The sequence below is a fragment of the Streptomyces sp. LMG1-1-1.1 genome, from assembly GCF_040815545.1.
Lineage (GTDB): Bacteria > Actinomycetota > Actinomycetes > Streptomycetales > Streptomycetaceae > Streptomyces.
This window is the reverse complement of record NZ_JBFPNH010000034.1, coordinates 1-101,757: the sequence shown is the minus strand read 5'-3', so window position 1 is coordinate 101,757 and position 101,757 is coordinate 1. Positions and strand designations below refer to the sequence as shown.

General features: G+C 68.9%; 101 protein-coding genes, 1 tRNA gene and 9 pseudogenes. 55 read left to right on the top strand and 56 right to left on the bottom strand.

All coding sequences use genetic code 11. The annotated features are described in order from the left end of the window. Positions 1-154, bottom strand: a 154-nt coding sequence (locus tag MRBLMG1_RS20895) for a transposase (protein ID WP_367825613.1), incomplete at its 3' end; no start/stop codon positions are given. A gap of 116 nt (positions 155-270) precedes the next feature. Here MRBLMG1_RS20895 and MRBLMG1_RS20890 point away from each other — a divergent pair. The 6 genes and pseudogenes from MRBLMG1_RS20890 (at position 271) to MRBLMG1_RS20865 (ending at position 5,872) form a co-directional block, all read left to right on the top strand. Beyond that, a pseudogene (locus tag MRBLMG1_RS20890) lies at positions 271-667 on the top strand (cupin domain-containing protein). Between the two features lie 52 nt (positions 668-719). Beyond that, a complete protein-coding gene (locus MRBLMG1_RS20885) occupies positions 720-1,202 on the top strand; it encodes an ATP-binding protein (RefSeq protein WP_414721619.1) in 483 nt (160 codons plus the stop codon). Positions 1,203-2,030: 828 nt separating this feature from the next. Further along, positions 2,031-2,723, top strand: a complete 693-nt coding sequence (locus MRBLMG1_RS20880) for a D-Ala-D-Ala carboxypeptidase family metallohydrolase (protein ID WP_367825608.1) — start codon at positions 2,031-2,033, stop codon at positions 2,721-2,723. Positions 2,724-3,003: 280 nt separating this feature from the next. Continuing rightward, complete coding sequence (locus tag MRBLMG1_RS20875; protein WP_367825607.1) at positions 3,004-3,501, top strand: hypothetical protein; 498 nt, start codon at positions 3,004-3,006, stop codon at positions 3,499-3,501. 492 nt (positions 3,502-3,993) lie between these two features. Further along, positions 3,994-4,551: a hypothetical protein gene (locus MRBLMG1_RS20870; protein WP_367825606.1), complete on the top strand. Its 558-nt coding sequence runs from the start codon at positions 3,994-3,996 to the stop codon at positions 4,549-4,551. 133 nt (positions 4,552-4,684) lie between these two features. Continuing rightward, entirely contained in the window at positions 4,685-5,872 is a 1,188-nt protein-coding gene (locus MRBLMG1_RS20865) for a PP2C family protein-serine/threonine phosphatase (RefSeq protein ID WP_367825605.1), read from the top strand. 287 nt (positions 5,873-6,159) lie between these two features. Here the strand turns inward: MRBLMG1_RS20865 and MRBLMG1_RS20860 are convergent, their stop codons facing one another. Together MRBLMG1_RS20860 and MRBLMG1_RS20855 are read right to left on the bottom strand one after the other, a co-directional pair. Next, positions 6,160-6,369, bottom strand: coding sequence for a hypothetical protein (locus MRBLMG1_RS20860; protein WP_367825604.1), 210 nt, complete (start codon positions 6,367-6,369; stop codon positions 6,160-6,162). Positions 6,370-6,419: 50 nt separating this feature from the next. Continuing rightward, the gene (locus MRBLMG1_RS20855) at positions 6,420-7,109 is read right to left on the bottom strand and encodes a restriction endonuclease (protein ID WP_367825603.1); all 690 of its coding nucleotides are present in this window, start codon (positions 7,107-7,109) and stop codon (positions 6,420-6,422) included. A gap of 719 nt (positions 7,110-7,828) precedes the next feature. On the opposite strand from MRBLMG1_RS20855, the gene MRBLMG1_RS20850 reads away from it, so the two are divergent. From MRBLMG1_RS20850 to MRBLMG1_RS20835, 4 genes are all read left to right on the top strand, one after another. Next, on the top strand, positions 7,829-8,959 hold the full coding sequence (locus tag MRBLMG1_RS20850; RefSeq protein ID WP_367825602.1) for a glutamate--cysteine ligase: 1,131 nt from the start codon (positions 7,829-7,831) through the stop codon (positions 8,957-8,959). A gap of 392 nt (positions 8,960-9,351) precedes the next feature. Next, on the top strand, positions 9,352-9,972 hold the full coding sequence (locus MRBLMG1_RS20845; RefSeq protein ID WP_367825601.1) for a HEAT repeat domain-containing protein: 621 nt from the start codon (positions 9,352-9,354) through the stop codon (positions 9,970-9,972). A 57-nt stretch (positions 9,973-10,029) separates the two neighbouring features. Further along, a protein-coding gene (locus MRBLMG1_RS20840) for an IS5 family transposase (RefSeq protein ID WP_414721618.1) occupies positions 10,030-10,889 on the top strand; the annotation gives its coding sequence in 2 pieces (ribosomal slippage) (positions 10,030-10,396 and positions 10,396-10,889; 861 coding nt in all). Between the two features lie 675 nt (positions 10,890-11,564). Continuing rightward, a tRNA-Gly gene (locus MRBLMG1_RS20835) sits at positions 11,565-11,684 on the top strand. Positions 11,685-12,028: 344 nt separating this feature from the next. Here the strand turns inward: MRBLMG1_RS20835 and MRBLMG1_RS20830 are convergent. Both MRBLMG1_RS20830 and MRBLMG1_RS20825 read right to left on the bottom strand, forming a co-directional pair. Next, complete coding sequence (locus MRBLMG1_RS20830) at positions 12,029-13,006, bottom strand: sigma-70 family RNA polymerase sigma factor (protein ID WP_367825599.1); 978 nt, start codon at positions 13,004-13,006, stop codon at positions 12,029-12,031. After that, positions 13,003-13,386, bottom strand: a complete 384-nt coding sequence (locus tag MRBLMG1_RS20825; protein WP_367825598.1) for a VOC family protein — start codon at positions 13,384-13,386, stop codon at positions 13,003-13,005. The genes MRBLMG1_RS20830 and MRBLMG1_RS20825 overlap by 4 nt, the downstream gene beginning before the upstream one ends. Positions 13,387-13,931: 545 nt before the next feature. Between MRBLMG1_RS20825 and MRBLMG1_RS20820 the strand changes: the two genes are divergently transcribed. The 3 genes from MRBLMG1_RS20820 to MRBLMG1_RS20810 all read left to right on the top strand — a co-directional run bounded on the left by MRBLMG1_RS20820 (position 13,932) and on the right by MRBLMG1_RS20810 (position 17,070). Beyond that, entirely contained in the window at positions 13,932-14,471 is a 540-nt protein-coding gene (locus tag MRBLMG1_RS20820; protein WP_367825597.1) for an ArsR/SmtB family transcription factor, read from the top strand. Then, positions 14,468-15,763 (top strand): MFS transporter, encoded by a 1,296-nt coding sequence (locus MRBLMG1_RS20815; RefSeq protein ID WP_367825596.1) that lies wholly within the window; start codon positions 14,468-14,470, stop codon positions 15,761-15,763. The genes MRBLMG1_RS20820 and MRBLMG1_RS20815 overlap by 4 nt, the downstream gene beginning before the upstream one ends. Before the next feature lie 491 nt (positions 15,764-16,254). Beyond that, the gene (locus tag MRBLMG1_RS20810) at positions 16,255-17,070 is read left to right on the top strand and encodes a S1 family peptidase (RefSeq protein WP_367825595.1); all 816 of its coding nucleotides are present in this window, start codon (positions 16,255-16,257) and stop codon (positions 17,068-17,070) included. Positions 17,071-17,714: 644 nt separating this feature from the next. Here the strand turns inward: MRBLMG1_RS20810 and MRBLMG1_RS20805 are convergent. Further along, positions 17,715-17,849, bottom strand: coding sequence for a hypothetical protein (locus MRBLMG1_RS20805; protein WP_367825594.1), 135 nt, complete (start codon positions 17,847-17,849; stop codon positions 17,715-17,717). A gap of 58 nt (positions 17,850-17,907) precedes the next feature. On the opposite strand from MRBLMG1_RS20805, the gene MRBLMG1_RS20800 reads away from it, so the two are divergent. Then, positions 17,908-18,189: a hypothetical protein gene (locus MRBLMG1_RS20800; RefSeq protein WP_367825593.1), complete on the top strand. Its 282-nt coding sequence runs from the start codon at positions 17,908-17,910 to the stop codon at positions 18,187-18,189. Positions 18,190-18,195: 6 nt separating this feature from the next. On the opposite strand, the gene MRBLMG1_RS20795 is transcribed toward MRBLMG1_RS20800, so the two are convergent. Both MRBLMG1_RS20795 and MRBLMG1_RS20790 read right to left on the bottom strand, forming a co-directional pair. Continuing rightward, on the bottom strand, positions 18,196-18,624 hold the full coding sequence (locus MRBLMG1_RS20795) for a Mu transposase domain-containing protein (protein WP_367825592.1): 429 nt from the start codon (positions 18,622-18,624) through the stop codon (positions 18,196-18,198). Between the two features lie 14 nt (positions 18,625-18,638). Next, entirely contained in the window at positions 18,639-18,947 is a 309-nt protein-coding gene (locus MRBLMG1_RS20790; RefSeq protein ID WP_367825591.1) for a hypothetical protein, read from the bottom strand. A gap of 253 nt (positions 18,948-19,200) precedes the next feature. Between MRBLMG1_RS20790 and MRBLMG1_RS20785 the strand changes: the two genes are divergently transcribed. The 3 genes from MRBLMG1_RS20785 (at position 19,201) to MRBLMG1_RS20775 (ending at position 21,337) form a co-directional block, all read left to right on the top strand. Then, positions 19,201-19,962, top strand: a complete 762-nt coding sequence (locus MRBLMG1_RS20785) for a class I SAM-dependent methyltransferase (RefSeq protein WP_367825590.1) — start codon at positions 19,201-19,203, stop codon at positions 19,960-19,962. 197 nt (positions 19,963-20,159) lie between these two features. Further along, positions 20,160-20,600 carry a VOC family protein gene (locus MRBLMG1_RS20780; protein ID WP_367825589.1) on the top strand — a complete coding sequence of 147 codons (441 nt, stop codon included), beginning with the start codon at positions 20,160-20,162 and terminating at the stop codon, positions 20,598-20,600. A gap of 212 nt (positions 20,601-20,812) precedes the next feature. Next, a complete protein-coding gene (locus MRBLMG1_RS20775) occupies positions 20,813-21,337 on the top strand; it encodes a VOC family protein (protein WP_367825588.1) in 525 nt (174 codons plus the stop codon). 125 nt (positions 21,338-21,462) lie between these two features. Here MRBLMG1_RS20775 and MRBLMG1_RS20770 read toward each other — a convergent pair whose 3' ends face one another. The 7 genes from MRBLMG1_RS20770 to MRBLMG1_RS20740 all read right to left on the bottom strand — a co-directional run bounded on the left by MRBLMG1_RS20770 (position 21,463) and on the right by MRBLMG1_RS20740 (position 30,178). Further along, positions 21,463-21,981: a hypothetical protein gene (locus tag MRBLMG1_RS20770; protein WP_367825587.1), complete on the bottom strand. Its 519-nt coding sequence runs from the start codon at positions 21,979-21,981 to the stop codon at positions 21,463-21,465. A 274-nt stretch (positions 21,982-22,255) separates the two neighbouring features. Next, positions 22,256-22,540 (bottom strand): hypothetical protein, encoded by a 285-nt coding sequence (locus MRBLMG1_RS20765; protein ID WP_367825586.1) that lies wholly within the window; start codon positions 22,538-22,540, stop codon positions 22,256-22,258. 194 nt (positions 22,541-22,734) lie between these two features. Then, on the bottom strand, positions 22,735-23,094 hold the full coding sequence (locus MRBLMG1_RS20760) for a hypothetical protein (protein WP_367825585.1): 360 nt from the start codon (positions 23,092-23,094) through the stop codon (positions 22,735-22,737). Between the two features lie 128 nt (positions 23,095-23,222). After that, the gene (locus tag MRBLMG1_RS20755) at positions 23,223-23,582 is read right to left on the bottom strand and encodes a hypothetical protein (protein WP_367825584.1); all 360 of its coding nucleotides are present in this window, start codon (positions 23,580-23,582) and stop codon (positions 23,223-23,225) included. Positions 23,583-23,790: 208 nt separating this feature from the next. Continuing rightward, entirely contained in the window at positions 23,791-28,746 is a 4,956-nt protein-coding gene (locus tag MRBLMG1_RS20750) for a trypsin-like peptidase domain-containing protein (RefSeq protein ID WP_367825583.1), read from the bottom strand. After that, positions 28,736-29,740, bottom strand: a complete 1,005-nt coding sequence (locus MRBLMG1_RS20745) for a trypsin-like serine peptidase (RefSeq protein WP_367825582.1) — start codon at positions 29,738-29,740, stop codon at positions 28,736-28,738. The genes MRBLMG1_RS20750 and MRBLMG1_RS20745 overlap by 11 nt, the downstream gene beginning before the upstream one ends. A gap of 276 nt (positions 29,741-30,016) precedes the next feature. After that, positions 30,017-30,178 carry a hypothetical protein gene (locus MRBLMG1_RS20740; RefSeq protein WP_367825581.1) on the bottom strand — a complete coding sequence of 54 codons (162 nt, stop codon included), beginning with the start codon at positions 30,176-30,178 and terminating at the stop codon, positions 30,017-30,019. Positions 30,179-30,437: 259 nt separating this feature from the next. Between MRBLMG1_RS20740 and MRBLMG1_RS20735 the strand changes: the two genes are divergently transcribed. Then, positions 30,438-31,520, top strand: coding sequence for a hypothetical protein (locus MRBLMG1_RS20735; protein WP_367825580.1), 1,083 nt, complete (start codon positions 30,438-30,440; stop codon positions 31,518-31,520). Positions 31,521-31,760: 240 nt separating this feature from the next. Beyond that, positions 31,761-33,875, top strand: coding sequence for a serine/threonine-protein kinase (locus tag MRBLMG1_RS20730; RefSeq protein ID WP_367825579.1), 2,115 nt, complete (start codon positions 31,761-31,763; stop codon positions 33,873-33,875). 374 nt (positions 33,876-34,249) lie between these two features. Here MRBLMG1_RS20730 and MRBLMG1_RS20725 read toward each other — a convergent pair whose 3' ends face one another. Then, positions 34,250-34,918, bottom strand: a complete 669-nt coding sequence (locus tag MRBLMG1_RS20725; RefSeq protein ID WP_367825578.1) for a TetR/AcrR family transcriptional regulator — start codon at positions 34,916-34,918, stop codon at positions 34,250-34,252. Positions 34,919-34,976: 58 nt separating this feature from the next. Between MRBLMG1_RS20725 and MRBLMG1_RS20720 the strand changes: the two genes are divergently transcribed. Both MRBLMG1_RS20720 and MRBLMG1_RS20715 read left to right on the top strand, forming a co-directional pair. After that, positions 34,977-36,425 (top strand): MFS transporter, encoded by a 1,449-nt coding sequence (locus MRBLMG1_RS20720; protein WP_367825577.1) that lies wholly within the window; start codon positions 34,977-34,979, stop codon positions 36,423-36,425. After that, entirely contained in the window at positions 36,422-36,847 is a 426-nt protein-coding gene (locus MRBLMG1_RS20715) for a cupin (protein WP_367825576.1), read from the top strand. The genes MRBLMG1_RS20720 and MRBLMG1_RS20715 overlap by 4 nt, the downstream gene beginning before the upstream one ends. A gap of 251 nt (positions 36,848-37,098) precedes the next feature. Here MRBLMG1_RS20715 and MRBLMG1_RS20710 read toward each other — a convergent pair whose 3' ends face one another. Together MRBLMG1_RS20710 and MRBLMG1_RS20705 are read right to left on the bottom strand one after the other, a co-directional pair. Next, positions 37,099-37,416 carry a hypothetical protein gene (locus MRBLMG1_RS20710; protein ID WP_367825575.1) on the bottom strand — a complete coding sequence of 106 codons (318 nt, stop codon included), beginning with the start codon at positions 37,414-37,416 and terminating at the stop codon, positions 37,099-37,101. Between the two features lie 816 nt (positions 37,417-38,232). After that, positions 38,233-38,775 (bottom strand): hypothetical protein, encoded by a 543-nt coding sequence (locus MRBLMG1_RS20705; RefSeq protein ID WP_367825574.1) that lies wholly within the window; start codon positions 38,773-38,775, stop codon positions 38,233-38,235. 267 nt (positions 38,776-39,042) lie between these two features. Here MRBLMG1_RS20705 and MRBLMG1_RS20700 point away from each other — a divergent pair, with 267 nt between their 5' ends. Together MRBLMG1_RS20700 and MRBLMG1_RS20695 are read left to right on the top strand one after the other, a co-directional pair. Continuing rightward, entirely contained in the window at positions 39,043-39,354 is a 312-nt protein-coding gene (locus MRBLMG1_RS20700) for an SDR family NAD(P)-dependent oxidoreductase (protein WP_367825573.1), read from the top strand. Then, positions 39,314-39,769 (top strand): SDR family NAD(P)-dependent oxidoreductase, encoded by a 456-nt coding sequence (locus tag MRBLMG1_RS20695; protein ID WP_367825572.1) that lies wholly within the window; start codon positions 39,314-39,316, stop codon positions 39,767-39,769. Before MRBLMG1_RS20700 ends, MRBLMG1_RS20695 begins: the two co-directional genes overlap by 41 nt. Positions 39,770-39,817: 48 nt before the next feature. Here the strand turns inward: MRBLMG1_RS20695 and MRBLMG1_RS20690 are convergent, their stop codons facing one another. Beyond that, a complete protein-coding gene (locus MRBLMG1_RS20690) occupies positions 39,818-40,573 on the bottom strand; it encodes an MBL fold metallo-hydrolase (RefSeq protein ID WP_367825571.1) in 756 nt (251 codons plus the stop codon). Positions 40,574-40,660: 87 nt separating this feature from the next. Between MRBLMG1_RS20690 and MRBLMG1_RS20685 the strand changes: the two genes are divergently transcribed. Then, a complete protein-coding gene (locus MRBLMG1_RS20685; protein ID WP_367825570.1) occupies positions 40,661-41,266 on the top strand; it encodes a CGNR zinc finger domain-containing protein in 606 nt (201 codons plus the stop codon). A gap of 156 nt (positions 41,267-41,422) precedes the next feature. Here MRBLMG1_RS20685 and MRBLMG1_RS20680 read toward each other — a convergent pair whose 3' ends face one another. Beyond that, positions 41,423-42,001 (bottom strand): GNAT family N-acetyltransferase, encoded by a 579-nt coding sequence (locus tag MRBLMG1_RS20680; protein ID WP_367825569.1) that lies wholly within the window; start codon positions 41,999-42,001, stop codon positions 41,423-41,425. Between the two features lie 276 nt (positions 42,002-42,277). Next, the gene (locus MRBLMG1_RS20675; protein ID WP_367825612.1) at positions 42,278-43,087 is read right to left on the bottom strand and encodes a tetratricopeptide repeat protein; all 810 of its coding nucleotides are present in this window, start codon (positions 43,085-43,087) and stop codon (positions 42,278-42,280) included. 224 nt (positions 43,088-43,311) lie between these two features. Here MRBLMG1_RS20675 and MRBLMG1_RS20670 point away from each other — a divergent pair, with 224 nt between their 5' ends. Beyond that, on the top strand, positions 43,312-43,965 hold the full coding sequence (locus MRBLMG1_RS20670) for a hypothetical protein (RefSeq protein ID WP_367825568.1): 654 nt from the start codon (positions 43,312-43,314) through the stop codon (positions 43,963-43,965). A gap of 194 nt (positions 43,966-44,159) precedes the next feature. Further along, entirely contained in the window at positions 44,160-44,912 is a 753-nt protein-coding gene (locus MRBLMG1_RS20665; protein WP_367825567.1) for a hypothetical protein, read from the top strand. A 545-nt stretch (positions 44,913-45,457) separates the two neighbouring features. Here MRBLMG1_RS20665 and MRBLMG1_RS20660 read toward each other — a convergent pair. Next, positions 45,458-46,693, bottom strand: a complete 1,236-nt coding sequence (locus MRBLMG1_RS20660; protein WP_367825566.1) for a helix-turn-helix domain-containing protein — start codon at positions 46,691-46,693, stop codon at positions 45,458-45,460. 414 nt (positions 46,694-47,107) lie between these two features. Beyond that, entirely contained in the window at positions 47,108-47,947 is an 840-nt protein-coding gene (locus MRBLMG1_RS20655) for a M55 family metallopeptidase (RefSeq protein WP_367825565.1), read from the bottom strand. A gap of 177 nt (positions 47,948-48,124) precedes the next feature. On the opposite strand from MRBLMG1_RS20655, the gene MRBLMG1_RS20650 reads away from it, so the two are divergent. After that, positions 48,125-48,754 carry a C39 family peptidase gene (locus tag MRBLMG1_RS20650; protein ID WP_367825564.1) on the top strand — a complete coding sequence of 210 codons (630 nt, stop codon included), beginning with the start codon at positions 48,125-48,127 and terminating at the stop codon, positions 48,752-48,754. 14 nt (positions 48,755-48,768) lie between these two features. Here the strand turns inward: MRBLMG1_RS20650 and MRBLMG1_RS20645 are convergent, their stop codons facing one another. Continuing rightward, complete coding sequence (locus MRBLMG1_RS20645) at positions 48,769-49,671, bottom strand: threonine ammonia-lyase (protein WP_367825563.1); 903 nt, start codon at positions 49,669-49,671, stop codon at positions 48,769-48,771. A 52-nt stretch (positions 49,672-49,723) separates the two neighbouring features. Then, positions 49,724-50,776 (bottom strand): D-alanine--D-alanine ligase family protein, encoded by a 1,053-nt coding sequence (locus MRBLMG1_RS20640; RefSeq protein WP_367825562.1) that lies wholly within the window; start codon positions 50,774-50,776, stop codon positions 49,724-49,726. A gap of 601 nt (positions 50,777-51,377) precedes the next feature. Between MRBLMG1_RS20640 and MRBLMG1_RS20635 the strand changes: the two genes are divergently transcribed. The 3 genes and pseudogenes from MRBLMG1_RS20635 to MRBLMG1_RS20625 form a co-directional block, all read left to right on the top strand. Continuing rightward, a complete protein-coding gene (locus MRBLMG1_RS20635; protein WP_367825561.1) occupies positions 51,378-52,388 on the top strand; it encodes an ATP-grasp domain-containing protein in 1,011 nt (336 codons plus the stop codon). Between the two features lie 144 nt (positions 52,389-52,532). After that, positions 52,533-53,813 (top strand): MDR family MFS transporter, encoded by a 1,281-nt coding sequence (locus MRBLMG1_RS20630; protein WP_367825560.1) that lies wholly within the window; start codon positions 52,533-52,535, stop codon positions 53,811-53,813. A gap of 133 nt (positions 53,814-53,946) precedes the next feature. After that, a pseudogene (locus MRBLMG1_RS20625) lies at positions 53,947-54,692 on the top strand (aldo/keto reductase); the annotation flags it as partial. Positions 54,693-54,922: 230 nt separating this feature from the next. Here MRBLMG1_RS20625 and MRBLMG1_RS20620 read toward each other — a convergent pair. Then, entirely contained in the window at positions 54,923-56,140 is a 1,218-nt protein-coding gene (locus MRBLMG1_RS20620; RefSeq protein ID WP_367825559.1) for an alpha/beta hydrolase family protein, read from the bottom strand. A gap of 181 nt (positions 56,141-56,321) precedes the next feature. On the opposite strand from MRBLMG1_RS20620, the pseudogene MRBLMG1_RS20615 reads away from it, so the two are divergent. Beyond that, positions 56,322-57,148: pseudogene (locus tag MRBLMG1_RS20615) on the top strand (IS630 family transposase); the annotation flags it as partial. A gap of 9 nt (positions 57,149-57,157) precedes the next feature. On the opposite strand, the gene MRBLMG1_RS20610 reads toward MRBLMG1_RS20615, so the two are convergent. The 3 genes from MRBLMG1_RS20610 to MRBLMG1_RS20600 form a co-directional block, all read right to left on the bottom strand. After that, positions 57,158-57,535 (bottom strand): nuclear transport factor 2 family protein, encoded by a 378-nt coding sequence (locus tag MRBLMG1_RS20610; protein ID WP_367825558.1) that lies wholly within the window; start codon positions 57,533-57,535, stop codon positions 57,158-57,160. Between the two features lie 169 nt (positions 57,536-57,704). Continuing rightward, positions 57,705-57,995, bottom strand: coding sequence for a hypothetical protein (locus MRBLMG1_RS20605; RefSeq protein WP_367825614.1), 291 nt, complete (start codon positions 57,993-57,995; stop codon positions 57,705-57,707). Then, positions 57,911-58,147, bottom strand: coding sequence for a hypothetical protein (locus tag MRBLMG1_RS20600; RefSeq protein ID WP_367825557.1), 237 nt, complete (start codon positions 58,145-58,147; stop codon positions 57,911-57,913). The genes MRBLMG1_RS20605 and MRBLMG1_RS20600 overlap by 85 nt, the downstream gene beginning before the upstream one ends. On the opposite strand from MRBLMG1_RS20600, the gene MRBLMG1_RS20595 reads away from it, so the two are divergent. Then, positions 58,130-58,705, top strand: coding sequence for a TetR/AcrR family transcriptional regulator (locus tag MRBLMG1_RS20595; protein WP_367825556.1), 576 nt, complete (start codon positions 58,130-58,132; stop codon positions 58,703-58,705). The genes MRBLMG1_RS20600 and MRBLMG1_RS20595 overlap by 18 nt on opposite strands. A gap of 349 nt (positions 58,706-59,054) precedes the next feature. Further along, a complete protein-coding gene (locus MRBLMG1_RS20590) occupies positions 59,055-59,222 on the top strand; it encodes a hypothetical protein (RefSeq protein WP_367825555.1) in 168 nt (55 codons plus the stop codon). Positions 59,223-59,855: 633 nt separating this feature from the next. Here MRBLMG1_RS20590 and MRBLMG1_RS20585 read toward each other — a convergent pair. Continuing rightward, positions 59,856-60,677 carry a class I SAM-dependent methyltransferase gene (locus tag MRBLMG1_RS20585; RefSeq protein WP_367825554.1) on the bottom strand — a complete coding sequence of 274 codons (822 nt, stop codon included), beginning with the start codon at positions 60,675-60,677 and terminating at the stop codon, positions 59,856-59,858. Between the two features lie 124 nt (positions 60,678-60,801). On the opposite strand from MRBLMG1_RS20585, the pseudogene MRBLMG1_RS20580 reads away from it, so the two are divergent. After that, positions 60,802-61,367, top strand: a pseudogene (locus MRBLMG1_RS20580) (transposase); the annotation flags it as partial. Here MRBLMG1_RS20580 and MRBLMG1_RS20575 read toward each other — a convergent pair. From MRBLMG1_RS20575 to MRBLMG1_RS20550, 6 genes and pseudogenes are all read right to left on the bottom strand, one after another. Continuing rightward, positions 61,327-61,677, bottom strand: coding sequence for a hypothetical protein (locus MRBLMG1_RS20575; protein WP_367825553.1), 351 nt, complete (start codon positions 61,675-61,677; stop codon positions 61,327-61,329). The pseudogene MRBLMG1_RS20580 and the gene MRBLMG1_RS20575 overlap by 41 nt on opposite strands. A 200-nt stretch (positions 61,678-61,877) precedes the next feature. Further along, positions 61,878-62,081: pseudogene (locus MRBLMG1_RS37345) on the bottom strand (IS5/IS1182 family transposase); the annotation flags it as partial. Between the two features lie 39 nt (positions 62,082-62,120). Continuing rightward, the gene (locus MRBLMG1_RS20565) at positions 62,121-62,675 is read right to left on the bottom strand and encodes a hypothetical protein (protein WP_367825611.1); all 555 of its coding nucleotides are present in this window, start codon (positions 62,673-62,675) and stop codon (positions 62,121-62,123) included. Positions 62,676-62,937: 262 nt separating this feature from the next. Continuing rightward, on the bottom strand, positions 62,938-63,330 hold the full coding sequence (locus MRBLMG1_RS20560) for a hypothetical protein (protein ID WP_367825552.1): 393 nt from the start codon (positions 63,328-63,330) through the stop codon (positions 62,938-62,940). A 39-nt stretch (positions 63,331-63,369) separates the two neighbouring features. Further along, positions 63,370-64,146: a transposase family protein gene (locus tag MRBLMG1_RS20555; RefSeq protein WP_367825551.1), complete on the bottom strand. Its 777-nt coding sequence runs from the start codon at positions 64,144-64,146 to the stop codon at positions 63,370-63,372. A 476-nt stretch (positions 64,147-64,622) separates the two neighbouring features. After that, positions 64,623-64,919, bottom strand: coding sequence for a hypothetical protein (locus MRBLMG1_RS20550; RefSeq protein ID WP_367825550.1), 297 nt, complete (start codon positions 64,917-64,919; stop codon positions 64,623-64,625). 413 nt (positions 64,920-65,332) lie between these two features. Here MRBLMG1_RS20550 and MRBLMG1_RS20545 point away from each other — a divergent pair, with 413 nt between their 5' ends. The 3 genes from MRBLMG1_RS20545 (at position 65,333) to MRBLMG1_RS20535 (ending at position 67,200) form a co-directional block, all read left to right on the top strand. Beyond that, entirely contained in the window at positions 65,333-65,713 is a 381-nt protein-coding gene (locus MRBLMG1_RS20545; protein WP_367825549.1) for an FKBP-type peptidyl-prolyl cis-trans isomerase, read from the top strand. Positions 65,714-65,811: 98 nt separating this feature from the next. Beyond that, positions 65,812-66,165 (top strand): hypothetical protein, encoded by a 354-nt coding sequence (locus MRBLMG1_RS20540; RefSeq protein WP_367825548.1) that lies wholly within the window; start codon positions 65,812-65,814, stop codon positions 66,163-66,165. Positions 66,166-66,402: 237 nt separating this feature from the next. Continuing rightward, a complete protein-coding gene (locus MRBLMG1_RS20535) occupies positions 66,403-67,200 on the top strand; it encodes a hypothetical protein (protein ID WP_367825547.1) in 798 nt (265 codons plus the stop codon). 104 nt (positions 67,201-67,304) lie between these two features. Here MRBLMG1_RS20535 and MRBLMG1_RS20530 read toward each other — a convergent pair whose 3' ends face one another. Further along, entirely contained in the window at positions 67,305-67,742 is a 438-nt protein-coding gene (locus tag MRBLMG1_RS20530) for a MarR family winged helix-turn-helix transcriptional regulator (RefSeq protein WP_367825546.1), read from the bottom strand. A 118-nt stretch (positions 67,743-67,860) separates the two neighbouring features. Between MRBLMG1_RS20530 and MRBLMG1_RS20525 the strand changes: the two genes are divergently transcribed. Then, a complete protein-coding gene (locus MRBLMG1_RS20525) occupies positions 67,861-68,988 on the top strand; it encodes an NADH:flavin oxidoreductase (RefSeq protein WP_367825545.1) in 1,128 nt (375 codons plus the stop codon). A 355-nt stretch (positions 68,989-69,343) separates the two neighbouring features. Here MRBLMG1_RS20525 and MRBLMG1_RS20520 read toward each other — a convergent pair whose 3' ends face one another. Next, entirely contained in the window at positions 69,344-70,753 is a 1,410-nt protein-coding gene (locus MRBLMG1_RS20520) for an SMI1/KNR4 family protein (RefSeq protein WP_367825544.1), read from the bottom strand. Between the two features lie 88 nt (positions 70,754-70,841). On the opposite strand from MRBLMG1_RS20520, the gene MRBLMG1_RS20515 reads away from it, so the two are divergent. After that, positions 70,842-71,024: a hypothetical protein gene (locus MRBLMG1_RS20515; protein WP_367825543.1), complete on the top strand. Its 183-nt coding sequence runs from the start codon at positions 70,842-70,844 to the stop codon at positions 71,022-71,024. A 27-nt stretch (positions 71,025-71,051) separates the two neighbouring features. Here the strand turns inward: MRBLMG1_RS20515 and MRBLMG1_RS20510 are convergent, their stop codons facing one another. Next, positions 71,052-71,756 (bottom strand): DUF2238 domain-containing protein, encoded by a 705-nt coding sequence (locus MRBLMG1_RS20510; protein ID WP_367825542.1) that lies wholly within the window; start codon positions 71,754-71,756, stop codon positions 71,052-71,054. 199 nt (positions 71,757-71,955) lie between these two features. On the opposite strand from MRBLMG1_RS20510, the gene MRBLMG1_RS20505 reads away from it, so the two are divergent. Continuing rightward, positions 71,956-72,594, top strand: a complete 639-nt coding sequence (locus MRBLMG1_RS20505; protein WP_367825541.1) for a GNAT family N-acetyltransferase — start codon at positions 71,956-71,958, stop codon at positions 72,592-72,594. A 39-nt stretch (positions 72,595-72,633) separates the two neighbouring features. Here the strand turns inward: MRBLMG1_RS20505 and MRBLMG1_RS20500 are convergent. Continuing rightward, positions 72,634-73,190 (bottom strand): annotated as a pseudogene (locus tag MRBLMG1_RS20500) (hypothetical protein); the annotation flags it as partial. Between MRBLMG1_RS20500 and MRBLMG1_RS20495 the strand changes: the two are divergent. The 3 genes from MRBLMG1_RS20495 to MRBLMG1_RS20485 all read left to right on the top strand — a co-directional run bounded on the left by MRBLMG1_RS20495 (position 73,181) and on the right by MRBLMG1_RS20485 (position 74,404). Then, entirely contained in the window at positions 73,181-73,348 is a 168-nt protein-coding gene (locus MRBLMG1_RS20495) for a transposase (protein WP_367825540.1), read from the top strand. The pseudogene MRBLMG1_RS20500 and the gene MRBLMG1_RS20495 overlap by 10 nt on opposite strands. A 36-nt stretch (positions 73,349-73,384) precedes the next feature. Then, complete coding sequence (locus tag MRBLMG1_RS20490; protein WP_367825539.1) at positions 73,385-74,056, top strand: IS5 family transposase; 672 nt, start codon at positions 73,385-73,387, stop codon at positions 74,054-74,056. Positions 74,057-74,212: 156 nt separating this feature from the next. Then, the gene (locus MRBLMG1_RS20485; RefSeq protein WP_367825538.1) at positions 74,213-74,404 is read left to right on the top strand and encodes a hypothetical protein; all 192 of its coding nucleotides are present in this window, start codon (positions 74,213-74,215) and stop codon (positions 74,402-74,404) included. Positions 74,405-74,421: 17 nt separating this feature from the next. Here the strand turns inward: MRBLMG1_RS20485 and MRBLMG1_RS37340 are convergent. After that, a pseudogene (locus MRBLMG1_RS37340) lies at positions 74,422-74,617 on the bottom strand (amino acid permease); the annotation flags it as partial. 15 nt (positions 74,618-74,632) lie between these two features. Between MRBLMG1_RS37340 and MRBLMG1_RS20480 the strand changes: the two are divergent. Then, positions 74,633-74,986, top strand: coding sequence for a hypothetical protein (locus MRBLMG1_RS20480; RefSeq protein WP_367825537.1), 354 nt, complete (start codon positions 74,633-74,635; stop codon positions 74,984-74,986). A gap of 176 nt (positions 74,987-75,162) precedes the next feature. After that, complete coding sequence (locus MRBLMG1_RS20475; protein ID WP_367825536.1) at positions 75,163-76,056, top strand: AraC family transcriptional regulator; 894 nt, start codon at positions 75,163-75,165, stop codon at positions 76,054-76,056. Positions 76,057-76,217: 161 nt separating this feature from the next. Here the strand turns inward: MRBLMG1_RS20475 and MRBLMG1_RS20470 are convergent, their stop codons facing one another. Together MRBLMG1_RS20470 and MRBLMG1_RS20465 are read right to left on the bottom strand one after the other, a co-directional pair. Continuing rightward, on the bottom strand, positions 76,218-76,592 hold the full coding sequence (locus MRBLMG1_RS20470; RefSeq protein ID WP_367825535.1) for a toxin Doc: 375 nt from the start codon (positions 76,590-76,592) through the stop codon (positions 76,218-76,220). Further along, a complete protein-coding gene (locus MRBLMG1_RS20465; protein WP_367825534.1) occupies positions 76,592-76,831 on the bottom strand; it encodes a hypothetical protein in 240 nt (79 codons plus the stop codon). Before MRBLMG1_RS20465 ends, MRBLMG1_RS20470 begins: the two co-directional genes overlap by 1 nt. Positions 76,832-77,184: 353 nt before the next feature. On the opposite strand from MRBLMG1_RS20465, the gene MRBLMG1_RS20460 reads away from it, so the two are divergent. Further along, entirely contained in the window at positions 77,185-78,018 is an 834-nt protein-coding gene (locus MRBLMG1_RS20460) for a hypothetical protein (RefSeq protein WP_367825533.1), read from the top strand. 2 nt (positions 78,019-78,020) lie between these two features. On the opposite strand, the pseudogene MRBLMG1_RS20455 reads toward MRBLMG1_RS20460, so the two are convergent. The 5 genes and pseudogenes from MRBLMG1_RS20455 to MRBLMG1_RS20435 form a co-directional block, all read right to left on the bottom strand. Then, a pseudogene (locus MRBLMG1_RS20455) lies at positions 78,021-78,406 on the bottom strand (hypothetical protein); the annotation flags it as partial. Positions 78,407-79,150: 744 nt separating this feature from the next. After that, on the bottom strand, positions 79,151-79,918 hold the full coding sequence (locus MRBLMG1_RS20450) for a hypothetical protein (RefSeq protein ID WP_367825532.1): 768 nt from the start codon (positions 79,916-79,918) through the stop codon (positions 79,151-79,153). A gap of 412 nt (positions 79,919-80,330) precedes the next feature. Then, on the bottom strand, positions 80,331-81,491 hold the full coding sequence (locus MRBLMG1_RS20445) for an agmatine deiminase family protein (protein WP_367825531.1): 1,161 nt from the start codon (positions 81,489-81,491) through the stop codon (positions 80,331-80,333). A gap of 213 nt (positions 81,492-81,704) precedes the next feature. Next, on the bottom strand, positions 81,705-82,664 hold the full coding sequence (locus MRBLMG1_RS20440; RefSeq protein ID WP_367825530.1) for an NAD-dependent epimerase/dehydratase family protein: 960 nt from the start codon (positions 82,662-82,664) through the stop codon (positions 81,705-81,707). Continuing rightward, positions 82,661-83,266, bottom strand: coding sequence for a hypothetical protein (locus MRBLMG1_RS20435; RefSeq protein WP_367825529.1), 606 nt, complete (start codon positions 83,264-83,266; stop codon positions 82,661-82,663). The genes MRBLMG1_RS20440 and MRBLMG1_RS20435 overlap by 4 nt, the downstream gene beginning before the upstream one ends. Positions 83,267-83,366: 100 nt before the next feature. On the opposite strand from MRBLMG1_RS20435, the gene MRBLMG1_RS20430 reads away from it, so the two are divergent. The 6 genes from MRBLMG1_RS20430 (at position 83,367) to MRBLMG1_RS20405 (ending at position 90,082) form a co-directional block, all read left to right on the top strand. After that, complete coding sequence (locus tag MRBLMG1_RS20430; protein WP_367825528.1) at positions 83,367-84,056, top strand: TetR/AcrR family transcriptional regulator; 690 nt, start codon at positions 83,367-83,369, stop codon at positions 84,054-84,056. Between the two features lie 261 nt (positions 84,057-84,317). Then, positions 84,318-85,649, top strand: a complete 1,332-nt coding sequence (locus MRBLMG1_RS20425) for a hypothetical protein (RefSeq protein WP_367825527.1) — start codon at positions 84,318-84,320, stop codon at positions 85,647-85,649. 1,099 nt (positions 85,650-86,748) lie between these two features. After that, a complete protein-coding gene (locus tag MRBLMG1_RS20420) occupies positions 86,749-87,516 on the top strand; it encodes an SDR family NAD(P)-dependent oxidoreductase (protein ID WP_367825526.1) in 768 nt (255 codons plus the stop codon). 279 nt (positions 87,517-87,795) lie between these two features. Continuing rightward, positions 87,796-88,428, top strand: a complete 633-nt coding sequence (locus MRBLMG1_RS20415) for a TetR/AcrR family transcriptional regulator (RefSeq protein WP_367825525.1) — start codon at positions 87,796-87,798, stop codon at positions 88,426-88,428. Continuing rightward, positions 88,425-88,988 (top strand): DUF1707 SHOCT-like domain-containing protein, encoded by a 564-nt coding sequence (locus tag MRBLMG1_RS20410; protein WP_367825524.1) that lies wholly within the window; start codon positions 88,425-88,427, stop codon positions 88,986-88,988. The genes MRBLMG1_RS20415 and MRBLMG1_RS20410 overlap by 4 nt, the downstream gene beginning before the upstream one ends. 305 nt (positions 88,989-89,293) lie before the next feature. Continuing rightward, positions 89,294-90,082, top strand: coding sequence for an alpha/beta fold hydrolase (locus tag MRBLMG1_RS20405; RefSeq protein WP_367825523.1), 789 nt, complete (start codon positions 89,294-89,296; stop codon positions 90,080-90,082). 1,442 nt (positions 90,083-91,524) lie between these two features. Here MRBLMG1_RS20405 and MRBLMG1_RS20400 read toward each other — a convergent pair. Both MRBLMG1_RS20400 and MRBLMG1_RS20395 read right to left on the bottom strand, forming a co-directional pair. After that, positions 91,525-92,646 carry an MFS transporter gene (locus MRBLMG1_RS20400; protein ID WP_367825522.1) on the bottom strand — a complete coding sequence of 374 codons (1,122 nt, stop codon included), beginning with the start codon at positions 92,644-92,646 and terminating at the stop codon, positions 91,525-91,527. 197 nt (positions 92,647-92,843) lie between these two features. Then, positions 92,844-93,260, bottom strand: a complete 417-nt coding sequence (locus tag MRBLMG1_RS20395) for a MerR family transcriptional regulator (RefSeq protein ID WP_367825521.1) — start codon at positions 93,258-93,260, stop codon at positions 92,844-92,846. 108 nt (positions 93,261-93,368) lie between these two features. On the opposite strand from MRBLMG1_RS20395, the gene MRBLMG1_RS20390 reads away from it, so the two are divergent. After that, positions 93,369-94,355, top strand: coding sequence for an alpha/beta hydrolase (locus tag MRBLMG1_RS20390; RefSeq protein ID WP_367825520.1), 987 nt, complete (start codon positions 93,369-93,371; stop codon positions 94,353-94,355). 218 nt (positions 94,356-94,573) lie between these two features. Here the strand turns inward: MRBLMG1_RS20390 and MRBLMG1_RS20385 are convergent, their stop codons facing one another. From MRBLMG1_RS20385 to MRBLMG1_RS20365, 5 genes are all read right to left on the bottom strand, one after another. Next, on the bottom strand, positions 94,574-95,269 hold the full coding sequence (locus MRBLMG1_RS20385; protein WP_367825519.1) for a hypothetical protein: 696 nt from the start codon (positions 95,267-95,269) through the stop codon (positions 94,574-94,576). Positions 95,270-95,332: 63 nt separating this feature from the next. Further along, positions 95,333-95,554 (bottom strand): LuxR C-terminal-related transcriptional regulator, encoded by a 222-nt coding sequence (locus tag MRBLMG1_RS20380; protein ID WP_367825610.1) that lies wholly within the window; start codon positions 95,552-95,554, stop codon positions 95,333-95,335. Then, positions 95,533-96,075, bottom strand: a complete 543-nt coding sequence (locus tag MRBLMG1_RS20375) for a response regulator (RefSeq protein ID WP_367825518.1) — start codon at positions 96,073-96,075, stop codon at positions 95,533-95,535. The genes MRBLMG1_RS20380 and MRBLMG1_RS20375 overlap by 22 nt, the downstream gene beginning before the upstream one ends. Positions 96,076-96,191: 116 nt before the next feature. Beyond that, positions 96,192-97,394: a sensor histidine kinase gene (locus tag MRBLMG1_RS20370; RefSeq protein ID WP_367825609.1), complete on the bottom strand. Its 1,203-nt coding sequence runs from the start codon at positions 97,392-97,394 to the stop codon at positions 96,192-96,194. A 313-nt stretch (positions 97,395-97,707) separates the two neighbouring features. Further along, complete coding sequence (locus MRBLMG1_RS20365) at positions 97,708-98,637, bottom strand: NADP-dependent oxidoreductase (protein WP_367825517.1); 930 nt, start codon at positions 98,635-98,637, stop codon at positions 97,708-97,710. A 184-nt stretch (positions 98,638-98,821) separates the two neighbouring features. Between MRBLMG1_RS20365 and MRBLMG1_RS20360 the strand changes: the two genes are divergently transcribed. Continuing rightward, positions 98,822-99,250, top strand: a complete 429-nt coding sequence (locus MRBLMG1_RS20360; RefSeq protein WP_367825516.1) for a protein-tyrosine phosphatase family protein — start codon at positions 98,822-98,824, stop codon at positions 99,248-99,250. 132 nt (positions 99,251-99,382) lie between these two features. Next, positions 99,383-100,313: pseudogene (locus MRBLMG1_RS20355) on the top strand (IS5 family transposase). Positions 100,314-100,656: 343 nt separating this feature from the next. Here the strand turns inward: MRBLMG1_RS20355 and MRBLMG1_RS20350 are convergent. Further along, a complete protein-coding gene (locus tag MRBLMG1_RS20350; RefSeq protein WP_367825515.1) occupies positions 100,657-101,331 on the bottom strand; it encodes a pentapeptide repeat-containing protein in 675 nt (224 codons plus the stop codon). Positions 101,332-101,757: the final 426 nt, after the last annotated feature.

Here is a 101,757-nt window from a genome sequence, read left to right as displayed (position 1 = left end):
CAGGCATCTCCCGCCACTGACCACTGGACCTAAACCGCCAGATCACACCCTCGAACTGCTCCCGCAACCGCTCCGGATACGGACCGTACCTACCGATCGGCAGATACGGCTCGATGAACTTCCACTGAGCATTGGTGAGTTGCCTACGCGTCACGACCACAGTCCTACCGGGATCCACCCCGCGGAGAGGCCAGAACCCAGGAACTGATCACGACATCACACAGGCCCTAGCACTCACACCGCCCGTGCAGGGCGGCCGAGGATGAGGCCATGAGCAACCAGCCCGTCTCCCTTACCCAGGCTCTGGCCTCCTTCGACGCGCTGTGGAGTCCGCGCATCGTCACCCGTGTCAACGATTACGACGTCCGGGTCGCCAAGGTCGAGGGCGAACACATCTGGCACGCCCACGACGACACCGACGAGTTCTTCCTGGTGCTCGACGGGGAGCTGCACATCTCCTTGCGCGAGCCCGAGGGTGAGCGCACGGTCCTACTGCCGCAGGGGGCGGTCTTCACCGTTCCCGCAGGTACGGAGCACAAGCCGTCCGCGCCGTCCGGTGCCTCGATCCTGCATGTTCGAGCCGACCGGGACGCCGACCGTGGGCGACCGCCACGATGAGATCCCCGCCCACGTGGACGCGACGACTGGACACACTCTCAACGCCTGAACGACAGGACGATGCCGGAATCGCCAGCGGGTGATCTTACCGCTACCGAGACATGAAGGCCGGGCCTCCTGGCCAGCTCGGGATTGTCGATTTCTCTCCGGGCTGGTCAGGAGGCCCTTGTGCCTCAGTGCCTCAGTCTTGTGCTTTCGTAGTGGTGGAGTCCGGCGCGGTTGCACGGTCGTGTGATTGCCTCGCTCACAGGTCCAGCAGTGCGGGCCATCGTCCGAACCGCGCGCCCCCGAATCCGTCAGACGAGAGCGAGGAGGAGTGGGCGGTCGGGCGCAAGGCTATGCCGGATCCGTACGGCACCTGGTCGCGGGCGGCATCACGTGGCGGGCAATGCCGGGCGACTTTCCGGTCTCGACTTCTCGGCCTGATCCTGGCGGAAGAACCCGCCGTACGCGACGACCGGCGGTTCCGTCAGGGCCTGCGGCTCTCCAAACTCCCTCACCACAAGATCCTGGAAGCGCACGACTTCACCTGCCAGCCAGAACTCGAGCCCGATCGCGGTGGCTCTCTCGGTCGCCGCCTGTAACTCGTCCAGCGGCGCGGCAGAGCCGCCCGGTTCCGCCAGTAGTTTGCGACATGCGGGTCCACCAGCCAGCCGACCTGTCGCTCAGAGACTGCCTCAAACGCCTGGGCCAGGGACGTCCCTTCGTCGACAACGAGCGTGAGGTCGTCGATGTCATGGGTGGCGTGGTCGGCCTCACAGCAGCAGGCCACGTTCACCGCCGCGTTCACGGCGATCTGCCCCTGATCCGTCCAGAACACCTGCAGCCAGAACTCAAGCTGGTCACCCCGTCCGCATGCACGACGGCATCGACCATGACGACCACCACCCCACCGGACTGCGGGCCAGGGAACGCAGCATGCCCTGGTGCCCATTCCCACTGCGTCGCGTCCTGTTCGACGCGAGCCGCATCGACAGCCCCCGCCACGACACGCATGGCCTCCAAGTCGGCGAATGCCAACTGCGGGAAAAGTGCCTGTTGCCGAGAAGGCGCTGCCGGGGGTTCGCGGACGGCGCCTGTCGGTCGCGTGGCCTGGAGTGGTGCAGGGCGTGCTGTGGCGCGAGAGGGGACAGGCGACGCCCCGAAGGTTCATGCCCTGACGCCCGCTGGCGCCCGTCCTGCTCGTGTCCACCGCCAGGGTGGGGCAGGGGCGCCGTCCCGTTCATCCGGGCGCCATTGGCTCAACAAATGGCGCTCGGTCCGGCGTGGTTGACGCGCGTCGACCGGGCCGTCAGTCTCGGGGGGACTCTCACCCCTGGGTCACCTCGGATTCGTGAGGCCATGGAGGATCGATGTCCCGACGTCCCCTGCGCTCCCTGCCACTTCGCTTGCTCCTTTCACTTGTCATGATCATGGCTGCCTCTGTGGGTGGGGTGGTCGCCACCGCCGGTGCCGCCCAGGCCGACGCCTGCTACACCTGGTCGCGCACCCTCTCCCAGGGCGCCTCCGGCGCCGACGTCACGGCGCTGCAGATTCGAGTGGCCGGGTATCCCGGCTACGGCGGGGTGCTCGCGATCGACGGCGCCTACGGCCCCGGGACGGCGGCCGCCGTCAAGCGCTTCCAGGCCGCTTACGGGTTGGCCGCCGACGGTGTCGCAGGTCCCGCGACCTTCAGCAAGATCTACGCGCTCCAGGACGACGACTGCACCCCCGTCCACTTCTCCTACGCCGAACTCAACACCTGCAACACAACCTGGGCCGGCGGCGCCGTGAGCGCGGCCACCGCCAAGTCCAACGCCCTGCGCACCATGTGGAAGCTGGAGGCCCTGCGGCACGCCCTCGGCGACCAGAGCATCCGCGTCACCAGCGGCTTCCGCAGCCAGGCCTGCAACGACGCCGTCGGCGGCGCCGCCTCGAGCCGCCATCTTTACGGCGACGCGGCCGACCTGGGCTCCGGCCCCCACTCACTGTGCCTGCTGGCCCAGCAGGCCCGTAACCACGGCTTCAACGGGATCCTCGGCCCGGGCTACCCCGGACACAGCGACCACGCCCACGTCGACCACCGGGACGCGCGCTTCTGGTCGGCGTCCAGCTGCGGCATCTGACGACGCGACGGCGTCCTCGTACTCGGGCAACGGACGGCACGACGTCGGGTCGCAGGACGCCGTCGACCGCTGACACCCTGCCTGCCCGCATGGCCCACGCGGAAGTACTCCTCATCGGCGGGCGGGCAGGGGTTGGCAAGACGACCGTGGGATGGGAGGGCTCGGCGCTACTCCGTGCCTCGGCCGTCTCTCGCGCCAACGTCGACGGCGGCTTCGGGGGGCAGGTGCAACCCGGCTCCGGCGTACGCCCCCGACCGCTCAGGGGGACCACAGGGTCAATGTGGCGGCCGTGTGGGCGAACTTCTCCCGTCGGCGCTACCAGCGTCTGATCTACACGAACACGGCGCGTGGGTTAGCCAAGGCCACCGCCATGTTCGAACGGGCCATGGGAGCCGGTGTGCGGATCGTACGCGTGCTGCTCACCGCATCCGACTCCACCACCCGTGAGCGGCTGATGGGCCGGGCGCTCGGCTCGGGACTGGAGGAGGAGTGGGCCCACAATGTCCGCACCACGCGACTCCTGGACCGGCGCGCGGTGGCGGGGACCGTGCAGCGGGAGCTGCTCGATGAGACCGATGCCCTGGAGCAGATACAGCAAGCCAGCGACGAGGAGCTGGCGCGGGCGCGAAGAGCGCTGATCGGCCTGCGGTCGTTCTACGCGATCTACATGCTGCACGGCTTGTTCGTGCCGGACACCCCCGGGCTGGCCGCGATGCGGGCACGGGTCGACGCACGCGGACTGGGCCCGGTCCTGGACGAGGTCATGTCGCAGCCCTGAGCCCCGCCGTTTCACCGAAGGGCTGGCGGCGTGCCTCGGCGGCACGCTGAACGAGCTGTACAAAGCCCTCGACGAGTTGCACGACGCCCTCATGGAGCAGCTCGCGGCCGACCCGTACCTCAACAGCGGCCGCGGCATCTCGCTGCCGGCTAGCGAGCCATGGGCAGGTTGGAGGCGGGGATCGGGCCGGTGAGCGCCCCCGGCGATGACGCGTCCGACGCTGTAGATGTCGCCGGTGGGATGGGGGCGTTCTTACGCGGCTGAGCAACTTTCGGGTGCGGCAAATGGCCTTCAGGGCTGATGTCGAGTCGGTGCGGGACTTCCGAGGTGCCTCGTGTCTTGCAGGTTTGCCCACGAGGGGGGGTGCGACAGTGGGAGCCGACGGCCGGTCGGCTGGGTCGCGCCGGATCTTGTCTATGCCCGGACTCGAACAGGAGCTCTTGATTGCGCTTCTACGCCCAGACACCCGCACGCCGAAACCTTCAGGTGCTTGTGGACCTGATCGCCGTCGCCCTGATCGCCGCCGCAGTGTGGGCGGCCTTCGCCGTCCGCGAGGCGATCCTGCTGCTGGCCGAACCGGGGCGCAAGGTGGAGAGTGCCGGCGACAGCCTTGCTGAAGAACTCGGCAACGCGGGAGACGCTGCATCGGACGTGCCGCTCATCGGTGACATCCTGAAGAAGCCGCTCCAGGCCGCGGCCAGCGCCGGCTCCGGCTTCGCCGACGCGGGGGTGTCGCTCCAGGAGACCGTCAGCCAGGTCGCGAACGTGGTCACGACGGCCCTCATCCTCATCCCGGTGCTGTTCGTCCTGCTGGTGTGGCTCCCGCCGCGTCTGCTCTGGATCCGGCGCAGCAGCACCCTGCGCCGCCTCGCGGAAGCCCCCGGAGGCGCGGACCTGCTCGCCCTGCGCGCCCTCACCGGTCCTCCGGGCGCACTCGCCGGGCTCCCGGCGCCGCCAGGCGGATGGGCCGAAGCCTGGCGTCAGGGGGACCGGCAAGCCATCGCCGACCTCAGCATGGTCGCCCTCAACCGCATCGGCCTTCGGCCCTGACGCGAGGCTTCCGCCTTCTAGCGGCATCCGGCCACTGCGCGTCCGGGCACGTCAGCCAGTCGGTGCTCGCTCGGGCGGCTACGCTCGGTATCTGGTGGGACCGTGCGCTGCGCACCGGCGGAAGGGCTTTGCCATGGAGTCGAGCGAGAACGTGTTGTCGGACATGGTTACCGATTCACACACGGTAGCGGGCGGGGAACTCGCCGGGCTCGTGTTCCAGGCAGGCCGGCGCATGGGCTTGGACGGTACCTGCATGTACGTGACCGACCTGCAGCAGACCCGCCTGGTGGCGTTGCCACAGCCCGTGGCGACCGAGGCAGAGATGCTGGACATCGACGGCTCGCTGGCGGGCCTGGCCTACCGCACGGAGCGGACACAGCGTTCACGGGACGGCGGCACCGTCTGGGTGCCGATGATCGACGGGATCGAACGCCTCGGTGTACTGAAGGCCACCGCACCGGATCTCGACGAGGACCTGATCAGGTGGTGCGAGGCGCTGACGGGTGTGGCCGCACTGCTCCTGGTGTCGAAGTCGTCACACAACGACCTTCTGATCGAAGCGGAGCGGCGCCGGAAGATGACCGTGCAAGGCGAGTTGGTGTGGGCGTTCCTGCCCCCACGCACGATCGGCACCACACGTGTGACGTCGTCCGCAGTGCTCGAGCCCGCGTACGACATCGGCGGCGACGCCTTCGACCACAGCATCACCCAGGACGCGTTGCACCTGACACTGCTGGACTCCATGGGGCACGACCTCGCATCCGGCGGAGCAAGCGCCGCCGGCCTCGCCGCCTGCCGAGCCACCCGCCGCTCAGGCGGCACCCTCGGTGACATCATCCCGGCGATCGACACCATCCTGAACGAATGGTTCACCGACCGCCTCATGACCGCGGTCATCGCCAATCTCAACGTCTTCGACGGCACGTTCACCTGGGTCAACTGCGCCCACCCGCCGCCGCTACTGATCCGCGACGGCCAGGTCCTGCCGCGCATGCTCGAACGGGAACCCGACCTCCCCCTCGGATGGGCCTTCCACACCACCTCCCCGCCGACAGTGCACCGGACACGCCTACAGCCCGGCGACCGGGTCCTGCTTTACAGCGACGGCGTCACCGAGGCCCGCTCCACCCAGGGGGACCTCTTCGGCGAGGAACGACTCGCCGACACCGTGATCCGCGCCATGGCCGCGGGCGATCCGGCCCCGGAAGCCCTGCGCCGCCTGCTGCACGAAATCCTGAACCATCAGGACCACCGCCTCAGGGACGACGCCACCATTGTGTTGGCTGAGTGGCATCCGGCCCCGACAGACCACGCTGTGTGAGACAAGGACCTCTCCCCAGTCCGGTCCTCCTGCCTCGAGAGCGACTGCCCGGACACGTGCACCGGCAGACTGCTGCGACCAGCGTCAGCGGACGAGACTTCGCCCCATCCGCACGCGGCGGTCCGCCACCGGACATCGGGGCGCCCCTGCGCCCGCGACGCACAGGAGCCGTCCTTGCGCTGGCGCACCGGATCGGGGTCTGGTCGGGGCAATGGACAGGCCGGCCGGGAGGCCGGTGGCGGACTGGTCGTGGCGGACACGGCGGTGAGGGTGACGTCGCCCTGACCTCAGCCGAAGAGCGTGGCGGCCAGCTGCCAGCCGGAATGGCTTCCTCGACCTCCGCTGCTGTGGAACTGCCCGGCGATACCGTCGGCAACCGGCCCGGCGCAGAACAGCTCCACGTGACTGAATCCGCATGCGGCGGAATCGGCGACGGGCCGGTGGCCGGCGATGTCTGCCATGAGCGACGTCAGCGCGCCGACGTCTCGATCGAACACGAAGCAGCCCCGGAAGCAGGCTCCCCGGAGCTGCTTCGTACGGGAGGCAGTCAGCCAGACGGGGGCCGGCGTGGCGGTGGCACCGCCCGTAGGAGCTCCCATAGGGGTCGTGATCCGCTCGCCCAGTCGCCCAGCATGGTGCGGTCGACCAGGTGCAGGCGCTGGGAGCGGGCGAATTCGAGGGCGGGCTTGGAGAATCTGCCGTTGGTGACGAGCACGACGACGTCGCCCTTGTGGACGGGACGGCCGGTGCCGTTGAGGACCTGGAGATCCGGGCTGCCCACTGCGGCGCCAGACAGGCCGGCCCGTCGGTGTTTGCACTGGATCACCCAGCGCCGTCCGTACGGGTCGGTGGCTTTGACGTCCGCACCGTTGTCCCCAGCGCCACCGACCTGCACCGCGTCCGTGCACCCGTCGCGCCGCATCAGGTCCCGTACCGCGTGCTCGAACTGCCGGTGATGCAGGGCGTCCAGGTGCGTCAGGGCATACCGCAGCCCCTGGGAGCGCACCCGCTCCCACTGTGCGGCTCGCCGCCGGCCGGCTACCCAGGCCGCTGCCGCCGTGCCCACGAGCAGCACCAGGACGACCGGAACCCACGGATACGCGCGTACGAAGTCCACCACCGCCGCGATGACAGCCCCCGCGATGACCAAGCCGCCGACGATGAGGAAGAGCTGTTCGGTGCCGTCAGGCCTCCGCGACCGCCGCCGGGCCGGGCGCCTGGCCGGGCGCCGGCTCACCGTCCGTCTCCGTTGCGGTCCCACTTGATCAGGTATGACACTGTCGGTACCGGACGCGAAGCGGTGTCCTTCCACTCCGGCCGGCGAATCGGATAGGACACGGCCGGGGCCGGGCGGGGTGTCGGCTTCTCCCAGCCCGGCCACTTGATCGGATACGTCACGGCTGATGAGGACCGCTGCGCCGGTAACCGTCCCGCGCCCGTGCCGCTGCCCGTCGACGTACCGGAGCCGCCGAAGATGAACACGGCCGCCACGATCCCGATGGCCAGCGCAGTCTGCCGACTCGTCCCTGCCGGCGCCCTCCAGTGTCCCCGGACCCCTGTTCCGTCCCGCTTGGTGTACCCCTTGACGAACGGCAAAGCCGAAGCCCCTCCCCTGGTCGATTCCCCCGGGTCGATCGCGCGCTTCTCGCGCAACCGATCAATGTAGAGCTCACCACTGACAGTGGGTTGCCAATCAGCCACCCGTTGCGATCTTGGGCAGTGGGTAGGTCCCGAGCGGCGGACGCTGCCGACTGGCCCGGTCGTACTAAGCGGCCCAGGGCTGGCCTGGCCTCGGCAAACAGACCTATCGGTCCGAAACGAGGGGTCTGCCTTCGGTCCCGCGGAAACCCGCGCTGAAGGAGCGCCCGTGCCCGCCCGGCTGATCCGCCCGATCCTGGGTATGCGCCTGAGCGCACCGAAGATCAGCGAGATGTTCCGCCCGGAAGGAAGAACCGCGTGGCCGAGATCCCGACGCAGCACAAGACCCGCACGGTAGGCGTGGAGGAGGAGCTGTTGCTCGTCAGCGCCCGGACCGGCGAACCGCTTGCTCTGTCGTCCGCCGTACTTGCCGCGGCGGCCGGTGAGGAGGCGGGGGACGTCTTCGAGAAGGAGCTGCATCAGGAGCAGCTGGAGTTCGCCACGCGCCCTGTCAGCGACATGGGCGCGCTGCGTGAGGAGATCGTCCGGTGGCGAGGGGAGGCCGGGCGCCATGCGGAAGGTGTCGGTGCCCAGGTGGCCGCGCTGGCGACCTCGCCGCTCGCCGTACAGCCCTCCCGGAACCTGGGGCGGCGGTACCGCTGGATGGCCGACCAGTTCGCCCTGACGGCGCAGGAGCAGCTGACCGGCGGCTGTCACGTGCATGTGTCCATCGAGTCGGACGAGGAGGGCGTCGGCGTCCTCGACCGGATCCGTGCGTGGCTGCCGCTCCTCACCGCGATCAGCGCGAATTCGCCGTTCTGGCAGGGGCAGGACACGGGATACGCCAGCTACCGCAGCCGGGTCTGGTACCGACTCCCGTCTGCAGGCCCCTACGAGCCGTTCGGCAGTGCGGCCGGCTACCACGCCCGCGTGCGCGACATGCTGGGCTCCGGGGTCCTGCGCGACCAGGGCATGATCTACTTCGACGCCCGCCTCTCCCACAACTTCCCCACTGTCGAGATCCGCGTCGCCGACGTCTGTCTCGAGCCCGACACGACGGTACTCATGGCCACGCTCGCCCGGGCCCTGGTCGAGACCGAGGCGCGCGCCTGGCGGTCGGGCCGGCCCGTGCCTCGTATTCCGATCGAACTGCTCCGGCTCGCGGCCTGGCAGGCCGCCCGCTCAGGTTCGGAGGGCCCGTTGCTCGACCCTCATACGCTGCGACCGATCCCGCCTGAGGCGGCTTTCGACGCCTTCATCGCGCACACCGAAGACGCCCTGCGGGAAACCGGCGACCTCGACCGGGCGCGCACCGCCCTCAAGGACCTCCTGGTGCGCGGTGGAGGGGCCCGGCGCCAGCGCGAGCTGCACGAAAGCGGGATGGAACTCGGCGACGTCGTCCGCGCCTGCGCCCGGATCACGACGGAAGACAGCACCCGGCTGGAGTAGCTCCGGAAGTTGACTGCCGCCCACCCCGCTGCGAGCGCCCCGACGCCCTCGCCCCTCGCCCCGTTGAAGAGATCACGGCACGCGACACCTCTCCGACGCGCGCGAAGGGCGGGTCGGGAGTGGGCGCATGTGTCCTGTTCGTCAGCTGTCTCTGTGGTCAAGGGGGGTCGGCCCCTGACCGAGACGTATGTCGATGACGTCCAGGTCGGCATGGCTATCAGTCATTGCATGAGCTGTACGGAGAGGTTTGCTGTGACGGCGATGGCGAACCGCGATGCGCTACGCCGACTCGGCCCGTCCGCTGCTTCTGGCCTCGCCCGGTGAGATCCTCGGCGGCACTGTCAGACAAGCCGAATAGGGTTCAGTGTCGTCCATATCCAGTAGGAGAGACCGTGGCTCTCGACGCCGTTGAGGCGATCCGCCAGCTTCAAGACCGCAGTTCCGCCAAGCGCCGCTCAGCCGCGAAGCGACTTCGAAAACTGGGCGACTCATATGCCGGCCCTGCCCTGCTCGAAGCCCTGAAGAAGGAGGTAGGAGATCCGCGGACCTGGGAGACCCAATACCAAATGACCGTGGCGCTCGGCACATGCGGCTCCCTGTCTGACCTTCCCTACCTGCGACATCTTGTCCTTCAGCGTGAAACTCTCCATGCGGTTCACACTGCCGGCGGCGACGCCATCATCCGGCTGAGCTACATGGAGTACTCACACGCTGAGGCGGTTCGCTGGTGTCTGAGTACCGGTACCGAGACTCTTGTGGGCGGAGCGTTGCAGGCCATTGCCATGCTCCGGCTTGCCCTGGATGAGGAAACCGTGACCGACGTCCTCGACTTCATCGAAGCCAGGCCTCCACAGGAAAGGATCTACTTCTGGCCCACTATCGCCGCGGCCGGCTGGACAGGGCAGAGAGCGCACGACTTCCCCACCTCATGCCTCTCCAGCCGCCGATCCGATGTCGCTGAAGCCGCCACGAACTCCCTTGCGGGGAACTACGGCACTTACCGGCCCTTGTAGGCCGACCCGCACCCTAGGCAGTGTCTTCAAAAGGTTCCGATGGGGGATCATGTCGGCATGGTGCGTCGTCATGAGCTGACGGATGGGGAGTGGGAAGCGCTGTCCGGGCTGTTGCCGCGGGCGTCTTCGGGGCGGCCGAGGTTGGACGACCGGCGGGTGCTGAATGGGATCGTGTGGAAGCTGCGGACGGGGTCGGCGTGGCGTGATGTGCCGGATCGGTACGGGTCCTGGAGGACTCTGTACACGCGTTTTCGCAGGTGGGCTCTGGACGGGACGTTCACACGGATGCTGGCCGCGGTCCAGGCGGAGAAGGACGCCGCCGGCGACATCGACTGGCTGGTGTCGGTCGACTCGACGGTCGCGCGGGCCCACCAGCATGCCGCCGGCGCCCGAAAAAGGGGGCGGAGTCGGGGGACGAAGTATGTGATCACGCCCTCGGACGATCCCGAGGCGGACTGACCACGAAAATCCACCTTGCCTGCGACGGTCGCGGCCGGCCGCTCGGCTTCGTCCTCACCGGCGGCAACGCCGCCGACTGCACCCGCTTCGAGGACGTCATGGACACCATCCGGGTCCGCCGTGCCGGGCCCGGACGGCCCCGAACCCGCCCGGACCACGTCTTGGGCGACAAGGGGTACAGCTCCCGCAAGATACGCGCCTACCTGCGCAAACGCGGGATCGGCCACACCATCCCCGAACGCCGCGACCAGCGGGCCAACCGAACCCGCAGAGGCCGCGACGGAGGCAGACCATGCGCCTTCGACAAACAGCTCTACAAGAAGCGCAACGTCGTCGAACGCTGCTTCAACCGCCTCAAGCAGTACCGCGCGATCGCCACTCGCTACGACAAAACCCGAGAGTCCTACCAGGCGGCCGTCACCATCGCATCCCTGTTCCTCTGGCTCAACCCTCTTTGAAGACACCGCCTAAGCCCGTTCACATGTGAGGTTGTCGAACGCCCCAGGTCTTGCGTGAACCCTAGCAAGATCATTCTTGCCCGGACTTCCTGTACTCCACCACTACTCACATGCGCTTCAGAGGGCACCCCTTCGCGTAGGCGCTGAGTCGTCGCCGCTGCCGTTCTCCGCCCGTGGTCCGGTCCGCAAGCGTCGAAGTCGCCGACGTAAAGCAGCACCGCCGGGAACGGGTCGCGGGCTGTGCGCTCGCGGACGACCTGCACGTAGCTCTGGCTGCCGAAACCCCGGACGGCGAGCACGGAAGCGCCCTTGCCGTCCAGCCAGCTGGTCAACTGCGCCCGCAAGGTGCCCTTCTCGCAGACCACGTACGGAAGGACAGACGCCGAGAAGTCCGCGCAGTGTGCGGGATCAGGCCCTCCGCAACGAGCCGGCAGTAGCACTGCCGGAGGGAACACCCGCCGGTCTCGTCGTGGCTGGTGACGATGGCGGCAGCGCGTTCCACCATGCGCGGCCACTGGAGTCTGAGCACACCCCGGTACATGTGCCCATCGCTCAGCAGCGGGTGCCTCCCAAACTCGCGCTCTGGCACAACTTCTCCCGGATAAGGATTCGTCCGCAGAGAACAGTGCCTTTACGCTTGGTCAGACCGGGAGTGCGCGCATTCCCGCAGGTTGCGGTGCCGTGGCAGAGCGGTCCATTGCGATCGCCGTGGGAGAGGTCCCTCCCACGGCGACTGACGGGGACGGGGCGGACCTGCTCCTATCTGTCTCGCGGGTTCAAATCCCGTCGGCACCGCAGCCGACCCAGACGTAGTACGACGCACAGACCTGCCGCCTAGCGCCAGGCCCACAGAAGTTGTGCCAGAGCCCGAAATCGTGAACGTCGGCCTGGCCGCCATCGGGGCGCCTCCCGAGCCGGATGAGAGCCACGCATGCTACCTGGCGCTCCGACGCTCGTGTGCCCTCGCCTCTACGGCATCCGCCTGCGCACTCTCGCGCCGTTGTTCTGCTTCCTGGCGCGATGCGTTCTGAGCTCGCAGCGGACCCCAGTACGCGGCCGCTCCGGCGAACGCGGCGACGCCCAACGCGCCAAGCGGACCATAGCCGCGTCCTGCATGCCCTCCGGCTCCCTGGCAGCGGTCAGCCGCCAACTGCGGCCGCCGTGTCCAGCCCCTCAGCCATACGCTCCGTCGGCTCTACCTCACGGCCTACCGCACAACGCCTGCCTTTGCATGGCACCGGATCAGCCGGGGCCTGCAGAGCGATCCCGGCGAGTTTGGCCGGATCGACGACGATGTGGATGCCGGTGATCCTGCCTGCGTTGACGGTGAAGACGATGATGGAGAGTGGGATTCCGTCGGGGCCCCAGGTCATGTGGCCGGGGACGCCGTTGACCAGCACGGGGCGTTGGCGGGCGACCGTGCCCGAGAACATGCCGGCGCCGGCGGCGACCTTGGTGGCGCCGAGAGTCACAACCACGCCGCCGGGGGTGTCGACGGTCAGCTTCACGTTGGGGTCCAGGACGCGCAGGAGCGCTTCGAAGTCACCTCTGAGGGCGGCGGCGCCGAAGGCCTCGACGGCCTCCCGGTGCTCGCGACCAGTGCCCGTCGGCCGGTCCGTGGCCTGGACCTTGCGGCGGGCACGGCTGGCGGCCATCTTGGTGGCAGCGGTGGACTTGCCCAGGATTCGTCCGACTTCCTGCAGGGGGACGGCGAACATGTCATGCAGGACGAACGCCAGGCGTTCGCTCGGGGTGAGGGAGTCGAGCACGATGAGGAGGGCGAGGCCGACCGAGTCGGCCAGCGCCACCTGCTCGTCCGGCGCGAGGGCGTCGTCGGGTGTCACCACGAGGTTCGCGAACTCTTGTTCGTAGGCGGTTTCGGGGCGGGCCCGGCGAGATCTCAAGACGTCCAGGCTGATTCGGCCGACGACGGTGGTCAGCCAGCCCGCCAGGTTGCCGATCGCCGTCTCGTCCTGACGGCTGAGGCGCATCCAGGCCTCCTGGACCACGTCCTCCGCGTCGGCGTGCGAGCCCAGCACGCGGTACGCGACGGCGTGCAGCCGGTGGCGCTGGGCCTCGAACGCCTCGGCCACGAGGCCGGACGGGTGAGCGGTCACGGCTTGCGCTGCTCGCGGAGAGAGATCCGATTGCCGTCCGGATCCACCGCCTCGACGCGGACCCCGAACGGATAGTCCACGGGCTCTGACTCCTCGAAAGTGACATTACGCCGGCGCATGCTCTCGAAATCCCTTCGCAAGTCCTCGGATTCGAGGATCAGTGGACCGGGGACGCCCTCGCCGCCCGGCTGCCCCGCGGCCGGCGCATGCGACCAGAGGATGATCTGCACCGGACTTCCGGGCACGCCGACGGTGAGGAAGCGCCCGTCTGGGCCTGGGACGTCGATCCGCTTCTCCAGGCCCAGTCCCCCGGTGTAGAACTCCAGCGCGCGGTCCTGATCGGACACGTAGACGGTCACGTACATGATGTTGGTCAGCATCCCGGCCCTCGATTCACTCGTTGGTGCGACGACCGTTCGAACTCGGCCGCCACACCTATGACGAGGGCCGACGCGCGAAGGTAACAGGACCGGTCCGTCCGAGCGGATCCCGGGCGGGTGCGGTGCGCTTGGCGACGCGTACGCCACACATGCCGTGGGCGGTCACCGGGCGCTCCCTGCAAGTGCTCTGAGCTGGGGTCCACTCCGCCGCCGAGCCGCAGGGGCCGCGAGCAGGGGCCCCCGTACATCCGCTCCAGGAAGGGGAAAGCCTCTCTGTCTGGACGATGCGGCTGCCACGGACCTTCGTCTCATCAGGCTCAACACCCTGCACAGCCGTCAACTCCTGTGCGGTGGTGCGCTCGCTGCGCAGAGCGAAGTAGACGTACTGATAGACAGGCAGCGCTGAAATCGCACCCGTGTGCCTCCCTTGCACCGCGGCTCCCCTGTACCGCGCTCCCCTGTACCGCGCTCCCCCGAACCGCACTGCGCAGACCGCCACGTGAAACCCCTTGCGCAATGGTCAAGAATCGTTGACCATTGCTCACATGCCTACGGATGATCTTCCCGAGACGTTTCACGTCACCACCGACGAGCAACTGCGCGCCGTCTCCAATCTCACGCGTCACCGGATCATGGCCGTGCTCCGCTTCGAGCCGGCGACGATCACTCAGATCGCCGAGCGGGTGGGCCTTGCGAAGGGGAGTTCCAGCTATCACGTGCGGCTGTTGGAGCGGGCGGGCCTGGTGAAGGTGGTGCGGACGAGGAAGGTGAGGGGGGTCACCGAGCGGTATTACGCGATGGCGGCGCGGTCGATCGTGTTGCCCGATCCGGGCGAGGGAGGGCCGGATCTGCTGATGCGGCATGCGGTGGCGGATCTGGAGGCGTCGCCGGCGAATGGCGAGCGGCACGTGCGGATGGCGCATCTGAGGCTTACCGAGGAGCAGTTCGCGCAGCTGGGAGCACGGCTGGAGGCTCTGGCGGACGAGTACCGGGCGCTGTCCGATCCGTCGCTGCCTGACGCGTCACTCGTCTTCGCGCTGTTCCGGCCGGCGTCGCGCGAGCAGGCCGAGGGAGAGACCAAGTGACTGAAGACGTTCGGAAGTTGCCGGCGGGGTTCGGACGGCTGTGGACCGCGCAGACGGTCTCGTCGCTCGGTGACGGCGTCATGCACGCCGCGCTGCCGTTGCTCGCGTTGACGTTGACGCGGGATCCGATGGCGCTCGCCGTCGTCACAGCGGCCGGTACGTTGCCGTGGCTGCTGTTCGGGGTGCTCGGCGGCGCGCTGGTGGACCGCTGGGATCGCCGGCGCACGATGGCGGTAGCGGACACGGCGCGTGCCGTGCTGCTCGCGATACCCGCGGTGGCGGCCGTGCTCGACGTCCTGAGCATTCCGCTGCTCGCGGCCGTCGCGTTCCTTCTCGCCCTTGGCGGCCTCTTCTTCGATACGGCCGCCACGGCCTATCTGCCGGACCTGCTCCGCCGGGACCCCGCGCTGTTGGAGCGCGCCAACTCCCGCTTGCGCGGAGCCCAGACCGCCATGTCCGGCTTCGCGGGGCCGCCCGCGGGCAGTGCCCTGCTCGCGCTCGGGCGGGCGGTTCCGCTGCTCGCCGACGCGGTGTCGTTCGCAGTCTCCGCAGCGCTCGTACGTACGCTGCCCGCCATGCCGCGGCCCGTCCCGGAGGTCCGCGAGTCGCTGCTCCGGCAGGCCCGGGCAGGTGCCAGGTACGTCTTCCGGAACCGGTTGCTGCTCGGGCTCGCGCTCCGACCGGCGGTCGGGAACATCGCCTTCCTCGCCGTGGAGACCGTCCTCGCCCTCTTCGCGCACGACCGCCTGGGCATCGACACGTACGGCTTCGGTTTGCTCCTCACGGCAGAGGCCACCGGCGGCCTGCTCGGCGCGGGCATCGCCTCCTCCCTTGGCCGCCGCCTCGGCACCGGCACCGCACTGACCTGCACAGCCGCCGCCGAAGGACTCGCCATCCTGGGCCTGGCCGCCGCCCCCAACCCGTACTTCGCCGGCCTAGCGCTCGCCGTCTGCGGAGCCGGCATGGGCGCCACGATGGTGCTCGCTCCTTCCCTCCGGCAAGCGATCGTCCCCGCCCACCTCATGGGGCGGGTCGCCTCCACCTCCCGCATGCTCGCCATGTGCGCCGCTCCCGTCGGAGCCTTCCTCGGCGGCTGGCTGGCCACCACCTACGACATCCGCACCCCGCTCTACGCCGCCGCCGTCCTCCTCCTGGCGATGACGGCCATCACGGCATCCATGACCAGCAACCGCCGGATCGAAGCCGCGCTACGCGCCGCCGCCCCGGCCGGTAGTCCGGACCACCCGGCATCCAAGAATCCCGTCCACGAGAGCGCGCCCGACCCGTCATGACGCCTGCCGCGGAGGCCTGAGGCAGGTCGGGTGCCCAGCCTCTGCGGGGACACGGCAAGCGGACACGTCGGCCGGTGTGCTGGTCGTCAGCCCTGACGCGTCCGCGGAACATCGGATTCATCCCCGCGGTAACGGCGGCATGACGTCGTGAAGGTACGGGACGGGACGTAGTGGACTACACGTACACCTGCCACCAGCGGTCCGCTTCGGCGCGAGCCACTTCGGCGTCGTACTGATGCGCGTCGAAGTGGAGCTCCGGCACCGGGTAGGGGTTGGGGACGAGCGGGGACGACCCCGGCAGCCCGCAGGGGTTGGTCCACGGACTTTCTTCAGAGGCCGCCCCGGTACGGAACAGGGATTAACCCCCGGCAGCCGGTCGGGCAACGTGAGGGGGGTACCCCCACGTACATCGGGGCGCTACCGGGATGTTCGGTGGATCTTGGACCGAGGAGGGTGGACGGACACGCCGGATTCCTAGGGAAGGCCTTTCCATGTTCAGCTCGCAGTCCGTCGGCCGCCGCGGGGCGCGCGCCGCCGCCGTCGGCGCTCTCGCCGTCGCCCTGTGCACCACTCTGATGGCCAACAGCGCAGAAGCCATCGTCAACGGAACGGACGCCACCGAGCGCTACCCGTTCATGGCTGTGATCCCGGAGTCCGCCCCGACGCAAGGGGTGTACGACGGGAACTGCGGGGCCTCTCTGATCGATCCGCAATGGGTGCTGACTGCTGCTCACTGCGTGCAGGGCGAGGGGCTGGAGTTGGAAGGGATCGTCCGGATCGGCAGCCAGGCGCGGAAGTCCGGGGGTGCCGTACGGGCGATCGAACGCACCGTCGTACATCCCGGCTATGCGAACGGTGAGGGGAAGGCGCCCAACCGGAACGACATCGCGCTCGTACGTCTGGATCGCCCGGTCGCCGAGCAGCCCGTCCGCATCGCGAAGCGGGTCGGCCAGTCCGGCACCCCGACCCGGATCCTGGGGTTCGGAACCACCATCGACACAGGACTGCAGTTCGCGGAGCGGTTGCAGGAGCTCAAGACGCGCACGGGCAGCGCCTCCGAGTGCGATCCCGGGTACGCGGACAGGACCCGGCTGTGCACCATCAGCCGCGTGCCCCAGGCGATGGCGTGCTTCGGGGACTCCGGCGGACCGCAACTCCAAACGGACCGGTGGGGACGGTGGGAACTCATCGGCACCACCTCTGGCCCCGGCGCCGCCGGAGTCCCGTGCTCGGCCGGTCCGGGCCTCTACACCAGCGTTCCCGCCTACGCCGACTGGATACGCAGGACCATCAAGCGCCAAGCGTGAGTACCTCCTTCGTCAGCCGTGCCACCAGAACCGGTCGGCGCAAAGGGCCGGACCACCTCACTGCGGTGTCTGGGTCGCGCGACCCAGGCCGTCGTCTGACGTCTTCCGCAAGTGCACCACCATCGACATCGTCGCCTGAAAGGAGGCGGTGAACAGGACCGATGCCGGACCGATCTACGATTCGCTCGATCCCGACCGCAGCGGTCTCGATGCCTACGTCCTGTCAACGGCCATTGAGATGCCCAGGTGGGCGGCCGTCGGGTGTCCGGGCTGGTGGCCATCAGAAAACCACGCCGATGGCCAGCGGTGTGCCTGAGGGTGGGGGTCAGGCCAAGGGGCCCATTCCCTTGCCGGCGAGGGCCTCGGCGAGGCGGTGGGAGCCGCCGGTGGTGGTCACCAGGTGAGCGTGGTGCATGAGGCGATCGGTGCTGGCCCCGGCGAGAGGCTTGTGCGTGATCGTGTCGAACCCTGAGGGGTGGATGTTCTGGTCACCGCGATCGAGCGGCGTTCGTAGGCGGCGTCGAGTCCTCGGCCCGCCAGGACGCGAGGGTCTTGCCGGGGGGAAGTTCGCCGAGTGGAGCCGGAGGCGCCGGGTGGCCGCGTCGCGGCCGGTGACCTCCTCGGAGATCAGCAACCGCCGGACCTCAGCGGGGTCCCGCCGCTCGGCCCGGGCGGTCGCCAGCACGTCGGGTGCTGGCCAGGCGCATGTAGGGCAGGCGCATCCGGAGCATCGGCTTGTCGAGCTCCTCGGGCAGGGCCGGGGCCTGGGGAAACGTCACGGTCGGTAATTCCTTCGTGGGTCGCGGTGGGCGCCGATAGGCTCGGCAGGTGATCAATATGGCTGTGCGTGGAGACAGCAGGAACGTCGTGGCCAGCGCCAAGGCCGGAGTGGAGTGGACAGCCGGCTTCGCGGATCTGGACCCGGCGGAGTTCCCGATGCTCTGGGCCCTGACGCCGTATGGGGATGCGGTCTTCAACCAACGGCAGGTGCCGCTGCTGCTGGCGGAACTCGACCGGCTTCCTGCGGACTTGGGCGGTGACTGGGTCGGGCAGGCCCGCGAGCTGTGCCAGGTCGTGGAACGCGGGCTGCACCTGTATCTGTGGTTCATCGGCGACTGACTGCGGTCAGTCGGCCCTCGACTCCCCGGCCGCCGTCTGCTGTCGGCCCAGGGCCTGCCAGGCGATGGTGCCGTTCTGGACGGAGTGGGCCTCGTCCGCGCGGACGACCTGGCCGACGTGTCTGCTGGCCTCGATGTGCTCCAGGATGGAGACCAGGTCGTCCTCGACTCTCCAACAGGTCACCGGACTTGGTGCGGGCGCCGTGATCGATAGCTCGTCGCCGAGGACCCGGCGCCAGACCCGGGCACCGGTGTAGCCGGGCGGGGTCGAGTAGCGCACCGAGTTGAAGCTGACGGTGCGGTCCGAGACGACCACCCGCTCCTCGCCCAGCGCGACCGCCAGCGGCTCCAGTGGGAGGACGTGCAACGTGGTGCGCTCGATGTCGAGTCCGTCGGCCGGGATCTGCCCGCTCGCCCGGTGCCAGCGCGTGTTCACAGCGTCGCACCAGATCAGGCAGGCGTCGTGCGAACTTGGCGAAGGTGTCGTAGGCGGGCAGCAGGTTCGCTGTCGTGGGGCGCCACGATGCTGCAGACGATCGCAAGGATGGCGCAGAGAGAGGCGACGTAGACGGGCCAGGACTCGTTGTTGAGCGCCACGAAGACGAGATCGCTCGTCAGCCCGAGAGCGGACACGACACCGGCCACCGTGACCAGGGCGCCGGCAAGGACCTTGGCTACGTCGTCCAGCCGCTTCCCCACCCCGGCCTGAATCGAGTCGAATGCTGGAGCAGCCTCGTACCCACCACCTGTCTGCTTCACCTCCGTCATGCTGCCGGGCGCAGGTCGGCTTACCCGAGCATCCACGCCAGCAGGTGCCCCAAACGGAGCCGCCCAGGGGAAGCGCTACTCACCAGGGCCGAAAACGCCCACTGCCCTCTCCGCCAGCATGGTCGGCTCTGGCGACGCTTGACCGCGCCGGCTCCGGCGGCGCGGCACAGCCGAGGTCTCCGTCCGCGGTACTACGGTCACGAGGGTGACGGTTACTGGGGCCGACCAGGAGTGGTCAGAATCCATGCCGGCGGCGTACGAGCGGTACCTCGTGCCTGCGGTCTTCCGGCCTTTCGCCGAGGATCTGACCGTGAAGGCGGCGGCACTCAGGCCTCGGAGAATTCTTGAACTGGCTGCGGGTACAGGCGTGTTGACATCGACTCTGCTCGCGGCGACGCCGTCGTCCGAAGTGACGGCCACCGATCTCAACGAGGCCATGGTCGCCTTCGGATCGGCCCAAGCCCCGGGCGCGACGTGGCGGCAGGCCGACGCGCAACGGCTGCCGTTTGCGGACGGACGCTTCGACTTGGTGGTCTGCCAGTTCGGCGTGATGTTCTTTCCCGACCGGGTCGCCGCCTTCACCGAGGTCCGGCGAGTTCTGGTCGCGGGCGGCCGGTTCTTGTTCAACACCTGGGGCCCGCTCGGGACGCATGCCTTCGAAGCCGCGCTGCAGGCAGGGCTGGAGCGGGCTTTCCCGGTCGACCCACCGCGGTTCTTCCCGACGGTTCCGCATGGCTACGCCGACCCCGCTTCCGTGGCCACTGATCTGACGGCCGCGGGTTTCACCGTCGAGGAGGAGCAGGAGCTGACGCTTCAAGGACGCGCCCCGTCGACCGCCGATCTTGCGATCGGGTACCTCACCGGGACACCGGTGCGCGGGGCCGTCGAGGAACGCGGGGACGGACCGACTGTCCGGGCGACCGTCACCGCGGAGATGACCGCGCGTCTGGGCCCGGGGCCGGTCACCGCCCCGATGACGGCGTACGTCTTCCGCGCCGTGGCCTGACGTCGCAACGCCCGTCCCGCGTCGAGGTGGACGCGAGTTGACGTCGACGGGGCGCGTCGCACAGCGCGGTGCAGCGAGGGGCCAGAGGCCCTCTCGCGTATCTGAGCCGCTTCGCGGGTGTCGAGAATGGGCCTCCAGTCCGTCTTTCGGTATACCGGTGACCTCGTAGGCCCGCGCAAGACAAAGGGAGAACCGTCATGACGCTTCAGCGGATGGACAACGTCGGCATCGTCGTCGAAGACCTGGACGCCGCCGTCGCATTCTTCACCGAACTGGGCATGGAGGTGGAAGCCAAGGCGCCGATCGAGGGCCTGTTCGCGGATCAGACCGTCGGACTCGACGGAGTCCGTAGCGACATCGCGATGATGCGGACTCCGGACGGTCACGGCAAGCTGGAACTCGCTCAGTACCACTCCCCCGCGGCCATCCGGGTCGGATCGCAGAACCCGCCGCCGAACACGCTGGGCCTGCACCGGGTGATGTTCGCCGTCGACGACATCGAGGACACCATCGCCCGCCTGCGCCCCCATGGCGCCGAACTCATCGGGCAGGTCGCGCGGTACGAGGACGTCTACCTCCTGTGCTACCTCCGCGGGCCCTCAGGCATCGTCGTCGCCCTGGCCGAACAGATCGGCTGATGGCCCTTCGCCGGCCCGACCGGCGAGCAACCTGACGGCTCGGCCCGGACTGCAACCGGTTCACCGGGTGCGCCACGTTCGCCCGCCGGGCTTCTCTCCCCTCCGGACGGTACTGATCGCGTGCGTGATCCAGGCCCATCTAGGTCCATCTACGTCCTAATTTGGGCATAGGGTCGCCGTATCGCGATTGACCACACGAGGGGACGAGAGCAATGACTCGCACGGCACCCGAGGGCTACACCAGCGTTGCACCGTGGGTGGTCACCGATGACACCGGCGCACTGCTCGACTTCATCACCGCCGTGTTCGACGGCGAGGAACTTGCTCGGGTGCCGGTCGAGGACGGCACCATTGGCCACGGCGAGATCCGCGTCGGCGACACGGTTGTGCTGGCCTTCGACCGACGGCCCGACTGGCCGGTGATGCCCGCGCTGCTGCGGGTCTACGTCCCTGACGCGGACGCCGCCATGGCAGCCGCGGTCGTGCACGGGGCGCAGGTGATCACTGAGGCCGCTGACAGCGCGTGGGGGGATCGTGGCGGCCGGGTGCGGGATCCGTTCGGCAACATCTGGTGGGTGATGAGCCGGGTCGAGGACGTCGCGCCGGACCAGGCTTGGCAGAGGATGTCGGAGCCGAAGTACGCCGAAGCGATGCGCATGGCCCAAGAGACTCTGGATGCCGCGCTGAGTGGCCGGAAGTCGGGGGTGGCAAGTGATCCACAGCGCCCGACCCGCTGACATAGGGCTCCGACTTGAGGACAGACGGCGGGAGTTGAGGTCGACTGCGGTGCGTAGCTGCTACGAAGCTCTCGGCAGACAGGTTCTCCAGAGTGGTGAAGGCCTTCGGGGAATCCGTGGGCCTCTCACGGGAAGTACAGGGCGGCCTTCTGCAGTACGTGGCTGGTGAACATGCCGCCCCAGACGACCCCACCCCGGTACATCGTGGTCCGCGCACCCGCCTGGCTTGTCTCGACCGTGAGAGGACGGCTGATCAAAGTCGTGCCGAGGATCCGGGCGTCCTGAGCGGCCCACTGGACCGCCTCGGGCCGGACGCGTGCGCTCACCAGTGCGGGGAGCACCATGGCCGCGTTGCGGGCGCCGGGTATGCCGCCGCGCAGGCTTTTGGCGTAGCGCATGGCCCACGCGGTGAACTCGCTGATGGTGGTCACGTCGACCTCGGGGACGGCGGCCGCGAAGACGAACAGTTCGGCCTTCGTCCCGAACCAGCGGACCTTTCGGTCCGCACGGCAGCCGGTCACGACCGGGTGGTCCTCCCAGCTCGGCAAGGTCACCGTGCAGCCGTCGGCCGTCAGCCGCTGGTGGATCGCCGTGAGGTACGTGGCTGCCGCGTCAGCGGTCGGTCCTGTCGTGTGGGAGCTCATGCGTAGATCCTCCAACGCCCTTGGCCAGTAAGGGAAGAGGAGCGGAGCAGAGCGAACCAGAGCGTGTACCAAGCCCAGGCGTGGCACCGGAGGTGCGCGTCACCGTGGGGGTGAGCGTCGCGTTGATGATCAACCCCACGGTGTTCGCGATCTGGGCGGCATCCCGCTGAATCCCGTGGGCCTCCGGCGAAGGAGACAAGATCGCGACATCAGCTCTGAAGGGCCGGCCGTCGGAGGGGAGGTGGTGGGAGCCGGCAGCCCAAGCGCGGGGCTGCTACCCCGCAGCCACCACCGGGCCGGCTGTGACCTGAGGGGCGTTGGGGAGCAGCGGAGCGAGGTTGTCCCTGACGAAGTCGGCCGCCTGTTTGATCGATTCCTCGGCCCCGGCCTGGTCTTCGAAGACGCTGGTGGAGAGCATCACGCCACCCCCGGCGTCCACCCAGTAGTAGGCCACGAAGCCGGGGACTCTGCGCAGGAGGGGTACGAATCCTTCGTCCACTCGGCGTCCCGCCTCGGCAGCATCGGTCACTCCTTCGTAACGCCGGATTACCGCGTACATCGCTGATCTCCTCATGTATCCCGGGGGCACATTGCGCGAAAGGACATACCCCCGCCAGGCGTCTCTCGCTCGGGAGACGTCCAGAGGTGACCTGGATAGACGCATCGGTATCGATGCTGAGGCATCAGATGAGGCTGAGGTATCGGCAAGCCGATACCTCGGCATCTTCCGTCAGAGCGCGCGCGGCGGGGCGGCTACTGGGTGATGCCCCACCAGTCGGAGGACTGGGAAGTGGGGACGGTGGTCCACTTCTGCGGGGTGGTGGCCTCGCCGACGCAGCCGCCCGCGCTGTGACCGGTCCAGGTCAGGTCGCCCTTCCACCACCAGCCGCCTATGTAGTTGTCCGTGTTGGGGGTGTTGAAGCAGGCGGTGGCCCACTGGCCGTCCTGGTTGTACCCGGCGACGAAGATGGAATAGGTGTCGCCCTGGTGGTCGTAGAACCTCAGCTGCTGGCCGTTGGACCCGGCGAACGCGGCTCCGGAGGCGAGGACGGTGAGGGCGGCTCCGGTGGCGGCGACCGCACCGAATTTGGCGATCTTCGTCGTGATGCTCATGGGAAAGGTTCCTTCTGGCTGTAGTAGGTGAAGAAGGGGATAGTCGCTGCCGGTGGTCCAGTCACTGGGGACTGGGAGTGCACCCCCGCCTATTGCCGCTCAGGTCTTACGCAGGTTCACCGGGGTGCTCAAAAGTCGTAGATGGTGTACCAGTCCGAGGACTGGGACAAGGGGATGGTGAAGGTTTCCGGGCTGGGCTCGATGGCGGTTCCGTTGCAGCCGGACTGCGGATACCAGGTGATAGAGAGGTCGTCCTTCCACCAGTAGCCGCCGATGTAGTTGTCCGTCTTGGGGGTGTTGAAGCACCCGGCGACCGTGTGGCCTTCCTGGTTGGTGCCGTACAGGAACACCGAGTAGACGTCGCCGCGCTGGTCGTAGAAGCGGATCTGCTGGCCGTTGGTTCCGGCGAAGGCGGGGGCGGAGGCGAGGACGAGAGCGCCGGCGCCCAGGGCGAGAGCAGCGCCTGACGTGGCGAGGTTGCGGATCATGGTCAGTCCCCTACCTGGTAGTAGTCGCCGGCTCAGTCGGTGGGAACGGTGAAGCCGGATCTTTGACATGTCTGCGATCGTGACATCCAGGAAGCGTGGAGGCTTTCATTCCGATCCGCACGGGCGTCCCCGGGACGTCCCGGAACGTCCTGGGACGCATGATCCGCCCGGCTGGTGACCCGAGGCCCTGGGGGTGGTCACGCCACCGTCATGCTCCGGCGCGGGCCAGATCCGCGAACAGGCTGGGCCAGCCCCCCTCGGAGGAGTTGCGCTTCTGCTGGTCCAGGATCTGGTGCACGGCTCGTTGGAGGCGGGCGCCGAGGTCCGGGCGGGCCGCTACGTCTCTGAGTGCGGCGCGTAGCTCGGGGGTGCGGTTGACCGGGACGCAGTGGAGGAGGTGTGCGGCGAACGGGTCGTCCAGGAGGGGGAGTTCGCGGATGATCCGTAGCTGGGTGTCCGCGGTGCCGCCTGGGACGAACGACCACATCGCTGCCTGCCATGCCTTGGCGATGTCCTTGCGGCGTCCTGTGCCGAGTGTGCTGGTCCGTAGGCGGCGGCCGACGTCGAGGAGGAGGTCGGCGCACTCGTTCTCGGTGAGGGGGGTGTCGCGTCGGTCCAGGAAGACGAAGTTGCTGGCTTTGATGACGGTGTGCGCGTCGACGGGTTCGTGGAAGGCCAGCCGGAGCGCCTCGGGGATGTCGGAGGCGGCGCCGTGGACGCTGTACCACCACACGCACCACAGGCGGGCCTTCCGGCCGAGTTCGCTCTCGCCGTCCAGTGTGTCGTCCGCGCCGCACTGCGCGCGCAGGAGCCGCAGGGCGTCGGCGGGCGGGTACTCGCGCTGTTCGAGCCCGGCTCCGACGAGTTCCACCAGCCAGCCCGCGGCCAGTGGTTCGGTGACGCGGTCGATCCAGCCCGCCAGTTCCGTCCAGGGGAGTTCCAGCGCGGTGCCCCTGCGCCGAAGTACGACGAGGAGTTCGGCCAGGGCCTTCAGCTTCGTACGGAGCGGGTGGCTCATCGCATCGGGGCGGAACGGTGGTACGGCGGCGCGCAGCGTGCCGAGGGCGGAGTGGGTGAGCCGGGTGAGTGAGGCGTCGTCGAGCGCCACCCCGTTGACCAGCATGGTCTTCGCCTGGCGAAGTTCGCCGATGCGGACCAGCAGGTCCACCATCATCCCGGCCTCGACGGCGTCCGCGGGCCATTTGTTGTACGGCTCCGCCCATGCCGTGACGTCCGGCCCGGTCACGGCGAACCCGCCCGGAAGCTCGTCGAGCGCCGCGACGGCCTCGGGAACACCGGCGACCGCGCCCCGCACGAGCAGGGGAAGCAGGCATCCCGGCGAGCGCCACACCTGGACGGGGTCGCCGGCGGGCGCCTCCCAGGCGGTGGCCGCACGGCCGGCCACGTCGGCGACGCGGTAGGCCGGCAGGTCCAGCTGTTCCAGGGCTGTCCGGGCGACCTTGGCGCGGATGTGCACGAGTGCCTTGTCGTCGCGGTCGGCGATCGGCATGCCCTGGACGAGCCAGTCGACGAACAGGTCGCGCACGGCCCGGCCGACGGGGGTTTCGGAGTCCACGAGACGCACCAGGGAGCCGCGGGACAGGTCGGCGACCTGCTCCCTGCGGGTGACCTGGACGAGGAGGCCGATGAGAGGTGCCGGATCGGCGTCGGGCGGGCACACGTCCGCCGCGGCGGTGAGGAGGCCGCCGAGGAGCGACCGGTCGGATGTGTTCGGGCCGGGAACGGCCGACAGTCGGGGGGCGAGCTCGGTGAGCCGGTCGACCAGCTCGGGGAACGTGAGCGTGCGCAGATAGCGAAGCTGGACGGAGGTGTGCGCCTTGATCAGCGCGGACGAGGCCACCTGCGTGTCACCGAGCAGGTCGTCCGCCCAGTCGGCCCACTGGCGTGGCTCCCCGTGCGCGGGCCCCGACGCGGCCATTCTCGACAGGACGTCCGCCGCGTACTGGTGGTTCTCGGCTGCCAGAGCGGCCCGCACCACGGACCTGACGAGAGGGAAGGCGCCGGCGGGCTGCGCGGGCAGGAGTCGGACGAGGAAGTCGGCGAACTCGCCCCGCGTGGACAGCGCGTGGCCGCCGTCGATCGCGCGCTGCACGAGCCCCGTCGTCCGTACGGCGCCGACGACCTCAGCGGGATCGTGGGGCAGCAGCCGGTCGAGCACCTCGAGGACGGCGATCCAGGCGTTGTCCGCGCGGGCCGCGGCGGCCTTGAGGCAGTCGGCGTCGCGGGGCTCGTACGCCCGTCCTGGGGCGGGCAGCAGTTCCAGGAACTGCCGCAGGGCCGGCAGCGTCAGCCTCGGGGAGCCGAGGATGTGCAGCAGGTCGGTCAGCATGTCCTCGGTCGGCAGGGAGCTCTGGGCGCAGACGGACAGGACGGCGCGGCGCAGGCCGTACCTGACCGTGGTGCGCTCCCCGTCGAGGTCGTCGGAGATGGTCTTCAGCAGCTTCCCCACCGTCGCCGCCGCGGCGTCCGCGGCGTCCTGCGTCCGGTCGGCGCACAGCCACGCCTGCTCCAGCACCGCGAGCGAGAAGTAGTCCTCGCCGTCGGCTTCCTTGAGCCGGTCGACGAGTGCGCCGAGCCCGGCGGCACCCCGGCCGTGGACCAGGGCGTGGCTCGCGGCGTACTCGAAGAAGGTCTGGTGGAAGAACTGGAAGACGCCGTTCGCGAAGTGCCCGACCCCGCGCTTCTCCAGCAGGCCCGCTTCCTCCTTCAGTCGTGCGGCGGTGAGATCCGCGGGCCGCCGGACCCGGTCGACCCATGCCTCGGGGCGGCCGGTCCGCAGCATCTCCAGCGCGAGCGCCATGGCCGTACCGCCGAGGTCGCGGTCGTGGTCCGGGGCGTTGCCGCCGGGGTCCCAGGAACGGCGGTCGCGGGTCACCCGGTGATCCCAGTACGTCTCGTACAGGCCGGTGGTGTCGACCACGTCGGGCACCTGGCCCGGCGTGTAGATCTCGAACAGCATCCGCAGCGTCAACGGGCGCAGGCACAACGGGTGCAGGGAGATGTCCCGGGCCACGATCGTCAGCATTCTGCTGATCAGGTCTTCCCGGAGCTGGGGGTCGTCCGTGAAGAACCGGCTGTGAGCGAGTACGGCGCGCTCGAACTCGCTGGTGGTGTACGGGCCGGCCGCGGCGTCGGTGGCGTAGTCGCTCAGTGGCAGCCGACGCCATTCGGCGGGCAGCTCGGCCGCCTCGGCGACCCGGGAGGTCATGACGACGGTGGCGCCCGCGTCTCCCGCCGCGTGCACGACGGTGACCAGCCGCTCCCAGTCGTCCTCGTTGTTGACCAGCACGTCGACGGTGTCGATCAGGACCGTCACGGTCCGCCCGTCGCCGCGGGCCTGCCCGATCGCCTCGACGAGCACGCCCGGGTCGACCCTGGCACCCCCGGACGGGCCGGAGACCAGCCAGGTCGCCTTCAGGAAGAAGACCTCCCCGGTGTCGGTTCCGCAGCGGCGCCGGGCCAGGCTCCACAGGATGCTGGTCTTGCCGCACCCGGCCTCCCCGACCACCACGAGGGGGGTGAGCGCGTCGGTGTCCAGCCGCTCGAGGAGTTCCTCCTCCAGGTCGCGGGTGACGTAGAGGCCCGCCGCGAACTGGCTCTCCTGGCCGTCGGCGAACACGGTTCCCGAGACGGTGCCCGCCGATTTGCGCGCACGGTCGCTGAGCAGCCGCAGCCGGGGCAACGGGTCACCGGGCCGGAAGCCGAGGACCGGCTCCCGGAAGGCGGGGCCCGGCGGCCCGGCCGGAGTAGAGGCGGAGGCGTCGAGCGCGGAGGCCAGTCGCGCCGAGGCCTCCCGCATGCGGTCACGACCCGGGTGCTCGGTACCGGGGGCGACGGGCACCTCGCGCAGGTCCACGGGTGACAGCAGTGCGAGGCTTCCTGAGGCCTCGCCCTCGACCAGTACGGGCACGAGCCGGCTGGGGGCGCTCGCGTGGTCGAAGTCGTGGACGATGTGATCGCGCTCGTCCGTCATGCCGGGGTCCGCGAGATAGGCGGGGCTGACGAGGGCGAGAACCTTCCCGCCGCCGTCCACGTGCTCCCGTAGCGTGCGGTGCCCCGGCCGGTCGACGGACGGGCCCATGAGGACCTGATGTCCCGAGGCGGCCAGGACATCGTGGACGAGGTCGGCCCAGGACCGGTCCTGAGGCACCCAGCTCAGCATGACGGCAGGTTTGGCCCCGCTCGGCCCGGAGGGTGCGGGCGGGCTCGGATCCAGTAGGCGGGCGTGCGGGCCTGTCGCCACGGACCGGGCGATCATGGACGCCGGAACACCCTGGTTGACCGCGCCCGCGGCGTAGTGGTGGATGCCGACGAGCCGACCCCGGAGATCGACGATCGGTCCGCCGGACGACCCGGGCGTGGTGTTCACGTTCTGGTAGCGGATCCTCGTGCCCTGGTCGTTCACCACCGCCGGAGCGGTCGTGTACGAGACGCGCGTCGGCTCGCCGAGCGGGTGGTGGACGACGAACAGCAGATTCGCGTGGTGGAAGTCGTACGTGTCCCGTTCCAGCAGGTAGTGCCCTCGGGGGACGGTGCCGGCGGAGAGGGGCGCGGGGCCGTACGCCACCGGTCCGCCGCCGATCCGCAGGAGGGCGTAGTCCAGGTGGCTCGGCGGCGCCTCCCAGGCAAGGGGGGAGGCGTTCCGCTCGGCGTCGGTGGGGGGTCTGAAGGCGAGCAGCTCCGTCAACCGCAGGCGCGTTCCCCGCTCATGGGGCGCGGCTCGGCCGTCTCCGTCAGGCGTGAGGAAGTCGAACCGCGCCTCCAGCCCCTCCGGCAGCGTCCCCGGTTCCCGGGCCGCCCCCAGCACGTGGCCGGCCGTCAGCAGGACGTCAGGCCCGACCAGTACGCCCGTCCCCACGGGAAGGCCGCCGATCTCCACGCGCGCGACCCGGCCCATCATGTCGCGCACCACCCGGATGAGGTCCACCGGGTCGATCAGACCGGCGGTGGCCCGGTTGATGCCTTCCAGCCCGCCGTACGCCGTGTCACCGGTCGCGTCGGCTTCGTCCAGCCCGCCGACGGTGAGCGCACCGCCCGCCGTCTGCCGCACTCTCGGCCCCTCCCCCGCCGGAGACGCCGCGTCACCGACGGGGTCCAGGCCGCCGAGCCCGTCGCCCTGCCGGGCGGCGTGCTCAGCGGCCATGCGCGTGGACGATCCGGGCCACGGCCGCGGCATGCACGGCCACGTTCCGCTGACCGGCCACACCTGCGAAGTGCAGGGCGACCGCCTTGCCCGAGTCAAGGTCGATCACGGCCGAGCCGGAGTTGCCGCCCAGGGTCGTGGCATCGTGGTGCACGACGTCCTTGCCCTGCACCGCGGTGAGCTTCCCACCGGCCAGCCGCTTGCAGTCGTACACACCGTCGAAGATCCGCTGCTGGTCACCAAGGTCGGCGCGGGAGTCACGCGCCGGATAGCCGATGACCGCGACCCAACGGCCCGTGCGCGCCCCGGAGGTGTCGAGCTCGATGGGCGGCGGTGGCTTGCCACCGTCCTCATCGGACGCGCCGATCCGCAGCAGTGCCACATCGTGGCCGCCGTTCGGTTCGATCCACACGACCTCGGTGACCCGGAACCGGGACTCCTCCGGCTGCTGGTACTCCTGGTACCAGTCCAGGTCGGCCCGCACGGGTTTCCCCGTCCAGGACTGGTCGAACGCGAATCCCGTGCCGGCCCCGGCTCTGGCCTCCCTGGCGAACACCTCGGCGACATGACGGTTCGTCACGGCGAGTCGCGGACCCACCATCCAGCCGGTACCCACCCACTGCAAGCGGTGGTTGCGCAGGTCGATACGGCCGACACTGGGGATCACCCGCTCCAGCGGCCGACGGGCGCGCTCCAGACGCGCCGTCACGTGCGCGCTGGTGGGCCGACCATCCGGCGGCAGCCGGAACGTCGACCGCTGCACCAGGTGCACCGGCCGGGCGAAGCGCTCGATGATCGCCTCCAAGCCCGAATCGCCAGACACCCAGTCGCCCTGAGCCATGCGCTCCACGACCTCGGCGGCCCGATCGACCGTGAGGCCACCGTCCATGCCTTCGAATCCGCCAAGCACCGCCGCACCCGCGGCGATCTCGTCGAAACGGTCGAGGAACTCCTGCCGCACTTCGTCATCGGAGAACAGTTGCCGATAGTCCAAGACGCCGCCCCCTGGTCCTGGTACGCGGACGGGACAGCGTTCGCGGTCCCTGAGAGTGATGATACGAGGGGGCACCTGGCGCGCGGGAGTGTTCCTCGAGGCCTGACCGGCGCTGCACGCAGGTCCGGGCGGGGCACTTCAGTTCGTCGGAACACGGTGTCCCCGTCCGCCAACGGTGTCCCTGTCGCAACGGTGTCCCCTGCCGCGAACGGTGTGAGGGCGCTGCCGGAGTCCTGACTCGGTCCGGCAGCCCCCCGGCCCACCGGGCGGGCGACGTCAGCGTTGGAGCCAGAGGCTTCCCGTCACCGTGCCGGCCACCGTGCTGACCGCCGTGATCAGCTTGTACGGGACGCGCTGGACCACCAGGCGGAAGCCACCGCATCGCACTTCCAGGAACGGCCTTCGTGGGGAAGGCGCGTTGTCGGACGAGAGGGACATGGGATGCTCCGTTCGTGTCATCAACTGGGTGGCCGGCCTGGACCCAGGAAACCGGCGACACCAGGAGTTGCGACACTCCGCAATTCGAGGGGAAGCACGCCATCGTGTGGTGCTCGCTGTCACCGAGGAGAGGTTCGTGCCGCTGACACCATCGCCAAGAGGGGCCAAACAGCCACGCGGATTGGCCCCACTCACCGGACTCAACCCGGCGGAGGAAGAGCTCGCCCGCTACCTTCGCGAGCTCCACAGCCTCCTGGGGGTGACGTCCAAGCAGCTGGCAGTAGCTCTCACGGAGGCGAATCCGAACGATCCGGTCAGCGAGTTCCAGCTTTCGCGGTACCTGGGAGGCAAGGCACTGCCCAAGCTCTCCCTGATCTCCCGGATGCACGATCTGCTCGCCGAGCGAGCCGGACGAACGGCACATCCCGACGCCGTACTCCAGGGGCGCGAGTTGGCCTTCGCCGCAGCTCAAGCTAAGGGCCCCTTGATGGCGAGGGAAGTCAGACTCGAGGCGGCGCTCGAGGATCTGGAGAACCACCGGGTCCATACGGCCGAAGAGCTGGCGCAGCTGCGCCGGACCCTGGCCGAAGAGGAACAGCGCCTGTCAGACCTCGAAGGCCGGGTCGGCGACATCGATGCAGAGGCCCGCCGCGAGCGGAGTGCCGGCGGAGACGAACGCGAGGAGACCCAGCGTCGCATCAGCCTTCTCGAGGACCTCGTCCGCCAGCACGAAGCCATGCTGCGCCTGATGCAACAGGAAGCCTCGCACATCGAGACGATGATGAGTGCCACGGGCAAGGAGATCGAACTGTGGAAGCGGCGCGAGCTCGTCCCGACGGGCTCAGCAACGACCGCCGAACGGGATTCGTCCAAGAAGACGGCGAACGCGATCGTGGCCCTGCGCGACCAGGACAGCGGTACGGCCGCGGACAACCTGATAGTTCAGTACGTGGCCGAGGCCACTCCCGACGAGCTGGCGCTGTTGTCATGGGAGTTCGAACATCTGAAGCGCCCTCGCGAGAACGAACGCCTGCTGAAGGTGATCGCCACACAGCGTTCCGCAGCAGAGATCCTTCGCCTCTCGACGCACAGATCACTGAGCAGTGCTGGGACTGTCTCGGACAGTAACCGCCTGCCGATCATGGCCAGCGAGCACGCCCCCTTGGACACCTTGGTCCTTCTCATCAAGCTCCTGCGCGAGACAGGACAGGAGGGGAAGCTCGCACGCATGGCCTATGGAGCGAGGAACCGTCCAGACACCGAACGGCTGCGGTTGATCGCAGAGGGACTGAAACCCAGCAGGCCGGATGGGGCGGGTATTCGTCGACTCTGGAGACTCTGACCTAGCAGACCTGGGGGGTGTCCCTTGGGTCGGCACGGGGTCTCCGCACGAGCAAGAATCGGCTGGGTTTGTGGGGCTGCAGTGTCCGTGCGCAGGCTCACAAGCCATTCCCCGCTGGGCAGGGGGCGGTCCGCGCCCACTGCGCGTCCGTCGACAACACCCCCGGACCAACGACCAACTGGCCTGGAACGAAACCGTCTGACCCATCGCTGTTGGACAGTTCGGCTACCCTCCTTCCTCGTGGACCAGTTGACCGCCGAAGACCCGCCCCACATAGGCCCCTACCGCCTCATCGCCCGCTTGGGCGCCGGCGGCATGGGCCGGGTCTACCTCGCCCGGTCCGAAGGCGGGCGCACTGTCGCGGTCAAGGTCGTGCAGACCGAGTTCGCCCAACACGCCGAATTCCGCGCGCGGTTCGCACGCGAGGTCACCGCGGCGAAGCGGGTCGGTGGGGGCTGGACCGCGGCAGTGCTCGACGCGGACACGGACGCGGAGACGCCCTGGGTCGCGACGCAGTACATTTCCGGACCCGATCTGCACTCCGTCGTGGCCGAGCAGCACGGACCGTTACCCGAGCAGTCGGTGCGGGTCCTGGCCAACCGGCTCGCGCTCGCCCTGCAGGCCATCCACGAGGCGGGCCTCGTCCACCGCGACCTCAAGCCGTCCAACGTCCTGGTCACCGTGGACGGGCCCCGGGTCATCGACTTCGGTATCGCCCGGGCGCTGGACAGCATCAGCGGGGACAGCCTGCAGACCCGCACGGGCATGGTGATCGGCTCGCCCGGCTTCATGTCCCCGGAGCAGGTGCGCGGGCTCCACGTCACCGCCGCCTCCGATGTGTTCTGCCTGGGTTCGGTCCTCGCCTACGCCGCCACGGGGCGCCAGCCCTTCGGGGCGACCGGCAACGGGCTGCACGCCCAGCTGTTCCGGGTCGCCGAGGAGGAGCCGGACCTGGACGGGCTGCCGGAGGCGCTCCTCGGACTCGTGCGGGAGTGCCTTCAGAAGGACCCGGCACGACGCCCCACGCCGGAGCAGGTCGCCGCCCGCACCGCCACAGAAGGCACCGACGAATGGCTGCCAGGCGCGCTGCTCGGTCGACTGGGGCGCCACGCGGCACAGTTGCTGGACTTCGACCCGTTGCGCCCGCACACGGCCCTCGTGCCCGGTCAAAGTCCCATTCCGCCGGCGCCTGCCCGGACCGCGCCCACCCCCCGGCCCGTGCAAGAGCCCGCCGCACCTCAGCCCGCGCAAGCGCCCGCCGCACCTCAGCTCGTGCAAGCGCCCGCCGCACCTGAGCCCGCACAATCGCCCGCCGCACCTGAGCCCGTCCCGGCGCCTCCCACATCCCCGCCGGACGCGCTCGCGTACGCGCCCACGGCGGGGCCGGGATACGACGAAACGGCAGGCTCGTACGGTCCGACGCAGACCCCGGACCGGCGGCGTCGCCCAGTCGTCGTGGCGGGCATGGCGGCCGTCGTGGTGCTCGTCACCATCGGCGGACTGCTCGCGCTCCGCCCATGGCAAGGCGGCAAGCACGGGACGGGAGACTCACCGTCTCTGAGGGCTCCGGAAGCGTTGCAGGGGAACTGGGAGGCGGCTCTCGACCTGAGGGACAGCGACGGCCTCCGCATAGAGGGGGTGACCGCACGCCTGTTCATCGACCCGAAGGGCACCGCCCAGTACTCCTTGCTGAACGAGGACCGGCTGTGTGTCTGGGACAGCACCGTCACCGACTCCAGAAGCGACGCGATCAAGCTCGGCACGAGTCGACTGAAGAGCGCAAGCCCCAAGTCCGAGGCGGATCGTTGCGAGGACAACACCGATGACTACGGCCCTGCCGCCCCGGACGGTACCGGGGCGTTCGTAGCCGCGTGGAACGGGACGTACGAGTGGGAGGACGACCCGGGCTACTACGACCACGGCAACGACGGGCAGACCCTCTACAAACCTGACACGTTCATGAAGGCATCCTCCGCCAACGGCGCGCTGCCGGAGAACTATCGGGGCTCGTGGGGCGGGAGGGGCCAGGACGGCACCTACCGCTTCGAAGTCACGTTCGGCGAGGGGGCGACGAAACGCGACATCCGTCTCGTGTCCATCAGCGTGATCGGGGAGAGGTGCGTGTACAAAGCGCAGCTGTTCTCCCAGGAGTCGGCCCGGCTCCGCACCGCGCCCGCAGAGCTCGCCGACAGCAAGCAGCCATCGGGCTGCGCCGACAGTGCCCCCTCGTTGTCCATCTGGGAGAGCGAGGACAAGGGAATACGCAAGCTGTCGTACGAGCCCGTCGGCGGCGCCGACACACCCCTCTTCGAGGCCAGGCACTGGATGGGACAGCTGACCGCTGCGGGCACCTAGCGAGCTCGTGCACGGTTAGCGGACCTAGACCTGGCTACTGCCGCAAAGCCCTGCTCGGCCCCGCCGTGGCAGAGCAGAGGCAGAGCAGAGGAAGGCAGAGCCGAAGCAGGGGGAGGCCCGCCAGATCTCGCAGGCCTGTTCCCTCGTCCTGCGCGATCTCGTCCCGGACTCAGTCTCGCGCCCTCGACTGAGCCGCGCGGGAGGGCCATGCTCACGAGGGTGCGCCAGGCGTCCAGGACGAGATGCTGACGGCCGATCACGCGCTGGTACTCGAGAGCCGTAGCGTCAGCGTGCGGGCGGGCGCATCGACGACGGCGTGTCGTCGAGCGGCCGACTTGGTCAGCGGCCGGCGTCGTCAGCGGCTGACGTCGTCGTCAGCGGCTGGCGAGAAGGCCGTCCACCAGGGCCCGGAGCCCCTCCTGGTAGGTGTCCTCCGCGGTCAGGGGAGCCCAGCGGTCGGCGGCCTGTGCCAGGCGGGGTAGCTCGCGCGGGTCGAGATCGGCGAAGACCTGCTCGCGGTAGGTCGCGCGGTCGTTGGCTGCGCGGCGTCGGGCCGATGTCGTCCTGACCACGATCTCTCCCGCGGTGTAGTACCAGATCGCGCGGTAGCCGTGGACGGCCCGGTCGGGTGAGAGGCCGCATGCGACCAGGCCGTCGACGATTTGCTCGACGAACCACAGCGCGTGCGTGGACATCAGGTCGTCGGCGGTCAGCACTTCCACGATCCAGGGGCAGGCGGCGAGCGCCTCGTGGACGGCGGTGGCGGCCACGACGACCCGCTCGCGGGGGTCGGCGGGCAGCTCGGGCCGGTGCAGGGTCCGGGCGGCGTAGTCGTCCAGCAGGAGGACGAGGAGTTCCTCCTTGTCGCGGACATGGTGGTAGAGCGCCATCGGCGTACTGCCTATCTCCGTGGCCAACCGCCGCATGGTCAGCCGGCCCACGCCTCCTTCATCCACGATCCGGCGGGCTGTCTCGATGATCTCCTCGCGAGAGATACGAGGAGGTCGGCCCAGGGTTTTGCGCGGTGCAGACGGTTGCGGCATGCCCCCCATCATTCCGCAGATGTCGACAGCGGCGAACCTCGGCGTTAAGTTTTCTTACATGTATAGAAACTCTAGAGGGAGGCCCGGAGTGGTGCTGGCGGCAGCCGCCGTCGCCCAGTTCGTCGTCGCCCTGGACATGTCCGTGGTCAACGTCGCCTTACCCGCGATCCGCACGGCGCTGGAATTCGCGCCGCTCGACCTGTCGTGGGTCGTGCACGTGTACGCGCTCACTTTCGGCGGGTTCCTGCTGCTGGGCGGACGCGCTTGCGACCTGTACGGCCGACGCCGGATGTTCGTGCTGGGGCTGACCGCCTTCGGCTTGTGCTCGTTAATGGGTGGTCTGGCCCAGGCCCCCTGGCAGCTGATCAGCGCACGCGCCGGCCAGGGCCTGGGCGCCGCCGCGGCCGCGCCGGCCGCACTGGCGATGCTCACCACCACCTTCGCCGAAGGCCCCCCGCGCGTCCGGGCCCTCGGCGTGTGGAGCGCCGTGAACGCCGCGGGCGGCGCGCTGGGCGTGCTGGCCGGTGGACTGCTGACCGAGTACGTGGGCTGGCGCTGGGTCATGCTGATCAACCTGCCCATCGTCGCGGCGGCTCTCGCGCTCGTCCTCACGGGCGTCCCCGCCGGAGCGCCCCCCGCCGGCCGCGAGAGGCTGGACGCGCTGGGCGCCGTCCTGGCAACCGGAGGCGTCGGACTCCTCGTGCTCGGTGTCGTCCGCACCGACACCCTGGGCTGGGGCTCCACGACCACGTGGGCGACCCTCGCCGCCGCGGCCGTACTGCTCGTCGCCTTCGTGCTCGCCGAGTCGAGGGTCACCGCACCCTTGCTACGCCTGGGTCTGCTGCGCAGCCGCTGGCTCGCCGGCGCGAACGTCGTCGTATTCCTCGCCGCGGCAGGTCAGTTCACGGCGTTCTACTTCGTGTCCCTCTACATGCAGCAGGTCCTCGGCATGGGCGCCGCAGCGACCGGCACCGCGTTCCTGCCCTTCTCCCTGGGCCTGATCGCCGGAACCATCGTCGCGACCCGTATCACCACCTCCCGCACCCCCCGTGCTTCCCTGGTGCCCGGCGCCCTCCTGGCCGCCGCAGGCCTAGCCTGGTTCGCCCTCATCAGCCCCGACGGAAGCTTCCTCACCGACGTACTCGGCCCGTCCCTCCTCACCAGCGTCGGCGCCGGACTGGTCCTGGCTCCCGTCGCCGGCGCCGCGACCACCGGCGTCGCCCCGCGCGAGGCCGGCATGGCGACCGGCCTGATGAACAGTTCCCGCCAACTCGGCGGCTCCATCGGCCTGGCCGCCCTCGCCACCCTCGCCGCACATCACACCGGCACGGCCACCGACCCCGCCGCACTCAACGGCGGCTACGCCCTGGGCCTGGCCATCGCCGCCGCCCTCTTCCTAGTCGCGGCCGTCGTGGCGATCGGCGTACTGCCGCGCCACCGCGCCGTCGCTCCCCTCCCGCGCCCCAGCACCCCCGCAGACAACCAGCTGGAAGGAACTCCCTCATGACGACGACCGCCACCGTCGACCTGTTCGCCTCGGCACTGCATTTCCACCCGCACGGCGACATCCGAGCCACCGCCCGTCAGATGACCAGCAGCGACTCCGGCACCTGGCAGATCGCCACGTTCCACGTGGACACCGACGCCGACGTCCACGCCGACCACTGGGAAATGCACCCCGAGGCCGAGGAAGCGGTGTGCTGCCTCACCGGCGCCATCCGCCTCTACTTCCGCCCCGACGCGGCCGGCGCGGCTGGCGCGGCTGGCGCGGCTGGCGCGGCCGAAGAAATGGTGCAGCTGCAGGCCGGCGCCGCCGTGATCATCCCCCGCGGTCGCTGGCACCGCCTGGAACTGGACGCCCCCAGTGACCTGATGTCCATCACCCTGCGCCAGGGCACCCGCCTGGAGAAGCGCACCGACATCGATTGATCGACAGGGGGCCCGGCAGGTGGCTGCCGGGCCCCCACCAACCTCACTCGAAGGCTCGGCGGCAACCGGTCGGCGTTCCAGCTCCGTTGGTAGGTCGGCTCGTCGAGCACGAGCAAGCAACGGCCCGCCACTACGGGGATGTCATCGGGCAGACCCTCGTTCCAGATCCGCTCGCCGTTCGGGGCCCGAAGCCTCCTGCTTCCTCTTGAAGATCACCGGCACACCTCAGGCTCGGGATCTCTCCGCCGCCATCAGCCAGGGCCGTTCGGATCTCGCGGACCACTATCACTCAGCGCGTCTTCCGCCTGCACGTCAGAGTCCATCACACGCTCAGCGAGTTGTAGGAGGAAGCCGTACGAGTTCCAACGCCCCTCGATGCGGATGAAGTAGGAGCGGCTCGAAGTCCTGAAGATCTCACGCCGGCGGACCTTCCAGAGGTCATAGCCAAACGTTTCCGCTGCCTGCAGCAGCGCGGCCTCCGCCTCCTCCGCACTGCCATCGAACTCGGTAACCGTCCGGGCATCTCGGCTTCGCCCCTCCGAGATGCCGTCAACAGGTATGCCCAGCACGATCCAACGCGACACCGGGTTCTCCCCCCTGGCACCGTCAGGCACGGCGCACGCGGGCTCAGTGTCTCAGGTCTTCGGCAGCGCCGGTCCGACGGTCCGCTACGGCACGACTTGACGATCACGAGGAGCCTCCCCGTGCCCACGGGAGAGGCGGAGCGACGTCCTCGTCATTGTGTCGTCGTGGCCCTCGGCGCGGAGCTAGGCGAACAAACAGTCTGGCGCACCGCGTGCTGCCGATGACAGGATGAGCCTCGTGATGATCACCAGAAAGGCTCATGCCACGTAAGCGTCCAGGCGCGATCCGCGCCGCATCGGAGCGTCAACCGCCCCAATGGGCTCGTGAACTGCCCCCGATCGACCGCCTGTCGCAGGATGCGAGTGCCGCAATCCACTTGGTGGAGCATGGTTTTGCCGGCTACGAGGTTCGACCTGGGCGGACCTCGCAGTTTCTCTACAGCTACAGAGAGTTCTTGCGGCAGCCTGGTCGGAAGCTGAGGTTGACCGCCTCGGAGTGCCCTGCCTGTCCGGGGTGCCAGTACGACGATGTCGCGGTGGTCAGGGACGCGCTGGAGCACATCGCCGGACTGCTCCCCCTTCCGGCACGCGCTGAACTGCGACAGCTGCTTGCCGGCCTCGATGCAGAGTTCCGCCGCAGGACTTTTCCCGAGCCTGATCCGAGCCATTGGGTGGACTGGAGCGGAGAACCCTCTCCGTGGTGGCACCGACGGTTGTACGTGGGCGGGTGATCGGCGTGTGCGTGGCGGGACCTCTCACGATCTGCCTATCCGTAAGCCGCCATGGCACCCACCGCCGCCCTCAGTCGTCGGCAGCGACCAGGACGGTGAGAACGCCCGACCCGCGATCGACGAGGACGAGTTCGTGAAACTCGCTATGGATAGGGCCGTAATCGTGGTGCGCATCGTCGGGGAGGTTGCCCAGCGCATACCGGCTCGTTGCCTGGTGGATCGTTGCGTAGACCGCTTCCTGCAGCCGATTGGCGAGAGCGATGGGGACTCCGAACCCGCCATCAGCCCATGAACGGATCACATCAGTAGCGGTTTCGTCGCCGACGGAGAGGTAGGTGTCCGGGGTAATGCGGTCCGACCACCACTGTCCATGGCGTGGTTCGTCCCATACGCCGGCCCCGTCGTACGTATCGCGGAACTCTGGATGAGCCATCAGGGCAGCCAGCACGTCCCGGTCATCTGGCACATCGGGCGCGAGGTGGAAGCGCTTCATGTGGACCCATCGGTACCCGTGGCCATGCCCGTCGGGGAACACGAAGTCTCGAAAGTTGATGAGGAAGGTGTCCCAGTGGGTCAGCGCATGTGTCGACGGGGACGGCATGCCGATCAGCATCGCCTAACACTCCGGACGAGCAAAATCAGAAGCCGGTGAGGCCCGAGAGCGGCCACGCCATTGCCTACCTCGCGCCGCCGCTGCCCCCGCGCTCGGTTGGGTGACCTCAGACCTGCTCCGTATAGCTGCTCCGTGTGTACCTGCTCCGTGGACACCCACCGTCACCACACGCACAACAACCTCGTCATGACGGGGCTGGGCGGCCGGGCGTCGCGACCGTACGGGTTAGGCTCGCGATGATCATCCTGGATCGTAGGGGGTGCGTACATGGATCTCAACGGACGCACGGTGGTCATCACCGGGGCCGGGCGCGGGCTGGGTCGTGCGTTGGCATTGCGGGCGGGTCGGCTGGGCGCGCAGGTGTTCGTGGCCGCGCGCTCTGTGGAGGCTGCCCAGAAGGTGGTCGGTGAGGTGGCGGAGGACAGCGGTGCGTCCGCTTGCGCGTTCGCCTGCGATCTGGCCGAGCCTGCCTCGATCCCTGCATTCGCCCAAGAGATCGCGGGCCGTACCGACCGGGTGGATGTACTGGTGAGCAACGGTGCTCGCTACCTCGGGCCCCGGGCTCTGGGATGCCGATGACGACGCGATCAGCGGCACCATCGCCTCGGGGGCCACGGGCACACTGCTGGTGAGCAAGCACTTCCTGCCGCTGTTGCGTGGTGCCGCCGGCGCGGACGTGGTCAACCTGGTTTCCTCGGCGGCGGAATCCCGCAATCACCGTTCCCAGGCCCACCCTGCCTTCTACGCCGCCAAGGCTGCCCAGGCCGGGTTCGCCGACATTCTTTCGCAGCGGCTGCGCTCCGAAGGTATTCGCGTCATTTCCCTCTACCCGCCTGATTTCAACGACGGCGACCCGCTCGCCTCTTCCTGGGACAGCGCTTCCCGGTCCGCCGGCGACCCGTTGACTGCCCAGTCCGTCGTCGACTGTGTCCTGTTCGCGATCGGTCAGCCGAGGGATTGCTTCATCCGCTCCTTCCACTTCGAACAGCAGTGATCGCTCGGCTTTCGCGCGTCAGGGACGATCCTCAAGAGGCCTGAGTGGTCAGGTGCAGGTCAGGTCGAGGCGGTAGGCGAGGTCGGCGGCGGTGAACGCGGCTCGGAGGGCGTCCCTGCCCTCGGTGAAGTGGGCCCAGCCCTCGTAGTGGACGGGGACCACCCGGCGGGCGCCGAGGATCCTGGTGGCTTCGGCTGCCTGGGCGCTGTCCAGGACGATCACCGCTCCGTCGAACAGTACGTCGAAGCGGGGTGCCCCGGCGAAGAGGATCGCGATGTCCACCGGGCCGAAGTGTTCGGCGATCTGCTTGACGGCGTCGAGTGAGGCGTTGTCGCCGCTGACGTAGAGCGTGGGCAGGTCCTGTCCGGTCAGGACGAAGCCGACGACCTGGCCGGTGATCGGTTCGACGTCCTCGCGGGCGCCGGGCCCGTGGACGGCGGGCACCGCTGTCACGGTGATCGTGCCGCCGTCGGGCCGCTGCAGCTCGATCACGTCCCAGTCGGCCAGCCCCTTCGTGCCGTCCCCCAACCGCTGAGCACCTCCGGGCGTGGTGAGTGTGAGCGGGACTTGGGCGAGAAAGGCGCGGCCGGACGTGTCGAGGTTGTCGGGGTGCTCGTCGTGGGAGAGCAGGACCACATCGACGTGGCCGGGTGCGGCAGATGAGCGCGCGGTCTTGGTCAGGCGCCCGCCGGGCACCTCGTAATCACCGGGCTCGTCGAAAGTGGGGTCGGTCAGGAAGCGCAGGCCGCCGTAGTCGAACAGGGCCGTCGGACCGCCAAGGACACGGACAGGTATTGCCGTCATCACGATGCCTCACGTTTGAGTAGTCGCTTATCCGTGATGAACAGTAGCGACTTCTCACGGATGAGAGCAAGACGTAACATGAGAGGCATGGATGAGAGTCAGTCAGGCGACGACGTCGCGGCGACACCCGCGCCGGGAGCCGAGGAGTACCTCGCCCTCGACTTCGTCAACAGCGCCATCGCGCTGCCCGGCGGGCATTACGTCGACCTGCTCGGCACCCCCGCGGCAACCAACCAGTGGCTCACGGAGCACGGACTGGCTCCGGCCGACGCAGGGGTGCAGGAGATGTGCGCGACGCAGCTGCGCTCATTGCGCGAACACATCAGGTCACTGTTCGCCGCACGGGTAGCCGGTCTGCCCGCGCTGCCCGGGGCGCTGTCGGCCGTCAACGACGCACTGAGCAAAGCCCCCACGGCCGCACTGCTGCACTGGGACGAGAACAACGGCCCCTACCGTGCGACGCCGTGCCCCACCAACGAGATCCTCGACCGTGCCATGGCGACTCTGGCCGCCAACGCCGCCGACCTACTGACCAGCGCCGACGCCAACCGCCTCACCGCCTGCGGCTCTCCTCCCTGCACCCGCTACCTGCTCCGCCACGGCCGCCGCCAATGGTGCTCCGTCCGCTGCGGCGACCGCGCCCGTGCTGCCCGCGCGTACGCCCGCCGTACGCGCCCCACGCCCTCGCGCTGACCAAGCAGGGCGAGTTCGACTGGAGGCGAGGGGCGGAACGCGGGAGGGCTGAAGGCCCGGTGCGCTGGCGGCTGGGCGGGCTGGAGGCTCGGGGGGCTGAAGCCGGGACGCCCCAGTCGCCCCAAGTGCCCCAGGCGCTCCGGCCGCTCCAGTCGCTCAAGGCGAAAGAGAGACCGCTCCGTCGTTCTCGTGGCACCAGGTAAGCAGCGTCACCTGGCGGCCCTTGGCCTCGCGCTCGATGGGCTTGTCGTCGGTGAGCTGGAAGCCGGTCGTGCGGGCCACAGCCACGCTTCGGAGGTTCCCTGCTTCGATGCGCAGCAGTACTCGTCTTGCGCCCAGCTGGCGACGGGCGTAGTCGGCCACCAGGGTGACGGCTCGTGAGGCCAGGCCCTGCCGCCGATGTCGGCTGCCGACGCCGTACGCGAGCTCGACATCTCGCGCGTCGAACTCGCAGCGACACAGGAGGACCTCGCCGCGCGGCTGCTCACCGTCGGTGGTGATCGCCAACTGCGCGGTCTTCCGGCCGTCCTCGCGGCCTTCGTGGGCCCTGGCCAGGTACTTGCCCGCCGCTGTCGAGTCGAACGGAGAGGGCACCGGAGTCCATCGGTCCATCTCGGGGTCGTCGTAGAGCTCGACCAAGGCCGGCAGGTCGGTCTCGGCCCACTCCCTCAGCAGGATCCCGTCTCCTGATAACCGAATGCTCGACGGCAGGACGATCTCACGTTGTCTGGGCATGCGCCGATCTTGCACTGCCCGAACCTCGAACTCCAGAGCTGGCAAAGCCTCGGGGTAGGTATACAGGCGCGGGGCTTGCGGCGAGGACGGGGCCGGTCAAGTACGACCGTACGGCCGACCGGCTTCCAGCCATCCGACGTTCAGCCGGACGTCTCGTTGCCGGCCAGTCGCATACGTAAGCCTCCGGCCACGCGCTAGTCCGGCTCAGGGCCTGGGCCGGTGAGCGACTGCCTCAGGTGGGCGAGGTGGTCCAGTGTGGTGAGGGTGTCCGGGTGGTCAGCGGCTGGCAACCGGGCGGAGTCCGCTGCCACGCGCTCCATCAGGTCGAGCGCCTTGTCGGTGTGGCCCGACTGTTGGTAGAAGCCGACCAAGTCGTAGCGGGCGATGACGAGGTCGGGGGCGGTCGACGCCGAAGAGCCGTTCGCAGTCGGGCACCACCGACTCCAGGAGAACGATGGATTCCTCGGTTCGCCGTACCTGCGCATAAGCCCCGGCCAGGCACCCGCGGGCGATGACCGTGTCGACGTGATCGGCGCCGAGTACGCGTTCGCGGGCCGGTACCACCTGCTCCAGCAGGCCGATGGCTTCTTCGAACCGGTCGGCTTGACGGTACGACTCGGCCAGGTTGGCGCGGGCGAGGAGGGTGCTCGGGTGGCCGTTGCCGAGCAGGCTCTCGATGTCGGACAGCACTTGCTCCTGCAGGATTAGCGCCTCCTGCGTCCGGCCTGCCATCTGGTAGAGGCGGGCCAGGTTGTTGCGGGCGGTGAGGGTGCTCGGGTGGTCGGCACCGAGCAGACGGTCACTGTCGGAGACGACCTGCTCCTGGAGGCCCAGGGCCTCTGCCGCCCAGTGCCCCTCCCGGTAGGCGCCGACGAGGTTGGCTCGGGCGAGGAGGGAGATGCGGTGGTCGGGGCCGAGGAGCCGTTCGCTGTCGGCGACCCGCTGTTCGAGCAGTTCAGCGGCTTCCTCGGTCCGGGCTGCTTGGAGATAGGCGCTGGCCAGGCTGTTGCGGCTGAGGAGGACCTCGGGGTGGTCGGGGCCGAGCAGCCGCACGCCGTCGGCCACGACCTGCTGGAGGAGCTCGATGGCTTCCTCGTCTCGGGCCAGATGGGCAGGAGGCCGTCCGCGGCGGCCGCGGCGAGGTGGGCGAGGCCGGCCGCAGGGATGGCTTCGCGTACGGCGCGGGCGGTGAGGGCGTGGATGCGTACGGCGCGTGGTTCGGTGCGGCGGTCGTGAGTGATCAGGGCATTTCCCTGCCCCCGGCTCCCGCCCCGTTCAGTCATGTCGGCGGCGGACCGTAGCCTCACACCATGCAGACGACCCTGATGATCTACGACGGCACCGCACCGGCCGACTCCGATGTCCCACGTACCGGGGGCGTGCCGCTGGCTCCTGCAGGATTCGAGTGGCCCATGTGCGATTCCTGCTGCGGCGGGCCGCTGCAGTTCTTCGCCCATCTCCCGGTCGAGGACGGCGTCCTGTCGGTGTTCGTGTGCCAGAACGAACCCGGCGCATGTGAATTCTGGGACGCGACTGCCGGCGCGAACCGGGTGTGCCTGTTTTTCCGGGAGGGACTGCGGCCGGTAGCCGTGCCCGAGACGGGAGTAACGCTGCTGCCCGCTACCTCGGCCATCCGAACCCACGTCGTGACGCTCGACCCCGAAGTGAACGACGACCACGCCGAAGTCGCGCCTGACGCGTACGACCTTGCTCGTTCGGGATGGAAGCGGGGACCCGAAGAGACATTCGGGAAGCAGCGCGAGGTGCTCGGGTCACTCGGCGGCAGCCCCTCCTACCTTGAGGACGACCGACTGCCCACATGCCCCTCCTGCACCGGCGCGATGGAGTTCGCGGCACATCTGGAGGAAGGGATCTCCGCGCGGACCGCGATGAACCTCGGCGGGCAGCTCGGATACGTCTTCATCTGCCGCGCTTGCCGCGAAGGAGCCTTCCTCACGGACTGAGCCCGCCGCACCGCAACCGATGCTGCATGAGCAACGGCTCCGGCCCCGAGGCATGGGCCAGAGCGCCGGGCCGTACTGAAGTCCCTACGGAGCTGCCGGGCGGTGGACCGCTTGTTGGTGGCTGGTGACCTCAGTGGCTGTTGGCTCCACCGAGGCAGGCACGGGCTGTCACAGGCGGGTGAGAGTCTGGAGCAGTGCTGATAGAAGGATTCGAGAACGCCCCTGTTACCGCCGGGGAGGAACTGCTGGCGCTGCCGGGGTTCTGGGCGGCCTACCTGATGTGGCTGAGTCAGACGGAGGAGTACGACCCGATTCCGGAATGGTTCGGTGTCGACGGGGCTGACGCCGACGCGGCCTGCGACGTGCTCGGCGACGAGGATCACTGGCCCGTCTTTCGGATCCCGTTTGCCGATGGCCACACCGCGCTGGTCCTGGGACGCAACTTTCCCGACGATCCGGAAACGGAGTACTTCATCACCCACCCCGAGTGGGGACGGCACGGCCACTTGGCCACCGTCAGCGGCCACCAGGCCGGCCCGGGCTTGTCTTGGCGGGAGCTCCACCACATCGCCCGTACGCCGGACCTCAGTGCTCCGGGAGTCCACGCCGAATACGCACGCCTGCTCCTGCTGCTGCCCGCGCTCGGCGACGAGGAGCTGCCCGGCGACGCGGCAGCCGTGCTCAGCCGAGCGTTGGAGGAGGCGGGTGTCCCCGCGGAGCTGGCACCGGGTCTCGCGGAGGCGCTGCTGGCGGACCACCCTCTGTGGGAGCCGGCTGAATGGACACTTCCAGGCGCTTCCCCGCTCTCCGCAGGACAGGAACCGTTCCTCGGAATCCTGCAGTGCGACGGATACATGAGTCCGCGGTGCGGGACTCGCCCCGCGGCGGGCATCACCCGAGAGCAGAGCAACCGTCTGGCCCAGGCGCTCGGCACCTGGCCCGGCTGAACGGCCCGTCCAGCAGCCATGGGTCGGAACTGGATGCCGTCGGTCAGTTCCCGTCCCGTCAGGAGGGTCGGTCGGCGGCGAGCCCTGTTCGCGGGGGCCACCGAGCGCGCCTGCTGCCGGCTGCGGGCCCGGCCGGTGGCTGTATGCGCGGTCGATCCCGTACGAATTTGGGCACTGACGAGCCACCCGAGCTGGCGAGTTTGAGACATGAGGCATAGTGCGCAAACAGCACAGGGGCCCACCCGGCATGCCACTCCGCAGGTCACACGGAACCGGCCACTTCGAGGAACCTCTACCAGGTCTTCGCAGGTGGACGTGGCCACAACCCTTGGATCCGAACGCGTCGGTCAGCGAGTGAGGGGTTGTGCAAGCCAGGCGGGCGGACGTTCACGAGAGGGACCGCGAACGATTCTCGCCATGATTCACTGACTGGAATCACTGTTTTCAGTTCACAGTGCAGTCAATATGTTGAATGGTGTGCGACCCGAGATTGTCAGAGCCGGGTCCGGAAGATCGGTCGCATACGGAAGAGGGGGCAGGGTGCTTCACATAGCTGGTGGGAGTTCCCTGGACACCGCTACCGCCTTCCACGCTTCTGCTGCCAAATCCAGGTATCCGGCACCTTCGGATTCCTCGGCCACACTCTGCGCCAGCCGAACCCCCTCTTGGTTCCGGCCCAGTCTCATGGTGGCCTCGGCACGCAGGAGCCTTGTCCGCAATCTGTCGTGGAAGGTGAGAAGGCCCGTGTCCTCCGCGGCTGCCGCTTGCGTGAGGGCATCGGCGGGTCGGCCTTCCATGAGGTGCACGCGGGCTGCCACTGCCGTGAGTTCGGCATGATGGATGGGGTCTCCCACATAGCGGAGCGCATCGGCCGCCTCCTGGAGCCAGGTCTGGATCTCCAGGGAGGAGGGCTCGGGGCAGCGCAGTTCGAGGGATACCGCGGCCAGTCTCAAGCGCGCCCAACCGAGCAGGTCGCGTCGGCTGTCCATGGCGGACAGGGCGTGCGCGATCAGCTCCCTGCCTTCCTGGAAGAGTCCCTGCCGGATTCTCACACCGGAGCACGTCCAGTACGCCTGGACCGTGAGCTCCGAGGAGGCGTCCGCGACCATGTCCAAGACGTCGGGAATTCGTGTAGCGGCCTGCGCCAGCAGGCCGGCCTCGGTTTCCGCGGCAATGAGTGCCAGGCGGACGCTCACGCCGAGGGTGTGAGTGCCGGAGGGGAACCCCTCGACCAGGGAAAGCGCTTCCTGGGCGGCAGTACGGGCTTCGGCGATGCCGCCTAGCTTTCGTTCCGCTCTGGAAAGCTCGACGAGAAGCCTGGCGAGTAGGCAGGGGGATTCCCATTTCCTGGTGAGAACCACCAACTGGCGTAGATCCTCGCGCTGGCCGACGGGGTCCTTCATTTCGGAGCGGGCAAGAGAGCGGGCCCACAGGGCCTGCCAGGCCCAGTCCTCCGGAAGCCGCGCCGGCAGTTCGGCGTGCGACTCCAGCAGGTCGATGACCCTGGAGAGGTCCTTGTCCGCCAGAGCCGTGGAGACCTCGGCCATGGTCGCGCCCCAGCAGTCCTGGGAACCTTCGCTCGATACCAGTCGGGCGACGTCGAGTCCGAGTTTTCCGGCCAGATGGCGCAGGGTCTCCTCGGACGGCAGACGACTACCGCTTTCGATGCGCGAGACATAGCTGGTGGAGACCGGCCCCCCGGCCAGGTCCCCCTGCGTCAGTCCGCTTTCAAGACGAAGTCTTCTCAGCCGCCGCCCGAAGGCAGGCTGCTCGATCTCCATGCAACGTCCTCTGATCCGGTAGGAGAGTCACATGCCCCGCAGCCTTCGACAGTCCACACGTGCGCAACTCACTGCTAACGCGATGATCAGCGACAGCGGCGCTGCTGTCGGCATCGAAGGGATGTCCCGGATGCCTGCCGAGATCGAGTGGCCGTAGCGGAATGCGTGTGCTCGATGACTCCTGATCTCACTCCGATGGTCGCCTTGTGGGCCGAAGCGGGGCAGTCGACGTGCCAGTGGACATCTTTCGACGGGGTTGACTCTCCGAATACGTCAAGAGCAGACATATTACGAGGAAAGTTCATGCCTCGTCCATGACTCGTACGGACTGGCCCGCGGACTCCTCGCAGCGAGTGCAGCGAAATACTGCTCTTTTTCGCATAGCGGACCAACGGGGGTGATCGTGGAGGTCTTTCAACAGTAGGGAGCCTGGTTCGTCAAGGTCGTGGCCACGCGCAGGAAGATGCCCAGGAGGCGGTAGAGGTCCGGCATCCGCGCCGTGACCTCGACGGTCCTGCTGTCGGTCCGCGTCACGCCGGGGATGCCCAGCAGGTGGGTCGCCACCGCCGCGGACTGCCAGCGGACGGCGAGTGCCTTCGGCTTCTGCGCGAGGTCCGGTTCACGCGGGGAGGCGAGCAGGCCGGCGACGGCGCTGTGCGCGGCGGCCTGGATGGCGGCACGCGACTCGGCCGGGGGCCGCAGCTCGGCGGCGAAGCGGTCCCGGGCCGTCTTGACGGCGACGGTCGTCACGCCGCTGTCCCACTCCGTCATCTCCGCGCATGCGGCGTCGTCGCCCGTCAGCAGACCGACGGGAACGCCGATGGCCGCCGCCGCGGCATGAAGGAGACCGATCTCGCCCACCGGGCGGCCGTCCAGCCACATGTCCTCGATCTCGTGACCCATGAAACTGTGGCTCATGACTCCCGGCGCCCCGGCCCGCGCGTGGAAGCCGACACAGAGCACGATGCCGAAGTCGGCCTCCAGGCCTTCCAGCATGCTCATCGGTTTCGGGCGTCCCTTGATCAGACGGGCCCGCGGGTGCAGTTCCCCCGGGAACAGGTTCCGCATCGGACCGTGCGCGTCGTTCACCAGGACGTCCGTCGCACCTCCGGAGAGAGCCCCGGAAATCGCGGCATTGACGTCTTCGGTCATCATCAGACGACCGAGCTCGTAATCCCTGCCCGACGGCTGTACGTCCTCCGCGTCCACGAGTCCGGTAATGCCCTCCATGTCCGCGCTGATGTATACCCTCATGGCGGTTCCTTTGCGTTGCTTCCGAGCGGACAAGGGAGTGGCCGAAAATCGTCGACTTGTTCCGGGGGGTGAGGTGATCGGTCCCGCCGGGGGCAGACGCCGAACGCCATGCTATCGTCCAGAACCACTCCGTCCGACATGCGAATTCCACGCGCGTGACCGGCACATGGAAGGAATATGAGAAACATTTCAGTCCGGCATGATGTGCCGTATTACGCGCAATGGGAATCCGCAGATCTCGTCCCCGACCTGCTTTCCGGCCGAACGAAGGCCGAAGACGATCCGTTGTGGCGCAGTTCGGGGGCGGACACCGCCGAGGAATACGCCTTCTGGTCCTGGCGCATCTGCGGTATGGCCTGTCTGCGCATGGCCCTGGACTACTGGGACCTGAATCCGCCGAATCTCCTGACGCTGGCTCGGGAGTCCCTGGATGCCGGCGCGTACGTACGCCGCGAGGACGGCGTGGACGGCCTGATCTACGCACCGTTCGCCGAGTACGCAGCGCAACGGTGGGGCATCGAAGCCGAAGTTCACGGGACGCTGGCGATGGAGGAGATCCCCGGCCACCTGGAGGACGGCAAGCTGGTCATGCTCTCCGTCCACCCGTCGATCCGCGAGCCGGACGGTACGCCCCCCGGCCGCGGTGGGCACCTGGTCCTCGCCGTCGGCTGCTCGCCCGGCCACCTACAGATCCACAACCCGTCCGGCCTGCCCGGCGTGTCGCAGCGTTTCGCCGAGGTGCCTTGGGAGGCGCTGCCTCGGTTCTTCGCGCGACGGGGCGTCACCTTGGGGATCAGCGGTCGGTAGGGGCCGGGCCCGGCTCAACCGAGGATGCAGTCGCTCCAGGTCTGATCGTCGATGTTGCCGCCGGAGACCACACAGAGGGCCACCTTGCGGGGGTCGGGATTCCGCAGTGCGGCCGCGAACGCCGCCGCCCCCGCTCCCTCGGCCCGGATGCCGGCCTCCGCCCACAGGATGCGCATCGCCCGATGCAGTTCCCCGTCGTCGACGGTGCGCACTTCCAGACCGTACTCCCGGCAGGCCTCGAAGGACCGGGCGCCGATCCGCCGGACCAGCAGGCCTTCCGGTAGACCCTGAGCGGAGTCCAGCGCGATCCGGTGGCCGGCCCGCAGGGACATCTGCATCGCCGGTGCGCCCTCGTACTCGACGCCTACGATCCGGGTGGGAGCGTCACCCCATTCGGCGATGCCCGCCGCCACCAGGCCGCCCCCGCCCACGGGTACGAACGCGACGTCGGGCAGGTCGGCCTCCTCCCGCACCTCGCGGTAGAGGCTTCGATGGCCCTCGATGATGTCGGGGTCATCGAAACTGTGCACGAAGACGGCGGCGCCTTCGTCCGCGTACCCGCGTGCGAGAACCTCGCAGTCGTCGTAGCCGCCCTCCACGAGGACGATCTCGGCGCCGGCTCCGGTGATTCTCTGCCGCTTGGCCAGCGGCGTCGTTCGCGGGACGAACACCCGAAGGGAGAGGCCGCGGGCCGAGGCCGCTTCCGCGAGCCCGGACGCGTGGTTCCCGGTGGAGGCCGTGACAATGGCGCTTCCGGCCGGCAACCCTGCCACTTTGTGGGCGTTGCCCCGGTACTTGAAAGCCCCCGATATCTGGCGGGTCTCGTCTTTGACGAGGATCCCCCGCCAGCCGTGCGGCTGGAGCCGGACGACGCGGGTACGAATCGGCTGGAGTCGTTCCTTGAGCTGTACAGACATGACCTTCCCATCAGTGTCGTGACCGAATACGTGCGTTCTTCCGATCGCCCGGTCAGTGACTGATGGCGTATTCCTTGACCTTGTCGCGTGCGGGACGAGAGTCATAGTCCCCGGACGCCGCGACGACGAGGTCGGTGATAGTTCGGCCGCTTGCCGCAAGCGCCATCGGGAAGATGCTGCCGGACATCAGACCGGGCAGGGTGTTGATTTCGAGGAAGTACGTGACGCCGTCCCTGACCAGGAAGTCACAGCGCGCGAACGTCGCCACCTCGGTGGCCTCGAAGACCCCGTGCGCGTACGCGCGGATGGCCTTGGTCGTGGGGTCCTCGGCGCACAGTTCGATACGCGCACGCCCCTTGACGTGCTTCTCCTCGTGACCGAAGAAGCCCTGCGACACCACCTCCGCCACCGGAAGGTCGATGAGGCGTCCGTTCTCCCGGTACACGCTGCACGAGTACTCGCGGCCGCTCACGAACTCCTGCACCAGAACCTGGTTGTCGTACGGCGCGGCTGCCTCGACTGCTCGCACCAGCTCCTGCTCGTCCGCATCGTGGAGGAGCGTGGTGAGCAGTGAAGCGCCCATGCGATTGGGCTTGACCACGAGGGGACCAGGCCCGATCTCCCGCAGGATGCGCTGTGCGTCGAACGAGTCCGCGCGGACCAGCGCGGAGCGCGGAGCGCGCAATCCGGGCAGCAGAGCTGTGGCCAGGCAGGACTGAAGGTACTTGTCCATGCCCAGGGCCGAGGCGAGTACGGGCCCGAAGTTCCCCCGTATCCCCGCGACTTCGGCCAGCCCCTGCCAGCCGCCGTCCTCGCCCTCGTTCCCGTGCAGCAGGGAGAAGACGAACGAACCACCCGACCTGAGCCGTTCTATGGCCGCGCCCAGAGGTATGGCCTCCCCTGCGAGGAGCTCCTTCTCGCCCTCGGGCCAAGGTCCGCGGTCGAAGAAGTGAACCGTGCCCATGCGGTCGACATAGCAGACGGAGTCGACCACTACGCGGTTCGGCTCTTTGAGTAATTCGTGCAGGACATGGTGGTAGCCGTGGAGGGATGCATCATGTTCGGTGCTCCGACCGCCAACAAGGAGGGTGATGTTCAAAGACACGAAACGCCTCGTAATCGATGGGTGGAGTGAAGCCCTTCAAGAGCTGCGACCCTCAAGCTAGGTAGCCTCGACAGTCGAGTCAATGCTGATGTCATTCATTTGACTGACAGTTGACAACCTCGGCCGAGAATCTACCCCTCCCCCACGATCAACAAGCCCTTTTCCGGGCGACTGACCTCACCTCTTGACCTAGATCATGCCGATTCCTCCTCTTTGCCCGGCGGCAGGAAGTCACAGACATGACTTCGATGTTGACTCGCTGTGCGGACGCTCGTAAGTTGCTCGCCGGTAGCCTCAACACCCTTCTGCCTTTGAGGAGTTACAAGTGGCTCATGAGAAGAACCTGCCCAGGCTCGTGTTCCTTGACGGCCCGGGCCCGCCTCCCCCGGCCTGGTACCTGCCGAAACTCACCGCGAACTTCGAGGTACACGTCCTTTGGGCCCCGACGGGCGACGCCGAGAAAGACGCGTTACACGCCCGGACACTGAGTGGTTTCTGCGCCCACTCGCCCCTGCTGGGCGGCGATGATTCCTTGCGTGCCGTGCTGGAGTTCTGCCGGAAGTGGCGCCCTGAGGGAATTCTCGGGTTCAGCGAGCTGGTCGTGACGGAGACCCATGCGGCGGCCCTCGAACTCGGGCTGCCGGCGAACTCGCCGGAATCCCTGCCCGCGCTGAGGAGCAAGGAGGCGCAGCGCACCGCGCTGGCGAAGGGTGGCGTCCCGATACCGGGGTTCGCCTCCGTGCTCTCGCTGTCCGATCTGGTGAGTGCGGTGGCCGAGGTGGGCCTGCCCGCGGTCCTCAAGCCGTCGGCCGGCGTGGGCAGCATGGCCACCTACCGCGTCACGGAAGACGTCGACCTGGCCGAATTGTGGGACATGGCGACCGCCCGCTACACGGCGGATCCGCGCGGGGACGGCTCGGTGCACTTCGTGTTGGAGGAGATGCTGATCGGCGAGCGATGGCACGACGACCCCCGCTACGCGCCGTACGTCAGCGTCGAGTCACTGGTACAGAACGGCTCGGTGACCCACTGCGCCGTGACCGACAAGTTCCCGCTGTCGGAACCGTTCCGCGAGAACGGCAACGTCTTTCCCTCCAGCCTCCCCGGCCATCGGATCGACTTGATCCTCGAGTGCGCCACACAGGCCATCCACGCCGTGGGGATCAGGAACTCGATGGTGCACACCGAGGTCATGCTCACGGCCGCCGGACCGCGGATCATCGAGGTCAACAGCCGGTTGGGGGGAGCCGCCATCGAGATGCTCCAGCTCAGCTTCGACTACGACGTCGTGACCGCGATGGCCAATATCGCCACCGGTCGCCCCATCGCGCCGATGGGCCCCCGCCTGCGCAGCACCGGCCAGTACGTCCCGCAGTCCCCCGCCAGGGACGTCACGCTCGCACAGGTGCCCACCGTCGACCAGTTGATGGCCTTCGACGAGGTCGTCGAGGCCGAGCTGTTCTACGAGGTCGGAGATCGTCCGGACTGGGCGCGAGGAACGTCGGGCGGCAAACTGGCCCGCCTCATCGCGACCTCCGAGTCCCCGGACCCGCTCCTTGATCTGGCGGACTTCCTGGCCTCGGACAAGGCCTTTTCCTACGTTCCCGACTGATTCCGCTGGTGACGCGCGACTCGCCTGGTCAAGTACGTACTTGCCTGGTCAAGCACTTACTCGCCGTGTCACCAGCGAGGCGGTCTTCGGGAAGGCACAGAAAGGTACAGGCCGGAAGTCGTTGTCCGGCGGAAAGCGTGACACATGACGAATCCGCAAGACGAGCTCGCACCGGACAGCCGGGAATCCGCGACGCGATCCGGCCAGGGCAGCGGTGTGTGGCGGAAGTGGACCGGCGCCCTCACAGGCCAGTTCTGGGTGGTCTGGGGTGCCACCCTCACCAATCAGCTGGGATCCATGGTGATCCCCTATCTGAGCTACTACCTGACACAGGACCAGAACGTTTCCCTGACCGTCGTCGGTGTGGTGCTCGCCATGTCCGGCTTCGGCGGGATCATCTCTCAACTGTGCGGCGGGCTGCTGGTCGACCGCATCGGCTACCGGGCCACAATGACCCTGGGAATGAGCGGAACGGGAATCTTCCTGTTCCTCCTGGGCGCGGTGGACCAGGTGGCGCTGATCGCCCTGTTCGCCTTCCTGGTCGGCGTCGCGGCGGAGATGCACAGACCCGCTTCGGCCTCCATGATCGCCGCCCACTACGCCCCAGCCGACAGGCCCAAAGCCTTCGGCCTGCTCTACTGGGCCGTGAACCTCGGCTACGCGATCTCCATGGTCTTCGGCGGCTCGCTCGTCCGCCACGGCTTCACTCTGCTGTTCTGGGTCAACTCCGCCGCCTGCCTGCTCGCCGGTCTCCTCGTGTGGTTCATGGGAAAGCCGGCGGCGAGCCCCAAACCACCGGCCGAGTCGGACACCCGGTCCGGTAGCTACCTCGACGTCGCGCGCGACCGGCTGATGCTCGCCTACCTCGGATCCTGGTTCGCCTATGGCATCGTCTTCTGCCAATGCCTGTCGACGCTCCCCCTGGCAATGAAGCTCGACGGCATCGCACCTTCGACCTTCGGATACGTGATGGCCACCAACGCCGTCGTCATCATCATCGTCCAACCCCTGGCCAGCCCCCTGCTCTCCCGACTGGACCACAGCCACGTACTCATCGGCGGCATCCTCGTCCTCGGTCTCGGCTACGGCGCCACAGCACTCGTCTCCACCCCCGTCGGCTACGCCGCCACCGTAGCCGTATGGACCCTGGGAGAAGTCGCCGTCAGCTCGGTCAACCAGGCCGTCATCGCTTCCCTAGCCCCCGCTCTCCTCCGCGGCCGCTACTTCGGCCTCTACGGCATGACCTGGTCCACAGCCGCACTCACCGCCCCCCTCCTGGGCACCTGGCTCCTGCAGTGGCAATCCACCGGACTCTGGTCGGTCTGCGTGCTCCTGTGCCTCGGCGCCGCAACCGGCCAATGGCTGCTCATCCCTAAGGTCCGAGCACGGTCCGCCATGATCCGCCTCTCGGAGGCGGCGGCCTGAGACGCGGTCCGGCGGGCGTTGGTCTAGCGGTTCGGCGGCGAGCCTTGTCGTGTGCGCGTCGTGCCGGCGCACATGGCCAGGGCCGGGTTGTGCGTGGTCACCGTGCTCGGTCTCCTGCCAAGTCCGCGAACGGGCCGCCGGCTACCGCCTGCTGGACACCGCCGCCGCTTACGCCAACGAGGAAGCCGTCGGCCGCGCCATCAAGTCCAGCGACATCCCACGCGAGGACCTGTTCGTCACCACCAAGCTGTGGGCCCAGAACGCCCCCGCCGAGGACGACACCCGCCGGGCGTTCGAGACGTCCCTGGCCAAGCTGGGCCTGGACTACCTCGACCTGTACCTGATCCACCAGCCCTTCGGCGATGTCTACGGACAGTGGCGCGCCATGGAGGCGCTCAACCGTGGGGGCGCGGCCAAGGCGATCGGCGTCGCCAACTTCTACCCCGACCGGCTGATCGACCTGATCGTCAACAACGAGGTCACCCCGGCCGTCAACCAGGTCGAGACGCACCCGTTCAGGTCGAGACGCACCCGTTCTTCCAGCGCGCCGACTATCAGGACCTCACGCGTGAGCACGGGGTGCAGATCCAGTCCTGGGGCGGCTTCGCCGAAGGCAAGTACAACCTGTTCACCAACCCGCTCCTCACCGAGATCGGCAAGGAACACGGCAGGTCCGTCGCCCAGGTCGTACTGCGCTGGCTGACCCAGCGCGGTGTCGTCGCCATCCCCAAGTCCGTGCGGGCCGAGCGCATGGCCGAGAACATCGGCGTCCTCGACTTCGAGCTCACCCACGAGCAGATGGCCCGGATCGCCACCCTCGACACCGGCAGCTCCCTGTTCTTCGACCACCACGACCCCAAGATGGTCACCTGGCTCGCTGCCACGCCACCTGGACGACTGAAGCGCCACCAGAGACCCCTCGCCAGGCGTGGGTGCCGCTCGATGCCACGCGGGCACCCGCCCGGCCCCCACCCCATGCACGTTCACCGGGAGCCGTCCACCGTGATCACGCCACGGCACCACGCCGCAGGACCCCGACACCCGCCCGGCCATCGAAGGTCGCCTGCCCTCCTTCGACGTGCGGACCTCGGCGGCACGCTCGCGGGTACTCACGGAAGGAATGTCACTGCCGGGAAGGCCGGGGACGGCCCGTCGAGCAGGTGCCCCCGATGGTGGCGCAGGTGCTCATCGAAGAACGCGAGCGGGTAAGCCTGTTGGATTTTCACCGCCTCGTCGGGGTCGAGGGTGCCGATCACGTCCTGGAGCTGCTGCCCGCTCCATCCGAACAGCTTCGCCACCTGGGGGAAGAGCGCCTCGTTGTCGCCGTAGGAGACGTGGGCGGCGCCCTGGGCCTGGATGTTCAGCCGCCAGCCCCGCAGGTGCGACCAGAACGCGGCGGCCGCAGGGGCCGCGTCCCGGGTGAACTCGGCGGAGATCATCATGAACGGCCGGTCCAAGTCCCCGGCCAGAGGTGGGTTCATCTGCATCGGGCCGTCGAGGCTCAGCCCGGCCCGGACTCGCTCGTCCGCGAGCATGGCGCATGCGGTCGCCGTCCCGCCTTTCGACCAACCGAACGCGCCCATGCGCCGCGGGTCGAGGGACCCGCGCAGCCCAACCGGCAGTTCCCGCCCGTCCGCGTCCGGATTGCATCCGGCGGCCAGCTGCTCGACGCAGTCGAGTACGAAGCGCAGATCCGCGGCGAAGTCCCCGGGCAGCGTCGGCGCATCCCTGTCGCGGAGCGGGACAGCGACCCGGCCATCGGGGAAGTCGGTGTACGTGTCGTATGGGTGAGCCACCGTCACCACCGCGTATCCGTGGCTGGCGAGCTCCTGAACCACGATGGTGTGGTCGCCCTGGTGGCTGTGCGCACCGTGCGAGAACACGACGACGGGCAGCCGTCGGCCCAACCGCCGAACGGGTGCACCCACGTGGCCCGAGGTGAGCGGCGCCAGGGGCACCAGGGAGCCGAACCCCACGTCAGCAAGGAACGCCTGCAGCGCCCCGGCCGGCATCCAGGGTGCCACCGGGTACCGCTCGACGTCCCGGGCCGGGTACCAGACGGTGGCCATCATCTCCCGGAAGTACCCGGGTCCCGCGATGCCGTCCGGACGCGACCGGTCGACGAGGCGCAGCGAGACCGTACCCACTGCGTACGGCCCGGTGGGCACAGGCAGCGCGAGCCGCCTCGGAGCGGGCGTCCCCGGGTCCTCAGCCCACGCGGGGGCGGCGCCGACGCCGAGCGGCACGGCGCTGCCGGCGGCCAGCGCGACTCCCAATACGCGGCGGCGCGTCATGCCCTTCCGGCTGCTGAACAGCGTGTTGTTCAAGGTCTCTCCCCCTGTGACGTCTCGTCAATCGTGCCGCGACGGCGAGTCCGTGGGCACAAAGCAACGCTGTCACGTGCCCCTCTGATACGGCATCAGCCCGCGGTTTGATCACACACCCAGGCATCAACCCACGGGCTTACAGCCCTGGGTAGATGCGGCTGAGCCTGACCGCGTACGCAGACTGACCGACCAGGAGGGGCAGAAGCTGCAGCAGACCGTACGCCGGGGCCGCATCAACTCGGTGTGCTACCGGCGCGCGATGACGCTGCTCGCCTCGGCCGGAGGGAACCGGGTGCCGGTGATCGCCCAGCTGGTCCAGGCCGACGAGGACGCCGTACGCGATGTGTCCACCGCTTCAACGAAATCGGCCTGACCTGCCTGGCCCCTCAGTGGGCGGGAGGCCGTCCCCGCCTACTCAGTCGTGACGGCAAAGACTTCGTCATGCGGTCGGCCGCCACCACCCGCCCCACCAAGCTCGGCCAGCGCTTGACCCACTGGTCGATCCGCAGACTCGCCGCCTACCTGCGGAAAGGGCACGGACATGTCATCCGCATCGGCCGGCAAGCCTTACGGTGCCTGCTCCGGCGCCGCGGCATCACCTTCCAGCGCACCAAGACCTGGAAGGAGTCCCCCGACCCTGATCGCGACGCCAAGCTCGACCGGATCGAACAGGTGCTGGAACGCCTCCCGGACCGGGTCTTCGCCTTCGACGAGTTCGGGCCCCTGGGGATCCGGCCCACGGCAGGCTCCTGCTGGGCGACACAAGGCGAGCCAAGCCGGCTACCGGCGACCTACCGCCGCACCCAAGGCGTCACCTACTTCCACGGCTGCTACTCCGTGGGCGACGACCGCCTGTGGGGCGTCAACCGCCGCCGCAAGGGCGCCGCCAACACCCTGGCCGCGCTCAAGTCGATCGGCGCCGCCCGACCCGACGGCGCCCCGATCTACATCATCCTGGACAACTTCTCCGCCCACACCGGTGCGGACATCCGCCGCTGGGCGAAGGAGAAGGATCGCTCAGGAGGCGGACGGCTCGATCTCCCCCGCGAAGACGATGACCTGGTCGATGAGGCTCCGCCGCAGATGGACGATGTCCGTTCCCGCCAGGCAGGGGCCTCCATCAGGCGTGGTGAAGACCCACTGGTACCGGGCCCATTCGTCAGGCATGTCCACCGCTGAGCAGCGCACCATCGTGCCGGTCCCCGCCGGGTGGCGCCGGATGTCCAGCACGAACCGCTCGACCGCCGCGATTCCTTCGCTGCGACCCAACGGTCCCCAGAAGACCACGTCTGAGGTCAGGGCCTGGGAGAGCAGGGCAGTCACATAGCTGTCGTCCGAGGCGTTGAACGCGGAGATGAACGTGTCGATCGCGGAGCGTGCGGTCTCTTCCTGCATGCCCCAGTAATACCAGCCGTTTCGCGTGCGCTCGTCCCCCGAGCCGCCTTCCGGTCACGGTGAACCATCCCGGTCACAGCACAAGTCGTCGGAGATGGTGACGGATACAGCGGTCGACGTGCCGACGAGCAGCATCACCGGTCCTCACCGAAGGAAGCGAGGGAGACACTCATGCGACGTATGCGCGCGGCATCTGACCGGCGGCCTCCGAGGCCAGGACCTTGCGGATGACGCGTTCGGCGATCGCAGCGACCATGGTGCGCGGCCGGCGGGGTGTCAGGTGCGCGGCCAAGGCGTTGCCGAGTCCGGGGGCGACGTAACCACGGTCACGGTCGAGCGCGCGGGGAGCGGCGCGGACGACGAGCCCTGGGGTGCTCATCGAGCCGGTGACGGCTGCGTTGCGAGTTCCGATGACCTCGAAGAGGGCGCTCTCCACCGGTCCGGGGCACACGGTGTGCACGCGGATGCCGCGTAGCCGGTACTCCTGGGGCAGTGCGAGGCCACGTTCAGGACGAAGGACTTGGCCGCGCCGTAGAAGTCGAAGTACGGGGAGGGCTGGAAAGCGGCGTTGGATGCGACCTTGACGACCAAGCCGTGGCCTCGCTCCAGCATGCCGGGGAGCAGCTCGTGGGTGAGGTCGACGAGCGCGACGACGTTCACCATCAGCTGCTCGTCTCGTGGTCACGGACCCCGGATACCTCCTCGAAGCGGCCGCACGTACCGACGCCCGCGTTGTTGACCAGGAGACCGACATGCAAGCCGCTGGCGGCGAGGTCGTCGGCAGTGCGTCCGGCCGCGTCCGGTCGAGCGAGGTCCTGCACCAGCACGTGGGCTTGGACCCCGTTGGGCGGAGCGCGTGCTCGCCGAGCGCCCGGCGCGTCCACGGAACAGATCGCCGCGGCCGCGAGGGTGTCCCGGACGACGATCCACCGGCGGTTCACGCATCGGCAGGCACTGGTCGAAGCACTGGCGACGTCCGCCGCCCGCCAGCTAGCCCAGGCCGTGGACGACGGCAGGCCCGACATCGCACCACCGCTGGTGGCAATGCAACGCCTCACAGCCAACGTCCTCCAGCTCAAGGACGCGTGGGCGTGGGACTGCCGGAGGACCCGGGAAGCGAGGTCGCCCCCCTCCAGCAGGACGTCGCCCGCCGCCGCATCGCCGTACTGAAGCGCGCCCAGGACGACAACCTCATCGACAAGTCCGCCGACCTCGGCTGGGTCCGCCGGATCTATTACGCACTCATCGGGGAATCGCTGCACAACGACACGAGCGACACGTCGCTGACAGCCTCGCCGCCCGCATCTCGACCCCCTCCTCCACAGCGCTGGCCCGCGCACCTGAGCAGCCGCGCCGCCCTGCCGGACGCGCCTTGGCACCTTCAGGGCCGTACACCAACGCCTTCTGTGACTACGGACAGTGCCAAAAGGACGTGCGCCGGCGGAAACGCATGCTTTGATCACACTGACGTACTGAGGTCAGGGGCCTGATCATCGGCCCCCGCCCGGAGGGAGAGAACATGAGCAAGGTACTTGTGACGGTCGAGATCGGTGCTGCGCTTGCCCTCTTCGGGCTGACGCTGGCAGACCCGTTTGATTCGGTGCCGGTCAACACGTTGTTCACCCTGATCGGTGCAGCGCTCGTCGCTGCCGCGGTGTCCCACATCAGGGCCCCCAGCCGAGGTTGAGCCCACGTCCTCACAACTCTGGGGGGAGGTTCTCCGGCGACAGGTCGCCGAAGGGTTCCTGCAACGCGCCCACAGGTACTCAGACCCCAGCCTGTGCAGGCCCCCTGGGATCCGTGAGGCGGCGGACTCGCCGATGGGCGTCGCCGATGTCATCGAAGCGCACCTCGGCCCCCGTCCGAAGCTCAGGAGACGTCGGAGGCCCGCACGCGGGCGACATGGGGTGGCGCAACTTGCCACTGGTCAGCAGCGGCTGAGCCATCATCCTGCGCCCTCGGGATTTCCGACTGACCGCACGCCCCGTCATCTGCGCTCCGAGGCAACGCGCGGGCTCCGGTACGGGGGCTCAGCGGCCCGGCCCTCGGCCGTTCCCGGGAAGGCTCGACCAGCAAGATTTCACCTTGTTTGGAGCGGGGCCGACCGCCCGCCGCTGATGCAGGCGTGACGGGCCGAAGACAACCTCCAGCACAGCTAGTGCCGGATCAGGCAACGTTCGCCCTGTGGTGATGTGCTGCCTTGTTGCTGCGCCGAGAGAAGCTGAGGGCCGGCGGACTCATAGAACTGGTCTCAAGGTCGAAGTCGAGCACCTCCGGTCCCCTTCCCCCCACGTCCTCAAGAGCGCTACGGCCGGGGAAGCTAGCGCAGCCGTGCTGTTGCGATGTGGACGTTGAAGGCGCAAGGGACGACCCCCTCAGGTGTCGTCATATCGCACACGTCGGAGAAGAATGCAGTACGCAGGCGTTCCACGGTCCTCCCATCGAGCGGGCCAAGGTCGTAGAGGCTGGAGACAGCAGCCCATACCTGTTCCACCGGACCGCTCAAATCGATCGGAACACTCTCCCAGTCCACCGCGGCGAAGCCTGCTGGGGTGAGAACCTCATCGAGTCCGTCGCGACTGCGTGTCCTTCTGTCACCCAGCGGCGGAATGCGCTGTGAGGCGGGGACCTCCTCCATCGTGCTCCGCAGCAGGGTGATGAACCGGTCATATGCCTCGCCGCCGACGGCTCCGCCTCCCACGACGCATGCCAGAACCCCTCCGGGAGACAGGACTCGGGCGATCTCGGCCGCGACTTGTTCGATCTCACCCATCAGCATCAGCGCCAGGTGAGAAACGCACGCGTCGAAGCTGTCGTCGGCGAAGGGAAGTGCCTGAGCTCGACCCTCCTCCAGCCACGCCCCGGCGAGTGCCGGTCGGCGTCGTGCCAGCGCCAGGGAGTGCGGAGACAAGTCCAGCCCCGCGAGTTGACGTCCGTCCCCTCGGGCCAGGAACTCAAGCAGTAGGCCATCGCCGCAGCCGAGGTCCAGCACGCGCCTGCGTCCAGCCACTTGATCGCACAAGAGCTCATAGCTGGACCGGCCGTCTGGAGCGCGGCCGCGGCCGAACGCTTCTGCGGTCACCGCCGGGTGCTCGGCATGGAATGCCTGCAGAAATGTTTCCTGCGCTGCAGTAGTAGTCACTTGCCCAACCTACGACGCAGGCCACCCCACGACTGCCCTTCGTCCGGAAAGGGACGGCCAGAATGGTTCGCGTGGCTGAACGCATGCAGGTCCGGGAGATCAATGACGACGAGGGCAGGCGGTTGCGATCGCCGACGGCGAGGTCATACCCGAAGAGGGCGAACCCGAAGTTGTCTTCTTCATGGACGAGTTCGGGCCGCTCGACCCTCAGCCCCGCCCCCGTCGGCAGTGGGCCGAAAGAGGCGGTCGGCACAAGGAACGCCACCGCGATCCCAGGCCCCGAAGGCGGGCGACCTAGGTTTGTGGAGTTCTGCCGCGACCTGCGCTCCCTCCCCCGGCTGAGGTGAGGGTCGCAATCGTCTGTGACAAGTACTCCCCGCACCTGACCACGAGGTGTTGCCAGTTGGTCGGGACGTGGGCGGCGGCAAACAACGTGGAGATCGCCTACACCCCAACCAACAGCTCCTGGCTCAACGGGATCGAGGCCCAGTTCATCGCCTGCGCTACTTCGCCCTCGACGACACCGACCACCCCACCCACAAAGCTCAGGGCAGGATGATCCGCCACTACATCACCTGGCAGACCAATCACACCGCGGACGAACGCCTCAGCAAGCTCGTGAACAGGGCGAGCGTTGCCGGAAGCGGCGCTAGCCGACGTGACGGTCAGTCCGAGAGAGCACCCCGGTAACGGATGCCGAGAACGGCTCTCGTTCGGTGCGCGGCAGCGGTACCTCGACCAGTTTGCCGTCGTAGATCATCCACAGGCCGAAGCAATCGTCGTCCTCATCGCGAACGAGGACTTGAACGGAGTACGGATCCGGCCAGGCCAGAGATTCCAGGTGACTCAGCAACCCGCGCCAGTTGTGCCGGATGAACTGGACAACCCACACGTAACACTCGTCGGACGGCGTGTGTAGCCCTCCGAACACGCCGTCGTCCACACGCGCGAAGCACTGATACCAGTCCCGGCCCTCGTCGGGGCGGGTGAGAGGTTCCATGACCTCCTCAGCCCTTCGCGCCAGAACGATGACTTCTGTATATCTGCTCATCAGCCCATGATCGTCGTGCGCCGTTCGCGGCGGGCTGAAGGGCCGATCACAATTCGAAGTCATCTCATTTGGCGCGTGAGCTTCGTTGCGGGGGCTACCTACCGAGGGTTCGTAAAGCGAATCCGTTCGTTCGATAGCGGGCCGGCGGCTCAGGAAGTGAGTCTGCGGTAGCAGACGAGGGTGCAGGCGATGCTGGTGAAGGCGAGGAACCTGTCGGCTTTGCGTTCGTAGCGTCGGTGGAGGTGTCGGAAGCCGGCGAGCCAGGCCGTGGGTGCGTGCGATGGTCCGCCGGCGACGGCCCAGCCGCTGCGATGCGGGGACTCGAAGCCCTTACGGGCGATGCGGTGGGTGATTCCGAGCTGGCCACGCCACCCGAAGAGTCGAGATCGCGCTCACCCGGTGGTTCGTGGAGTGTCCAGGGATCGGGCGAAGTCGGCGAGCGTGCGGAAGTCGCTCTCCCGAAGGCCGAACCGCGGGTTGACGTGGTGAAGGAGTCCGGCCCCTCGATGGTGGGCGGTCACGTATGCCTGATCCAGCTCGCTCTGTTCGTCATCCACCCAGGCGAAAGGGCGGCCGTTGGCGTAGTCCACCAGCGGACCGGTCTTCCAGTGGACTCCGTCAGGTCGCTCTTGGAGCAAGGCATCGCCGAAGTCGACAACCGGAAGTTCAGGAAGACCGAGCACCGGCGCGATCCACCGGTTGGCGTCATCCATCCATGTGGTGGCCCAGCAAAGCTCAAAGCCAAGTCGAAGCAGGCATTGTCCGTGCTCCGGGTTGAGCCAGACTCGCAGGTGGCGCCGGCGAGACAAGAGGCCTCTACCCTCCTCATCAGCCCCGCCGACCCGGGGCACTCTGAGTGTCGCGTAGCCCTCGGGACGTCTTTCCGGCTTGGCCGCGTAAGGGTTGAGCGGGCCGTCCACGTCGAGGAACAGCAGTGGTCGGTTCACGATTCCCCCCCGGTCTTGCTCGCTGTCGACTGCCCCGAGAAGCGTAGCTGCAGAGATCATCTCGACGTTGGGGCAGGCCAGAGCAGCGATCACAAGGCCGGTGGCTGTGATCACTACATCGGAGCCGTCCTGGATGGCTTGTTCACCGGACTGAGTCCGTGGGACTTTCCAACCTCAGGTCGAGGCGTGGTGAAGGACAGCGCGGTCTTCACGAGGCCGTTCCCGGTGGCCCGCACCAGGGATGGGTCCCTCGTCCGTTTGTTCAGGAAGCACGGATCGTCCGATCAATCTCCGCGCCGGTGTGGGCCACGACGACGGGCCACTCTTCCCTGAGAGCGGCAGGCAGAAGGTCGCGCTCCTCGTCCCGCTGAATCATGGTTGGTCCGCCCGGGACGACGAGCACGGCGTCCAGCCGGCGCAGCAGGACGGCCAGGAGGTCCATGATTCCGCCGCCTCCAAAGCGGTTGAAGGTGATGTTGTCCGGGCTGGAGAAGAACACATCCGCCTCCTCCCCCTCCGCCGTACGCACCTGCAGGAAGTTCGTCCGGGGGTCCCGTGCCACCACGTAGGGGGCGAGGACCTCGTGCGCAGCACTCATGTCCAACGGCGTCGGCTCACCGTTCTCGAACCGGCACACGAAGATGTCGAGACTCATGGAGTCTTTATCTATCCTCGGTCGAGGCGTGGTGAAGGACTACGGCCTACCCCAGTTTGTGCAGTTCAGGTGCAGGGTGAGGATGGCCTGGACGAGTCTGGTGATGCGATTGGTGCTGCAGCGGAGTTTGCGTAGCAGGCGCCAGGGCTTCAGGGTGGCCATGGCCTGCTCGCCCAGGGCCCGGATGCGCGCGTGGGCGATGTTGGCGGCTTGCTGACCTGTGGACAGCCGCTCCCACCGGCCGCGGAAGGGCACCCGGACGGTGCCGCCGGCGCCCTGGTAGCTCTTGTCGGCCCAGCAGGCCAGGCCGACGTTGGTAAGGGCATCGATGATGCCGTGGCTGCGGGCCGCCTTGATGTCGTGGACGGCGCCAGGCAGAGCGGGCGAGGCCCACAGCAGGCGGCCGAACGGGTCGGCGAGGACCTGCACGTTCACGCCGTGCTTCTTGTGCTTCCCGGAATGGAACGGGCGGTCGGCGGCGATCCGGTCGATCGCCAACAGTGTCCCGTGCAGGATCACGAACGCCTTGCGGGATACGGCCTTGACCGCACTCGCCAGGTCCGGGGCGAGCGCGGCCAGGACCTCGACGGCCTCGGCGATGTACCGGTAGGCGATGGTGGCGCCGACGCCGAAGCCGGCCGCAAGTTGGGCATAGGTGTGCCCGCACCGTAGGTGGGCCAGGGCCAACAGGGCCTGGCGGCCCGTGGTCAGCCGTCGCCAGCGGGTGCCACGCTGGCGGCGATGGGCACGCAGCCAAGCGGACAGGAAGCGCAGAGCGGAACTCGACACGTCGATCCCCGACGGGTAGACGAGCATGTGAAACCTCTGGTGGAGACGGTTCTCTTGGCCGAAAACTCATCTACCAGGGGCATCATCGCGCTGTCAGCCCAACTGACCATCACGGATGCCAGGTTGGAATGCGCTCCGTATATCGCCGCAAGGGTGGCAGGACCGAACTCCCAGCCTCGGATGCACAACCCACCCTCGTCGCCGCCGTCCAGCAATACCCATCGGTCGGTGACGTCGAGGACCTGTTGTGGGGCGTTGCGGAGCCCGATGCGGCTGTAGCCGTCGGTCGTGGGGGGAAGCAGAGCTGTTGGGCCTGGTTGTCGTTGCGGGTGTACGACTTCGGGGCGCCGCCGAGGCGGCGCCCATCGCACATCACTCCGTGGTTGGAGGCCGAGGTCTCGAACTTCGTGCCGTCGCCGGCGAGCACCGCCACCGCGACCCGCCGGGCCTCGACGTAGAGGAGCGATAGGTACGGTAGGAGGGCTCGGGTGGTTTCCTTGAGGTCAGGTGCCAGAGTTGTCGACGAATCCCACGATTTCGAGGTATTCAATTTTGGGCGGGGCGCCATAAATCCCCGTCACCTTGTCGACGAGCTCCTCCGTGAAGAAGGAGCGGCTCTTCTCCTCGTCATCCCACACGTAGAAGTTCTTTGCCTGAAAGCCGTCTTCGTCGAGCATGAAGCTCTTGAAGCGAAGGCCGGCCATACCTTCGAAGGGTACGCGGAGTTCGTCGGCGATCTTTGCGAGACTTGAACGATCGACCTTGTCGGTCTGCGTGAAAGTCACGAGTACGCCGATCATCGGGCCTCCTAATCGATTGGGTGAACAGCGATCGATCGAGTGATGCTAGCGGCGGATCCTATTACACGCGGCCGGAGATTCTCGTCGTTAGGCCGCGCGTCGGCGGTGCGGCTCGCGGTCAGCAATGCGGGCCGGGAGCGCGTCAAAATTTGCCTACATGAACGCCCGCTCGAAACGTGCGGGTGCGGCGCCGCGGGGCGGCGCAGCGCCGGCCGCCAACGACGGGCGGCCTCGCTCGCCGTCACCGAGTACGGCGGGCGCAGCAAGCCGCTGGTGCAGCGCGCCCGGTCACGCCAAGCCCCTGGGGCATCAACACTTCCCGCGGCATGATGATCTACTGAAGGGAGTGACCATGACCATGCGCCTGGCTGGTCCGTTCGAGGACCTCCGGCGGGAGAGTGAATGAGGCTGCAATGGGTGAACTGACGAAGCCCGAGATTGTCCTTCCCGAGGGTGACGCTCCCACCGAGCTGAAATTCCGTGACCTCGTCGTCGGGGACGGCCTTGAGGCTAAGCCGGGCAGGGTTGTCCAGGTTCACTACGTCGGGGTCACCTTCGAGTCCGGAAGGGAATTCGACGCTTCCTGGGACCGGGGCCAGCCGTTCAAGTTCGCCGTCGGCGGTGGCAGGGTCATCAAGGGCTGGGACCGCGGGGTGAGGGGCATGAAGGTCGGCGGTCGGCGCGAGATCATCATTCCCCCGCGACTCGGCTACGGCAAGGAGTCGCCCTCACCGTTGATCCCGGCGGGCTCGACCCTCGTTTTCGTGGTGGACCTGCTCTCCGTCGCAGTCTGACAGGCGCGGAAACTGCGTAGATGCCGAGTGTGTGGTGCCGGTATCGTCCGATCTCCGGCCCCGCCGTACCAGCGGCCCACTTACCGAAAGCGCCAGACATGACCAGCCAGCGAGCAACGACGACCCTGTGGCGCCCCACCGGCCCCAAGGAGCTGGATCTGGTTCGGGACCTGAATTGGCGCGCATGGCCGCCCCGACTGCCCGAGCAGCCGATCTTCTACCCGGTCCTCAATGAGGACTATGCGATCAGGATCGCGCGGGATTGGAACGTGAAGCACGATGGCGCAGGCTTCGTCACTCGCTTTGAGGTCGACTGGGAGTTTCTGAGCCGGTATCCCGTCCAACAAGCGGGCGGGCGGACAATCCTCGAACTCTGGGTTCCGGCCGAGGATCTTGACGAATTCAATGCGCACATCGTCGGTGCGATCCAGGTGGTCCACGAGTTCCGTTGAGGCAGGGGCCAGGCCCCGTCGGGCCGGCCGGTAGGGGCCGCCTGGTGTCGAGCGAGGAACTTGCGACTGGGAGGGTTGCAGTTCAGCCGCCGAGTTCATCCGCGGAGTTCATCCGCGCCCCTCCGGCGCGCTTCCGAAAGCCGGGCGGGGCGCTGTGGGGGCGCCGGCACCGCCAGGGAGCTGAAGTCAGCGGGGGATCCCGGGGCCTTGTCAGTGGAGTGCGCTTTCCTGTACTCCATGGAGATCACGCAACCGATGCTCAACGACCTGCTGGCCCGGCTGACCGAGCCGAGCGGTGTGCTGTACCTGTCATGGGACGTGGACCCGCAGGCGCTCGTCGAGAAGCTGGCCGACCGCCATGGGGTGCCACTGGCACTCGTCCGGGACGGGCTCACGGAACCGAATGTGGACGAGGCTCGTGGCGGGGGTCTTCTCACTGTTCTCGAAGGCCGGGGCGAGACGGTAGTGGCGTGGGCCTATGGAGGGCAGTGGATCGGCGCGGGGACGGCAGAGGATGCGCAGGGGGATCTGCTCCCGGTGCTGGCGACCGTGCCGAGGCCGGTACGGGTGCCGCCGACGGCGGGGAGTGTCCAGGACGAGGATTGGGTTGAGCGGCTTGTCGGTATCACCGGCCACACGCTGCCGCCGCAACGCCCGGGCATCGATTGGGGCAAGGTCGAGGCGCGTGTGGGCATGCGGCTTCCGAGCGACTACAAGCGCATGGTGGAGACGTTCGGGGAGGGCTCGTTCGACGCGTACCTCGGTCTGAACCAGGAACCGTGGACCGATCTCAAGGAGGACGGCTTGCTCGTCTGGGCGGGGACCGAGCACGAGGACCTGTACTGCTGGCGGATCGACGACGGAGACCCCGACCGCTGGTGCGTCGCCGTGCAGACTTTCGACGGCGAGCTCGTCCCCTTCAGCTGCTCGACGGCGGAGTTCGTATGTCGCATCCTCACTGAGCCGGACCACCCGTTCACCATGGCCCGCTATTTCGAGACTCACTGGTTCATGAGCTACCGCCTGAACGGGTGACGGGGCCGCGAATGCCTTGACGTATCCAGGAGTCGCGGCGTCCGGAAGTCATCGAGGGAACGCACGGCGGCCAGAGCCGGAGGGGCAAGGCCGGCTCGCCGGGGTCAGGAGGCGGGGGGAACTGGGGCGAAGACGCGTTCGAGGAGGTTGTGCAGGGAGCTGCGGTCCTCGTCGTCGAGTCTGTCCAGGCCCTCGTGCGTGGTGCGCATCTTCGCGCGGATGGCGTCGGTGACGCACTCGCCCTCGGGGGTGAGGATGACGTTCTTGACGCGCCGGTCGGAGGGGTCGGGCTCGCGGCGTACGAGGCCGCGCTTCTCCAGCCGGTCGATGATCCCGGTCATGTTGGAGGCGTCGCAGGTCATGGTCTCGGCGAGGGCGCGCATGGCTGCGGGGCCTCGGCGGAGCACGGTGAGGGCCTTGCCTTGGCTCGCCGTGAGGTTTTCGCTCGCCGCCGCGACGGTGAAGTCACCGTAGTAGACGCCGAGCGACACCGAGAGCAGCTCCATGAGCTGGGCCGTTTCGACGCGGGGAGCTTCTGTCATGAGGGTCACTCTACCCGGAGATACTTGACTACCTCAAGTAACGACCTTTACCGTCGTCTCGTTGCATGAAGTTCTCAAGCATCAAGGTTGTCAAGTAATAGCCATGAGGAGCGTCCCTGTGACCGCCACCGCGTCCCCCGCCTCCCGCGCGGCCGAGATCCTTTCCCGGCCGGTCGCGCTGAACGGACTGACCGTCCCGAACCGCATCGTCATGGCGCCCATGACGCGCATGTTCTCCCCCGGCGGTATCCCCGGCGAGGACGTGCGGTCGTACTACGCCCGCCGTGCCGCTGCCGGCGTGGGCCTGATCGTCACCGAGGGGACGTACGTCGGCCACGACTCGGCCGGGCAGAGCGACCGAGTGCCGCGGTTCCACGGCGAGGAGCAGCTCGCGGGATGGGCGAAGGTCGCCGAGGACGTGCACGCGGCGGGCGGCACCATCGTGCCGCAGCTGTGGCACATCGGCATGGTGCGCAAGCAGGGCCAGGCGCCGTACGCGGACGCCCCGGCCATGGGCCCCTCCGGCATCCGCCCCGACGGCACCGAGGGCACGGGCAAGGCGATGACGCAGAGCGACCTGGACGACGTCATCGGCGCCTTCGCCGAGGCCGCCGCGGCCGCCGAGCGCATCGGCTTCGACGGCATCGAGCTGCACGGCGCCCACGGCTACCTCCTCGACCAGTTCCTGTGGGCCGGGACGAACCGCCGTACCGACGCCTACGGCGGCGACCCCGTGGCGCGTACGAAGTTCGCGGCCGAGATCGTGACCGCAGTCCGCGAGACCGTCTCGGCCGACTTCCCGGTGATCTTCCGCTACTCGCAGTGGAAGCAGGACGCGTACGACGCGCGGCTCGCCGAGACTCCCGAGGAGCTGGACGCGATCCTCGCGCCGCTCGCCGCGGCCGGCGTCGACGCCTTCCACGCCTCGACCCGCCGCCACTGGATACCCGAGTTCGACGGCTCGGACCTGAACCTGGCGGGCTGGACCAAGAAGCTCACCGGCAAGCCCACCATCACCGTCGGCTCGGTCGGCCTCGACGGCGACTTCCTCCACGCTTTCGCGGGCAAGGGCGCCCCCGTTCAGGGCATCGACGAGCTCCTCGACCGCCTCGAGCGCGACGAGTTCGACATGGTCGCCGTCGGCCGCGCGCTGCTGCAGGACCCGGAGTGGGCAGCGAAGGTCCTCGCGGGGCGGACCGACGAGCTCAAGCCGTACGACGCGGCCGCGGTGCAGACGCTGAGCTAGCCTCGGGCTCCCGTGACGGTTCGCCGGCGGAGTCGGCGAACCGTTTCGCGTTTCGCGTTTCGCGTTTCGCGTTTCGCGTTTCGCGTTTGAAGTTTGGCATTTGGCGTTTCGCGTCACCGGGTGGCGGGATGCCCTCCAGGGGGAGAGGCAGGCGTGAGGGGCTCGCCGGTGTGAGCGGCGCGCAGGCGGTTCCCCAAGTGGGCGCGCCTGCGCAACCCCGGGAGCGCCCTCCTTCTCCCCGTACTCCTCACCGCTGCCCGCACCCACGAGACGCCCGCAGCCGACTGGCCTGCGGTCGACCACCCGCGGCCGCGCGTGCCGTCCGTCCTTCTCGATGCGTCGCCTGCCACACCGGCTACGCCAGCGGGGCGAGGTCCCCGTCGAGCACGGTCTGGATGATCTGAGGCCGGCCCCAGAGGGCGAGGATCTCGTTCGCCATGGCCACGATGGGCAAGGGGTCGTGGTCGCGGAGTGCCGCGATGGCCGCGGCCGACAGGCTGCGCGGTACGGCTCCGGCGTCCAGGAGGGCGCGCCAGTCTGCCGGGCCGAGCTCCAGGAACTCCAGCTCGGTGAGCTTGGCGATCTCAAGGGGGTCGGTCAGCGTGCCGGGGTAGGCGGTGAGGGTACGTAGACGGGGCAGCCCGGTGACGGGGGCGAGGCTGAACGGGGCGCCGTCCCAGTAGCCGATGGACAAGACCTCCAAGCCGGGGTGGGCGGCGGCCTGGACGCTCTTCAAGCTCGCGACGTTGACACGGGCCACGGCGGAGGGCTGCTCCCCCTGCGCCCTGCGGCGCCGCTCCGTGCTGAGCCGGCCCAGAACAAGGTCGGTGAGGGAGTCGGCGACGAGTTCGGCACCGGCGTTCTCTTCGTGGGAGAGCATGACGATCTGCCCCTTGTACCCACGGGGGCCGGGTGTCAGGTCGACGGCCAGCCGGTCTCCGCCGCCGTTGTCGCCGAAGGCGATCCAGCCGGGTGAGCCGACGAGTCCCTGCACCTCGGAATGCGGAGGGGTTTCGACCGCCTCCATTGCCGCGAACTCCCAGCGGCAGGGGCGGGACGACGCGTCGGCGACGTACAGGCCGTCGAGGTCGAGGAGTTCGCAGCCGACCGCTTCATACGCGCGTTGCGCGGCCTCGTAGTCGTCGCCCAGGTCGTCCCATCGTGCCCGGGTCACCCGGTAGAGCGCCTTGAGCTCGTCGGGGAGTACGACGCCGAGGCGGGCCTCGGCGGCGGCGATCTCCTCCTCCGTCGCACCGATGGCGTCCGGCAAGCGCTCACGCAGCGTCCGCTCCAGCAGTTCCCTGTCCGCCGAAGGCGCCGCCACCGCGTCGCGGGCCGGCTCGGGCAGACGGCGCCACGGTTGGGGGAGGGCCCCGTCGACCAGGATGAGCGCCCCCGGGTGCGGGGTTCCGAGCCCGGGTTCCACGGCAGGGCTTGGCCCCAGCAGACGCAACACGGTCTTCCCGTTCGGCTGGATGTTCGCCGAGAACGAGACCTGGTCGACTCCGGCATCCGCGAGCGCGCTCTGCACCCTCTCCACCGCGTCGAACTCCTCTTGCATGTCCTCGACTTGAGCGGCCCTGCCGGGCGGTGGCATCCGTCGCCTCAGATCCAGACTCCAGCTTCCCCGACCGATCTGCCCCACCACCCGGACGGGCCCGTCCGGGTGCCTCCGCCGCTGCTCGGCCAGCAGCAGTCCCAGCACCGGCTCCCAGGTCGCGAAGTCGTCTATCGATGCCGCGGGGGTCCTCTGTTGATCAACCATGCGCAGACCGTACGCGGAGCCGCTGACAACAGGAGGCGGCCGGCCGCGCGCCCCCGAGGGGAGCATCACCCTGAGCACGACCATGCGAGTGGGCACCGCCCGCCCGATCGCCGGCGTCGCCGGAGTCATTGGAGTCATCGGCGTCATCGGCGTCATCGGCGTCATCGGCGTCATCGGCGTCATCGGCGTCGGCGTCATCATCTCATCGGCGTCAGCGTCGGCGTCGGCGTCGGCGTGGCCAGGACGGACGCGCGCTTTCGTCGACAGGTGAACCGACCCCTCCCGCTCCTGCGCCTGCTCAGCCGCCGAGCTGACGCGCGAGAGCCCGATCATGCAGGCGGCTGAGAAGAAGCAGGGAGCAGACCGCTCCGATCAGAGCGCAGAACATGTCCCACTGGGTGTCCCACACGTCGCCCTGGGTGGCCAGGAACGCGTCCGCAGCCTGACCTCCCGTGACGGCCGCCAGCCACTCCAACATCTCGAAGACGGCGCTGAAGGCGAGGCAGGCGCAGACGGTCAGGGGTGCGAGCCAGCGGCTGCCGCGCAACGGTGAGGTGCGGACGAGGAGTTCCCGTACCAGGATCGCCGGAACGAAGCCCTGCATCAGGTGACCGAAACGGTCGTACGGGTTGCGCTCCAGACCCCACCAGTCACGCACCCAGTCGCCGGCCGGCACCTCCGCGTACGTGTAGTGCCCACCCACGATGAGGACCATCGCGTGCACGGCCAACAGGCCGCACAGCAGCCCGCTCAGTGGGAACCGCTTTCGCAGCAGCACCACCAACGGCAGGCCCAGCATCACCCACACCGTCTCCAGCAGCCAGGTGGTCGGGTCGGCCGCGCCGATCGCCGACACGACGAGCGCCACGACGACGGCGAGCGCGAGGACGGCCGGCAGTCGGCGACCGGCGGCCGGCTGGGCGAACCCTGGGATCGACTCCTCGAACCAGGGTGTCGGCTGCGCGTCCGACGAGGGACTGGCGGTCGGGCGGATGGCGGACATCGCTGACTCCTCGTGTCTGGGGTGTTTTCCCGATCCTCGGGCCACGGCGCAGTCCCAGCATGAGTGCGCGTACTCAATCGCCTTATGTAAGTACCTGGTTGGGGCTCGGCTGGTGCTGTCCGGCAAGGCGGCCCAGCCTCCTTCTCCGGCCATGAAAAAGTGGTGCGGGAGCGCTCCCAGTGTGGGATCGTCCCCGGACATGCAGACTGAACCGTTCGTCCGCCGCTACCGCAGCTCCGACCGTGCCGAACTCGCCGAGATCTGCGTGAAGACGGCCCACGAGGGCAAGGACTCCTCCGCGATCTACCCGAATCCGGAACTGATGCCGACGATCTTCGCCTACCCGTACGTGCAGCTGGAGCCGGACTTCGCCTTCGTACTGGACGACGGAGCCGGCAGCGCCGTCGGCTATGTCCTCGGCGCACCCGACACCGCCGACTTCGCGCAGCGGTTCCGTACCGAGTGGCTACCCCTGGTCGCGGAGCGCTTCCCGGCGCCCGACCCGGCCTCCGACGACGCGGCCGCCGTGATGGCGGGGCTCCTGCACACACCCGAACGCATGATCCTCGACGAGCTCGCCCCGTACCCCGCGCACCTGCACATCGATCTGCTGCCCGGGTGGCAAGGCCGCGGATTCGGCCGTTCCTTGATGAACACGCTGCTCACGGCGTTGCACGAACACGGCGTTCCCGCTGTGCACCTGTGCATGGTCCGTACGAACACGGCGGCACGCGCGTTCTACGACCGGCTGGATTTCCAGCACTTGCCCGTCCCGGACCCGGGACCCGTCTGGTATCTGGGCCGGCCCACGGCCCCCGAAAGGCCGACAGGCCGCTGAAGGCGCCTCGTAGCCGTCCAAATCGATGCCAGCGACAGCCTCGCCAACGAGCACGGTGAACCGCGTGGTGGCTTCGGTGTCGCGCCATGCGCGTACGTACGCGGTGACCGGCCGGCCTAGCGAGCGCCGGGCGGAGGGGAGCCGGACGAGGGATACACCGGGGTGCCACAGGGCCCAGCCGCGCACCAGGGCCTCGCCGACCGCCAGGTCCTCGACGTCCGGGTGGCAGACGGTGACGGCGCGGACCTTGTCGCCGAGGGAGACGGCGGCGGTGGGGGCCTCGCCTCGCTGGTGAGGCGGGTGAGCGAGGAGACCGGCACGAAGACGAGCGAGCACTCGCGGTGCGGAGGCTCGGGGATCCGACCGATACCCAGGCGTTTTTTTCGCCGATCCAGCAGCGCCGCCGACACCACGGCCAGCCAGACCACCCCGTGCCGGTGCACGTGCCGGTCGGCCTTGAGGCCGAACACGTGCGGGACGTAGTCGTCGCGGGCGGGCAGCTTCAGCAGGACGGGCAGGCCGCCGAACGAGGTGTTCGCGGACAAGGCCACAAGCTCCATGGTGGCGAACTGGACGATGTAGAGCTGTGGGGCGTGGGGATCTGACGAACGGCCAGTGGGCCCGGCTTGAGTCGCTGCTGCCGCGAGGCGTCAAGCCGGGTCGGCCGCAGGTGTGGACGCGGCGGCGGCTGATAGACGGCACACGGTGGCGGACCCGGACCGGTGCTCCCTGGCGGGATGTGCCCGAGCGATAATGGGCCGTGGGACCGAGTCTATGACCTGTTCCGGCATTGGCAGCGGGTCGGCACCTGGACCCGCATCCCGACCCAACTCCAGGCCGAGGTCGACGCGAAGGGTCTGATCACCTGGGACGTGAACGTCGGCTCCATCGTCTGCCGGGCCCATCAGCACGCCGCCACAGCGGCGAAAGAGGGGATCTCCGGAAGGAACCGCCCGGCGGGATCTTCGTCGAGCCGACCGACCACGGCCTCGGACGCTCCCGCGGCGGGCTGACCAGCAAGATCCACCGCGCGGTCGAGCAGGGGCAGAAGCCCCTGTCCGTCGTGATCACGGCCGGGCAGCGGGGCGACTCCCCGCAGTTCGAGCCGGTCCTGGAAACCATCCGGGTTCCTCGACTGGGTCTCGGTAAGTCACGCAAGCGCCCGGACCGAGTCCGGGCCGACAAGGCGTTCGGCTCCCGCCGTAATCGCTTCTACCTGCGCAGACGCGGGAGCAAGGCCACCATCCCGGTTCCGGCGGACCGGGTCCGCAACCGCCTCAAGCGTGGATCGCGTGGCGGGCGGCCGCCGACGTTCGACAAGGACGACTACAAGCAGCGGCACGCGGTCGAGTGCGGGATCAACCGGCTCAATCACCACCGGGCCGTCGCCTCGCGGTACGACAAACTCGCCGTCCGCTACGAAGCGACCGTGCTGATCACAGCCATCAACGAATGGCTCTGACCTCTGTAAATGCTTCGGTGGCACCAACTGTCGAGCAGTAGCGTGCCCCCATGGGGATCAGCGTTCAGGTGCGGACATTCACAGGCGCGGTCGACCACGTACGTACATCCATGCATCGCTGACCTGTGCAGACGGGCGGCGAGCCAGAACCTGCCCATGCTCGGATACGTCGATCCCTGCGACGACACCGTGTTCAACCGATCGCAGCTCAGAGTCCTCATCCCGGAACTCCGGGCCTTGGCGAACGGCTCAGCCGCCGAAGAAGCCGAGGCGATGCACAAGATCCTTGCGCTGACCGCTCAAGTCGAGCGCAAGGCCCACCGGTATCTCGTCTTCAACGGCGACTGACGACGCCACTTTCACCACAGGCCCTGGACACCGGTGCGCGCCGAGCAACCCGAAGCGAACTTCCTTCAGCGGGAGCAACGCGCCGACAGTGGTGGCGTCGTCCGCCAGGGCGGAAGCGTGCCCGGCTGAGGCCTCGGTGGAGACGGGTGCGCCGCGCGAGAGTCAGGCGACTATCAGCACCAGGATCGCGCCGATGAAGACGGCCGTGGGGACGGTACGGTCGGGCCCATGTGCACCTACGCGTTCGTCCACTACAAGCTGCACTACGCATGTGTGTCGTGCCGGGTCAGTTTCAAACGGCATCCCGGCACCAAGCAGATCTGCCCGCGCTGTGCCGTGCCGATGTTGTGTGCCGGCCATGACTTCGCGGCGCCCCGCCGGAGCAATCGGAAGGCGTGGTCGGTGGTCGCCGCGGTGCTCGGTGCCGGGCTGCGCTACGAGGGCTTCGAGTCTTGTGGCTGCGGGCGGGAACCGAAGTTCCGCCCCCGCACCCGTGCTCAGCTGCGCGCCCGCCGCATCGCGGCCGCGCGGACCGGTGCACCGCTCGCGGAAGTGCTCGGCCGCGTGGAGCCGCTGGCGTAGACGGTCATTGGTCAGGGGCGGGATGCGTGTGCCCGTACCGGACGCGCACTGACGCCGGCCCTTCCCTCGGCGGGCTTGACGCGGTCGGGTACCCGATCGTTCCGGGCACGGATCGTCGGGTCCTGGGAGGGTGGGGGTTCCTACGGTGGAGGCATCAGAAGGAAGGACGCGGAACCGTGCTGGAGCAGCTCAACCAGGCGCTCGACCATGTCGAGCGGTGTCTCGCCGCAGAGGACGGTCGGGAGGTCGAGGTCGCCGAGGTGGCCCGGATCGCGATGACGTCGGAGTACCACTTCCGGCGCCTGTTCTCGGCGCTCGCCGGGATGCCGCTCTCCGTGTACGTGCGGCGTCGGCGCATGACGTTGGCCGGGGCCGAGGTGCTGGGCGGGGAGCGGACGCTGCTCGATGTGGCCGTGCGGTACGGGTACGGGTCGGGCGAGGCGTTCGCCCGGGCGTTCCGGTCGGTGCACGGCATCGGGCCGGGCGAGGCCCGGCGCACGGGTGCGACGCTTACGGCGCAGCCGCGCATGTCCTTCCGTGTCGTCGTCGAAGGGAGTACGACCATGCGGTACCGGATCGTCGAGAAGGAGGCGTTTCGCGTCGTCGGCAGGAAGGCGCGGGTCCCCCTCGTGCACGAGGGGGTCAATGCGGCCGCCGCGGCACATGTGGAGAGCCTGGACGCGCAGGCGATCGTGCGGATGAAGGAGCTGGCCGACGGTGAGCCGAAGGGTGTCCTGTCGGCGGTGACGCACCTGACCGACAGCCGCGAGGAGGGCGCGGAGGTGGACTACTGGATCGGAGTGGTCACCGGCCCCGAGGCGGCCGCGGAGGAACTCGACGCTCTCGACGTGCCGGCCGGCACGTGGGCGGTCTTCGACAACCACGGCCCCTATCCGAGCGCCCTCCAGGAGTTGTGGCGGGACGTGTTCACTCAGTGGTTCCCCTCGAACCCGTACGCGAGCCGTCCGGGTCCGGAGCTGCTGCGGACGCAGCCGGTGGACATCGGTGAGGACACGGACTCCCAGCTGTGGATCCCGGTCGAGCGCGTCAGTGGGAGCGCCGGGGCGTGAAGGGAGGGGCCGTGGCATCGCTTTCCGGACGGACGGCGATGCCACGACCCCTTCGGATGTTGGCGTAGTCCGGCCTGCGGGCAGTCCAGGACGGGCTGTCCGCACTCGCGTGCGCCGCATGGAGCCTCGGGGTAAGCGGGCTGGCTCGATGTCGTCCGAGGTCAGAGTCGCCAGGTCCGGATGCGGTCGGCGGCCTCGTATACGTGTGCCTTGCCGGCCTGGATGTCGCGGACGAGCTCGACCATGGCACCGTACGGCGGGTCGATGCCCTCGCCCGAGGCCTGCATGTAGGCGGCGGTGACCTGGCAGGCGTAGAGGCTGTTGCGGTGAGGCAGCGGCTGCAGCCTGATGAGGGTGTGCAGGAGGGCGGCGGCTCGCCAGGCCGGGTCGGGCTCGGCGGTGGCCGGGCGTGGGATGCGGGTCTTGTGGCGGGCGACGGCGGCGACGAGTGCGGAGTAGTCGGCGACGCTGACGTCTTCCAGAACGGCCTGCTCCTGGACGTCCAAGAGCCAGGAGACGTCGATGTGCAGAATCATCAGGCAGCGTCCGCCCCGCGGTCACCGGAAGCGGGCGGGGCCTCGTCGGGGAACGCGTCGTCGAACTCGTTCCGGTGCGCCTCGCCCCAAGAAACCGCGTACCGGACGAACTGGCGGCGCCGACGCTCGCGCAGCGACAGGTCATGGACGTACTGCTTGAGGGACTTGCCTTCAGCGGCCGCAGCGGCGCGGACCTCCTCCAGCTCCTCGTCGGTGAAGGTGACGTTCAAGGACGGCATACGGTCGATGGCACCTAGTAGGTACCTTAGACGGGTAGGTACCTGGGGCGGGTACGTACCTGTGATGTGGTAGGCATCCGTGACGGGTAGGCATCCGTGACGGCGAGTCCGGTCGACTACGCCAGGGTCCGGTCGTACGCCTCGCAGAGCGCTCCGGGATCAGATCACGGGACGCACCCGCGACGCCGGTACCCCGTCCCCGATGCGGGCGCGCTGCCGGGCGGGGGGGCCGGCGAGGCCGTCGCACGGCCGAGGGCAGGTGGGAGGCGCGATGCGGAAGGTTGTCATCCCCATGGGGGCTGACACAGACTCAACATCCGTACGCTCCGCACCACTGAGGTCCGAGGAGATCCATGGTCGACACCGTCAACTCACTGGCAACGCGCGTGCACGAACTGGCCGTCGCGATCCTGACCCATGGGCCCGACGCCATGGTGCCCGGGCAGGACATTTCCTTCTCGCCGCGCGAGTTCCTCGGTGCCCGTCAGCGTATGGACACCGCCACGGCCTTCCGTGACGTCGTCGCGCGCGCGACGGCGCTCGGTCCCGAGGGCGCGTGGCTGGCCGCCGCGGGCCACTCGAGTCTCGGCGCTCTGGCCATCGCGCGCAGAGACGTCAACCAGGCGATCTTCCATCTCGACGCCGCGGTGACCGGCGGTTTCAACGACTGCGTGGCGCTCCACTCCGCCTTCATACGGCCGCTGCACAGCGATCCCCGCTTCCAAGCTCTCTACCAGCGGATGCGCATCACCGCGGCAGACCTCGACGAGCTCTTCTGGTTGCACCAGGAGATACAACTCACGGTGCAGGAATCCCAGCAAGCGACCCTCGACAACCTCGGCCGCCTCGACACCGGGGTGTCGCTGCTCCCGCAGGCCCCCATGCCGACCCGCGAGCCGAACACGCTCGGCCTCCTGATCTCCCGCATCGATCTCGCCGCGACCCAGACCGCGTTCCAACAGGCCGCCCTGAAGATGGAGTTCCAGCGCAGCTCAGGCAATACCAGCCTCAGCCTCATCGACGACTCCTGGGACTACACCCGCGCGACGCGCGATGCCTGGCACGCCGACGCACTGGACTCCCAGCGCCAACGCGCCGCCCACGCCCGGGCCTTCGTCGAGCGCCCCGGCGCCGACACCCAGCTCACCCGCTGCCCGCCTCTGGGCTCGATCACCTACCCCGCCTGAGGCAGGCCCGCCCGGTCCAAGTCATCTCTGGGGTCGCCGTCCGGGCGGTGCGGGCAGGCGGGCAGGCGGGCAGGCGGGCAGGCGGGCAGGCGGGCAGGCGGGCAGGCGAAGAAGAACACGAACGCGCCGTCACGCCCTCGGCCTTGACCATCTCCAGCAGTCCGCTCAGATAGGCGGCTTGGCCGGCTTCGTCGCGCTCGTACGTGTCGTTCAGCCGGAGGGGGCCTTGGTCCGGGGGGACGTGTTCGACGACTTCCATGACTCGTCCGGCGCAGTCACCCGCGCCGCGGTAGGCCGCGGTGCCGAACCCCGTGATGGCAAGCAGTTTGGGGCCCTGGGCCAAGGTGCGTACGGCGGCGCTGCTCCCGCTCGCCCGATCTCCCGATCGCCTTACGGAGCGAAAACGCCACTCACCGCGCCCATGGACCCCACCACGTGGGTGGCAACGGGTCGGCCGGCGCCGATGTCCGCTGCTCGGGGTGGAGGCCGAGTCGTCGCAAGACGTTCGCGCGCACGCTGACGGCTATCGTGCCGTGCCAGTGACCGTCGGAGCGCATCCCGCACATGTGGTCGATCCGAACGTCCTGCTCGGCGAAGGGGTACCAGTCGATCCCCCTGTCACGCAGTCAAACCGACATCAGCCGACCGGGCCTCGGGCAGCCGGCGACGTTCTCGAATGAGAAGAGAGTCACCCAGTCAGACGTGTGCGTATCCATGGCCGCCATCATGGCGCACAACGGGGGTGTTCCGCCTGCATGCGGGGCAGGCGCATATGTCGATGGTTCTTTTCGTGCACGACCCTGTTGCGCACGGGAGGCCGGTGGCAGTGTGTCGGTACGCGGTCCTCGCAGACAGGCCAGTCCCGGAGAGGGATCGCATGCTGGTCCCACCTGCCGCCGGGCGGGCGGGGCCGCGCCGGCCCCTTCCCGGCTCCCCACGGGAAGGGTTCAGGCGCGCCCGTACACCTGCCGTCGCCTGTGAGCGGGCAGCACGGTGCACGGTCAGGACCGTCTCCTACACGGCGTCTGGAACATGAGCCGGGCTGCCTGCCCCCAGGGAACAGGAGCAGACCTCCACCGAGCGGCCGTCGCCGGCCTCGCCGTAACTCGGCCGAGCGCAGCCGGCGCTTCCGTCAGTCCGCGAAGACTCGGGTTACACCCAACTGGCCTTTGTAGTACCAAGCAAGGGGTTCGTTCTGAGCCGTTTCGACGTATACGTTGACGGCTGACCGACCCATCAGTTCCCGGGCCCGCGCGTCCGGGTGCTCCGCTGTGACGACGAACCACTCGTCGCGGCGTTGCGACTGGTGCCAACTCTCCCAGGATTGCCACAGGCCTTTGGTCTCGGCCGCCTCTGCGGGCGACGAGATCGGGCAGACGTCGTTGGCGCCCCACGCGTATTCCCGGAAGCCGCCCTCTTCCAGGGTGTCCTGTGATTGGTAGGCGACGCCCTGAAGCTTGCCCGCCCGGGTGATCCACACCTTGATGCCGGTGTCCGCGTCGCTCAGCCGTGATGCGCCGAGTGTGACCTTGAGCGTCGTGCCCGGAGCCGTCACGCGCTCGAAGGTGGGGCGGAAGTCGGGCCGGCACGAGGTCACCGTGTAGACCTTCGTGTCGCCATGCTGGTCGGCGACGACTTCGACCCGGTAGTCCTCCCGGGGGCGGAACACGTACTTGGTGTACGTCCCGCCGCTCGGCGCGTCCGGGACTTCGAGGGGTTCCCGGTACGAGGCGGTACCGAGTTTCTCGGTGAAGCGTTCGAGAGTGTGGCCGCCGCGGAGTTCCCGCAGTATCCGGTACTCCGCGGGGCGCCAGTCCTGCCAGGGCTTGATCAGCACGCCGTACGCGGTTCCCAGGGTGCTGACCGCGGTGACGATGCTGGACAAGAAGAGCACCGTCACGACCAGCAGGTTCTCCTTCGTGAACCGGTGGATCCTGGAGCTGATCCGGCTGTCCGGGTCCTCAGATGTGCCCATGCCCAGACCGTAGACGGAGGTGGGGTGCCTAGCCGCTCACGAGCTGATCGACATGCCGCCGCGTACTCCTCGGGCTGGGCCAAGGCACCCAGCTCGCGCCTGTTTCGTCTGGAGGTCTCTGAGGTGTTGCGTGCCACCCGAATGTCTTGACTGAAACTTCAGCCAAGGCAGTGGAACTGCCTGCGCACACCGCACACCTCAGGTAACCGATCCTGGCCCGAGCGGGCTCACGTGGCTTGGCGGCGGCAGACTCAAGTTGCCGTGTACGCAACGCGGTAGCCGGGAGGACGGAGTGCCGGCGGCGGCCCGCCACTCCGCCCGTGATGGAATGGCCTGGTCAGGCGGCCGGCGGCACCACCGGCTGGGACTGGGTGGCGCAGTGGATGCCGCCACCGCCGCTGGCGATGTTGTCGATGTTGATCTGGACGATGTCGCGGGTCGGGTAGGCGCCCTGGAGCACGGTGTAGGCCACGCCGTCGGAGACGCTGTCACCGAACTGGGGCACGAAGACGGCGCCGTTGGCGGTGTAGTAGTTGGTGTAGCTGGAGAGGAAGTCGTTGCCCGTGCCGCGAATCCGATTGCGGTCGGGGCCGGGGAGCTCGGTGATGGTGAGCGGGCGGCCCTTGGCGTCGGTGGCGCTTTGCAGGATCCGCTTGGTCTCGTCGTACACGGCGCGCCACTGGGCGCTGACGCCGGGGCCGGGCTTGTCCAGCATGACCTTGCCGGGTGCGATGAAGCGGGCGAGGCAGTCGATGTGGCAGTCGGTGATGTCCTGGCCGGCCAGGCCGGGTACCCAGATGACCTTGTCGACGCCGACGGACGACTTGAGGTCCTGCTCGACCTGGGCCTGGGACTTCCCCGGGTTGCGGTTGGGGTTGACCAGGGAGCTGACGGTGGCGAGAAGGGTGCCCTCGCCGTCGACCTCGAGCGAGCCGCCCTCGCCGACGAAGGATGCTTGTACGCGGTCGACGCCGTAGTAGTCGAGCAGCGTCGCGGCCACGGCGGCGTCGTTGGCGAAGGGCTGGTAGTAGGTGGTGCCCGTCTTGCCCCAGCCGTTGAAGTTGGTGTCGAGGCCGGCTACCACGCCGGGACCGGTGAGGAACGTCGGGCCGAAGTCACGGATCCACAGGTCGTCGTTGGCGATCTCCAGGACGGTGATGCTGTAGTACGCGCCGTTGCCGCAGGCGTACCGGGCGCCGGCCGCCTGCCCGGCGCGGGCCAGCATGACCACGGGTTCGTACCGGGAGATCTGGTAGGCCACCTCGGCGATGTCGTTGCGGACACCGGACAGGCCGTTGCCCCAGACCGCTGACAGCGCGGGCCAGGCCATGAAGGTGCGTACGTGCTTGCCGTCCTCGGCCGGCATCCGCAGCTGCACCCCGGTGGGGCTGGTGGCGGCACGCGCGGTGCCGGGGAGGAGGCAGCCGAGCGCCAGGGCGGGGACGGCTGCGGCGCCGAACTTGAGCAGGTTGCGCCTGGAGGTTTCAGGCATGTTCATGGAACGCTCCCTGGAGGGGGTGGGGAGGTGGCGTGGCGTGGTGCGCCGCACATACTTGCGTTAACCGAAAATTCAGTCAAGACATGTCCTGAAGCGGTGAGCGTCCGGATACTTCTGTGACTCTGGCTGGTACGCGCCCCCTACCGCCGGTCACCTCCGTCCGACCAACACAAGGCCCGCGCGCGGCTCAGACGGGGCGGGCGCCCCGAGGGGTCACTTCCCCAGCGCTCGGTAGGCCGCCACCGTCCGCTCCAGCGCCTCCTCCGATGGGGTGGCGACGGCACCCAGGCGGTCCCGGATGAGGGTGGAGTCGACGACGAAGGGCTCGGCGAACTCGTACTGCATCTCGATGAGTTCGCGCACCGTGCGGTTCACGGCGCCGATCGCGTACAGCGCGAACGAGGGCATGCGGCGCAGCCGGGCGGTGCCGTGGCGGCCGGTCGTGCGGTGGGCCAGGTCGACGAGCTCGCGGGTGGTGCGGGTGTGCGGGTCGTTGGGGAGGTGCCAGATGCGGCCGGGGGCGTCGGGGTGGTGGCCGAGGAGGGCGAGGGACTCCCCGATGTCGGGGATGAAGGTGTACGTGTGGGGCTGGTCGGGGTCGCCGAGGACGGTGGCGGCACGGCCGGCCAGGAGGGCCGGGAAGACCAGGTCGCCGAGGTTGGACTGGGCGCCGCCGCGCGGTCCGAAGTAGTCGGAGGCGCGGCCGATCGCCACTTCCACGCGCCCGGCCTTGTGTGCGGCGAGCAGGTCCTGGGCCATCCGGCCCCGGAGCCGGCCCTTGCGGGTGGTCGCGGCGTCGGGGGTCTCCTCGGTGAACGGTCGGCCGGCGGGCGGCCCGTAGCTGTAGACGTTGTCCATCGAGACCATGCGGGCGCCGGCCGCCTCGGCCGCGGCGAGGACACCGGCCTGGAGTGCGGGGAACTCCTGCTGCCAGCGGTGGTACGGCGGGTTGAGCGCCTGGTAGACGACGGCCGCACCGGCGGCGACGGCGGTGGTGAACGCGGGATCGGTCGCATCGCCCGCGGCCACCTCTACGCCGTCGGGGACGTCGGCGCGTCCGGACCGGTTGACCATCCGGACGGACTCTCCCTGGCGCACCAGCGCCTCGGCGACTGCCGTGCCCACGGCGCCGGAACCGAAGATCACGTGACGGGGAGTGGTGGTCTTCTTCATGCGCCGACCTCGCTGAGGGGACCCGAGCCGGGGGTCCGGGTGGGGGTGGTGGCGGGCAGGAGCCCGTGGAGCAGGACGCCGGAGAGGGCGGAGAAGGTGAGGGCGCCGGTGGCGCCGAAGACGGTGAACCGCGCCTCCACCCCGACTCCGGCGAGGGTGGTCACCGTCCAGCCTGCCGCCCACAGGGCTGGCATCGCCAAAGCCCAGAGCCACGGCAGACGGGTGGCGCTCGGCAGGGCCCAGGCCTGAGCCGCACCGAGCAGGACGCCCTCGATCGCGCCCATCAGCGCCAGCGAGCCGAGATCGGTGCGGTAGCCGACCAGCGCGGCGCCGAGCAGGAGCCCGAGGCCACTGCCCGCCGCGGTGGCCGCGGACCAGCGCGGCAGGCTCAGCCGACCGGAGGAGACGAGCGCCTGCCCGGCGCCGATCACCGCCCCGGTCACGACCCCGCCCACCAGGGCGCTCATCGTGTCGTCGACCGGACCGGCCGCCGCGCGACCGGCCAGTCCGGCGACGGGGAACGCCAGGAAGCCGGCCGTCCACCGAATCCACTCACGCCGGGCGTGGCCGCTGAGGCCACGGACAGGGACGGGGACACGCATGAGGATCGCCTCCAATTTCTGTACGGTGTGCAATTAATGTACGTCGTGCAAAAATGGCTCGTCAAGGTTTCGAGTCAGGACGCGTGAGGAGGCCGTACGCATGACACAGGACACGCCACCGGCGAAGCGGGGCCGAAAGCGGGCAGTCCGCGAGGAGGAGGTCGTCGCGGCCGCCATACGGCTGCTCGGCACCCGCGGCGCCGACGCGGTGAGCATCCGAGGCATCGCCGCCGAGCTGGGACTCGCGCCCAACGCCGTCTACACCTACTTCCCGGACCGCGCCGCGGTGGTCCGCGCGGTCGTCGAGCACCTCCTCGGCCAAACCGACCTCACGGCACTCGCCTCCCCCGACACCCCCTGGCGGGACCGCATCCACGCACTCGCCGCCGACCTGCGCCACCGCCTGCTCGCCCACCCGGGAGCCGTCCACCTCCTGCTCTCCGGCCCCATGGACGGCCCCAACGCCCTCGCACTCGGCGAAGCCCTCCTCACCGTCCTCGCAGACACCGGCCTCGACCCGACGGAAGCAGCCCGTGCCTCGTACCTCCTGATCGTCCAGGTCCTCGGAGCCATCGCCCTGGAAGCCGCCGAACTCCCCTCCCCCGCACCCGCCCCACCCATCGCCGAGCGAGTCGCCCTCCGCCGCGAGCAACTCCGCTCCATCCCCGCCGACCACTACCCGCGTACGGCCCAAGCGGCCGACACGATCGCGCGGTTCGTCTCCGACGAGCAGTACGCGTGGGGGCTCGACCGAGCCCTGGACGGCATCGCGGGGCGGCCGACGGGCTGAGGCTCGTCGCGTCGCGACCGGGTCGCGACCGGGTCGGTCAGGCCACCTCAGGCACCGGCGCCACCCAGCCAGTGCCGGCTGAAGCAGCACACCAACGCTGCTGGACAACGCCTCTAACCGACGTCCGACTCCTTCCGCACCGGAGGGAAATCCACTCGTTCGACGTCAAGCTCATGCGATAGAACACGAGGACGTCGCAGAGCCGGCCGGCAAACGGCCGGGCAGACGACGGCACACCGTATACATCCCTGGGGGGACCTCATGTTCAAAACAAGGGCGGCGCTGGCCGCTGCGGGCACGGCGGCGTTCCTGGCGGCCGGCATTCCGGCCGCTTACGCCGTGGAGGGGCAGGCGCCCGCCATCCGTTGGGCGTCGAGCGTGTCGGACGACCTCGGCACGCTTCAGGTCTCGATCGGCTCGGACAGCGCCGTCACGGAGATCAGGGCGCACATCGTCTCCCCCGTCACACAGCAGGAGGTGGCCGTGGTGGAGAACGACGCCTTCGCTCTCAGCTCCGGCACCGCGGAGGACGGTGTGTGGCGGACCACACGACCGCTGACCCTGCCCGCGTACGGCAGTTACACCGTACGCGTCGAGGCCGTGGACGCCGACGGCGATCGCGGCGAGGACGGCTCCGCCGGCACCCTGGCCTACTACGTCCAGGCCGTTTTCGAGGACGTGCGGACCGATCGCGCCGAGGTCGACATCGACCACCGGCAGGTGCACGTGGACGGTGTCCTGAAGGGACGGCGTCCGGACACGCGGGCGCTTGAGCCGCTGGCGGACCACCCGGTCGACGTGGACGTGGACTACCTCACCGACGCCCATGCCCGTACCGACGCGGAAGGGCGCTTCTCCACCACCGTCACCGTGAACTCCGCCACGCAGATCCAGGCCGTCTACCGCTTCACGAACGAGCACCCCGGCGTGCTGTACGGCGAGTCCGCCGCGATGTCGGTCGACGTCCGGCAGGTCGCGACGCGCTGGGTCGTTCAGAGCCCCGAGGAGGGGCTGACGGTCGACTTCGGACAGGAAGTCACGCTCACCGCGGTTCTGGAGCGGGAATCCCCGCAGGGCTGGATGCCGTTCGCGGGCCAGAGCGGCGGGGTCGTCTTCGAGCCTTCCTCCGGCGGCCAGTTCTGGAGTGTCGGCCAGTTCACCACCGGCCCGAACGGCGAGGTCACCTTCACGCACGCCCCATGGGAGACCGGTGCCTTCCGTCTGTCGACCATCAGCGACGACCCGTTCGTCGCCGCAGTCTCCACCCAGAGCCCCAGGGTGCGCGTCCTGCGCTCCTCGACCTTCACCCGCTTCTCCGCGACCCGCACGGACAGCCACGGCGGCGCCCACGTCGACGGCGGGATGAACTTCCTCGACGGCTGGACTCCCGCCACCATCCCGGTGCGCGTCCAGTACTCCCGTGACGGCGCGTCCTGGACGGACATCACCACCGTCGAGGCCTACTGGTCCGGCCAGGACTATGCCTTCTCCGCCGACATCGCCGCACTGAAGCCCGGCTTCCTCCGCGCCCACTTCGACGCGACGGAGTCCTTCCGCGCGGCCACTTCGGCCGTCGTGAAGCCTTCCCGCTGACCGAACCCTCATCCCGGTGCAGGGCTTCGGCGGTGACTCCCCGATCAGCTGCCGCCAGGCGGCCTGGGTCCTCGCCGCCCTCACCGGTCCCCCGGGGGACCGACCGGCGCACCTCGGGATGGCGACTCCGCCCGCCCGCCTTCTCCGCCTGCTTGAATGTGAGAGTGATCGAACTAGCGTTCCTTGTGGCGTCCACAGCAGTTGTTGGATGGCTCATCGACAGGAGGCGGAAGCGGAGGACTTCCGCGATGGCAGCCGGGGAGCCGGCCGCAGTCCCTTGCATGCTCAAGTGCCCTGCTCAGGGCTCTCGCTGGAGGGCAGGGCGCCTGCTCATCGACGGCTCCGGACCCCTCGTGTGGAGGGGTTTCTCGGGGAAGCAGGAGTCCGCTCTGTCCGTCGACCTGCATCACACAGGGACGCGCTCGCCCTCGTTCCTGGAGGCAGTCGTCATCAACCCGAGGTCCCGAATCGTGGAATGCGGATCGGCCGACGGCAAGGTCCTTATCGCGGTGATGCCTGAGGAACTGCACCACGTGATCGAGGCTTTGAAGGGCGTGTAAGTCACCTCGCCTCGCCTCGCCGTCCGCGACACGACCTCCCCCGCCCAGGGCGTCCACGGACAACGGACAACGGGCGCAGCGTGGGCAACGGGCAACGGGCAACGGGCAACGGGCAACGGGCAACGGGCAACGGGACATCGAAGCTCACGCTTTCGGGTCCACCGCGCCCCTCCCGAACTCGGCGAGGACGACATCGGGTTCAGGCCGTCCCGGTGGCCGTTGGTGCCGTGCCTGAGCGGTAGCAACGACTCGCGAAGGTGGGCGGGGGCAAGAAGCAGCCGCCCCGTCACCGTGGTCGCACTACCGCGAAGCACTGGCAGAGATTCGGCCACCGGCGCCCGTAAACCCCTGGCGGCAAGGCGCCCGTTGACGCGCGCGTGCCACTGAAGCGGTCCGTGGATCTCCTACGCTGGCGCTCGACGATCTACGTCGCGGTCGGCTGCATGGTGACCGCCGTGCGGAACGTCGGACCAAGTGCTCAGTGGAGCACCAGAGGCCTCGCGGTCTCCGCTCTTCGTCGCCGTTCGAAAGGAAACTTCATGAATCTGCCTCCGTCGGGCAGGCGCGTCCTGGTGAGTGGTGCGTCCCGTGGGCTCGGGCGCGCGGTGGCTCAGACGTTCGCGGCCAACGGGGACCGGGTGGCCGTCCACTTCGGCTCGCGCGTCGACGACGCGCGACTGACCCTGGAGTCCCTTGCCGGTACGGGGCATGTGCTGGTCGGCGGCGACCTGACGAGGCCGAACGGAGTGGCCGCGGTGGTCGACATGGCCTCGGAGGCACTCGGCGGGATCGACGTGCTGGTGAACAACGCGGCGGTCAACATCCGTCACCCGCTGGCGGAGACCCCGTACGAGGAGTGGGCGGCGGTCTGGCAACAGCACGTGGCGGTGAACCTCCTCGCCACGGCGAACCTGAGTCACCTCGCCGCCCGGCTCATGATCGAGCAGGGCACGGGAGGCCGAATCGTCAACGTCGGCTCCCGCGGCGCTTTCCGAGGCGAGCCCGACCACCCGGCCTACGCGGCCACGAAAGCCGCCGTTCACGCCCTGGGCCAATCCCTCGCGGTCTCCCTCGCCCCGTACGGAATCGCCGTCGCCTCCATCGCCCCCGGCTTCTTCGCCACCGAGCGCGTCGCACCGCGCCTGGAGGGCCCCGAGGGCGAGAGCATCCGACAGCAGAGCCCGTTCGGCGGTGTCGGCTCAGCCGAGGAGATCGCGGGAGCGGTGCTCTGGCTCTCCTCCCCCGCCGCCGAATGGTCCTCCGGCACGATCCTCGATCTTAACGGGGCTTCCTACCTGCGGAGTTGACGACCGCAGCACGCCGGAGCGAAACCGCCCCTGTCGGGCTCGGAGGGCTCGGGCGGGGGTGGGCGCCGGAACCGGAAGCACCGCAATGTCGTTCGCCCCGGCCATCTCCGTTTGACTAGGACCCGGACCGGCCTCGAGAGCTGGGGGCGCGTAGGTATGCCCCTCAGATCGGCTGCGCAGGGGGATGCCCGATGCCCCAAATCGCCGTCTTCCGCGGCTTGTTGTCAAGCTGGCCAATACCCTATTGTCCAGCTTGACAACAAAGGGGTATGACGGCTGATGAACGCAGGCCCACGACGACGGCGCACGCCCGAGCAGGCGCGTGCCGAGATTCTCGACGCCGCCACCGACCTCATCGCGCGCCACGGGCCCGACGGGGTCGGACTGCGGCGGGTCGCCGAGGCGGTCGGGGTGACGCACGGGCTGGTCACACACTACTTCGGGACGTACCACGCGCTCGTACGGGCGGTACTCGAGCGCGAGAACGAGCGCAAGCGTGAGCTCGTACGCGAGCGACTGCGGGCCGACGGCCGCGTGCCGTACGCGGACGGGATGACGCGGGTGCTCTTCGAGATCCTCGCGGACGAGCGGTACGTCCGGCTGTGGACCTGGTCTCAGCTCCACGACTGGGACGTCGAGAAGGCCCCCGACTCCCCCACTGACCTGTCACGGCTCGTCGATGCGATCGAGGACGGCGTCCGCAGCGTCCTCCCCGGGCCCGACGGACCGGACCGGACACGTATCGAGATGGTCGTCCTGCTCGCCATGTCCGGCGCGTACGGCTACGCCATCGGCCGGCGCTACTGGCTCGCCGACCTCGGACACGACCCCGACGATCCGGGCCGCGACGAGGCCTACCGCGCCGCCCTCTCCTCCGTGCTCGCCACCCACCTCGAAGGGGTGACACCGTGACCCGCCACGAACCGGACGTCCTCGTCTCGGACCAGGAACGCCACACCACCGAAGAGCGGCTGCGAACGGCCGTGGAATTCGGCCGGCTCCCCCTGGAGGACCTCAGCGCCCGATTGGACGAGGTCCACGGGTCACGCACCCACGGAGACCTGGAGGCCGCCTGCCGCGGCCTTCCCCAGCCAGGCCCCCGGGACGCGCTCGTGGTGGACCGGCCACCCACCTCGGGCCGCTTCGTCGCCGGCATCTTCGGCGGCTTCTGCCGCAAAGGCCACTGGGTCGTGCCGCCTCGCATGACAGCCTGGTCCATGTGGGGCGGCGGCCGCCTCGACCTCACCGAGGCACACTTCAGCGAACACGACACCGAGATCCGTGCCATCGCCCTGTGGGGCGGCACCACGATCATCGTCCCCCAGGACATCGACGTCGACGTACGCGGCTTCGCCCTCTTCGGCGCCTTCGGCAGGCGCGCATCCCGGATGACCGGGAAGCCCGGCACCCCTCGCGTCGTGATCAAAGGGGTGGCCTTGTTCGGCGCGGTGGTGACGCGGACCAAGGGGTAAGGCCGGTCCTGTCCTCTCGGAGTCGGATCGGTCCTGGTCGGGACGGGTAGGCGCGCCGGCGGTGGGGAGATGGCGTCGGGGCGGGTCGCGGTGACGTCGGAGACATCGGGCGGTGGCGTCGGGGCGGTGGCGGCAGGGCCAGCGAGAGGGTGTCGCGTCGCCGGAGGGATAGGGATGGCGTGGCTCACCTCGACGAAAGGTCATTCACCGCCCTGGTCATTCACGCGGCTCGTTCGCGCGGCAACGTCACCGGTTCGTTCGCACGGCGCGAGGCGAGGGGCTGTCGCGCGGCCTAGCCTGGAGGCATGGCAGTGGTGCGATTCGGCGGCGTCGAAGTCGCCTATACGAAGACGGGTCGCGGACCGGTCGTAGTCCTGGCCCACGGGGCCGGGCTCGATGGGCGGATGTGGCAGCCTCAACTCGATTCGCTGGCTGATGAGTTCACTGTGGTGGCCTGGGACGAGCCAGGGTCAGGCCGGTCCGGCGCGCTGCCGGCGGGCTTCGGACTCGCGGACTTCGCGCACGCTCTCGCCGCCGTGATCGAGGACGTGGGGCTCGGTCCTGCCCAGGTCGCGGGGCTTTCCTGGGGCGGGACGGTGGTCCTGGAGCTGTACCGGTGGCGACCGGACCTGGTGCGGTCGCTGCTGATGGTGGACACGTACGCCGGCTGGAAGGGCTCACTGCCCCCAGAGGAGGTCGCCGCGCGCGTCGAGGGGGCCCGGCAGATGCTCGCCGCCCCTCGGGAGGGCTTCGACCCGACACTTCCGGGGCTGTACGCCGACGGCCCACCGGAACGCTTCGCAGCGATCCTGGACGCCATGAACAGGGACGTACGCCCGGAAACCATGGCCACCCAACTCTCCCTGATGGCCGAGGCCGACGAGACCGACCTCCTCCCCCGCATCACCGTGCCGACTCTGCTGCTGTGGGGCGAGCGCGACGCCCGTTCCCCCCTGACCATCGCCCACGCCTTCCAGGACTCGATCCCGCACGCCGAACTCGTGGTGATCCCCTCGGTGGGCCACATGAGCAACCTGGAAGCCCCGGAGGCTTTCACGGCAGCAGTCCGATCCTTCTGCCGCGCGAACACCTAGGTTCGATGGGGCCGTGGTGAAGAGCCACCGCCATCGGATACGACGAACGCGGCCGTGTCTGCCTCGGCACGGCAACCGCCCCAGCCCCGGCCATCCGGCTCAGGATGTTGAGGTCGCTCACGCCGCTCAGGAGGTGAGTCACCCGCAAGATCGCAGAGTGGACCGACTCGCCGAGATAACCACGTCGAAAGAGTCGAAAGAAGAATCTTGCCCCGCAAGACGGCGGCTACTCTGCGTCTGGAGGCAGTCCGCCGGTCCCTTCTTCAGCACTACCTGCGCAGGCCCTCACAGCTCTCGCCCCACACGCGTCGCCAAGCGGCACGCTTCGAGGCCGAACGCGGTCTTCCCGTCCGGACGCTCGAAGACGTATCCCATGCTTGCGGGGCTTCTCGCGCCGTAAAGGACGGCCGCTCTGCCTTCCCAGCCCTCACTTGCCCGGCTACGACATCTGAGACGACCGTCTCCTGATAGAGCGAGCCTGCACTCTCGACAGCCGAGCCGCTCGGCAAGTCACGTCGGCCGTCAAAGAAACCGACTCCGTCTCCCTTTCACTCACTCTTCCCGACCCTCGGGCTCCGGATGCCTGGTCGTGGTGGCGCCGCAGATGCCACGACCTCGGCGACATCATGGACCTCCCTTCACGGGCGGACGGTCGGCCGGATAGCCATGAGGAGCGCGTCGCGGATCAGGGCCAGGCAGGCCGCGGTGTGCGATGTGATGCTCCGCCGCACTGCCAGGAGACGATTCCTCGCTCTCTCGCGGACTGAACCAGGCGGCTACTTCTCCCCGCACTGGGCCGCCGGCTTGGTCTCGTACTTCAAGGAGCCGTCCACCGCGACATGCCGAGTCTTCACACGCTCGGTACCTACTTCCGGCAGCTCGAAGCCGCCGCTCACTCTCGTCATCCCACGCGTCCACTCTCAGCCCTCAGCGTCCCTGTACTGCAAGGCCGCGATGCCCCAGGCCTTCAGGGCCGCTTCAGGCTGTGCTGGCTTGAGCGCCTGTCGCACTGCGCAAGGTGCCGCTCTGTTCCGTCTCGCCAACCCGGGAGGCCAGCGACGGCACCTCGTCCGTTTCCGACGAGGCCTCAGCTGGCTCAGTGCGAGTAGCGGGATCGCCTGATGCCTCTCGCTGGCGCACACGGTCAGGGTGCGGCCTCCGCCTCGCGAGGCGGATCCGAAGACGTCGCTGCACTTCCTCTGACATCCAGATCTCCCCAACACGGCTCAAAGTCGAAGAGACACTGTGCCGCAACGCAGTTGACCAGCTTGACCGTTAAAGGGTGAGGCGCCGGCGTGAGGGCCAGGACGCCTCCCTGGCCGGCGCGGGGCGGCAGCGTGCGGGCTGCCGCCGCCCCGGCGGCGGCGCCGGGTATGCCCGGGAGCGGAAGGGGTGCGCTCACTGGCGGGGGCGAGTGCCGTACGACTGCGCACGGCGCATGCTCAAGCGGCAGGAGGGAATGCGTTGCGGCGGGCGAGGGTGGCCGTCAGGGCGGAGGCGGCCAGGAGGGCGGAGGCGGTCCAGGGGAGGGCGGGGGTGCCGGCGCTGGTGAGGATCGCGCTGCCGAGTAGTGATCCGCCGGCCATGCCGATGTTCCAGCCGGTGACCCAGAGGGAGTTGGCGGTGTCGGGGTCTCGGGGGGCGGCTCTGACGCCTGCGGTCTGCATCAGGGTGGGGAGGCCGCCGTGGGTGACGCCCCAGAGGAGGGTGCCGAGCAGGAGGGCCGTCGTGCTGTGCGCGAGCAGGCCGAAGGAGGCCAGGCACAGGGTGGCCAGGGCCAGGAGGGCGAGGGTCGCGGTGCATAGGTGGTGGTCGGCGGCGGCTCCGGCGAACCAGACGCCGCCCATGGAGCCCAGGCCGAAGACGAAGAGGACGGTGCCGGTGCCGATGCCCAGGTCCGCCCGCTCCACGAAGGGGGCGATGTAGGTGTAGAGCACGTAGAAGCCGAGGACCATGGCGATCGAGGCGGTGTTGATGGCGGCGATCCCGGGTGTTCTGATCGTGGACAGGAGTCCCGCGCCGCGCCGGGCCCGCTCGCCGGGGAGCTGCGGGAGGCGGCGGAGCGCCGCTGCCGCGAGGGCGAGGGCCAGGGCGGTGAGCAGGGCGAAGGTCCAGCGCCAGTCGACGATCCCGGCGAATGCGGTGCCCGCCGGAGTGCCGAGCGAGAGTCCGACGGTCATGCCGGCCAGCGCGGTGGCGATGGCTTTGCCGCTGTGCTGCGGGGCGAGCCGTGCGGCATAGGCGGGGACCATGGCCCACAGGAGTCCGGCGAACACTCCCGAGACGATGCGGGCGACGAGTGTGAGGGTGAAGTCGGCGGACACGGCTGTCGCGGCGTTGGTGACGGCGAAGCCGAGGAGCAGTGCGACGAGCAGAGTGCGGCGCGGCACGATCAGCGTCAAGGCGGTGGCCGGGATCGCGGTGAGGGCTGCGGCCAGGGCGTAGACGGTGACCAGCAGTCCGGCGCGGGCTTCGGTCACGTGGAGGTCCGCGCTCATCGCGGGCAGCACGCCGGCCGGCAGGGCTTCGGTGAGGATGGTGACGAACGCGGCGCCGGCCAGCACCAGCAGCCCGGCCAGCGGCCACGAGGAGGAGCTGGGTGCGGCGCCGGCGGAGGAGTTCCGAGCAGAGCCGGTGGTCGAGGTTTGCGCTGGGGTTGGGGTTGAGGTTGGGGTTGAGGTCGAGGTGGGGGTTGAAGTCGAGGTTGAGCTTGAGGTCGAGGTCATGACCGGACGTTAAAACCCTCACGTTTACGTGAGGGTCAAGCGCCCGTCGGTCGCGTGGCCGCTTCTTCGGCCTGGGAGGCCTGGGAGGCCCGTGCGGCGGTCCTGGCGGCGCTCAGATAGGCGTCGATGGCGGAGCGGTTGCGGGTGAGGCAGCGGATGCGGCGGTCGAGCTGTTCGCGTTCGGCCGCGACTTGGTCGAGCATCTGGGCGCAGGGGGCCTGGGGCAGTAGGTCTGCCGGGCCGTCGAGGTACGGGAGGATGTCGCGGATGATCCGGGTGGGCAGGCCGCACTCGATCAGGCCGCGGATCTGCCGGACCACCTCGTCCGCGCCGTCGCAGTAGTCGCGGTACCCGTTGCCGCCGCGCTCGGGCCGGATCAGTCCCTCCTCCTCGTAGTAGCGCAGTGCGCGCACGCTGACCCCGGTCAGCCGGGACAGTTCCCCGATCTTCATGTGACCCACTCCACAACGGTTTCGATTGACCCTCACGTAGACGTGAGGGTTTTACGTTACTGCCGCAACGTCAACCTCGAGAAAGGCGCTCCCGTGTCCGAGCCCGGCATGACTCACCGTATCGACCCGGAGGTCCGTGAAGGTCTCCGCGCCTTCCACGCGCTGACCGGCCCCCGCGGCCTGATCGACTTCGACATCCCGCGGCAGCGCGAGCTGTACGAGGAGATGAACCGGGCGGCCCTCGCCGCCCAGCCGCCCAACGACCGCGTGGAGTACGAGGACCTCACCGTGCCCGGCCCGGCGGACGCACCGGACGTGGCCGTGCGGGTCTACCGTCCCGCCGGCACGAAGGGCGCAGGCCTGCTCCCGGGCATCCTGTACATCCACGGCGGCGGCATGGTCACGGGCAGCGTCGAGACCGACCACCGCCAGGTCCTCCCCCTCGTCGAGGCGGTAGGCGCGGTCGTCGTGTCCGTCGACTACCGGCTGGCTCCCGAGCACCCCCACCCGGCTCCGGTGGAGGACTGCTACGCGGCGCTCCTCTGGATGTCCGGCCAAGCGGCCGCGCTCGGCGTCGACGCAGGACGAATGGCTCTCTACGGAGGCAGCGCGGGCGGTGGACTGGCCGCCGCGGTGGCGCTCCTTGCCCGTGACCGCGGCACTCCGCGCCTGGCCTTTCAGATGCTCCCGTACCCCATGCTCGACGACCGCAACATCACGCCGTCCAGCCACGAGATCACCGACATCGGGATCTGGGACCGGGCAGCCAACCTCCAGGGCTGGCAGGCGCTCCTCGGCGACCCGATGGGCACCGACGGCGTCAGCCCGTACGCCGCCCCCGCCCGGGCCGCCGACCTGAGCGGTCTTCCGCCGGCCTACCTCGACGTCGGCGAACTCGACCTCTTCCGCGACGAGAACATCGACTACGCCCACCGGCTCATGCAGGCGGGCGTTCCGGTCGAACTGCACGTCTACCCCGGAGGCATCCACGCCGGCGAGCTACTCGCCCCCGACTCCGAACTCGCCATCCGCATCAACGAGTACCGCCTGAGGGCCCTCGACCGAGCGCTGAACGCCCCCGCCGCACCCCGCTGACCCGGTTGCGGCTCAGGGGCTCGGCCGCGTCCCGCTCGCGTGCCCGCGCATGGCGGGAAGGCCGGACCTGAACGCCTCCGCCCAGGATCCCACGATCCGGGGTGGAGGCCGTCCTGCGACAGCGGCGAACTCAGCCGCAAGCCAGGGAGTCGTAGCCCGCGCGCTGCGCATGACGCCGGACCGGCCGTGGCACGTGTAGTGCCCCTTCGGGTCGCAGCTCACGCAGGACACGGGCGCCCCTGAGGGAACGGGAATGGACATGGGCTGTCCCTTGCTGGGTGGGGTGGGGTGATCAGGTCGCTCCGTGCCGTTGTAGGCCGTCCTAGGCCCTGCAGATCCCTGTGGACCGCGATGGGCGAGGGCGGGTCACTCGCAGTGCTCGCGGCGACCGTCTGCCAGGTGGAGGTCATGTCCCAGAAGTAGCCGGTCGGCGCGCCGTCGGCGGTGTAGAAGCAGACGTACGCGACCGGGCAGCTCAGGCCGTCGGCCTGGGCGGCGGGGGCCGCCGAGAGGCTGGCGCCAAGGACGGCCACACCGGTGGCGACGGCCAGGAGGGAGCGTCGGGTTCCGAGCGTCCTGACGGGCTTGATGCTTCTGGTCGGTGTCAGGCGCTGGCGGACGAGGTGCAGGCCCTGGAGCCCCCGCAGTAGGTGATGTCCCAGGGGATGCCTTCGTCGGCGTGGACGTTGCCGGATGTGGAACGCCAGCGGGTGGGAGCCGTCGCTCCGGGTAGAGGTGCGGGTGAAGCTGTTCTTCACGTACGAGTCGACACACGCGGTGTGGGCGATGTCGGCCTGGTAGCCGTTCCAGTGGCTGTATGTGCCGCTCGCGTGGCCCGTCTCGGTGCCGCCGGTGACGTTGACGTCGCAGCCGCTGGCGGTCCGCAGCGTCTTGAGGTCGTTGACGGTCGCCATGTTGATCTGCTCGAACGAGGCGCAGGTGCTGGTTTGCGGTTGGTGCAGCCCGCCGCTGGAGCTTCAGGTGACGCCGACGCTGCACAGCGCGGACGCGGCGGCGCTCTGGCTCATCGTGGTGACGGCGAAGGCGTTCCCGGGCACGGCGAACAGGACGGTCGCGCCGATGGTGCCCGCGACGACGGAGAAGCGATTGACGGATCGGCTGGAAAGGCCGAGCTTCGCCGTCGCCCGGTTGAGGTGGGTCTTGACGGTCGCCTCGCTCAGGGGGAGCTGTCGCGCGATATCGGTGTCGGACAGGCCGCGGGCGACCTGGACGAGGACGTCGTTCTCGCGGTTGGGGACGGTCTGCCAGGCCGAGGAAGGTGGTCGGCGGGCGCGGGTGCGGGGGCGTACGCCTCGATCAGCCGCCGCGGCACCGAGGGCGGGAACAGCATGGCGTCGGCGGCCACCGTGTGGACGGCGGCGACCAGTCGCTCTGGCGGCGTCTCCTTGAGGAGGAACCTGCTGGCGCCGGCGCGGAGGGCGCTGTACACGTAGGCGTCGAGGTCGAAGGTGGTGAGCACGATGATCCGGGGCGCGGCGACGCGGTGCGGGGACGAGGGGGGGCTGGACCCGGGTGTCGTCGCGCCGGTCGGCGCCGGGTGGGCGGCCGCAGGGGTCAGGATGCGCTGAGTGGCCTGGATGCCGTCGGCGCCGGACATCCTGATGTCCATCGGGACGACGTCGGGGGAGGTGGCCGGGGCCTGCCGGACGGTGTCGTCACCGTCGCCGGCCTCGCCAACGACCTCGACGTCCGGGGCCATCCGCAGCGGGGCGGCGAGGCCGGCCGGACGAGAATCTGATCGTCGACCACGAGGACGGAGGGCTTTGTCGGGAACATGCTCGTGGGGACGGCCGGCCCTCGACGGCGACGCGGGGCTCACGGCGACGGGGACCGGAGGTCGTACGGGCTGCCGCCGGTCGGAGTGGGCAGACTGAGCAGTACCTCGAAGCCGCCCCCCGGCTGGGGACCGACGTTCACCGTCCCTTGATAGATCCTTGCGCGTTCGCACATGCCGATCAGCCCGTGCCCGACGTTCGGCCGGTCTACGGCCGGAACCCGGCCCTGCCCGTCGTCGGCTATCCGGACGGTGAGGGCCTGCGGCCGGTAGCCGACGGTGACCGTCGCCGTGGCGGGCCCGGCGTGTCTGAGGACGTTCGTGAGCGCCTCCTGGATCACCCGGTAGGCGCACAGGTCCATCCCGGGCGGCAGCGGGTAGGGCTCTCCGGTGACCTCCAGGGCCACCGGGACGCCGGCCTCGCGGACGCGGAGCAGCAGCGCGTCGAGACGTTCGAGCCCGGGGGCCGGCGCGTAGGCGTCCTCCGCTCCGTCGGTGCCGGTGCCACCGTCGGCGGCCCGTACGTCCTCGGGCCCGACGCGCAGCAGCGCCAGCAGGCGGCGGAGCTCCTCCAGCGCCTCCCTGCTGGTGGCGGCGATCGTGTCCAGGGCCCGTTTGGCGGTGGCCGGGTCACCCTCGAACACATAGGACGCCATGCCGGCCTGGAGCGACACCACCGACATGTGGTGGGCGACCACGTCGTGCAACTCCCGTGCGATGCGCACGCGTTCCTCGGTGACCGCCTGCGAGGCCCTCGCCTCCTGCTCGACTTGCAGCCGGCGGGTCAACCGGGCCAGTTCGCGGCTTCGTTCGACGGCGCGGCCCGCACCGCGCCCGATCAGGACGACCACCGCGGGAAACGCCACGGCCTGTACCAGCACGGTCTTCATGGAGCCGTTGTCCACGTTGGACAGACCCGCCAGCAGCCAGGCCACCCCAACCGCCGCTCCACCGATCGGACCGGACCTACCGGGCCTCGTCGCCGCCACCGTGTACAGGGCCAGCAGCGTCGCCGGGGAATTGACCACGGGCCAGTACCCGCAGGCGATGTACACCACCCACAGGACGACGACCACCGACAGCACCGCCACGGGCGTCATCCGTCGCGCGACCAGTGCCAGACTCGTCAGCACCGTCAGCAGCGCGCCGGTCGCGTCCATTTCGGACCAGCCGGTCGGCGGTCGCTCCATCCCGAGCAGCAGGCTGGTGGTCGCATACCCCGCGGCAAGGAGCGAATCGACCACCAAGGGTCGACGCAATCCCTCGCCGGGACGGCCGAAGAGTCCCCGATCCGGTCGCATCAGGGAAGCGTACGCCCCCTCGCGGGAGTGATCCATCAGACCGCCGCGGTTCTCCGGCTCCTGTGAACCGCCCGCGGATACCGCCGGAGTTTCAGCTTCGGACGGAGGGCCGCAGGCAGAGGACGGCAGGCGGAGACGGCGGGCAGCGGGCAACGGGCAGCGAACCGGAGACGGCACCGGCAGACCGCAGGCGACAGACGGCAGACGGCAGACGGCAGACGGCAGACGGCAGACGGCGAGCAGCAAGCAGCAGACCTCAGGGAATCAAGACCACCTTGCCGCGCATACGGCCGGCCTCACTGAGTCGGTGAACGTCAGCGAGATCGGCCAGCGGGCGCGACGCGCTGATGTCGAAGGCGAGCTTCCCCATGTCGACGAGTTCGACGAGCGCCGCCAGGTGTGTCACGTCGTTCCGGGCGACCATGTGCAGAGAGCTCACCCCGGATTCGGCCGGGGGTTCGACGGGGGTGGCGATCGAGACGATTCGCCCGCCCGGCCGGACCGCGGACACCAGGGCCGACGCGTCGTGTGGGGGCAGCGGAACGAGGTTGAGCACCGTGTCCACGGGGCGGTCGAGGGCGGCTGTGAGGGACGTGGACGTGTAGTCGACCACGTGGTCCGCCCCGTGCCGGAGGACCACCCGGGTGCTGCGCGGGCCGGCGGTGGCGATCACCTCGGCTCCGGCGTGCTTGGCGAGCTGTGTCACGAACCCGCCGACGCCTCCCCCGGCACCGTTGACCAGCACCCGCTGGCCTGCCGTCACCTTCCCGTGCTCGAACACGGCCTGCCAGGCCGTCAGGCCGGCGACGGGGAGGGCAGCGGCGTGTTCGAGGGGGACGGACGTCGGCGCGGGAACGAGCACCGCTCCTGGCGCCGCGACGTACTCGGCTGCCGCGCCCGCCCCGTCCAACCGCCCCACGACCCGGTCGCCGATGGCGAACCCCTCGGTGTCCGGGCCGACCTCGGCTACGGTGCCGGCGACGTCCCAGCCCGGTGTGTAGGGAAGCGTCACGGGCAGGAAGCCCTGCAACAGCCCGGCGCGCAAAGCGGCCTCGGTGGGGTTGAACGAGGTCGCCGCGACCCGGACGAGCACTTCGCCGGCCAGGGGGCGAGGGCGAGGAACCTCGTCGTGGCGGATCACGGACGGTTCGCCGAACGCGTGGATGCGCGCACTCTTCATCTTCATGGCCCGAACCTACGGCCGCCGCTGCGAGACGAGCCATGCGTCAAAGTGCCGGGTTCATACGCGAACGTCTCACGCGTCACCGCCGAGGGCCTACTGGGCTTCGACCGAGAGCGTTCGCCGGGTCGGCCGACGGCAAGGGGGGCTACGCTCCGCCGGCCGACGGCAAGGGGGCTACGCTCCCTCCATGACGACAGCCTGGACGGCAGGGGCCTCTGGCGTACTGCGGCTCCCCTCGGGACGGCTCGTTCGCGGTCGGGGACTCCGCCGGCCTCTGCCCGATGGGCCGGCGCCCACCTTCGCGCTGTATCTCCTGGGCCACGAGCCGCCCTCCGTCGCCTGGGAGACACGCTGGGTTCGCTGGCCGGACTTCTGGCTGCCGTCCGACCGCACGGCTGCCGCGGACGCGCTGCGCGAGGCATGGAACCGCGCCGAAGACGAGCGGGTCGAAATCGCCTGCGGCGGCGGGTACGGACGGACCGGCACGGCCCTGGCCTGCCTCGCCGTGCTGGACGGGGTACCCGGCCACGAGGCAGTCGCCTACGTCCGCGAGCACTACGCGTCACGCGCCGTGGAGACCCCCTGGCAGCGTCGTTTCGTCACCCGCTTCGAGTAGTGGCCACCTCGTCAGCGCCTTGGCCGGACCGACGGATCAAGCCGGCTTCACGGGCGAGCCCTGCTGCTCGCAGCACTAGGACTTGTCCGGCCGATCATGTGACTACTCCGCTGTCGTGTCGTTGATGTGGACATGGGGCGGGGCGATTTGACGGATGCCGAGTGGGAACGGCTGCGGCCGTTCCTGCCGGTCAGCAACAGGCGTTGTAGCAGGTGGCGGGATCACCGGCAGGTGATCGACGGGATTCTGCACCGGGTGCGGACCGGCGTTCAGTGGCGTGACCTGCCCGAACGGTTCGGCCCGTGGAAGACGGTCTATGAACGCCACCGCCTGTGGTCGGCTGACGGAACCTGGGAACGCTTGCTCCAGCAGGTCCAGGCCGAGGCCGAAACTGCCGGGGAGATCGACTGGGACATCTCGGTCGACTCCACCATCGTGCGGGCACATCAGCACGCCGCTGGCGCGCGCACCGAACCACCGCCGGCTCCTGCCTCAAAGGGGGACGCAGCGGCAGAACACCAGGGCGAAAGGCCGTGGCAGAGCCTGGTCGCCCGCCTGGTGGAGGTGGTGCAGGAGGTGAGGGCCTGGGCCGCTCGCGGGGCGGGTTCACCACCAAGCTCCACCTGAGCGCGGACGGCCGCTGCCGCCCTCTGTCACTGATCGTCACACCGGGACAGCGGGCGGACTGCACACAGTTCAGGCCTGTGTTGGAGAAGATTCGCGTCCCGCGGATCGGGCCGGGCAGACCTCGCAAGAAGCCTGACAGCCTCGCGGCGGACAAGGCTTACAGCAACGCCCCATGCCGCGAGTATCTGCGGCGCCGGGGCCTCCGGCACACGATTCCGGAGAAGACCGACAGCCAGGCCGCCCGTCTGCGCAAGGGATCGCGCGGCGGACGGCCACCTGGCTTCGACGAAGAGCGGTACAAGAAACGCAACATGTCGAACGGGCGATCAACCGGCTCAAGCACGCCAGAGCAGTGGCCACCCGCTACGACAAACGCGGCTACGTTTTCCTCGGGACCGCAACCGTCGCAGCCCTCACCATTTGGCTCCGCTCGTGAAGCAGAATCAGTCTTCGTCCTCAGGCAGGTGGAAGTAGACGGTTCCGCCGACCGCCAGAGACCGTGTTCGGTCATCTCGGATGTGATCACCACGTCCTGGATCTCGGCGGGGCCCAGTGCCTCGATGGAATCCGCCAGCCGCCGCAAGAGGGCTGGAACGCTGTCGCAGCCAGGGCCGGTGGGGTTGGCCTGCGAGAAATGGCGCACGGTCCCATGCGTCTGGGTGTCCATCACGGACCGATCGTAAGACCTGCGCACGGAGTGCCCTCCGCCATGTTCCTGTGCGCCCGCGACACGCCCTCAGGCGAGCGGTGGCTTCGCGAGCTCTTCGAGTCCGTTGTGCTTAGCGGACGCCGGTCGTGTCCTCAGTGATGTGGGCCCCCTTGAGGTTACGCAGCCGAGCGTTTTCCAGGTGCGCACCATCCAGGTTGGCGTCAGTGAAGTTTGCACCCAACAACATCGCCCCGCGAAGGTCGGCGCTGACCAGGGCTCCGCCGGCCAGGTTCGCCCACCCGAGTTGTGCGCCTGAGAGATCGGTGCCGTAAAGGGTCGCGCGGCGCAGGTCCGAGCCGGTCAGATTGACGTCGTGCAGGTCCACGCCGCGCAGGTCGAGGCCGCTCAAATTGGAACGGCTCAAGTCGGTGCGCTGACCGGTTGCGTCGTGCTGGGGGTTCCGGCGCGCGAGTACGCTGAGCGCTGCCAGCATGTCGGTGCCTGGCTGCCGAACGGTGACGCCGGCCGACGAGGCGGTGGGATCGGGTTGGGCGAAAGTGCCGGCCTTGTTACGCACGAAGGCCGAGAGGACTTCGACAATGGTCGGTTGGTCCGCTGGTGAGTCGCGCATTACCTGCCCAAGGGCGTAGACCCCGCCCAAGCGGACGTCGATGCCAGCGGCACCGAGTTGTTCGACGGCCTTGCTGAAGCGCTCGGTCACCTGTCCCTGGCGGGTAACCTCGATCTGCCTGCTCGTGGAGCGAGCCGACAGGGCGTTGAAGATCAGTGCGCCGAGAGCTGCCACGACTGCGGTTACGACGCCGGCCCATGCCAGCCAGTCTCGATGTCGCCCGGATGCTGCCGAAGCGGGTGCCACTCGGCGGCTGCTGTGGCGGGACCTTGCGGAAAGGCGATGCAGGACCGCCCGATTGGGTCTCCACATGCCCTGAATCGTAGGTGGCTGTAGCGAAAAGGACGCCGTGGCGCGCGGGTGTTCCAGAGGTGAGGAGGCCCGGCCGGAAGTACCCCCCGCCAGATCGCCCTGCCCCATTCTCTCGGGAACGACGCGGGCACGAAGTGGTCGCATGATCGACCGGACAGGTCCTAGTAGTGCTTTGTTAGGTGGTGTCGTAGGGCTGCCATGGGACGGTCTGTTGGCAGGTGGGGCAGGTGCCGGTCCAGGTGGCGATGAGGTGTTGGAGGAGGCCCAGGGCCTGGTAGAGAGTCAGGC

Bases quoted from the DNA above. Each gene is read 5' to 3' on its own strand.
- MRBLMG1_RS20785 (WP_367825590.1), top strand. From the start codon at position 19,201: ATGCCGGCGGCGTACGAGCGGTACCTCGTGCCTGCGGTCTTCCGGCCT.
- MRBLMG1_RS20655 (WP_367825565.1), bottom strand. From the start codon at position 47,947: ATGAGGGTATACATCAGCGCGGACATGGAGGGCATTACCGGACTCGTG.
- MRBLMG1_RS20430 (WP_367825528.1), top strand. From the start codon at position 83,367: ATGACACAGGACACGCCACCGGCGAAGCGGGGCCGAAAGCGGGCAGTC.
- MRBLMG1_RS20600 (WP_367825557.1), bottom strand. From the start codon at position 58,147: ATGCTGGAGCGAGGCCACGGCTTGGTCGTCAAGGTCGCATCCAACGCC.
- MRBLMG1_RS20725 (WP_367825578.1), bottom strand. From the start codon at position 34,918: ATGCCGCAACCGTCTGCACCGCGCAAAACCCTGGGCCGACCTCCTCGT.
- MRBLMG1_RS20465 (WP_367825534.1), bottom strand. From the start codon at position 76,831: ATGCCGTCCTTGAACGTCACCTTCACCGACGAGGAGCTGGAGGAGGTC.
- MRBLMG1_RS20415 (WP_367825525.1), top strand. From the start codon at position 87,796: ATGAACGCAGGCCCACGACGACGGCGCACGCCCGAGCAGGCGCGTGCC.
- MRBLMG1_RS20800 (WP_367825593.1), top strand. From the start codon at position 17,908: ATGGCTGTGCGTGGAGACAGCAGGAACGTCGTGGCCAGCGCCAAGGCC.
- MRBLMG1_RS20740 (WP_367825581.1), bottom strand. From the start codon at position 30,178: ATGTCCCTCTCGTCCGACAACGCGCCTTCCCCACGAAGGCCGTTCCTG.
- MRBLMG1_RS20705 (WP_367825574.1), bottom strand. From the start codon at position 38,775: ATGCTGATCGGCATGCCGTCCCCGTCGACACATGCGCTGACCCACTGG.
- MRBLMG1_RS20810 (WP_367825595.1), top strand. From the start codon at position 16,255: ATGTTCAGCTCGCAGTCCGTCGGCCGCCGCGGGGCGCGCGCCGCCGCC.
- MRBLMG1_RS20700 (WP_367825573.1), top strand. From the start codon at position 39,043: ATGGATCTCAACGGACGCACGGTGGTCATCACCGGGGCCGGGCGCGGG.
- MRBLMG1_RS20765 (WP_367825586.1), bottom strand. From the start codon at position 22,540: ATGTACGCGGTAATCCGGCGTTACGAAGGAGTGACCGATGCTGCCGAG.
- MRBLMG1_RS20460 (WP_367825533.1), top strand. From the start codon at position 77,185: ATGGTCGACACCGTCAACTCACTGGCAACGCGCGTGCACGAACTGGCC.
- MRBLMG1_RS20660 (WP_367825566.1), bottom strand. From the start codon at position 46,693: ATGGAGATCGAGCAGCCTGCCTTCGGGCGGCGGCTGAGAAGACTTCGT.
- MRBLMG1_RS20510 (WP_367825542.1), bottom strand. From the start codon at position 71,756: ATGTCCGCCATCCGCCCGACCGCCAGTCCCTCGTCGGACGCGCAGCCG.
- MRBLMG1_RS20480 (WP_367825537.1), top strand. From the start codon at position 74,633: ATGTGCACCTACGCGTTCGTCCACTACAAGCTGCACTACGCATGTGTG.
- MRBLMG1_RS20540 (WP_367825548.1), top strand. From the start codon at position 65,812: ATGACCAGCCAGCGAGCAACGACGACCCTGTGGCGCCCCACCGGCCCC.
- MRBLMG1_RS20610 (WP_367825558.1), bottom strand. From the start codon at position 57,535: ATGCAGGAAGAGACCGCACGCTCCGCGATCGACACGTTCATCTCCGCG.
- MRBLMG1_RS20555 (WP_367825551.1), bottom strand. From the start codon at position 64,146: ATGCTCGTCTACCCGTCGGGGATCGACGTGTCGAGTTCCGCTCTGCGC.
- MRBLMG1_RS20420 (WP_367825526.1), top strand. From the start codon at position 86,749: ATGAATCTGCCTCCGTCGGGCAGGCGCGTCCTGGTGAGTGGTGCGTCC.
- MRBLMG1_RS20390 (WP_367825520.1), top strand. From the start codon at position 93,369: ATGACTCACCGTATCGACCCGGAGGTCCGTGAAGGTCTCCGCGCCTTC.
- MRBLMG1_RS20820 (WP_367825597.1), top strand. From the start codon at position 13,932: ATGCCTACGGATGATCTTCCCGAGACGTTTCACGTCACCACCGACGAG.
- MRBLMG1_RS20405 (WP_367825523.1), top strand. From the start codon at position 89,294: ATGGCAGTGGTGCGATTCGGCGGCGTCGAAGTCGCCTATACGAAGACG.
- MRBLMG1_RS20365 (WP_367825517.1), bottom strand. From the start codon at position 98,637: ATGAAGATGAAGAGTGCGCGCATCCACGCGTTCGGCGAACCGTCCGTG.
- MRBLMG1_RS20715 (WP_367825576.1), top strand. From the start codon at position 36,422: ATGACGACGACCGCCACCGTCGACCTGTTCGCCTCGGCACTGCATTTC.
- MRBLMG1_RS20545 (WP_367825549.1), top strand. From the start codon at position 65,333: ATGGGTGAACTGACGAAGCCCGAGATTGTCCTTCCCGAGGGTGACGCT.
- MRBLMG1_RS20885 (WP_414721619.1), top strand. From the start codon at position 720: ATGAAGGCCGGGCCTCCTGGCCAGCTCGGGATTGTCGATTTCTCTCCG.
- MRBLMG1_RS20395 (WP_367825521.1), bottom strand. From the start codon at position 93,260: ATGAAGATCGGGGAACTGTCCCGGCTGACCGGGGTCAGCGTGCGCGCA.
- MRBLMG1_RS20590 (WP_367825555.1), top strand. From the start codon at position 59,055: ATGAGCAAGGTACTTGTGACGGTCGAGATCGGTGCTGCGCTTGCCCTC.
- MRBLMG1_RS20770 (WP_367825587.1), bottom strand. From the start codon at position 21,981: ATGAGCTCCCACACGACAGGACCGACCGCTGACGCGGCAGCCACGTAC.
- MRBLMG1_RS20775 (WP_367825588.1), top strand. From the start codon at position 20,813: ATGACTCGCACGGCACCCGAGGGCTACACCAGCGTTGCACCGTGGGTG.
- MRBLMG1_RS20375 (WP_367825518.1), bottom strand. From the start codon at position 96,075: ATGGCCCCGGACGTCGAGGTCGTTGGCGAGGCCGGCGACGGTGACGAC.
- MRBLMG1_RS20780 (WP_367825589.1), top strand. From the start codon at position 20,160: ATGACGCTTCAGCGGATGGACAACGTCGGCATCGTCGTCGAAGACCTG.
- MRBLMG1_RS20760 (WP_367825585.1), bottom strand. From the start codon at position 23,094: ATGAGCATCACGACGAAGATCGCCAAATTCGGTGCGGTCGCCGCCACC.
- MRBLMG1_RS20690 (WP_367825571.1), bottom strand. From the start codon at position 40,573: ATGACGGCAATACCTGTCCGTGTCCTTGGCGGTCCGACGGCCCTGTTC.
- MRBLMG1_RS20755 (WP_367825584.1), bottom strand. From the start codon at position 23,582: ATGATCCGCAACCTCGCCACGTCAGGCGCTGCTCTCGCCCTGGGCGCC.
- MRBLMG1_RS20535 (WP_367825547.1), top strand. From the start codon at position 66,403: ATGGAGATCACGCAACCGATGCTCAACGACCTGCTGGCCCGGCTGACC.
- MRBLMG1_RS20750 (WP_367825583.1), bottom strand. From the start codon at position 28,746: ATGGCCGCTGAGCACGCCGCCCGGCAGGGCGACGGGCTCGGCGGCCTG.
- MRBLMG1_RS20435 (WP_367825529.1), bottom strand. From the start codon at position 83,266: ATGCGTGTCCCCGTCCCTGTCCGTGGCCTCAGCGGCCACGCCCGGCGT.
- MRBLMG1_RS20720 (WP_367825577.1), top strand. From the start codon at position 34,977: ATGTATAGAAACTCTAGAGGGAGGCCCGGAGTGGTGCTGGCGGCAGCC.
- MRBLMG1_RS20485 (WP_367825538.1), top strand. From the start codon at position 74,213: ATGCTCGGATACGTCGATCCCTGCGACGACACCGTGTTCAACCGATCG.
- MRBLMG1_RS20880 (WP_367825608.1), top strand. From the start codon at position 2,031: ATGGCTGCCTCTGTGGGTGGGGTGGTCGCCACCGCCGGTGCCGCCCAG.
- MRBLMG1_RS20505 (WP_367825541.1), top strand. From the start codon at position 71,956: ATGCAGACTGAACCGTTCGTCCGCCGCTACCGCAGCTCCGACCGTGCC.
- MRBLMG1_RS20865 (WP_367825605.1), top strand. From the start codon at position 4,685: ATGGAGTCGAGCGAGAACGTGTTGTCGGACATGGTTACCGATTCACAC.
- MRBLMG1_RS20670 (WP_367825568.1), top strand. From the start codon at position 43,312: ATGCAGACGACCCTGATGATCTACGACGGCACCGCACCGGCCGACTCC.
- MRBLMG1_RS20550 (WP_367825550.1), bottom strand. From the start codon at position 64,919: ATGATCGGCGTACTCGTGACTTTCACGCAGACCGACAAGGTCGATCGT.
- MRBLMG1_RS20445 (WP_367825531.1), bottom strand. From the start codon at position 81,491: ATGAACATGCCTGAAACCTCCAGGCGCAACCTGCTCAAGTTCGGCGCC.
- MRBLMG1_RS20560 (WP_367825552.1), bottom strand. From the start codon at position 63,330: ATGAGTCTCGACATCTTCGTGTGCCGGTTCGAGAACGGTGAGCCGACG.
- MRBLMG1_RS20520 (WP_367825544.1), bottom strand. From the start codon at position 70,753: ATGGTTGATCAACAGAGGACCCCCGCGGCATCGATAGACGACTTCGCG.
- MRBLMG1_RS20575 (WP_367825553.1), bottom strand. From the start codon at position 61,677: ATGGAACCTCTCACCCGCCCCGACGAGGGCCGGGACTGGTATCAGTGC.
- MRBLMG1_RS20425 (WP_367825527.1), top strand. From the start codon at position 84,318: ATGTTCAAAACAAGGGCGGCGCTGGCCGCTGCGGGCACGGCGGCGTTC.
- MRBLMG1_RS20470 (WP_367825535.1), bottom strand. From the start codon at position 76,592: ATGATTCTGCACATCGACGTCTCCTGGCTCTTGGACGTCCAGGAGCAG.
- MRBLMG1_RS20385 (WP_367825519.1), bottom strand. From the start codon at position 95,269: ATGGCGACCGTCAACGACCTCAAGACGCTGCGGACCGCCAGCGGCTGC.
- MRBLMG1_RS20685 (WP_367825570.1), top strand. From the start codon at position 40,661: ATGGATGAGAGTCAGTCAGGCGACGACGTCGCGGCGACACCCGCGCCG.
- MRBLMG1_RS20530 (WP_367825546.1), bottom strand. From the start codon at position 67,742: ATGACAGAAGCTCCCCGCGTCGAAACGGCCCAGCTCATGGAGCTGCTC.
- MRBLMG1_RS20360 (WP_367825516.1), top strand. From the start codon at position 98,822: ATGACGACAGCCTGGACGGCAGGGGCCTCTGGCGTACTGCGGCTCCCC.
- MRBLMG1_RS20650 (WP_367825564.1), top strand. From the start codon at position 48,125: ATGAGAAACATTTCAGTCCGGCATGATGTGCCGTATTACGCGCAATGG.
- MRBLMG1_RS20645 (WP_367825563.1), bottom strand. From the start codon at position 49,671: ATGTCTGTACAGCTCAAGGAACGACTCCAGCCGATTCGTACCCGCGTC.
- MRBLMG1_RS20680 (WP_367825569.1), bottom strand. From the start codon at position 42,001: ATGCCCAGACAACGTGAGATCGTCCTGCCGTCGAGCATTCGGTTATCA.
- MRBLMG1_RS20825 (WP_367825598.1), bottom strand. From the start codon at position 13,386: ATGCTGACCAACATCATGTACGTGACCGTCTACGTGTCCGATCAGGAC.
- MRBLMG1_RS20440 (WP_367825530.1), bottom strand. From the start codon at position 82,664: ATGAAGAAGACCACCACTCCCCGTCACGTGATCTTCGGTTCCGGCGCC.
- MRBLMG1_RS20630 (WP_367825560.1), top strand. From the start codon at position 52,533: ATGACGAATCCGCAAGACGAGCTCGCACCGGACAGCCGGGAATCCGCG.